At 62.9% G+C, this 93,159-nt stretch carries 90 protein-coding genes, 5 tRNA genes and 1 pseudogene; 81 read left to right on the forward strand and 15 right to left on the reverse strand.

All coding sequences use genetic code 11. The features are described 5' to 3' along the window. From DF200_RS10990 to DF200_RS03565, 3 genes are all read left to right on the forward strand, one after another. Positions 1-202, forward strand: a 202-nt coding sequence (locus DF200_RS10990) for a hypothetical protein (protein WP_206603410.1), incomplete at its 5' end; no start/stop codon positions are given. Between the two features lie 150 nt (positions 203-352). After that, the gene (locus DF200_RS03560; protein WP_109137004.1) at positions 353-1,828 is read left to right on the forward strand and encodes an MFS transporter; all 1,476 of its coding nucleotides are present in this window, start codon (positions 353-355) and stop codon (positions 1,826-1,828) included. 90 nt (positions 1,829-1,918) lie between these two features. Then, positions 1,919-2,353: a hypothetical protein gene (locus DF200_RS03565; RefSeq protein WP_109136930.1), complete on the forward strand. Its 435-nt coding sequence runs from the start codon at positions 1,919-1,921 to the stop codon at positions 2,351-2,353. A 391-nt stretch (positions 2,354-2,744) separates the two neighbouring features. Here the strand turns inward: DF200_RS03565 and DF200_RS03570 are convergent, their stop codons facing one another. Then, complete coding sequence (locus DF200_RS03570) at positions 2,745-3,785, reverse strand: LacI family DNA-binding transcriptional regulator (RefSeq protein WP_109136931.1); 1,041 nt, start codon at positions 3,783-3,785, stop codon at positions 2,745-2,747. Positions 3,786-4,234: 449 nt separating this feature from the next. Between DF200_RS03570 and DF200_RS03575 the strand changes: the two genes are divergently transcribed. Beyond that, positions 4,235-5,641, forward strand: coding sequence for an MATE family efflux transporter (locus DF200_RS03575; RefSeq protein ID WP_109136932.1), 1,407 nt, complete (start codon positions 4,235-4,237; stop codon positions 5,639-5,641). On the opposite strand, the gene yddG is transcribed toward DF200_RS03575, so the two are convergent. Continuing rightward, the gene (gene yddG, locus DF200_RS03580; protein WP_109136933.1) at positions 5,616-6,614 is read right to left on the reverse strand and encodes an aromatic amino acid DMT transporter YddG; all 999 of its coding nucleotides are present in this window, start codon (positions 6,612-6,614) and stop codon (positions 5,616-5,618) included. The genes DF200_RS03575 and yddG overlap by 26 nt on opposite strands. 398 nt (positions 6,615-7,012) lie before the next feature. Between yddG and rplJ the strand changes: the two genes are divergently transcribed. Beyond that, a complete protein-coding gene (rplJ, locus tag DF200_RS03585) occupies positions 7,013-7,534 on the forward strand; it encodes a 50S ribosomal protein L10 (protein ID WP_109136934.1) in 522 nt (173 codons plus the stop codon). Between the two features lie 114 nt (positions 7,535-7,648). Further along, positions 7,649-8,029, forward strand: a complete 381-nt coding sequence (rplL, locus tag DF200_RS03590; RefSeq protein ID WP_109136935.1) for a 50S ribosomal protein L7/L12 — start codon at positions 7,649-7,651, stop codon at positions 8,027-8,029. A 41-nt stretch (positions 8,030-8,070) separates the two neighbouring features. Here the strand turns inward: rplL and DF200_RS11095 are convergent, their stop codons facing one another. Further along, positions 8,071-8,259 carry a hypothetical protein gene (locus DF200_RS11095; RefSeq protein ID WP_241520112.1) on the reverse strand — a complete coding sequence of 63 codons (189 nt, stop codon included), beginning with the start codon at positions 8,257-8,259 and terminating at the stop codon, positions 8,071-8,073. Between DF200_RS11095 and DF200_RS03595 the strand changes: the two are divergent. From DF200_RS03595 to DF200_RS03610, 4 genes and pseudogenes are all read left to right on the forward strand, one after another. After that, positions 8,189-9,503 (forward strand): annotated as a pseudogene (locus DF200_RS03595) (MATE family efflux transporter). The gene DF200_RS11095 and the pseudogene DF200_RS03595 sit on opposite strands and share 71 nt — an antisense overlap. A 106-nt stretch (positions 9,504-9,609) precedes the next feature. Continuing rightward, positions 9,610-10,677 carry a variant leucine-rich repeat-containing protein gene (locus DF200_RS03600; protein ID WP_439098311.1) on the forward strand — a complete coding sequence of 356 codons (1,068 nt, stop codon included), beginning with the start codon at positions 9,610-9,612 and terminating at the stop codon, positions 10,675-10,677. Positions 10,678-10,682: 5 nt separating this feature from the next. Then, the gene (locus DF200_RS03605) at positions 10,683-14,318 is read left to right on the forward strand and encodes a PDDEXK-like endonuclease domain-containing protein (RefSeq protein WP_109136937.1); all 3,636 of its coding nucleotides are present in this window, start codon (positions 10,683-10,685) and stop codon (positions 14,316-14,318) included. A gap of 10 nt (positions 14,319-14,328) precedes the next feature. Then, positions 14,329-14,571: a hypothetical protein gene (locus DF200_RS03610; protein WP_109137005.1), complete on the forward strand. Its 243-nt coding sequence runs from the start codon at positions 14,329-14,331 to the stop codon at positions 14,569-14,571. A gap of 18 nt (positions 14,572-14,589) precedes the next feature. Here DF200_RS03610 and DF200_RS03615 read toward each other — a convergent pair whose 3' ends face one another. The 3 genes from DF200_RS03615 to DF200_RS03625 all read right to left on the reverse strand — a co-directional run bounded on the left by DF200_RS03615 (position 14,590) and on the right by DF200_RS03625 (position 16,532). Further along, the gene (locus DF200_RS03615) at positions 14,590-15,246 is read right to left on the reverse strand and encodes an SAF domain-containing protein (RefSeq protein ID WP_158275764.1); all 657 of its coding nucleotides are present in this window, start codon (positions 15,244-15,246) and stop codon (positions 14,590-14,592) included. Positions 15,247-15,451: 205 nt separating this feature from the next. Beyond that, positions 15,452-15,637, reverse strand: a complete 186-nt coding sequence (locus tag DF200_RS03620; RefSeq protein WP_109136939.1) for an FmdB family zinc ribbon protein — start codon at positions 15,635-15,637, stop codon at positions 15,452-15,454. Positions 15,638-15,854: 217 nt separating this feature from the next. Further along, a complete protein-coding gene (locus tag DF200_RS03625; protein ID WP_241520108.1) occupies positions 15,855-16,532 on the reverse strand; it encodes a 5-formyltetrahydrofolate cyclo-ligase in 678 nt (225 codons plus the stop codon). 109 nt (positions 16,533-16,641) lie between these two features. Between DF200_RS03625 and DF200_RS03630 the strand changes: the two genes are divergently transcribed. The 7 genes from DF200_RS03630 to DF200_RS03660 all read left to right on the forward strand — a co-directional run bounded on the left by DF200_RS03630 (position 16,642) and on the right by DF200_RS03660 (position 27,654). Further along, complete coding sequence (locus DF200_RS03630; RefSeq protein WP_109136940.1) at positions 16,642-17,310, forward strand: GNAT family N-acetyltransferase; 669 nt, start codon at positions 16,642-16,644, stop codon at positions 17,308-17,310. Positions 17,311-17,643: 333 nt separating this feature from the next. Then, positions 17,644-19,164, forward strand: a complete 1,521-nt coding sequence (locus tag DF200_RS03635) for a hypothetical protein (protein WP_146192003.1) — start codon at positions 17,644-17,646, stop codon at positions 19,162-19,164. A 185-nt stretch (positions 19,165-19,349) separates the two neighbouring features. Then, positions 19,350-19,643, forward strand: coding sequence for a co-chaperone GroES (groES, locus tag DF200_RS03640; protein WP_109136942.1), 294 nt, complete (start codon positions 19,350-19,352; stop codon positions 19,641-19,643). Between the two features lie 184 nt (positions 19,644-19,827). Continuing rightward, positions 19,828-20,814, forward strand: a complete 987-nt coding sequence (locus tag DF200_RS03645; protein WP_241520109.1) for an AAA family ATPase — start codon at positions 19,828-19,830, stop codon at positions 20,812-20,814. Next, the gene (locus tag DF200_RS03650; protein ID WP_109136943.1) at positions 20,807-24,967 is read left to right on the forward strand and encodes a transglutaminaseTgpA domain-containing protein; all 4,161 of its coding nucleotides are present in this window, start codon (positions 20,807-20,809) and stop codon (positions 24,965-24,967) included. The genes DF200_RS03645 and DF200_RS03650 overlap by 8 nt, the downstream gene beginning before the upstream one ends. A 46-nt stretch (positions 24,968-25,013) precedes the next feature. Further along, on the forward strand, positions 25,014-25,565 hold the full coding sequence (locus tag DF200_RS03655; protein WP_109136944.1) for a LemA family protein: 552 nt from the start codon (positions 25,014-25,016) through the stop codon (positions 25,563-25,565). 64 nt (positions 25,566-25,629) lie between these two features. Next, the gene (locus DF200_RS03660) at positions 25,630-27,654 is read left to right on the forward strand and encodes a DUF2207 domain-containing protein (RefSeq protein ID WP_109136945.1); all 2,025 of its coding nucleotides are present in this window, start codon (positions 25,630-25,632) and stop codon (positions 27,652-27,654) included. Here DF200_RS03660 and DF200_RS03665 read toward each other — a convergent pair whose 3' ends face one another. Continuing rightward, entirely contained in the window at positions 27,655-28,164 is a 510-nt protein-coding gene (locus DF200_RS03665; protein ID WP_109136946.1) for a hypothetical protein, read from the reverse strand. A 143-nt stretch (positions 28,165-28,307) separates the two neighbouring features. On the opposite strand from DF200_RS03665, the gene DF200_RS03670 reads away from it, so the two are divergent. The 13 genes from DF200_RS03670 to dapC all read left to right on the forward strand — a co-directional run bounded on the left by DF200_RS03670 (position 28,308) and on the right by dapC (position 39,855). Next, positions 28,308-29,528 carry a trans-sulfuration enzyme family protein gene (locus DF200_RS03670; protein ID WP_109136947.1) on the forward strand — a complete coding sequence of 407 codons (1,221 nt, stop codon included), beginning with the start codon at positions 28,308-28,310 and terminating at the stop codon, positions 29,526-29,528. Positions 29,529-29,886: 358 nt separating this feature from the next. Then, positions 29,887-30,375, forward strand: a complete 489-nt coding sequence (gene nrdI, locus DF200_RS03675; protein ID WP_241520111.1) for a class Ib ribonucleoside-diphosphate reductase assembly flavoprotein NrdI — start codon at positions 29,887-29,889, stop codon at positions 30,373-30,375. Between the two features lie 3 nt (positions 30,376-30,378). After that, on the forward strand, positions 30,379-32,589 hold the full coding sequence (gene nrdE / locus DF200_RS03680; RefSeq protein WP_109136949.1) for a class 1b ribonucleoside-diphosphate reductase subunit alpha: 2,211 nt from the start codon (positions 30,379-30,381) through the stop codon (positions 32,587-32,589). Positions 32,590-33,075: 486 nt separating this feature from the next. Further along, positions 33,076-34,068: a class 1b ribonucleoside-diphosphate reductase subunit beta gene (gene nrdF, locus DF200_RS03685; RefSeq protein ID WP_109136950.1), complete on the forward strand. Its 993-nt coding sequence runs from the start codon at positions 33,076-33,078 to the stop codon at positions 34,066-34,068. A 240-nt stretch (positions 34,069-34,308) separates the two neighbouring features. Next, positions 34,309-34,563 carry a hypothetical protein gene (locus DF200_RS03690; protein ID WP_109136951.1) on the forward strand — a complete coding sequence of 85 codons (255 nt, stop codon included), beginning with the start codon at positions 34,309-34,311 and terminating at the stop codon, positions 34,561-34,563. 60 nt (positions 34,564-34,623) lie between these two features. Then, positions 34,624-34,705: transfer RNA gene (locus DF200_RS03695), tRNA-Tyr, on the forward strand. A 1-nt stretch (position 34,706) separates the two neighbouring features. After that, positions 34,707-34,778, forward strand: a tRNA-Thr gene (locus DF200_RS03700). Positions 34,779-34,783: 5 nt separating this feature from the next. After that, positions 34,784-34,857: transfer RNA gene (locus DF200_RS03705), tRNA-Met, on the forward strand. Positions 34,858-34,912: 55 nt separating this feature from the next. After that, positions 34,913-35,080 (forward strand): 50S ribosomal protein L33, encoded by a 168-nt coding sequence (gene rpmG / locus DF200_RS03710; protein WP_007053013.1) that lies wholly within the window; start codon positions 34,913-34,915, stop codon positions 35,078-35,080. A 195-nt stretch (positions 35,081-35,275) separates the two neighbouring features. Further along, positions 35,276-36,484 carry a UDP-N-acetylmuramate dehydrogenase gene (locus DF200_RS03715; RefSeq protein ID WP_109136952.1) on the forward strand — a complete coding sequence of 403 codons (1,209 nt, stop codon included), beginning with the start codon at positions 35,276-35,278 and terminating at the stop codon, positions 36,482-36,484. Positions 36,485-36,701: 217 nt separating this feature from the next. Continuing rightward, positions 36,702-38,207, forward strand: a complete 1,506-nt coding sequence (locus DF200_RS03720) for an amino acid permease (protein WP_109136953.1) — start codon at positions 36,702-36,704, stop codon at positions 38,205-38,207. Positions 38,208-38,371: 164 nt separating this feature from the next. Next, a complete protein-coding gene (gene fdxA, locus DF200_RS03725; protein ID WP_109136954.1) occupies positions 38,372-38,695 on the forward strand; it encodes a ferredoxin in 324 nt (107 codons plus the stop codon). An 8-nt stretch (positions 38,696-38,703) separates the two neighbouring features. Beyond that, entirely contained in the window at positions 38,704-39,855 is a 1,152-nt protein-coding gene (gene dapC, locus DF200_RS03730) for a succinyldiaminopimelate transaminase (protein WP_109136955.1), read from the forward strand. Positions 39,856-40,034: 179 nt separating this feature from the next. On the opposite strand, the gene DF200_RS03735 is transcribed toward dapC, so the two are convergent. Then, positions 40,035-40,457 carry an HIT family protein gene (locus DF200_RS03735; RefSeq protein ID WP_109136956.1) on the reverse strand — a complete coding sequence of 141 codons (423 nt, stop codon included), beginning with the start codon at positions 40,455-40,457 and terminating at the stop codon, positions 40,035-40,037. Positions 40,458-40,743: 286 nt separating this feature from the next. On the opposite strand from DF200_RS03735, the gene uxaC reads away from it, so the two are divergent. Then, a complete protein-coding gene (gene uxaC, locus DF200_RS03740) occupies positions 40,744-42,150 on the forward strand; it encodes a glucuronate isomerase (protein ID WP_109136957.1) in 1,407 nt (468 codons plus the stop codon). Between the two features lie 153 nt (positions 42,151-42,303). Next, the gene (locus tag DF200_RS03745) at positions 42,304-43,731 is read left to right on the forward strand and encodes a glycoside-pentoside-hexuronide (GPH):cation symporter (protein ID WP_109136958.1); all 1,428 of its coding nucleotides are present in this window, start codon (positions 42,304-42,306) and stop codon (positions 43,729-43,731) included. A gap of 123 nt (positions 43,732-43,854) precedes the next feature. Here DF200_RS03745 and dinB read toward each other — a convergent pair whose 3' ends face one another. Then, the gene (gene dinB / locus DF200_RS03750) at positions 43,855-45,105 is read right to left on the reverse strand and encodes a DNA polymerase IV (RefSeq protein ID WP_109136959.1); all 1,251 of its coding nucleotides are present in this window, start codon (positions 45,103-45,105) and stop codon (positions 43,855-43,857) included. 116 nt (positions 45,106-45,221) lie between these two features. Between dinB and DF200_RS03755 the strand changes: the two genes are divergently transcribed. The 9 genes from DF200_RS03755 (at position 45,222) to rpsI (ending at position 53,620) form a co-directional block, all read left to right on the forward strand. Beyond that, positions 45,222-45,311: transfer RNA gene (locus tag DF200_RS03755), tRNA-Ser, on the forward strand. Positions 45,312-45,727: 416 nt separating this feature from the next. Beyond that, positions 45,728-47,065 carry a CapA family protein gene (locus DF200_RS03760; protein ID WP_109136960.1) on the forward strand — a complete coding sequence of 446 codons (1,338 nt, stop codon included), beginning with the start codon at positions 45,728-45,730 and terminating at the stop codon, positions 47,063-47,065. Between the two features lie 117 nt (positions 47,066-47,182). Beyond that, positions 47,183-48,190, forward strand: a complete 1,008-nt coding sequence (locus DF200_RS03765) for an NAD(P)-dependent oxidoreductase (RefSeq protein ID WP_109136961.1) — start codon at positions 47,183-47,185, stop codon at positions 48,188-48,190. 53 nt (positions 48,191-48,243) lie between these two features. Next, on the forward strand, positions 48,244-48,891 hold the full coding sequence (locus DF200_RS03770; protein ID WP_109136962.1) for an IMPACT family protein: 648 nt from the start codon (positions 48,244-48,246) through the stop codon (positions 48,889-48,891). Between the two features lie 10 nt (positions 48,892-48,901). Continuing rightward, entirely contained in the window at positions 48,902-49,546 is a 645-nt protein-coding gene (locus DF200_RS03775; RefSeq protein WP_109136963.1) for an AbrB family transcriptional regulator, read from the forward strand. A gap of 132 nt (positions 49,547-49,678) precedes the next feature. After that, positions 49,679-51,850 carry a 4-alpha-glucanotransferase gene (gene malQ / locus DF200_RS03780; RefSeq protein ID WP_109136964.1) on the forward strand — a complete coding sequence of 724 codons (2,172 nt, stop codon included), beginning with the start codon at positions 49,679-49,681 and terminating at the stop codon, positions 51,848-51,850. A 156-nt stretch (positions 51,851-52,006) separates the two neighbouring features. Next, positions 52,007-52,471: a very short patch repair endonuclease gene (locus DF200_RS03785; RefSeq protein ID WP_109136965.1), complete on the forward strand. Its 465-nt coding sequence runs from the start codon at positions 52,007-52,009 to the stop codon at positions 52,469-52,471. Positions 52,472-52,655: 184 nt separating this feature from the next. Then, positions 52,656-53,105: a 50S ribosomal protein L13 gene (gene rplM, locus DF200_RS03790; RefSeq protein ID WP_109136966.1), complete on the forward strand. Its 450-nt coding sequence runs from the start codon at positions 52,656-52,658 to the stop codon at positions 53,103-53,105. 26 nt (positions 53,106-53,131) lie between these two features. After that, positions 53,132-53,620 (forward strand): 30S ribosomal protein S9, encoded by a 489-nt coding sequence (gene rpsI, locus DF200_RS03795; RefSeq protein WP_109136967.1) that lies wholly within the window; start codon positions 53,132-53,134, stop codon positions 53,618-53,620. A 227-nt stretch (positions 53,621-53,847) separates the two neighbouring features. On the opposite strand, the gene glgX is transcribed toward rpsI, so the two are convergent. Continuing rightward, entirely contained in the window at positions 53,848-56,493 is a 2,646-nt protein-coding gene (glgX, locus tag DF200_RS03800; protein ID WP_109136968.1) for a glycogen debranching protein GlgX, read from the reverse strand. A 612-nt stretch (positions 56,494-57,105) separates the two neighbouring features. On the opposite strand from glgX, the gene adhE reads away from it, so the two are divergent. Next, complete coding sequence (gene adhE, locus DF200_RS03805; RefSeq protein WP_241520110.1) at positions 57,106-59,841, forward strand: bifunctional acetaldehyde-CoA/alcohol dehydrogenase; 2,736 nt, start codon at positions 57,106-57,108, stop codon at positions 59,839-59,841. 194 nt (positions 59,842-60,035) lie between these two features. Here adhE and budA read toward each other — a convergent pair whose 3' ends face one another. Then, a complete protein-coding gene (gene budA / locus DF200_RS03810; protein ID WP_109136970.1) occupies positions 60,036-60,785 on the reverse strand; it encodes an acetolactate decarboxylase in 750 nt (249 codons plus the stop codon). 336 nt (positions 60,786-61,121) lie between these two features. Here budA and DF200_RS03815 point away from each other — a divergent pair, with 336 nt between their 5' ends. The 39 genes from DF200_RS03815 (at position 61,122) to DF200_RS04005 (ending at position 86,358) form a co-directional block, all read left to right on the forward strand. After that, the gene (locus DF200_RS03815) at positions 61,122-62,078 is read left to right on the forward strand and encodes a hypothetical protein (protein ID WP_146192004.1); all 957 of its coding nucleotides are present in this window, start codon (positions 61,122-61,124) and stop codon (positions 62,076-62,078) included. Positions 62,079-62,466: 388 nt separating this feature from the next. Continuing rightward, on the forward strand, positions 62,467-62,775 hold the full coding sequence (gene rpsJ, locus DF200_RS03820; protein ID WP_006288664.1) for a 30S ribosomal protein S10: 309 nt from the start codon (positions 62,467-62,469) through the stop codon (positions 62,773-62,775). A gap of 17 nt (positions 62,776-62,792) precedes the next feature. After that, positions 62,793-63,440: a 50S ribosomal protein L3 gene (gene rplC, locus DF200_RS03825; RefSeq protein ID WP_109136972.1), complete on the forward strand. Its 648-nt coding sequence runs from the start codon at positions 62,793-62,795 to the stop codon at positions 63,438-63,440. Between the two features lie 5 nt (positions 63,441-63,445). Further along, a complete protein-coding gene (gene rplD / locus DF200_RS03830; protein WP_439098312.1) occupies positions 63,446-64,105 on the forward strand; it encodes a 50S ribosomal protein L4 in 660 nt (219 codons plus the stop codon). Positions 64,106-64,107: 2 nt separating this feature from the next. Then, entirely contained in the window at positions 64,108-64,404 is a 297-nt protein-coding gene (gene rplW, locus DF200_RS03835; RefSeq protein WP_109136974.1) for a 50S ribosomal protein L23, read from the forward strand. A gap of 30 nt (positions 64,405-64,434) precedes the next feature. After that, complete coding sequence (gene rplB, locus DF200_RS03840) at positions 64,435-65,265, forward strand: 50S ribosomal protein L2 (protein WP_109136975.1); 831 nt, start codon at positions 64,435-64,437, stop codon at positions 65,263-65,265. Positions 65,266-65,280: 15 nt separating this feature from the next. Next, a complete protein-coding gene (gene rpsS / locus DF200_RS03845) occupies positions 65,281-65,559 on the forward strand; it encodes a 30S ribosomal protein S19 (RefSeq protein WP_033490666.1) in 279 nt (92 codons plus the stop codon). 21 nt (positions 65,560-65,580) lie between these two features. Then, positions 65,581-65,940 (forward strand): 50S ribosomal protein L22, encoded by a 360-nt coding sequence (rplV, locus tag DF200_RS03850; protein ID WP_109136976.1) that lies wholly within the window; start codon positions 65,581-65,583, stop codon positions 65,938-65,940. A 3-nt stretch (positions 65,941-65,943) separates the two neighbouring features. After that, entirely contained in the window at positions 65,944-66,747 is an 804-nt protein-coding gene (gene rpsC / locus DF200_RS03855) for a 30S ribosomal protein S3 (protein ID WP_109136977.1), read from the forward strand. 5 nt (positions 66,748-66,752) lie between these two features. Further along, positions 66,753-67,172 carry a 50S ribosomal protein L16 gene (gene rplP / locus DF200_RS03860; protein WP_109136978.1) on the forward strand — a complete coding sequence of 140 codons (420 nt, stop codon included), beginning with the start codon at positions 66,753-66,755 and terminating at the stop codon, positions 67,170-67,172. Further along, positions 67,172-67,423, forward strand: coding sequence for a 50S ribosomal protein L29 (gene rpmC / locus DF200_RS03865; protein ID WP_109136979.1), 252 nt, complete (start codon positions 67,172-67,174; stop codon positions 67,421-67,423). Before rplP ends, rpmC begins: the two co-directional genes overlap by 1 nt. Before the next feature lie 2 nt (positions 67,424-67,425). After that, entirely contained in the window at positions 67,426-67,686 is a 261-nt protein-coding gene (gene rpsQ, locus DF200_RS03870) for a 30S ribosomal protein S17 (RefSeq protein WP_109136980.1), read from the forward strand. Positions 67,687-67,780: 94 nt separating this feature from the next. After that, entirely contained in the window at positions 67,781-68,149 is a 369-nt protein-coding gene (gene rplN, locus DF200_RS03875; RefSeq protein WP_093959612.1) for a 50S ribosomal protein L14, read from the forward strand. Continuing rightward, positions 68,150-68,485: a 50S ribosomal protein L24 gene (rplX, locus tag DF200_RS03880; protein ID WP_109136981.1), complete on the forward strand. Its 336-nt coding sequence runs from the start codon at positions 68,150-68,152 to the stop codon at positions 68,483-68,485. It abuts the gene before it with no gap. Beyond that, positions 68,482-69,054: a 50S ribosomal protein L5 gene (rplE, locus tag DF200_RS03885; protein WP_109136982.1), complete on the forward strand. Its 573-nt coding sequence runs from the start codon at positions 68,482-68,484 to the stop codon at positions 69,052-69,054. The genes rplX and rplE overlap by 4 nt, the downstream gene beginning before the upstream one ends. Position 69,055: 1 nt before the next feature. Continuing rightward, positions 69,056-69,241 (forward strand): type Z 30S ribosomal protein S14, encoded by a 186-nt coding sequence (locus tag DF200_RS03890; RefSeq protein WP_033493929.1) that lies wholly within the window; start codon positions 69,056-69,058, stop codon positions 69,239-69,241. Between the two features lie 86 nt (positions 69,242-69,327). Next, complete coding sequence (rpsH, locus tag DF200_RS03895; RefSeq protein ID WP_100510723.1) at positions 69,328-69,726, forward strand: 30S ribosomal protein S8; 399 nt, start codon at positions 69,328-69,330, stop codon at positions 69,724-69,726. Between the two features lie 20 nt (positions 69,727-69,746). Continuing rightward, positions 69,747-70,286 carry a 50S ribosomal protein L6 gene (gene rplF, locus DF200_RS03900; protein ID WP_109136983.1) on the forward strand — a complete coding sequence of 180 codons (540 nt, stop codon included), beginning with the start codon at positions 69,747-69,749 and terminating at the stop codon, positions 70,284-70,286. Position 70,287: 1 nt separating this feature from the next. Continuing rightward, positions 70,288-70,659 (forward strand): 50S ribosomal protein L18, encoded by a 372-nt coding sequence (gene rplR, locus DF200_RS03905; protein WP_109136984.1) that lies wholly within the window; start codon positions 70,288-70,290, stop codon positions 70,657-70,659. After that, complete coding sequence (gene rpsE / locus DF200_RS03910; protein WP_109136985.1) at positions 70,656-71,387, forward strand: 30S ribosomal protein S5; 732 nt, start codon at positions 70,656-70,658, stop codon at positions 71,385-71,387. Before rplR ends, rpsE begins: the two co-directional genes overlap by 4 nt. 2 nt (positions 71,388-71,389) lie before the next feature. Beyond that, positions 71,390-71,572 (forward strand): 50S ribosomal protein L30, encoded by a 183-nt coding sequence (gene rpmD / locus DF200_RS03915; RefSeq protein ID WP_109136986.1) that lies wholly within the window; start codon positions 71,390-71,392, stop codon positions 71,570-71,572. 2 nt (positions 71,573-71,574) lie between these two features. Then, complete coding sequence (gene rplO, locus DF200_RS03920; protein WP_109136987.1) at positions 71,575-72,039, forward strand: 50S ribosomal protein L15; 465 nt, start codon at positions 71,575-71,577, stop codon at positions 72,037-72,039. Positions 72,040-72,165: 126 nt separating this feature from the next. After that, the gene (gene secY, locus DF200_RS03925) at positions 72,166-73,497 is read left to right on the forward strand and encodes a preprotein translocase subunit SecY (protein WP_109136988.1); all 1,332 of its coding nucleotides are present in this window, start codon (positions 72,166-72,168) and stop codon (positions 73,495-73,497) included. 1 nt (position 73,498) lies between these two features. Continuing rightward, positions 73,499-74,065: an adenylate kinase gene (locus tag DF200_RS03930; RefSeq protein WP_109136989.1), complete on the forward strand. Its 567-nt coding sequence runs from the start codon at positions 73,499-73,501 to the stop codon at positions 74,063-74,065. 133 nt (positions 74,066-74,198) lie between these two features. Next, positions 74,199-74,417 carry a translation initiation factor IF-1 gene (gene infA / locus DF200_RS03935; protein ID WP_004268611.1) on the forward strand — a complete coding sequence of 73 codons (219 nt, stop codon included), beginning with the start codon at positions 74,199-74,201 and terminating at the stop codon, positions 74,415-74,417. Positions 74,418-74,427: 10 nt separating this feature from the next. Further along, entirely contained in the window at positions 74,428-74,541 is a 114-nt protein-coding gene (rpmJ, locus tag DF200_RS03940; protein WP_093959598.1) for a 50S ribosomal protein L36, read from the forward strand. Between the two features lie 145 nt (positions 74,542-74,686). Then, on the forward strand, positions 74,687-75,061 hold the full coding sequence (rpsM, locus tag DF200_RS03945; RefSeq protein ID WP_109136990.1) for a 30S ribosomal protein S13: 375 nt from the start codon (positions 74,687-74,689) through the stop codon (positions 75,059-75,061). A gap of 86 nt (positions 75,062-75,147) precedes the next feature. Beyond that, on the forward strand, positions 75,148-75,546 hold the full coding sequence (rpsK, locus tag DF200_RS03950) for a 30S ribosomal protein S11 (RefSeq protein WP_109136991.1): 399 nt from the start codon (positions 75,148-75,150) through the stop codon (positions 75,544-75,546). A gap of 82 nt (positions 75,547-75,628) precedes the next feature. After that, positions 75,629-76,627, forward strand: a complete 999-nt coding sequence (locus tag DF200_RS03955; protein WP_109136992.1) for a DNA-directed RNA polymerase subunit alpha — start codon at positions 75,629-75,631, stop codon at positions 76,625-76,627. A 116-nt stretch (positions 76,628-76,743) separates the two neighbouring features. After that, positions 76,744-77,268, forward strand: coding sequence for a 50S ribosomal protein L17 (rplQ, locus tag DF200_RS03960; RefSeq protein WP_109136993.1), 525 nt, complete (start codon positions 76,744-76,746; stop codon positions 77,266-77,268). Between the two features lie 181 nt (positions 77,269-77,449). Continuing rightward, a complete protein-coding gene (gene truA / locus DF200_RS03965; RefSeq protein ID WP_109136994.1) occupies positions 77,450-78,427 on the forward strand; it encodes a tRNA pseudouridine(38-40) synthase TruA in 978 nt (325 codons plus the stop codon). Between the two features lie 189 nt (positions 78,428-78,616). Then, positions 78,617-80,842 carry a circularly permuted type 2 ATP-grasp protein gene (locus DF200_RS03970; RefSeq protein ID WP_109136995.1) on the forward strand — a complete coding sequence of 742 codons (2,226 nt, stop codon included), beginning with the start codon at positions 78,617-78,619 and terminating at the stop codon, positions 80,840-80,842. Positions 80,843-80,878: 36 nt separating this feature from the next. Next, a complete protein-coding gene (locus tag DF200_RS03975; protein ID WP_109136996.1) occupies positions 80,879-81,688 on the forward strand; it encodes a transglutaminase family protein in 810 nt (269 codons plus the stop codon). 132 nt (positions 81,689-81,820) lie between these two features. Next, positions 81,821-81,906, forward strand: a tRNA-Ser gene (locus DF200_RS03980). Positions 81,907-82,118: 212 nt separating this feature from the next. Then, complete coding sequence (locus DF200_RS03985) at positions 82,119-83,552, forward strand: tyrosine-type recombinase/integrase (RefSeq protein WP_109136997.1); 1,434 nt, start codon at positions 82,119-82,121, stop codon at positions 83,550-83,552. A 7-nt stretch (positions 83,553-83,559) separates the two neighbouring features. Further along, positions 83,560-84,378, forward strand: a complete 819-nt coding sequence (locus DF200_RS03990) for a hypothetical protein (protein ID WP_109136998.1) — start codon at positions 83,560-83,562, stop codon at positions 84,376-84,378. Positions 84,379-84,689: 311 nt separating this feature from the next. Beyond that, positions 84,690-84,830 carry a helix-turn-helix domain-containing protein gene (locus DF200_RS11300; RefSeq protein ID WP_369126284.1) on the forward strand — a complete coding sequence of 47 codons (141 nt, stop codon included), beginning with the start codon at positions 84,690-84,692 and terminating at the stop codon, positions 84,828-84,830. Between the two features lie 28 nt (positions 84,831-84,858). Continuing rightward, positions 84,859-85,086, forward strand: coding sequence for a helix-turn-helix transcriptional regulator (locus tag DF200_RS04000; protein ID WP_109137000.1), 228 nt, complete (start codon positions 84,859-84,861; stop codon positions 85,084-85,086). 183 nt (positions 85,087-85,269) lie between these two features. Then, positions 85,270-86,358 carry an AAA family ATPase gene (locus tag DF200_RS04005; protein ID WP_158275765.1) on the forward strand — a complete coding sequence of 363 codons (1,089 nt, stop codon included), beginning with the start codon at positions 85,270-85,272 and terminating at the stop codon, positions 86,356-86,358. 63 nt (positions 86,359-86,421) lie between these two features. Here DF200_RS04005 and DF200_RS10775 read toward each other — a convergent pair whose 3' ends face one another. From DF200_RS10775 to DF200_RS10965, 4 genes are all read right to left on the reverse strand, one after another. Next, entirely contained in the window at positions 86,422-86,589 is a 168-nt protein-coding gene (locus DF200_RS10775) for a hypothetical protein (protein ID WP_158275766.1), read from the reverse strand. Between the two features lie 54 nt (positions 86,590-86,643). After that, positions 86,644-86,844 (reverse strand): hypothetical protein, encoded by a 201-nt coding sequence (locus DF200_RS10655; RefSeq protein ID WP_146192006.1) that lies wholly within the window; start codon positions 86,842-86,844, stop codon positions 86,644-86,646. 179 nt (positions 86,845-87,023) lie between these two features. Next, the gene (locus DF200_RS04010) at positions 87,024-87,959 is read right to left on the reverse strand and encodes a 3'-5' exonuclease (protein WP_109137002.1); all 936 of its coding nucleotides are present in this window, start codon (positions 87,957-87,959) and stop codon (positions 87,024-87,026) included. A 1-nt stretch (position 87,960) separates the two neighbouring features. Further along, positions 87,961-92,859 carry a type ISP restriction/modification enzyme gene (locus DF200_RS10965; protein WP_193903124.1) on the reverse strand — a complete coding sequence of 1,633 codons (4,899 nt, stop codon included), beginning with the start codon at positions 92,857-92,859 and terminating at the stop codon, positions 87,961-87,963. Between the last annotated feature and the right edge of the window lie 300 nt (positions 92,860-93,159).

Raw genomic sequence — 93,159 nt, forward strand, 5'->3', positions numbered from 1 at the left:
TTCCATACCCGCACACACAAAAGCCCCGGCCACGACGCCGAGGCTCAACACCCCACCACACAAACTGGCGAAGGCTCATAAATATGAACTTCTTTTGAAGTGTGATGTTTTTTCGATGACCGTCGGTGCACTGGCAGCGCGGGCGGTGCGGCGGAACGGCATCCCATCTGGCAGTGGGGTGTGGGCTTCGCCGATCGAATGATGGCGCGGGCTGTGTTGCCGCGCCACAGACTGGTACGGGCCATTGCCGGTCCGCATCAGGGAAGGAAAGGGAAAACAAATGGCCTCCAACCTCAACAAGTGGCCTTACAAGGCTCACGAAATCAATATTGGTCGTGGTATCCAGTACGGCATGCTCGACCTTATGGGTGGCGGCTGGAACAACATCGTTTCCGGCGTCATCTTCGCATACCTGACCCTGGCTCAGGGCTTCAATCCGGCAATCGCCGGTGGCATCGCCGCTGCCGGTCGTATCGTGGACTGCATCTGGAACCTGTTCCTCGGTCTGATTACCGATAACTTCTACCACACCAAGCTCGGACAGAAGTTCGGCCGCCGCCACTTCTTCATGCTGCTCGGTCTGGTGCTGTTCGCCTGCGTGTTCCCGCTGTTCTGGATCAACTCCACGTCCGCGGCCTACTACCTTGCGGTCTACATCGCCATGGAGATCATCATCGCCATGATGATCGTCCCGTGGGAATGCCTCCCCACCGAGATGACCCGTGACTACACGCTGCGTACCACGCTCTCCGGCTCCCGCATGGTGATCTCCGCCACCGGCACCGCCCTCGTGTTCCTCATCCTCGCCGCCCTGAAGCAGGCCAACAACCCGAACTCCTACCTGATCGCCGGCATCGCTTGGACCGTCCTGTTCGTGGTCGCCATCGCCATCTCCACCTTCGGCACCTGGGAGCGCCCGCTCACCGAGGAGTTCATCAAGGAGCTCGAATCCCGTCCGAAGCAGTCCGTCGGCGGCTTCCTCAAGGAGTCCATCAACGGCTACGTCGACACCTTCAAGAACCAGGCCTTCCGCACGCACCTCGCCGTCTACCTGCTGAGCTTCACCGGCAAGGACTTCTACTCCACGCTGCTGCCGACCTTCATCGTCTGCTGCATCTCCGGCGCCGGCGAATCCTGGCCGTGGACCTTCCAGGCCATGTCCATCCTCGGCATCCCGATGACCATCTGGTGCGCCAAGCTGATGATCTCCCACGGCCCGAAGTTCCTGTTCCGCCTGAGCTACGTCTCCATCCTCATCGCCATGGTCGCGTACGTCGGCGTGTGGGCCCTCAAGATCCACAACCCGTTCTGGATCTTCCTCATCGTCTCCATCCTCTACCAGTGCGGTCGTGCAACCCTTGAGTTCACCCCGTGGAACCTGTTCCCGTTCATGCCCGATGTGGACTACATCATGACCCGCGGCGACCGCGCCGGCCTCTACGCCTCCGTGATGACCTTCTTCCGTAAGTCCACCGGCGCCATCGCCACGTGGGTTGCCGGTATCCTGCTGGAGTTCACCGGCTACAAGGCCGACACCATGAAGAACTTCCAGACCACCCCGCACAACGTGCAGGTCGGCATCGTGCTGGTCTTCTTCCTCGGCACCTCCATCCTGATCGCCTGGGCCCTGTGGATGTCCCGCCGCATCTACCTCGACCGTGAGACCCACGGCATCCTGAAGGCCGAGATCGAGCGTCTTGAGGCCGGCGGCTCCAAGGCCGACGTCACTCCGGAAGCCCGCAAGATCGCCGAAGAGCTCACCGGACACCCGTACGAGAAGCTGTGGCCGGATCTCGACAAGAACGGCCTGCCGATCGAAAAGATCTGACGACAGTTCCCAGAGCCGCGTGAAGCGTCCGCCAATCGCGGCTCTTTCCATACCTCCATATCCTTATATATTCCAACGAAAGAAGCAGTCATGTCCCAGATCATCCTCTACAACGAGAAGAACGACAAGATGGTGTTCATCCAGGCCGAAATCGCCGATGGCAAGGTCTCCTTCACTGGCCTCGACCAGGCCGGCGAACTCGACTTCGTCACCCCCGCCGACCAGCTGGAGGCCGTGCTCGCCCCGCTGGCCGACGCCGACACCTTCACCCTCAACGAAAGCCTCGACGGCAAGTTCAAGTCCATGACCTACGGCGAATGGGAGGCCCTGCGCTGCGCCCAGGCATCCGACGGTATCAAGGCCAAGGTCGACGGCCTCGACGTCGCCGACGAGACCAAGGCCGAGATCAAGGGCTTCTTCGACTCGTTCACCAAGTCGATGACCGTCAAGTACATTCAGGGCAAGCGCTCCTGGGGCCAGATCTACGGCGAACTGTTCGACGACTTCTCCAAGCTCGCCAAGTAGCCTGTCCGTCCGTGTCCGGCGCCCTTCGCCGGAGATGCGGACGATCGCCAGGCCTGCGGTTCCCGGGGCCATTCGGGGATGTGTGGCTCCGCACGGATTGCAGGCCGACTAGTCTTCGCGGTTTTTATCGGTTTGCCGCGATGTGTTATGCCGCCCGCCCGTCGTTCTCCTCGATGGGCGGGTTTTTCCATGCCGTTTCCATGTCAGCGCTGGTTATAACGGATATGTGCGTAATACCCTACGCCGGCAACCACCCAGTGCTGGTTATAACGGATGAGTGCGTAAAAACCTCTGCGGAATATGCCCCGGCGTCGGGTTTGACTCACACTTGTGTAAGACCCTGTGCTGGGACCTGCTGTGCGCTGGTTATAACGGATGAGTGCGCAATACCCTACGTGAGGGGCGGCTTCGCCGGGCCCACGCTCTGCCTTCTGACGAACCTCGACCGCAGCACCACCGGCGCCATCGAATCGTCTCTGCTGTGCAGGACCTGCCCGACGACCCGGCGCGCCGCCTCGCACGCCAGCTCCCGACGCGGCACCGCGATGCTCGCCAGACGAGGGGAGCACACCTCGCACAACGGAATGTCATCGATGCCGATCACCGACACGTCGTCCGGAACGCCCACGCCATGCGAGACGAGGAACGTCATGAACGCATACGCCACCTCGTCGTTGTAGGCGACGACCGCCGACGTGGGGCGCCGCAAAAACGATTCGAACACCGGCGTCGACTCGGGTCCCAGCGGATACGTCCACGACGTGCGACGGAACCGCAGGCCGGTCTGAAGGCATGCCGCCTGCAACGCGTTCGCCCGCAACCCGTTCTGCCATGACCGCTGCGCGCTCGGCAGATACGTCAGCCCCCGATGGCCGAGCCCGCGCAACGTCTCCACCGCATCACGGATGGCAGGCCCGTCGTCGGCATACAACGACCGCACGCCGCCGACCGCCCGGTTCATCACCGCCAGCGGGCGCGCCTGCGCAAGCTTGCGGATCGCGGCGTCAGGCAGTCTCGGCGCGCACAGGATCATCCCGTCCACATGGGGGATGGCCCTTGTGACGATCGCCCGCTCGGAATCGGGGCTCTCCTCCGTCTCCGATACCATCAGGCCGAAGCTGCGCCGGCTGCATTCGCGTTGCACGGCCCGTGCGATCTGCGAATACACGGGATTGCCCAGATCGTTGACTGTCAGGGAGATCAGCCCGGCGAGCCCGTCCCTTTCCCGCGGCATGATGGCCTGTGCATGGTAGCCGAGACGGTCGGCCACCTCTCGTACGTGGTTCAGCGTCCGCACGTTCACGCGGTCGGGGTAGCGGAACGTCCTCGATACCGTGGCGATGGAGACTCCGGCCGCCTTGGCCACGTCGGTGATCGTCACCGTCGTCGTCCCGAGGCCGGCGTTGCCGTCATTGTCATGCACACTGCTCATGATCGCTCATCGTAGTCGTTCGGCAAGGCCGTTATCCATGTCGGACGATGTTCTGCAATCGTTACGGTTGTCGTATGTTCCCCGGGTTTTGGAAAACGATGGAAAAACCGCGATGGCGTTTCCGCGTCGTTTTTACGATAAGGGCGTCGATGCCTCGGCCATCGGCAGGCTCATGATTACGAATGAGTGTTTGCAGACGCGCTGCCAGATAAGCGTCCGCGAACATGCGCATGAGGTCGACCATCGGAGTCGACCGGGAGAGAGGCGGTTCCCGCGGGCACGGAGGCCACGTGAGAACCGTCGCCCGCCCTGTGCAAACCGGCCCGCCGCGTAGTCCACGCGACGTGCGCCCACCGCGTCGCTCCCCCTATCGTTCCCGCATCCGCCTTGTGCCCATATCCGCAATCATGCAACACCGTACGCGAAATCTCAGGAACGGAGGGAAGACCATGACGGCACGCACGACCACCACCGACCTCACCATCGGCAGCCCGCTGGCGCGCATCCTCGTATTCTCCGTACCGCTCGTTCTCGGCACCCTGTTCCAGCAGCTGTATAGCTTCGCGGATGCGGTCATCGTAGGCCGACTCATCGGCGACGCCGCGCTCGGTGCGGTCGGTGCCACGTATTCGCTGAACTTCCTCGTCATAGGATTCATCCAGGGCGCATGCATCGGCTTCTCCATCCCCGCGTCGCAAAGCTTCGGCGCGAAGGACGAACGCGACTTCCGACGTTTCATGTGGAACGGCGTGTGGCTCGGCGTCATCATGTCGGCGGCGTTCACCGCATCGATGACGCTGCTCGCCCGGCCCATGCTCGAACTGCTCGACACCCCGGCCGAACTCACCGACATGGCCACGCAGTACATCGTCGTCATCTTCCTCGGAATCCCCTCCGCCGTGCTCTACAACCATTCGGCGGCGTTGCTGCGCGCGGTCGGCGACTCGAAGCACCCGTTCTATTTCCTGATCGTCGCCTGCGCGGCCAACATCGTGCTGAACTACCTGTTCATCGGTGTCGTCGGCATGGGGATCATCGGTTCGGCGCTCGCCACCGTCATCGGGCAGACGATCTCCGCCGCGCTCAACTGCTGGTGGGCGTTCTCTCGCATCCCGACGTTCCGCGTGCGGCGCGACGAGATGCGCTGGTCGGGACGGCATGTCGTCAGACTGTGCCATGTGGGCCTGCCGATGGGATTCGAATACTCCGTCGCCGCCATCGGGGCGGTGGCTATGCAGATGGCCATCAACTCGCTCGGTGCCGCCATGGTCACCGCGCAGACCGCCGGCGAGCGCGTGCGGCAGCTGTTCACGCTGCCGATGGAAAGCGTCGGCATGGCGCTCGCCACATACACGGGCCAGAACTATGGCGCGCGTCAGGTGGGTCGGATCAAGGTCGGGTTGCGCGACGGCGTTGCCATCCAGGCCGTGTATTGCGCTGTCGCGTGGGTGGCGATACTGCTGTTCAAGGAGCCGATGTGCCGGTTCGTGCTCGGCGACGCCCATCCCGACATCATCGACGCGGCCGTGGAGTATCTGTTCGTCATGAGCTGCTTCTTCGTCGTCCACGGCGCGCTGATGGTGTTCCGCAACACGCTGCAGGGTATGGGATACAGCACGCAGGCCATTCTCTCCGGATTCTGCGAGCTGGTGGGCCGTTGCGTCGGCGGCTGGCTCACCGTCGCCGGCGGCGGCTATCTGCTGGTGTGCTTCTCCGGGCCGATGGCGTGGGGCATGGCGTTGGCGTACTGCATGGTGATGGTGGCGGTGGTGGTGCGTCGCGCCGAGGGGATGTTCTCGTCGGCCGATGATGGGCGTGGGCGCGAGACGGCTATCGTGCGCGGACGAACCAGTTGAGCAGGGAGCCGGCGGCTACCAGCAGTGCGCCGCACCAGAACGGCAGAGACAGGCTCAGGCCCAGCAGCACGGCGCTCGCCCCCACCGACAGTACCGGCGTGGCGTAGGAGGCCACGGCCATCTTCTCCATGCTGCCGTGCAGGATTCCGAATCCCCAGCAGGCGTATCCGCCGGCGATCACCGCGGCGGTGACCAGCACGGTAAGCCACGCGTGCAGTGGGGGAGCGGTGGCCGGCAGCCCTTCCCCGGAGGCGAAGTGCACGATCCACAGCGCCACGCACACGCAGGGGAAGAACACGCTGGTGCCGTCGTAGCCCTTCGACATCGACGGCGTGGCCACCGCATACACCGACCATGCCAGCGCGCCGAGGAACGACAGTATGAACGGCAGCGGGTTCTCGACGACGTGCCCCAGTGCCGCATGCCAGTCGAGCCCGCTGTTGCCGCCCACGGCGAGGAACACGCCCGCCGTGGCGACGAGTGCGCCGGGCAGCGCGAAACGGACGGCGTGGCGGCGACGCGATACGGCGGCGGCGAGCAGCACCATCATCGTCGGCCACAGATAGTTGATGAGGCTGATCTCCACTGACTGCGCGGCCGAGGAGGCCAGTCCGATGGACAGCGCGATCGACGATTCGTAGAACACGAACAGGCCGCCGCCGATGAGCAGATAACGGCGCGGCGCGGAGGACGGCGGTGCGGGCCTGCGGAACACCAGCAGTAGCACGGCCCCGCAGGTGTAGATCATCGCCGAGCCGAGCGTGACGCCGAACGCTTCGGAGACGATGCGTACCAGACCCATCATCATGCTCCACAGGGCGATGGCGGCGAACCCCACCAGTGTGGCGTGGGCTGTGGGGACGTTGTGTTTGTTGGTTGCGGTGCCGGCGGTGGCTGCGGTGCCGGTGTTGGTTGCGGTGCCGGTGGGGTCTTCGCCGCCGCTCGCGGAACTGTTCTTCGGCTTGCCTGTCATAGTCGTCCATGGTACCGGTACCATGTTATCGGCGGGGTTGCGGTCTGATTGCCTGATTTCATCGCGCAATTTGTTGATTCCACGGTGGAAAAACGATGAAATGGGCGAGTGAATCGTCGGTTTCGACGATTCGGCGAGCGAAATTCCTGGCGTGTCGCGGATTTGCCGTAATGGGAGTCCGGGTGTATATTATCTGTCTTGTAAACCACAGACCGTTGGTTAGGGGCGCAAGTCTCTCGAAGGTTGCCAACGCAGGTTGAGAAAACAGACTTTCCGGATTCGGAAGGCAAGCGGGTGTCATGCATGCCCGAGGATGATGTTTGCTCCGCCTGCGCGCGGGGCTTTTTTATTGCCCGCATGGCTTCCTCCAGTCAACGGCCGACTTAGGAAGGAACGCCATGTTAAGGCCCGAAAAGGCTGAGGTCATCGCACAGCTCACGGAGCAGTTCCGTGACGCCGATGCCGTGTACCTCACTGAGTACCGCGGGCTGAGCGTGCCGCAGATCACCGATCTGCGCGAAAAGCTGGGCCGCGATACTTCCTACACTGTGGCGAAGAACACGCTTGCACGTATTGCCGCGAAGGAAGCTGGCATCGAGGGTCTTGATGAGTACCTCAAGGGACCGTCCGCCATCACCTTCGTCAAGGGTGACTACGTCGAGGCCGCCAAGGTCCTGCGTGATTTCGCCAAGACCAACAAGCAGCTCATCGTCAAGGGCGGCTACGCTGACGACACCGTTTACGATGCCGAAGGCGTGAACAAGCTCGCCGACCTTGAGTCCCGCCCGGTCCTGCTGTCCAAGATCGCGTACTCCCTCAAGGCTGTACAGACCAAGACCGCTCAGCTCTTCGTCGCCCTGCCGACCAAGGCAGTCCGCACGGTGGACGCTCTGCGCGAGAAGCAGGAGAAGGCCGCCTGACTCCCGTCCGCAAGGACTGGCGTCTCGCCGCTTGAATAATCAATAAAAAATTTTCGGTGACCGGATTTCACCTTAACAAAACTCCCGGTCGCCATTGAATGAAAGGAAGCCATTATGGCTAAGCTCACCAACGAAGAGCTTCTTGATGCTTTCGGTGAAATGACCCTCGTCGAGCTCTCCGAGTTCGTCAAGGCCTTCGAGGACAAGTTCGACGTCGAGGCCGCCGCCCCGGCCGCCGTCGCCGTCGCCGCCCCGGGTGCCGCCGCTCCGGCCGAGGAAGAGAAGACCGAGTTCGACGTCATCCTCTCCGCCGTCGGCGACAAGAAGATCCAGGTCATCAAGGCCGTCCGCGCCATCACCTCCCTGGGTCTGGCCGACGCCAAGGCTCTCGTGGACGGCGCTCCGAAGCCGGTCCTCGAAGGTGCCAAGAAGGAAGACGCCGAGAAGGCCAAGTCCCAGCTGGAAGAGGCTGGCGCCACCGTCGAGCTCAAGTGATCATCGCGGCATGAGCCGCGCAGTAGTCACTGCTTGATTCGTCAGGCCCCGCGTTCGTGGATTCCACGGCGCGGGGTTTTCCGTTTTCGGCGTACACTATCGGTCGTGAACGAGGCACGGGGATTGCGCCGGGCGACGGCGGACGAGAAATATCGGCAGATGACCGGAAGACCGGTCAGACCGTTGGTCCTTCGGCTGGCGTTGCCGGCCATCGTCTCCAATCTGGTCACGATGATCTACAACCTCGCCGACACGTATTTCATCGGCCGGCTCGGCACCTCGCAGTCCGGTGCCATCGGCATCGCGTTCTCAGTCATGACCGTCATGCAGGCCATCGGGTTCTTCTTCGGCAACGGCGCCGGCAACTCCATGTCACGCGAGCTCGGCAAGCACAACGAGGCCCGGGCCGCGCGCCTCATGGCCATCGGCTTCTTCGGGTCGGTGGGCTTCGGCACCCTGCTCGCCGTCTGCGGCCTGCTGTTCGTGCACCCTCTTGTGTTCGCCCTCGGCTCCACCGTCACCATCGCCCCCCTATGCGGTGCAGTATCTCACGCCGCTGCTCGTCGCCGCGCCCATGGTGTGCGGATCGTTCACCATGAACGGGCTGCTCCGGTATCAGGGGCTTTCGGCATATGCCATGGTGGGTCTGGTCTTCGGCGCCGTGCTGAACATGGGGCTGGCCCCGGCGCTGATCTTCGGCGCCGGCCTCGGCATCCTCGGTGCGGGCGTCGCCACCGCGATATGCCAGACCATCAGTTTCGCGATTCTCGTCGTCATGTGCCGCAGGGTCGCCGTGCTCAAACTCACGCCACGGCAGCTCCGCCCGAACGTGCTGCTGGTGCGCGAGGTGATCGGCGGGGGACTGCCGTCCCTGCTGCGGCAGAGCGTCGGTTCGGTGGCCACCACCTGCGTGAACCTCGCCGCCAACCCGTTCGGCGACGCGGCTATCGCGGCCATGGCCATCATCATGCGGCTCATGCTGTTCACGAATTCGGTGATCATCGGCCTCGGTCAGGGGTTCCAGCCCGTGTGCGGCTACAACTACGGCGCCGGTCTGTTCGACCGGGTCAAACAGGGCTACTGGTTCTGCATCCGCGTGAGCACGATGATCCTCATCGGGTTCTCAATCGGGCTCTCGGCGTTCGCTCCGCAGCTCATCGAACTGTTCCGTTCCGATCCCGACGTGGTGCGCATCGGCACCGTGGCACTGTGGCTGCAATGCGCCAGTCTGCCCATCATGGGATGCAATATGATCTCGAACATGATGCAGCAGACGATGGGGCTGACCGGGGTGGCCTCGTTCCTGGGCGTGTGCCGGCAGGGCGTGTACCTGGTGCCGCTGATCGCCGTGCTGCCGCACGTGTTCGGCCTGTTCGGCGTGCAGGCGGCGCAGCCGGCGGCCGACATCCTGACGTTCCTGACGACGATTCCCCTGCAATACCGCGTGTTGAAACGCCTCAATGTGCAGATGTGAGACGAGTGTGCTGAGATAATGGGGAAAAGCCGACGTGCCGTGCCACAATTGACATAAGTGTGTCCGGCATCAAACGATGCCTATAACGGTAGAGGAGGGTCGTTCTGTGATTGACCAGCAGTGGCTCATCAAAGTCAACGGCGTTGACGAGATTCGTGTCGATGCGGGGCAGACCGTGGTCATCGGCCGCAAGCCCCTGCGTCCCGTCGCCGAGGAGGATGGCGTGCGCCGCCTTGACGTGGATGACACGACGAAATCCATGTCGAAGCGTCATGTTCGGTTCTCCGTGACGGATGCCGGCGTCGCCGGCATCGAGGATCTGTCGTCGACGAACGGCACCTACGTGGTGCGTGACGATGGCGAACTGATGCGCGTGCCGCCGAGCAAGGAGTTCCAGCTGCCGCGTTCGACCATGCGGTTCCAGCTTGGCGACGTGCCGGTCGATTTTCTCAGGGTTCCCGCCCTGCCGAAGGACGAAAGCGACAAGGTCTCCGACCTGTTCACGTATGCGGCTCCGGGAGGTGAGGCGCAGGAGGCGAATCCAGCCGACATGAGCGTGGACGACATCCTCGACCTGCGTGCGGGCGAGCCGACCGGGCTGCTCAGCACCGCCAAGGTGCGCAGCCGCATCGACGCATTGCATGACCGTGTGGTGGCCGAGACGCGCAGGCAGCAGGAGGAGGCCGGCAACGGCCCCGCTTCCGCTTCGTCGCGGAACGCCGTGACCGAGGTCATCGGCGGCTCCGAGACGCAGGGCGGTACGGGAGACGCCGTCGAGGCCGTCGCCACTGGGGCCGGGGCCGATGATGCGTCCCGGTTCCGGCCCGGTGCCGTCGAGGCCGCGCCGGTCGGAGGCGAGGCGCCGGCGACGGGGTTCACGCCGGTTTTTGAACCGGGATCCGTGTTCGAACGGCTATCCAAGGGCGAGCTGAACAAGCCTGAACCCGTGATCGAGGCCGGTGGCTTCACCTCGGAGGAGGCCAAGACCACCCGAGACTACGACATGCAGTTCGACATCGCCCGCCAGCGTGAACTGCTGCCGTTCCTCGCATTGAATCCCTCGTTGTATCCCGACCTCTATTCGTGGCTGGAGCTGCAGGGCAACGCCGACGTCGATCGGGCGTTGCAGGGCAATCAGGGGTATCAGGATTATCTGGCCGGCAAAGGGGAATAGAACGAATGAATAACGCTGCTGAAGCCTCGGTCTCCACCGAGGCCATCGACCGTGTGCAGTCCTGGTATGAGCAGTACCGCAACGACCATCATCCCTCCCCGGTGGAGGACCTGACCCAGCTGGAGGCCAGACTGGACCTCACCCATGCGCATCCCTCCGGGGTGGCGCAGCTGTTCGCCAGCGGCCATGTGCAGCTGAGCAGCCTGTTCCGTGACAGCGGCATGCTGCGCGCGGGCCAGCATCGGCTCGCCCGCGTGCTGGAGGACCAGGCCGCGGTGGAGAACCTCAGCGGCGACGCGCAGCTGTCGCTCGCCGTGGGCGTGGCCAGCTGGAAAGGTTCGACCATGCCGCTGCTGCTCTATCCCGTGCGCGTCGACCGTGGCGAGGGCGAGGAGTCGCTCTCCCATGCGCAGATCCGATTCACCGCCACGGCGTCCATCAACCCGGTGTTCGTCTCCGCCATGCGCGAGAACGGCGTCATGCTCGACGAGGAGAGCCTGCTCGACACCTCGCAGTATTCCGAAAGCTCTCCGGAGACGTCCGCGCTGTTCTCCCGCATCACGTCGCTGGTGGGGGACTCCGTGGAGGATTTCGTCGTGGAGCGCGAGATCATCCTCGGATGCTTCATCCACTCGTCCACGCTGTTCCTTGAGGAGGGCGAGGCGCTGCTGCGACGTATGCGCCGGGGCCTGACCGGTAACGACCTCATCGACACGCTCGCCGGCAACGACAAGGCGGCGGACTTCCTCGCCGACTACCCGGTTCCGGCTTACAGCCCCTACGACGGCGATCCCCACAACGAGCTGGAGATTGGCGACATCGACAACGCCACCCGCTATGCCGCGCAGATCGTCTCCTCCGGAGCCTCCGTGTTCGTGGACCTGCCCACCGGACGAAGCTCCGACATGATCTCCGCGGGCATCGCCAGCCGGGCCGTGATGAACGGCAAGACCGTGCTGTACGTGCCGTGCGTGCCCAGCCAGAAGCGTCGCTTCATGCGTCGCATCGCCCGCAACGAGATCGCCGGCCTGATGCTCGACATCGGCGACCACGCCTCCAATTCGACCATCGACCAGCAGCTCATCGCCGCCGTGGGCTACCAGCCCGGCACGGCCAGCTCGCATTTCGATCAGCTCGCCGACGAGCTCGTGGGCGTGCGCTCCCGCCTCACCCGCTATCTGGGCGACCTGCACGGCAAGAACAAGGAGTGGGGCGTTTCGGCCTACGAGACCATCCAGAACCTCGCACGCATCTCCGCGTTGCCCACACACCCGGCCACGCACGTGCGCCTGAGCGAGCACACGGCCCGCGAGCTGGGCAATGCCATGGACGAGTGGAGCGGGAAGCTTGCGCGTGCGGGCGAACTCGGCGAATTCCGCATCGGTCCCGAGGACACGTCGTGGTACCGCGCCTCCATCTACAGCGAGCAGGAGGCGGTCAACGCCTACCAGCGTGTGGTGCGCCTTCTGGAGACGCTGCTGCCCGCCGTGCGCGAGCAGATCCGCTCAGTGGTGGAGACCTGCGGGTTCCCCATTCCCAAGACCATGCAGGAGTGGAGCCGCCAGGTGGTGGTGCTGAAGAACCTGCGCCGCGTGCTCGACGTGTTCCAGCCCGCCATCTTCGAGCGGGACATCGCCGCGATGATCGAGGCCTCGACGCCCAAGGCCGAACGCAAGGCCTCCGGCTCCACCATGGGCTTCTGGGACCGGCGGCGCCACATCAAGGAGGCCAGGAGCCTGCTGCGCGTGGGCGCGCAGGTGGAGGATCTGCACGACGCGCTCGTGATCGTCTCCAAGCAGGCGGACCAGTGGCGGCTGTTCGTGCCCCGCGGCGGTTGGCCCGTATTGCCGCCGAAGCTCGACGACATCATCGAGACGCAGAACGACATCACCTCCGACCTGACCGCCCTGAACTCGGTGCTCGCCACCACGCCCGACGGCGCCGACCTCGAATCAGTGCCGTTCGCCGCGCTCGAAGCGCGTCTGCAGGGCCTGTTCGACGACCACCGTTCGTTGGACACCCTGCCCGAACGTGCCATGCTCGAACGTGACTTCCGCGACAACGGACTGGGTGAACTGGTCGACGACCTGCGCAACCGCCACGTGGACAAGGACGCCGCCGCGGGCGAGCTCCAGCTGGCCTGGTGGACCACGATCTTCGAGCTCATCGTGCGTTCCTCGCCCATCATCTCCAATCAGGACGGTTCCGTGCTGTCTGCCGCATCCGAACGGTTCAGCCAGGTGGATGCGGAACACGTGTCGTCCATCGGCGCCATGGTGAACCAGGAGATGACCAAGCGCCTGAGCGAACTGCTGTTCTCCCGGTCGCACGAGGCGAACCAGCTGCATACGCTGCTCGCCAGCCCGTCGCCGGTGCCGCTCGGGCGTCTGCGCCGCGACTACCCGAACATCCTCACCGCCACGAAGCCGATCCTCGTGGCCTCGCCCGCCACCCTTGTGGCGAACACGTCGCTGGAGCGGCTGGCGGACATCGCCATCATCGACGCGGCGTCCCACGTCAACCCGTTGGAGCTGATGTCCGTGCTCGCCCGCGTGGACCAGGTGGTCATCCTCGCCCACAAGGAGACCGTGTCCTCGCCGGCCGTCAAGACGCTCATCGGGCACCTCAAGCCGCTGCGGCTGCTCGAACGCCCGGACCGTCGCGACCTGCGCGTCGCCCAGTTCCTCGAATCCCACGGCTACGGCAAGGTGCCGATGGCGCTCGGCGTTCCGAACGCCAAGCTCGGCGTCAACTATACCAAGGTGGAGGCCAACGGCGTCCCCTCGGTGGTCAGCGGCATCGTGGAAAGCACGAAGACCGAGATCGACGCCGTCGTGGAGCTGGTGATCTCCCGCGCCGGGGGATTCACCATCGTGCCCTCGTCATACCTGCTCACCATCGTCACCATGTGCCCGGCGCACCGCCAGCGCATCGGCGCCGAGCTCAAGGCCCGCAGTTCCAAGGACGCGGGATTACGCAAGTTCCTGCGCCATGTGCGCATCATCGGCCTCAACGAGGTGTGCGGCATGGAGTCCACCGACGTCATCATCACCTTCGGTTTCGCCCGCACCACGCACGGCCGCATGCTCCAGCAGTTCGGCCCCGTGCTTGAATCCGCCGGCGGCGCCGACATGCTGCTCGACGCCCTGGCCCTCGCCCATGCACACGTGGACGTGGTCTCCGCATTCGGTTCGAAGGACCTTGAGGACGAACGCCTGCGCCAGCCCGGGCCCCAGCTGATGAAGAAGCTGCTCGTCTGGTGCGAGAACCTCACCCAGGTGACCGTGCCCCGGCCCCATGCCCTGCCGGTCAAGGCCAGCACGCTGCTGGAGGACTTGGCCGAACGCATCCGGGCACGTGGCCTCAACGTGGCCGTCAACTACGGTTTCGACGGCGGCATGTGCATCCCTCTCGCCATCGGCCTGCCGAACAAGCCGTTCTCGCTTGCCGTCATGACCGACGACCCGCAGTTCATGTCCATCCCGTCCACGCGTCAGCGCCACCGCTTCATGATGGAGGACCTCGAATCCCTCGGATGGTCGGTCATGGCCGTCTGGAGCGTGGCCGCGTTCGTCAACCCCGACAAGGAGGTCGACCGCGTGGTCAGCCGCCTTGCCAAGCTGTATGGCGACGAACGGTAAGGCGGCTGCCATGGTGAACGCATCCGATGATTCCCCCACGGAAGGCGCCCCGGCACCGCGCCGACGCCACAGGCGCGTGGTCTTCCGCGGGACCGAGCGATTCGACGCCGACGGGTTCCTCGACGCCGACGAATCGTCCACCGATCCGGAGGCCCGTCGCGAACGGCTCGACAAGGATTCCGACGACGACCGGCGCATCCTCAACGAACTGCCCCCGCATTGGGGGAAGTTCGACGCCGAAGGACGGCGCTAGCCCCGGCTCCATGCGGCGCTAGCGCCCCACCGCGAGGACGGGCGAGGCCTCCTGTGCGCCCAGGACGGCCAGCGCCTCGTCGGGCTTCAACGAGACCAGCACCGTCCGTCGACCGTCGGCCGCCTCGGCGGACAGCAGCCCCTCCCCCTCGTCATCGCCGTCGGGGGTCCTCATCACCAGCACGTCTTCGGCCAGCGTCCTGGCCTTCGTCGCATCACCTCCCGTCCCTTCATCCCCGGTCGTCACCAGCCGTATCGTGTCGCCGGGGGTCAGCGAATCCGGCGCACTCGACAACGCCACCTCCAACGTCGTCCGCCCATTGGAGGAGACCGGTTCCGCCGACGTCATACCGCGGATGACCGGTGCGCCGGCTTCGATGTCCACACGTGCGACGTCGCCGACCACCCGTCGCACATCGCCCATCGCATGACCCATCGCGTCGGAGTCCGGCACCAGCCGGGCCGCCACATCGCCGTCCGAGATCACGTCGCCCCGCGTGATGTCACGCACCGTCACAACGACGGTGCGCGTGGCCACCGTGGACATCACGCATTGCAGCGCGAACCAGACCGCGAACCCGCAGCACAGCGCAACCGCCAGACGTCGCATCGTCTCGGCTGCGCGCCGGCGAGACGATGATGCGCCGCCCCTTGGCTGGCTCCCCGCTGTGGTCATGAAAAAAGGCATATCCCCAGCATGAATGATGGGAATATGCCTTGTCCACTCGGTCAGACAATGTTGATGAACGTGGATTATCGTTGGAAAACCGCTATTGTTAACGGTTTCATGAAACGAATCCGCCGTCGTGGCCGACCGATTGTCGTCATAGATCGGTCATTCGATCAATCATTGTCGATCAATCATTGCCGACGTGGCGCAATCAGTGCTTGCCGGAATCGGTCCGGTAGAAGCCCGAACCCTTGAACTCGATGGACGGTGCGGCGAATACCTTGCGCACCTGCTCCTCGCCGCACTTCGGGCAGACGGTGACGGGGTCGTCGCTGAACGACTGCTGCTCGGTGAAATCGTAGTTGCAGTTCTTGCAACGGTAATGATACGTAGGCACGAGTTCCTCCAAAATCAAAAAAACACTACGTCGAAAGCCATGAAGCCTGTTCATATCCTAGCCGTGACTATGACAAACGGCCACCATGACAAACGGCCACCATGACAAACAGTCAGCATGATGACGGACTGCGATCATGTCGGACTGTAATCATGCCGGACGTCGACCGGCCGGCACCTTCGGCACCGCCCGTGCACGGACATATGGGCGTCGGCGGTCACACGGACTCCGTCGGCAGACCCATGCGTGCGCCGACTGCGAAATACCCGTTCGGCGTCAGCACCCCGTCGATGCGTTGGTCGTGTGGCTCGCAGGGCAGTCCGTCGTCGACAAGCTCCCACGGCCAGACCACGGCGACCACAGGCGTTCCGATGCGTCGACGGGCGAGCGCCCGGTCGTACCAACCGCCTCCACGGCCCAGACGCACCCCGGTGCGGTCCGCCAGCACCGCGGCCGTCACGACGAGATCGGCCCCGGCGATGGCGTCCGCGTCCAGTACGGCGCCGCCGGGCTCGTCGGGACGGCTCCCGCCCGCGTCGTGTAGCGCATCGACGTCGTCCATCACGCCCCATCCAAGATCGCGGCCGGAACCGAGCCTCGGCACCAGCACCCGTATCCCGTGTGCGAGCATCATGCGCAGCATCGGCGTAGTCGGCACCTCGGTGCCCATCGACACGTAGGCCGCCACCGTTCCCACGCCGTCGAGGATGCCCGACCGTTCGGCGGCGTCGGCGAGCCGTATTCCGGCCCGTTGACGTTCGGCGTCCCCGATGGCGCGCCTTTTACGGAATGCGTCATGGCGCAGCGCGGTCTTGCGCGCCGCGACGTCGTCGTTCCCCTCGTTTGCGTTGTCTTCGCCGTCTGTGGCCGGTGTTCGCATATGGTCCATGGTCATGGTTCTACCATCGTCGCGGTCCCGGACCGTTCGCCGTCTCGTTCCGGCGCGGCCGCACCGCGCGTCGGGCATGACACGCCCCGTACACCGTGGCGGGATAATGGGAGGCATGTTCCGTCTGTTCTCCAAACATGCCCCCGCAGAGACCGGCAATGCCGATTTCCGCATCCCCGGACGGCTGCGCGCGCCCGAAGGATTCGCCGCGCTGACGCTCAGGCCCATGACGTTGGACGATCTTGACGAGTGGAGCGAGGTGAGACGGTTCAACGACGACTGGCTGAAACCCTGGGATTCCGGCGACCCGATGAACGGGCCGACCATCACGTTCAACGAGTGGGTGAACCGGCAGCGGCGGGCCGAGCAGTCCGGTCGGGGCGCCGTCATGCTGATGATCGCGGACGGCCGCATCGTCGGCCAGATATCCCTGGGCGCCATCTGCTACGGAGCCATGCGCACCGGGACGATCGGCTACTGGGTCGACAGACGCTGCGTGGGGCACGGCTATGCGCCGATCGCGTTGGCGTTGCTCGCCGATTGGGCGCTGCTCGACGAGACCGGACCGATGCTGCACAGCATCGAGGTAGCGATCCTGCCCGAGAACGCGCGCTCCCGCCGTGTGGTGGAGAAGCTCGGTCTCGTCTACGAGGGCGTGCGACGTAGTTATATGTATGTGAACGGACAATGGCGCGACCACGACATCTATACGTTGGTGAGTTCCGACGTCCACGGCCGTGTCATCGACAGGCTGCGTGCCGGCGTGCCGACCCCGGCACCGTAAAGGGCCCGGAACGACGGCCGGGCGCGCGTGTCCGGCACGGCGATGTGCAAACTCTGTGTCGGTCTTCGACACGCGCGACATGAACGAAAGTGTTTTTCAGGGGCGTACCTTATCGTAGAGTGCATGGATTTGGATTCGCTCGCCAGTGTCGTACTGTGGGCGATCATCGCGATACTCGTGTTCGGGCTGCAGCCGTGGAAAACCACACGGAGCATGAAAAACGCGATGGAGCATCGTTCCGACCGATATTCCGCATCTTTGCATATCATCGATATGAACGATGGCATGCGATTCGGCGATAGACACGGGAACATCGTCGGGAAAGGGGCAGCAATGCAGTCTTCCGGGCAGGCCGCCAGACTTGACGACAAGAAGATAGCGCATGTTCGCGCGCTGCGTCGTGACGCCATACGCAGAAGGCGTATTCTGGTGCTTTCCCTCGCCGTCGTCGCCGTCGTGGTGCTGGTACTGGCGTTGGCCCTGCATTTCAGTCCGCTGTTCGCCCTGATTCCCGTGGCGCTGGACGCGGCCGTGCTGGCTCTGGGTGCCCGGGCGTCGAAGCAGGCCCGTGAATGGGAGCATATGGTGGCGAAGGCGAAGAAGGCCGCCCGCAACAGAAGCCGTCAGGAGGCCGCCTCCGTACAGCAGACCCCCGCCATGCGCGCCGCGCGACGTCTGCGGCATGTGGACGCGGATGAGGCCCGGGCGGATGATGCGCGGACGGGGGAGGATTCCGCCACGTACGCCATGTCAGAGCAGGAGATCCGCAGGACCATCGAACAGGCCAAGGCGGAGAAGCAGGCCGCGCTTGAGGCGCGCGAGGTGCAGCGCGCCGCGGTGGAGGCGGCCAACCGGAAGGCCCGCGAGGAGGTGGCCGCCCGCAAGCGTGCCGAGGCCGAGGAGCGACGTCGGCGTGAGGAGGCCGAGCGTCGTCGTGCCGAAGCCCGGGCCGCCGAGGCGAAGAAGGCCGAGCAGGAGCGTCGCGCACGGGCCGAGGCCCGAAGCCGTCAGGAGGGCGAATCGACGGCGGCGAAGACGACGGACGGGCGCCGACAGGCAACCCCGCGGCAGTCCGTGCAGGCCAATGTGCAGGCCACCGTGCAAGCCACTATGCAAGCCACTGTGCAGACGGTCTCCACCAAGACCCCGCAGCCCCGTCCCTCGGAAGCCAAGGCCCCGACCAAGCCGGTGCATGAGCCGAAGCCCGCGGAACCGGACGACTACACCGCCGAGCTGGCCAAGGTCTCGCCTTCGCACCCTCTGGACGCCTTCGAACTCGCCTCCAACCAGGACCTCATCTCCTTCTCTCTGGGCTCGCCGCGTCAGGGCAACGAGGTGGCGGCGTCCGAACCGCAGAGCCGCGAGATCAAGTCGACCAAACAGGTGGCGCACGCCGAACCGGTCAAGGCCGGGAACGGCTCCGCCGCCGAGAAGCCCATCGCGACGTCGGCGGGCAAAGCCGCTGACGGCAAGGCGTCCGACGCCAAGACCCCGGTCGAGAAGCCGTCGGTCGAAAAGCCGGCGAGGGCACGCCAGAAGGCCGCTTTCGCCAAGCCGGGGGACATATGGCAGTCGTCGCTGGCCCGCTCCGTCTCGCGTAGGAAGCCCCGTACGCAGCGCCAGGACCCTCGTGGCGATGCCGCCACTTCCGAAGAGACGGCACACACCACCACTGCCGCTTCCCGGGACAACGCCGTGGAGAAGCTCATTGACGCCAAGAGGGTCGAGCGTCATGCCGCCCAGCACAACGAGCGCCAGGCGGCGCGCAGCAAGGAGGAGGTCGCAGCCCCCAAGGCGAGCGGCGACTCCCTCGGCACCGACGTCGACGCCGTCCTCGCCCGTCGCCGCGGCTGAACGGCCCGCGCCGCCGTCTTCGCTATCGGCAAACCCGATTAGCACTCAAGTTGGCAGAGTGCTAATTTCGCGCTACCATAACGAATAGCGCAAAGGGACGTTCACCCGAGTGATCGTCAGCCTCTCGGCGGCGTTCTGGCGTGGGAATTGTACCGAATTTGCTCTTACGAAAGAGGAGGCCCACAGTGTCGATTGCAATCACACCGTTGGAAGACAAGATTGTCATCAAGCAGGCCGCTGCTGAAACCCAGACCGCTTCCGGTCTGTACATCCCGGACAACGCCAAGGAGAAGCCGCAGCAGGGCGAGGTCCTGGCCGTCGGCCCGGGCCGCCGCGACGACAAGGGCGAGCGCATCCCCGTCGACGTCAAGGTTGGCGACAAGGTCCTGTACTCCAAGTACGGCGGCACCGAGGTCAACTACGGCGGCGAGGACTACCTGATCGTCTCCGCCCGCGACGTTCTCGGCATCCTGAACTGATTGCCTCGAATCCTTATGCATGACTCCCGCCCGGTCGGCGGGAGTCTTTTTGTTTGCCGGTGTTCGTCGGCGTTCCCCGTGAAGCCGGAGGGACCCGTGCCCGTTGCCGTGTTCAACGGCGGTTTGCTAGGCTGGATGCAAATCCGACAGACGCAATGCCAGACACAATACCGATGATCGGAGAATGCCCATGGATGCATCGCAGACGACGGCATATCAGTCCAGCGAGACGCCGCGGGACATCATCGAAACACTGGACGCCGCGCTGTCATGCTCCCGCGAGGCGATCGAACTCACCGTCACCACGCTGTGCGCCGGAGGGAACCTGCTGTTGGAGGATGTTCCCGGCGTCGGCAAGACGACCCTCGCCCGCGCGCTCGGACGATGCGTGGACGGCGACGTGCGCCGAATCCAGTTCACGCCCGATATGATGCCGTCCGACCTGACCGGCGTCAGCATCTTCGACCAGCGCACTCAGCGGTTCGAATTCCACTCCGGGCCGCTGTTCGCCAACATCATCATCGCCGATGAGATCAACCGCGCCAATCCCAGGACTCAGTCGGCCATGCTGGAGGCCATGGCCGAGCATCAGGTCAGCGTGGACGGCGTCACCCATGCGCTGCCGGAACCGTATCTGGTGCTTGCCACTCAGAACCCCATCGAGCTGGAGGGCACATATCCGCTGCCCGAGGCGCAGCTGGACCGGTTCATGGCCTGTACTTCGCTCGGATATCCCTCACGTGAGGCCGAACGTTCCATGCTGCTCGCCGATCATGCGGGCGATCCGCTGTCCGACATCCGTCCGGTCTGCTCGCCCCGGGACGTCTCCGCCATGCGGGAACGGGCACGTGGCGTGTATGCGGGCGACGACGTGGCCGACTACATCGTGGCGATCGTCCGCGCCACGCGGGGGCATGAGCGCATACGCTTCGGCGCCTCGCCGAGGGCCGGCCTGAATCTTCTCGCCATGGCGCGGGCCCGCGCCCTCATCCGTCGCCGTGACTATGTGACCCCCGACGACGTCAAATCATTGGTCGCGCCCGTGCTGGCCCATCGTCTCGTCATGAAGTCGTCGTTCGGCGCCGGAACGTCGGTGGCGTCCACGGCGGCGCGTGAGACCCTCGACGCCATCGTGGACCGGATTCCGGCGCCGCGTGCCGACCATGCGTAGCCGGCGCCGTCTCCACGGCCGGGGACTGCTCCGGCCGACGTTCCGCGCCCTCGTCGTGGTCCTGGTCGTCGCCGCGGCCACGATTCTGGGGTTGGCGTTGGACGCCGCCTCGCTGATGGCGATGGCCATCGCCGGTGCGGCTACGCTGATGGTCTCCCTGCCGTTGGCCGTCATCCAACGACGTCTGGTACGGAACGTGGCCACGGGCATGGGTGTCGACGGCATGCTCCGTGAATATCGTCGCCGACGCCGTAACAGTCGGATGGCCCTGCTGATGCCTTGCGACGTCGATGTCGTCGGACAATGGACGCAACTCGACCAGTACGAGCATACGGTGCGCCGATTCGCGGGGGAGCGGCCGTGCGAACGAGGACTGTACCGTCTGGACTCCGTGGCCGCACGGTGGGTCGATGTGTTCGGATTATGGGCGAACCGTACCGTGACGCCCAACGGCGCGGAGGTCCGAAACCTTGCAGACCCCGATCTGGCGGACGACGCCGTTGCGGCCACATCCGCGGTAATGGGCCGTCTTGCGCATGCGGACGTGGCCGGCGTACGCGAATACGAGTCCGGCGATCCCTGGCGCATGATCGCATGGCGGCAGACCGCGCACCGCGGCGAACTTATGACACGCGACGGCGGCCGTGACCGGGCGGCCGACGCGCTCATCATCATCGATACGTGGGATGTTGATACATCGGACGTCTCCCACAGTGCCGGCGACGCCGACGTCATGTTCGACGCGTGTCTCGCCACGGCCATGAAGCAGTGCGACGCCATATGGGCCTCCGGGGGCCGTGTTACGGTGACGGACGGCGTCCACCACCATGCCGACACCGATTCCATAGCGCGGTTCCTTGCCGCGGCGCGGCCGGAAACGCACACGGACGGCGGACGGGACGGCGTTGGGGACCCCACCGGCCCGGCTGGCCGGGCGGAGGCGGTCTCCCGGCGGCTGGCGTCGCTCGGACCTCACACCGTGGCGATGCTGGTCACCGCCGCAGCGTCGTCCACACCGATTGTGGACGACGGGGAAAAATCTGGGGATATCCCATCGTCCGCATCATTCAAAACGGCGTTGCGAGGCACGCTGCCGCAGAACCGGCTCGTCGTCATACGGCCGGACGCCGATGGGGCGGCGACAACGAAACGACAGGCAACGGCGGAACACCGGACGGAGGGGGAATCCGAGAAACCCGACGCCGCAGTGTCGATTCCAGCTGTGTCGATTCCAGCCATGTCGATTCCTGCCGTGCTGATTCGCGCCCTGACGGTTCCGGCCGCACTCGCCATCGCCATATGGCAGGCCACGGCCCTGTTCTCCATCGGCTGGTGGACGTGGTTCGCCCTCGCGTCGTTCGTCGCCATCGGCGTGGAATCATCGATCCCAGGCAGGAGGCCCGGAACCCGCGCCCTGCGGTGCGCCGTCGTCAGCGCGATGCTGACGGTCGCGGCCGTGGTGACGGTCATGGCGCGTGTACGGCGCATGATGGGCGAGACGTCCCCGGGCGCCGGCACCGGCGATGCCGCATGGCTCGGCTCCGTGCGGTCGGCCATCGTCGACGGTGCCACGGAGATTTACGAACAGTATGTGCCGGTCACGGTCAGCGGCAACGCCGACGTGCTCCTGCTGGTCGTCGTCGCCATCGTCGCGGTGGTGCTGCGTTGCCTGCTTGCCATACGGTCGTTCCGTCCGGTGTGCGCGCTGCTGCCGATGATTCTCATGGCCGTAGACTATGCGTGGCTCGGCCAGGAGACGCCCCTGCCGTGGATCGTGGCCTGCGCCGGCCTCGTCGTCATCCTGCTCTGGGCCGGGCATGACCGGCGCTTCGCGGCGCCGGTGCCGATCATCGCATCCGTCGTCGTCATGGCGCTCACCGCGGCCCTCACCCCGCCCGCCGTCATCGCCGCGCAGCGCGTCGACATCCCGCTCGGGGAATCCGGCGGCCTGTTCTCCAACAGCACCATCAACCCGATGGTAGACCTCAAAAGGGGCGTCAACCGGGTCGGCGGCGTCACCGCATTCACCTATACGGGCGGGCGTCGGCTCTACTTCCGCCTCGCCACGCTCGACGACTTCAACGGCGACACCTGGTCGTTCTCCCGCAGGCTCAGCGACGGCGGCGATTTCTACGGCGGCGCCTCGGGCGCTGATTCCGACGGGCGGCGGCAGGGCGAGATACAACTGGGATACTCCACGTTCTTCAACAACCGCACGCCCATCGACCGCTATCTCGACATCCTCGGCACGGACGCCGATGCCGACATCCCCGTCAGGGACGTGAACACCACCGTGACCATCAACGATTTGCGCTCGCGCTTCCTGCCCGTCCCCGCAGGCACCGTCACCGCATCCGGCATGGGAGGCGGATGGCGTCAGGGCGGCGACACCGCCATCTACTCCACATCTTCCAGTACGGATACGGGCATGGGGTATACGGTCGAAGGCCGGTATCTCGCGCCCATCGCATCCGTCGGGGATTTTCGCCGCATCACCGCGCTGACCGATCTGGAGCGCAAGGCCGTCGAGGCCCGGCAACGCCAGCTGATCCATATCGGCATCGTCGGAGGCGAAACCGTGACGGATGGGGACGGCGACGTCGTCGGACAGGTCACCCAGGCCGGGATACGGCTGTCCGACGCGTTCATCCGTGCTCATGACCTCGATGCGCGAACATCCCGCGTGCTTGTTGCGACGCCGCTGTCCGACGATTCGTCGTCGAACGGTCCGGCATCCGACGACGCGATGAATGGCGGCACGGGGCCGTCCGTTCAGCGGTATGTCATCGACAAGAACCCGCCGTCGTGGATGATGCGGCAGGCGCGCGCCTATGGCACCGGCGAATATGCGAACTCGCTGCCGGACGACGAATTCGTGATGATAACCCTGTCGGGCTACTCCGGCGGCGCATCATACGAGGACCCCTACGATTGGGGTGTAAAGGCTCCGCGGGGCTATGACGAGCTGCCGTCCCATCTGCCCGACCAAATCAAGGCCGTCGTCGGCAACGCCGCCAGGCAGGGCATCTCCACGCGCGGCCGCAGCGCCGACGAGCAGATCGCCGCCATGCGCTATCTGGTGGACTATTTCACCACCAGCGGATTCTCATACTCCCTCGACGCCCCGGACGGCTCCGGACGCAACAACCTGGGCGTCATCGGCGACTTCCTCGACCGCAGGACCGGCTACTGCGCGCATTACGCGTCGGCGTTGGCCGTGCTCGGTCGCGCCATGGGCGTCAAGACCCGCATGGTGCTCGGCTACGCGCCCGGCTCCGGCGACGTCTCCGGAGGGGCGATCGGCGTCTCCAGCAGCCAGCTGCACAGTTGGGTCGAAGCCTACATCGACGGCATCGGATGGGTTCCGTTCGACGTGACGCCCGCCGCCGACGAATCCCCGTCGTCCGATACGACCCCGTCCGCCGCCACGTCGGCCACGTCGCCGTCCGAATCATCCTCCACCGACGCGTCGTCGTCCGGTTCGTCGTCCATGGATGACAAGGACACGGATGCCAAGGACACGGGCTCTGGGGGCGAGGCGTCCGCGTCGCCGTCCGCATCCGATGGGGCTGCCGGCAACGCCACGGACGATGTCGTCGACGCCGCGGCATCGCAGGACACCAAGGGAAGTCCGGTCACATCATATGGCCTACGGGTGCTGGCGTTGCTGGCATGGTCATCGGCGGTGTACGCCGTTGGCTCCGCCGGCATGTGGACGAGACGGATCCGCCGTCGGCGGCGCTATGCGCGTATCCGCGCCGGCGCCGGCGATGCACCCCGTCTGGCTTGGCGCGAACTGACCGATTCCGCCTGGGATCACGGCATCCGGTGGACGCGGGGCGCCACCGACCACGAGATGGCGGATGCGATCGTCGCCGCCCTCGGCGACCATGCCGACGCCGACATGAGACGCATCATCACGGACCATGCCGACGCCGCCGTGCAATCGGCGTTCGCACGACCGGGAACACGCGGCGCGACGACCGGCGAGCGCTTCCGGACCGACGGAACGGAGGCGTCCATCGCCGGCCTCGAACACGTCCGACAAGCGTTGCACGACATGTGCCGCGCCCGGCATGGGGGAGTGGGAGGCATGGCCCGTCGCATCGCATCGGCTTTGATTCCCCCCTCCCTTCTGAGGCATGGGGCATAATGGTCGTAGGCAATAACGGCCGAAGCGCCGATTCGAAGGAGAAACCATGGTCATCGGCATCGTCATCGCAGTAATCGTCGTCGGGGTGGCCGTCTGGGCCGTCACGGCATACAACGGTCTGGTCGCATTGCGCAACAGGGTGGACAACGGCTGGGCGCAGATCGATGTGCAGCTCAAGCAGCGCGCCGACCTCATTCCCAACATCGTGGAGACGGTCAAGGGCTATGCGTCCCACGAGTCACGGACGCTGCAGGCCGTCACCGATGCGCGCGCCCGCGCCGCAGCGGCCTCCACCACCGCCGAGCGCGCGGCCGCCGAAACCCAGGTGGGACAGGCCCTCATGAACCTTCTGGCCACCGCCGAGGCATACCCGCAGCTGCAGGCCAACCAGAACTTCCTCGACCTCCAATCGCAGCTCAAGGCCCTGGAGGACAAGATCGCCTACGCCCGGCAGTTCTACAACGATGTCGTGCTCAAATACAACACGAAGATCCAGACGGTGCCAAGCAACATCATCGCCGGCATGTTCCACTTCACCGAACGCGGGTTCTTCAAGGTCGAGGAGCCAGACAGGGCCGTGCCGCAGGTCCGGTTCTGACCGCATACGCCGGACATGAGGCGGCACGGGATCGCGGATCGCAGACAAGAGGAAAGAGGACGTGATGAACGATCGGATACGTTCCATGAAGGGGATATGCGCCGGCCACGTCATACGCGCCGCCGTCGCCGTACTGCTGGCCGTGGCGGGGTTGCTGACGTTCGCCGGCTGCGGCGTGCGCGGCTCCGACGAGCCGATGACGCTGGACGCGCTCAACTATGACGTGAAGGTCCAGTCCAACGGTGATCTGCGCATCAGCGAAACATGGGACGTGAACCTCGAATCCCGTGAAAACGACGACGGCAGCGCGCGGCCGTGGCATCAGCTGTACCGCACGTTCCAATCCAAGCCGAAGGCGTACGACGGCATCAGGGACGTCACGGTGACCGACCTCGATTCCGGCCAGAAGTTCCGTCGGATCGATCTGCCCGACCCGCAGGGTGTGGACGACACCCAGTACGCCGCACTCGCAGGCAGCTGGTATCTCACCGATACGGGGGAGGGGCGGGAACTCGGATGGAACATCGCCCCCGTCGAGAGCGGCACGGCCAGGTTCCGCATCTCCTACACCGCGGTCAACGCGGTCACCCGGCTTGCGGACGCCGCCGAATTCAACTGGCAGTTCCTCGACCGGTCCAACGGCGTGTACGCGAAGAAGGTGACCGGCACGATCTCATGGCCCGACTCCGCATCCCGATCCACGGTGAGGGCCTGGCTGCACTACGAGGGCGCCACGTCGAACCTCGCCATCGCCGACACCGGCGCGGCGACCTTCACGATAGACGAACTGCCGTCACAGACGCCGGTGGAGGTGCACGCCCTCTTCCCGAAGGCGCTGGCGGCCCAGGCCAAACGGCAGGCCGACCGCACGTCGGACGACGTGAAGGCGAGCGAGCGGCGGATGGCCGAGGAATGGCAGGCGAAGCAGGAGGCCCGCCACCGCAGGACGATCATGCTGTGCGTGGCGAGCGCGGTGCTGCTCGTCGTCATGCTGGTCTGGAACATCTGGTCGATCCGCCATTCGCGCCGGCTCAACCGTCCGCACGACGACATGCCGTATTGGCGGGACGATCCCGGTGTGTCCCCGGCCGTGGCGGCGAAGATCGACGAGCTTGCCGGCTCCGGACGGCGGGTGCATCGCAACGGGCTTTCGGCCACCATGCTGTCGCTGGCCCACAAGCGCCGAATCGATCTGAGCGTGCAGCCGGTGTCGCGAAAGGGAAAGCCGGACGTGCAGGTGACCGTTCGCGACGATGCCGCCGCGGCCTCGGGACGACAGCCCCTGGCCCCGACGGAGGAGGCTCTGCTCGACATACTGCGGCGGGCCGGCACGGAGCTTGGCGGTTCCTTCACGATGACGGAACTGCGCGGTATGGTCAAGCGGGACGCCGACGAGTTCGACCGGCTGTTCCGGAACTACGACAATCAGCTCGCCATGGAATTCGGCGGAACGCTCACCTACACCACCCACCGGTATTCGACGGTGCCGATGCTGGTGAATGTCATCGTCGGCATACTGTCCATGCTCGGATTCGTCATGCTCGACTGGCCATGGCTCGGCGTTCCGGTGACGGTGGCCTCCGCCATCCTCGCCGCCATCACCCCGATGATGGCGGAATCGGAGCTGCTCACCCCGGAGGGCCTTGCAGTGGCCGAACGCGTGGAGGGGCTGAAACGCTACATGCTCGACTTCTCGGACTTCTCCAAACGAGGGGTGCCCGATCTGTCGATGTGGGACTTCTACATGGTGTATGCGACGGCGTTCGGCATCAGCGAGACGGTGTGCAAACAGCTGCGCGACCTCTACCCGCAGCTGGCCGACGGCACGTACATGCAGGACACCTGGGATTCCAGTCCGGTCATGTACGCGGTGTTCTACGGGTCCATGGCCGGTGGTTCGGCCGATTCGTCATACCCGGCGACTGATTCGATGGATCTGGGAACGATGCTCTCCGACAATCTCGCCGACGTGCACAGTGCGCTGGCATCGGCGATGAGCGACTCGTCCGACTCCGGATCGGGGTTCGGCGGAGGCGGCTTCGGAGGATCCTCCGACGGAGGCGGCGGCGGAGGCATGGGCGGCCGGTGACTACCTCCCGCGCCGGTTGCGCTTCCTGATCTCGCGACGGGCGACGCGTTCGCGGGCCGCCTGCTGCACCTCGCGCTGCATGGTGAGCTTCTTTTCGAGCTTCGCCTCCGCCCGCTCCTCAGCGGCCTGTTGCGCGGCCGCCACGTTCTGCGGGTTCACCAGCTGCGATTCCACCGCAACGATCACCAGCGTCACGATCCAGCCGATGCGGAACACCCACATCACCGGCGCGCCCGCCACCAGCAGATACAGCATCACGGCGACCACGGCCGTGACCACCAGCATGCCGACCAGCGTGATGATGATCACCTTGCCCACGGTCAGACGGATCTCCTCGTCCGCGCCGATGACGAACAGCATCACCACCACGCCGACCAGCCACGGCAGAACATACGCATACATCGACACCACCGGGTCGGTAGCCAGCGCCGCAGTCACGCGGCCGGCCACCACCGCCACGGCGAACATCGCCGTCATGGTCCACAGGGTCTTCTTATAGGCGGGAAGCATGGAATATCCTCCTTGATACGGTCTCCGACAAAACAAAACTATTGAAGATTCTATCTATGACAGGTTGGAACGGCGCGGAATTCCAGCGTTTGCCCCATTTTGCAACGGATGCGGCGGCGCGCCGATTATGGCACGCTTGACCCATGACATCAGAACTCACGCATCAGGGAATCTCCTTCGACGACCAGCCGCTCGGATTCAACACGCTCTCCATCCACCTCGGCAACGGCGTCGACGCCGAAACCGGCGCCATCCGCCGGCCCATCACGCTCGCCAACGCCTACGCCCTGCCCTACGACCCCTCCGACATCAACTGGTCCAGCTCCGACGTGAACCTCTACACACGCAACGGGCATCCGAACCAGCGGTATCTCGAAGCCAAGCTCGCCAAACTCGAAGACACAGAGGACGCCGTCGTGCTCGCATCCGGCGTCGCCGCCCTCTCCGCCACCTTCACCACCGTGCTGAACCGCGGCGACCACGCCGTATTCTCCGACACCACCTATATCGCCGCATACCGTCTGCTCAACCAGATCCTGCCCGAGAAGTACGGCATCGAGACGTCGATCGTCGACACCTCCGACCCGGACAACATCGCCGCCGCCATCCGGCCGAACACCAGGCTCGTGCACATCGAGACGCCGGCCAATCCCACCCTCAAGGTCACCGACATCGAGGCCGCCGCACGCATCGCCCACGACGCCGGCGCGCTGCTGTCCGTAGACAACACCTTCAACTCGCCGTTCAATGTGCGTCCCGCCGACCTCGGCGCCGACATCGTCATCGAAAGCCTGACGAAATACATCAACGGCCACGGCGACGCGCTCGGCGGCGCCATCGCCACACGCAAGGAGATCACCGACCAGATCCGGTTCACCTACCAGGTCAACTACGGCGGCATCATCTCCCCGTTCAACGCATGGCTCATCAACCGCGGCTCCGTCACCCTGCCGTTGCGCATGAGGCAGCACAACGCCTCCGCGCTCGCCATCGCCGAACATCTCGAAACACTGCCGCAGGTGCGGTTCGTGGCGTATCCGGGGCTGGAATCGCATCCGCACCACGACGTGGCCGTCCGCCAGCTCGCCCGCCCCGACGCCGGATTCGGCGGCGTGCTTGCCTTCGGCCTCGACACCGACCACGACGGACACAACCGGTTCGTCAGCAAACTCAACGTCATCACATCGGCCGTCTCGCTCGGCCACGACGAAAGCCTCATCGTGTTCCTCGGCGAGGACGATGAACGCCAATACCTCTACCCGGAGGAATTCCACCGTGGATTCTTCCGACTCGCCGTCGGCCTCGAAGACGTCGACGACCTCATCCGCGACATCGACCACGCGCTCGCGGAGGCGGGGATCTGACGACACGCCGTATGTTCACGCGGAATTCCATGCGCAGGCCACGGTCCCTGGGGCCGTGGCCTGCGTCGTAGTCATTCGGTCGATTGTGATATATCCCACGAAAAACACTACATCTAGTATTTGATTGCCATTGTCGTGCCATATATAGTGATGTCTCGGAAATTTTACCAGCAACGTGATTGACGGAACCATCGGCACGGAGGGGACAATGGCAATACGGCACGATGCGGATGCATCCCGGGAGCACAGTGCGGAGGCATCCCGGGAGCACAGTGCGGATACATCCCGGGGACGCAGTGCGGATGCATCCCGATATCACTGCGCGGATGCATCCCGGCCCGACCCGGCACGCGGCGTCATCGGCTCGCTCGTCTACTTCTCCTCCGTCTCCGAAAACACAGCCAGATTCGTCGACTCCTGCAATCTGGACGAACTCGGCATCACGGTCCATCGGATTCCTCTGAGACCCACGGACCCGCCGCTCGACGTCCGTGAGCCATACGTGCTCATGACACCCACCTACGGCGGCGGCAGCATCGCCAAAGCCGTGCCCATACAGGTCAAACGGTTCCTCAACGACCCGGCCAACCGCGCATTCATCCGAGGCGTCATCGCCTCCGGCAACACCAACTTCGGTGAGGCATACGGCGTCGCCGGAGACGTGATCGCCGCAAAATGCCACGTGCCGTTCCTCTACCGATACGAACTCATGGGCACCCCGGAAGACCGCGAACGCGTACGCGACGGCCTCGTCGCGTTCTTCACCCGGACCGGCGACCCGACGAGACACCAAACAACAGCATCCACAACAACGACATCCACAACTCCCACCACGGAAAGCGAGTGAAGCATGACAGACCTCACCTCAACCGCCCTGCGACTGGACAACACCTCCACCACCCTGCTGTCATACGATCCGGCGCACGACTGGCACGCACTCAACGCCATGCTCAACCTCCCCGACGCCGACGGGCGCATCCGATTCGACAAAGACCACGACGCCGTACGCGAATACCTCGAACGCCACGTCAAACCCAACACCATGACCTTCGACACCACCGCCGAGCGGCTCCGCTACCTCATCGACCACCAGTACTACAACGGCGACGTCTTCGCGCAATACGCCCCCGAATTCCTCGACCGCATCTACGCCCACGCCGCCGCCAGCGGATTCGAATTCAACACCTTCCTCGGCGCATTCAAATTCGCCTCATCATACGCGCTCAAAACCTTCGACGGCAAACAATACCTCGAAGACTTCCCCCAGCGCGCCGTCGCCGTCGCCCTCGAACTCGCCGACGGCGACGAGGAACGCGCCCTCGAATACGCCGACGCCATCATCTCCGGACGATTCCAGCCCGCCACCCCCACCTTCCTCAACCTCGGCAAGGCGCAGCGCGGCGAAGCCGTCAGCTGCTTCCTGCTGCGCGTCGAAGACAACATGGAATCCATCTCCCGCGCCATCAACGCCGCCCTCCAACTCTCCAAACGAGGCGGCGGCGTCGCACTGAACCTCACCAACCTGCGCGAACTCGGCGCCCCCATCAAACACATCGAAAACCAGTCATCCGGCGTCGTCCCCGTCATGAAACTGCTCGAAGACAGCTTCTCCTACGCCAACCAGCTCGGCGCCCGCCAAGGCGCCGGCGCCGTCTACCTCTCCGCCCACCACCCCGACATCATGCGGTTCCTCGACACCAAACGCGAAAACGCCGACGAAAAAATCCGCATCAAATCACTCTCCCTCGGCGTCGTCGTGCCCGACATCACCTTCCAGCTCGCCAAAGCCAAACAACCCATGGCCCTGTTCAGCCCCTACGACGTCGAACGCGTCTACGGCAAACCCTTCGCCGACATCTCCATCACCAAGCACTACCACGAGATGGTCTCCGACGACCGCATCCGCAAAACCACCATCGACGCGCGCGAATTCTTCAAAACCATCGCCGAAATCCAATTCGAATCCGGCTACCCCTACCTCATGTTCGAAGACACCGTAAACCGCGCCAACCCCATCGACGGACGCATCTCCATGAGCAACCTCTGCTCCGAAATCCTCCAGGTCCAGGAGCCCAGCACCTACAACGAAGACCTCACCTACCGTCACATCGGCCGCGACGTCTCCTGCAACCTCGGCTCCCTCAACATCGCCAAAGCCATGGACGGCGCCGACGGCACCGGCCTCGCCCAAACCGTCGAAACCGCCATCCGCGCACTCACCGCCGTCGCCGACCACACCACCATCGACTCCGTCCCCTCCATCCGCCGCGCCAACAACGAAGGCCACGCCATCGGACTCGGCCAAATGAACCTCCACGGCTTCCTCGCCCGCGAACACATCCACTACGGCTCCGACGAAGCCCTCGACTTCACCGACATCTACTTCATGACCGTCGCCTACCACGCCTACCGGGCCTCCCACGCCCTCGCCGTCGAACGCGCCCGCGCCTTCACCGGCTTCGACCGATCCTCCTACGCCAAACCCCTCGGCGCCGGCAACCACTTCGACCAATACACCGACGGCAGCCGGTCCCTCCAGCCCCGCACCGCCCGCGTACGCGAACTCTTCGCCACCCGCGGCATCCCCATCCCCACCCGCGCCGACTGGACCGAACTCGCCCAGGCCATCCTCCGCGACGGCCTCTACAACCAGAACCTCCAAGCCGTCCCTCCCACCGGCTCCATCTCCTACATCAACAACTCCACCTCATCCATCCACCCCATCGCCTCCCGCATCGAAATCCGCAAAGAAGGCAAAACCGGCCGCGTCTACTACCCCGCCGCCTACATGACCAACGAAAACCGCGAATACTACCGCGACGCCTACGAAATCGGCTGGAAAGCCATCATCGACACCTACGCCGCCGCCACCCCCCACATCGACCAAGGACTCTCCCTCACCCTCTTCTTCCCCGACACCGCCACCACCCGCGACATCAACAAAGCCCAGATCTACGCATGGAGCAAAGGCATCAAAACCCTCTACTACATCCGCATCCGCCAGCAGGCACTTGAAGGGACTGAGGTTGATGGGGCCTGCACCTACGCCTGCGTGGTGTGAACGCCGAATGATGGAGCGTCGTCGGCGTTGCGGAAGACTCGACGTACTGTTGAACGCCTTCGTCTTCCGCGCCTTGACGACGCACGCATCATTCGGCGTTCACTCGGCGGGTGGTGTGTTGCGCACGGCCGGGGATTCGACGTACCTTTGTACGCCTTCATCCCCTGCCGCACACATGCCGCACGCATCATTCGGCGTTCACTCGGCGGAGGCTTGTCTCCAATTGGCTCCCCCTTCCGGGGGGAGCTGTCCGCCAACGGCGGACTGAGGGGGCAAACCGGCGAACACCCACAATTCACCTCCCTTACCTCCAAAACCCCGCGATTCGGCGCCGAGAACGCGAGTCGCGAGGCCACCGTACGCAAACACGAAAAACACCAACCCCAAAGGAGCACTCGATGTCACGATTCGTATACCGCATGATCCTGCGTCTCACGGCGCCGGAGGAATTCTCCGCGTCCGCCACCACCGAAGAGGAGGCCTGACATGGCGCCGATCTCCATCCCCCGCAAGCCGCTCAAGCTCATCGACCGCGTCAGCGCCATCAACTGGAACCGTCTCGAAGACGACAAGGACCTTGAGGTATGGAACCGCCTCACCGGCAACTTCTGGCTGCCCGAACGCATCCCCGTATCCAACGACATCCCCGTCTGGCAATCCATGAGCGAGGAGGAGCACACGCTCACTATGCGCGTGTTCACCGGTCTCACCCTCCTCGACACCATCCAGGGCACCGTGGGCGCCGTCTCCCTCATCCCCGACTCGCTCACCCCGCACGAGGAGGCCGTGTACACCAACATCGCGTTCATGGAATCCGTGCACGCCAAAAGCTATTCGAGCATCTTCTCCACCCTGTGCTCCACCAAGGAGATCGACGCCGCATTCGCCTGGAGCGAGGAGAACGAGTTCCTCCAGAAAAAGGCCGAAATCGTCCTCGACTACTATGAAGGCGACAATCCGCTCAAACGCAAGGTCGCCTCCACGCTGCTCGAATCCTTCCTCTTCTACTCCGGCTTCTACCTGCCCATGTACTTCTCCGCCCACGCCAAGCTCACCAACACCGCCGACGTCATCCGGCTCATCATCCGCGACGAGGCCGTGCATGGCTACTACATCGGCTACAAGTACCAGAAGGGGCTCGCCGCCGTGTCGCAGGAGGAGCGCGAGCACATGCGCCACTACACGCACACCCTGCTTGAGGAGCTGTACGAGAACGAGGCCGCCTACACCGACAGTCTCTACTCCGGCGTCGGGCTCGCCGACGATGTGCGCCGGTTCCTCAAATACAACGCCAACAAGGCGCTGATGAACCTCGGATACCCGGCCATGTTCCCCGCCGACCAGGTGAACGTGAACCCGGCCATCCTCGCGGCGCTCTCGCCCAACGCCGACGAGAACCACGACTTCTTCTCCGGCTCCGGTTCGTCGTACGTGATGGGCAAGGCCGAGGAGACCGACGACGACGACTGGGACTTCTAGAAGTCCGATGGACTTCGCCCGTGCGCCGGGGTATCAGGACGTTGGGGCGTCGGGGATCAGGACGTTGGGGCGTCGAGGGCGCCGGATGCGTCGTACCCTGTCGTGCCCGGCGCGCCGGTGTGCCATCCTCGGCCGCGGTCGCAGAGGGGGGGCGGCTCCCCGCACTACCGTCGTAATGGGGAACAGGCTACCGTTGGTTACGCAGGGTCGTATGCATGGTCGTCTAGGAAGGGGAACGACATGACCGATTTCGATGCCGAGTCCAGGCGTCTGCTTGAGTCGCTCGACGCCGTCGACTACATCGACGAGCGCGGGCACATCCATTACACGACCGCGTTCGCGCAGCACGCCGTGGATGAGTATTACCGTGGCAAAGGTCCCAAACGCATATTCGTCGAGGCCGGTTTTCCCGTGGAAATCATAGGGTACAAGCGGATCGAACGGGCCTTGCAGCGCTGGCGGAGACTTCGCGACACGCCGAGTTGCGCGGACTGAAATTCTATGGTTATATAGCCGAGTTGCCGATTTCGGAAGGGTTCTTCCGGGAATGGTAATGGCGGGTTTCCCAAGTGGTCAAAGGGAGCTGACTGTAAATCAGCCGCTTCGTGCTTCATAGGTTCGAATCCTATACCCGCCACGCCTCGATAGCTCAGTGGTAGAGCACTTCCTTGGTAAGGAAGAGGTCGCGAGTCCGATTCTCGCTCGAGGCTCTCATGGCGGGGTAGCTCAGCTGGTTAGAGCGTACGACTCATAATCGTAAGGTCAAGAGTTCGAGTCTCTTCCTCGCTACAAAAGCATCGGAGAAAGTAGCTTCCGATGATGGAAACCAATACAGAGGTGAATAATGGCAAAAAGCGCCGATATCCGTCCAGGCATCACGCTGGCCTGCACCGAGTGCAAGGAGCGTAACTACATCACGACGAAGAACCGTCGTAACACTCCTGACCGTCTTGAGCTGAAGAAGTTCTGCCCGCGCTGCGGCAAGCAGACCGTCCACCGCGAGACCCGCTGAGACGTTTACAGACTTTCGAACCCGACCGATGAGGTCGGGTTTTTTGTTTTCCCGGGTCCCACACCCCCACGAACCCGATAACTTGGTCATTCCGTTCATAAGGCTCCGGTTTCTAGGGTCCTTATGACAGGTTCGGCCAAGTTTCGTTTTTCCGGGACCGTTCGTCTGCCGACTGCTGTTGGTATGGTGGGCGCTATGACTACTAGCCCGACATTTGCGGACCTGACCACCATCGGAGTGGGAGGTCCCATAGCCCGTTTCTTCGAACCCGATTCCCGCGTGGGCGTCATCGAGGCCGTGGAGGAGGCCGACGAACGCGGCATCCCGTTGTGTGTGATCGGCGGCGGCTCCAACATGCTGGTCTCCGACGACCCGTTCCCCGGATACGTGGTGCGTGACGCACGCCGTTCGATCAGCGTGCCTGACGAGGTGGCGCCCGTGGAGAACGGCGAACGGATCGTGCACATCCATGCCGAGGCCGGCACGAACTGGGACGATCTGGTCGAGTACTGCGTGCGTATGGGGCTCGAAGGCATCGAAGGGCTGTCCGGCATCCCCGGCACGGTCGGCGCGTCCGTCGTGCAGAACATCGGCGCATACGGTCAGGAGGTCGGGACGGTCGTAGAATCCGTGGAGGTCTGGGACCGCAGGACCAAGAAGACGATGGACCTGACGCCGTCGGACCTGCGGTTCGGCTACCGCACCTCCGCACTGAAGGCCAGCATGTATGCGGCGCCGGCCACCCCAGCCGCCGACTTCTTCCCCACGCCGCGCTATGTGGTGCTGTCGGTCACGTTCGCACTGCGTCACAGCGCCACCGGCGTGGTCGGCTTCGGACAGCTGGCGAAGGCGCTGGGCGTCGAGGTGGGCGAGCGCATGGAGACCGCCGCCATCCGTGACGCCGTGCTCGCCGTGCGCGCCGGCAAGGGCATGCTGGAGGATCCGAACCGGTATTACGGCCCGTGGATGGGCGGCACGAAGCGCGACGACTCCGTCGAGGCGGCCATGAAGGGTCTGTGGGACGTCCAGGGGTCGCTCGACGCCGATTATGATCGTCACAGCTGCGGCAGCTTCTTCATGAACCCGGTGCTTCCCCCGCAGGCCGCCGAAGGGCTTCCGGCCGACGCCCCGCGCTTCGATGCGTTGCTGCCCGACGGCACGCCCGGCGTGAAGACCTCGGCCGCATGGCTTATCGACCATGCCGGATTCCACAAGGGGTTCAAGGTCTCCGAGGACGCCGCAGCCTCGCTGTCCACGTTGCACACGTTGGCGTTGACGAACCGGGGGAGTGCTTCCGCGGCCGACGTGGCCGCCCTGGCGAAGGCCGTGCAGGATGGTGTGGAGTCCGCGTACGGCATCCGTCTGGTGCCCGAGCCCGTCGCCATCGGCATCGACCTGCGATAGCCGAAGCCGAAGCCGGAGCCGGAGTCTGTGCTGGCGGACGGGCGGCATCCGATGCGCCACCAAGGCCCTCTGGGCGGAACGCGTCCCACCATGCGGACGGATTCGTGGCGAAGCGGGGAAAACCCCGGTTGTTTCTTGGTGAATTCATAATTCCCGTCTAATCTCTTCAAGGAACATTTTCGGCAGGCCCACGCGGCCTACTCCGAGAGAAGGATCAATGAACCTTTTACGCACCAAGACGGTCGAGCAGACCATCGCCGAAACCGATGAGGCCGACCGCAAGCTCAAGCGCAACCTCAAATGGTGGGATCTCGCCATCATGGGCGTGGCGGTCGCCGTGGGCGCCGGCATCTTCTCCGTGGGCGCACAGGCCGCGGCGTACCATGCCGGCCCGGCCGTGATTCTCAGCTTCATCATCGCCGGCATCGTCTGCGGCGCCGCCGTGATGTGCTACGCGGAATTCGCCTCGATGATTCCGGTGGCCGGCTCCGCCTACACGTTCACCTACACCACGGTCGGCGAGATCGTGGCGTGGATCATCGGATGGGACCTCATCCTTGAGATGCTCATGGCCGGTTCGGTGATCTCCAAATACTGGGGCGTGTATCTCAACGACTTCTTCCGCCTTATGGGGTGGAACCTCAATACGAACATCCAGATCGGATCGTTCGCCCTCGACGTGGCGCCGATCATCATCGTCGCGTTCTTCACCACGCTGCTGGTGTTCGGCACCAGGCTCGGCGCCCGCGTGGACGGCGCGATGACCGTGCTGAAGATCGCCATCGTGTTCTTCGTCGTCATCGTCGGCTTCTTCTACGTCAAGGCCTCGAACTTCACACCGTTCATCCCGCCGAGCCAGCCGGCCGACACCGTGCAGACCGCCTCGTCCGAGGTCACGGGCATCTGGGCGCAGCCGCTGTGGCAGTGGGCCACCGGCATGACGCCGTCCATCTACGGCGTCCCCGGCATCCTTTCCGGTGCCGCCCTCGTGTTCTTCGCGTTCATCGGCTTCGACGTGGTGGCCACCGCCGCCGAGGAGACCGACAACCCGAAGAGGTCCGTGCCGCTGGGCATCGGCATCGGCATGCTGCTCATCATCATCATGTACGTCGCCGTCGCCGTCGTCACCACAGGCATGGTCTCCTACCGGGATCTCGCCAAGGCCGACAGTCCGTCTCTCGCCACCGCGTTCGAGCTCGTCGGCGCGAACTGGGCCGCGAAGATCATCAGCTTCGGCATCGTGCTGGGCCTTGCCACCGTCGTCATGGTGCTGTTGCTAGGCCTCACCCGTATCGTGTTCGCCATGAGCCGCGATGGCCTGCTGCCGCGCGGATTGTCGAAGACCGGCGTCCACGGCACCCCGGCCATGCTCCAGATCGTCTGCGGCGTCGTCGTCGCCCTCGTCGCCGCGTTCTTCGACATCGGCGTGCTGTCCGACATGGTGAACATCGGCACGTTGTCGGCGTTCACTCTGGTGGCGATCTCCATCCCGATCATGCGCCGCAAGCGCCCCGACCTCAACCGCTCCTTCACCATGCCGGGCAATCCGTGGGTGCCGATCCTCATCGGTCTGGCGAACCTGTGGCTCATGCTCAACCTCACCGTGCTCACCTGGGCGCGTTTCGTCGTGTGGCTGGTCGTCGGTTTCATCATCTACTTCGTATACGGATACCGTCATTCCCGTCTGGGCCTGAACCAGCTCAAGGGCGACATCGCGCAGTGACGTCCGACTGACGCGCCGCTGGCCATCAAGCCGGGTATACCGAAGGCCTCCCGTCGATTCGACGCGGAGGCCTTCGCTGTTGTGGGGACGGCGTAGACTTGGCAATCAGTGTGTCAAGACGCCGCGGGGACGAGCGGCCGGATATGTGATAGGAGGAATGGAACATGCCATACGTTGTTGCCCAGCCTTGCGTGGATGTTAAGGACAAGGCCTGCGTGGACGAGTGCCCGGTGGATTGCATCTACGAGGGCCCCCGTACGCTGTACATCAACCCCAACGAGTGCGTCGACTGCGGCGCCTGCGAGCCCGTGTGCCCCACCGAGGCCATCTTCTACGAGGACGACCTGCCGGACGAGTGGGCCTGGTACAAGGACGCCGCCGTCCGTTTCTTCGCCGAGGTCGGCGACCAGGGCGGTGCCTCCGGATTCGGTGCGGTCGACCATGACGAGGCCCAGGTGGCGGCCCTGCCCCCGCAGAACCAGGACTGACGCGGGCCGTGGGATTCTCTCCTTTCAGCACCCCGTACGACTGGTCGAGGCTGGCGGCGGCCAAGAAGGCGGCGGCCTCCCATCCGGACGGCATGATCGACCTGTCCATCGGCTCCCCGGTCGATTCCGTCCCGTCGTCCGTCGTCGCGGCGCTCACTGAAGCCGCGAACGCGTCGAACGCGTATGGGTATCCGGTCACGCGCGGCACCAACGCGCTGCGTGAGTCGATCGTCCGCTGGTTCCATGACCTGCGTGGTGTGGATCTCGACGCCATCGGCGCGGACATCTGCCCGACCGTCGGTTCCAAGGAGGGCGTCTCGCTGATGGCCTCCCTGCTTGGCGTGGGCGCGGGCGACGTCGTCGTCCAGCCGCGGATCTCCTACCCGACGTATGAGATCGGCACCCAGCTCGCCGGGGCCGAGACGCTGAAGACCGACGTCGCCGACGTCGATTCGTGGGTGCACGTGCCCGGAGTGAAGATGGTGTGGGTGAATTCGCCGTCGAATCCGACGGGAGAGGTGCTGTCGGGCCCGCGTCTGCGCCGCATCGTCGAAGCGGCGCGTTCGATTGGCGCCGTGATCGTGTCCGACGAATGCTATGCGTTGATGGACTGGTCGTCGGATCCGCGGTCGATGAGCGCCACGGCCTGCGTTCTCGACGCCGACGTCTGCGGCGGCGACGCGAAGGATGTGCTGTGCCTGTATTCGCTGAGCAAGCAGTCGAACATGGCGGGGTATCGTACGGCGCTGGTCGCCGGCGACAAACGCATCGTCACGCCCATGATCGAGACGCGCAAACAGATCGGCCAGATCATCCCCGGACCCAGCCAGGCGGCCATGAAGGCAGGTCTTGACGACGTCGGTGCGGTGCTTGAGCAGCGAGAACGATATCGCGGCCGACTCAAGGTGCTGGTCGAGGGACTGCGTGCGGCCGGATACGCCGCGCACATGCCCCAGGGCGGCCTGTATGTGTGGGTGCGCGCATTAAGTGGCGATTGCTGGACTGACATCGACCGTCTTGCCCGGCTTGGCATCGTCGTCAGTCCCGGCGAATTCTATGGCGACAGGATGTGTCTCCGGGTGTCGTCGACGGCCCCCGGCGCCGCCGTCAACGCCGCCGCCGAACGTCTCGCCCACATCGCCCGGCCTGCATCGGCCTGAGCGAGGGGATTCACGTGGAATTAATCAACTCGGTTCCCCTCCCTGAGGGGAGCCGGCCGTTGGAGGCGGACTGAGGGGAGAGACACCCCGAACTTCCCAACCCAAAATCAAGAAGCGGACACGCATCAGGAAGGGCCAGGATGCGTGTCCGCGAGAATTGCTCGTAAGGCAAGTATCAATCAGAGGTTGGCGATGATGGCCTTGGCCATCTCGTCGTATTCGGCGTCGGTCAGATGGACGCGGTCGGGGTTCATGGCGAAGGTGCCGCCCCACTCGAACTCGTCGTCACGGTATTTCGGCACGAGGTGGAAATGCAGATGATGGCCGGTGTCGCCGTAGGCGCCGTAATTCACCTTGTCGGGGTGGAATGTGGCGTGCACGGCTTTGGCCACGCGGTCCACGTCGTCGAAGAACGCGTCGCGGTCCTCCTTGCTCAGTTCCACGATTTCGGAGACATGGTGCTTCGAGGCCACGATCACGCGGCCTTTGTGGCTCTGCTCCTTGAACAGGACGACCTTGCTCGCCGGGAGTTCATAGATCTTGATGCCGAAGGCGTCGAGCGCGGCACCTTCGTCGCAGTATGCACAAGCTTCGTTGCTCATCAGGGATTCCTTTCGATAGAGGCGTCTCCACGATAGGTATCCGCGGGACCGTCGCGGATAAATGTTGCCAATGGTTGCCAATCTCTGTGAGCGTTCAGCGTGTCCGTGCAAACTCTGGCAACAAAAAAACGTGATTCAGTTCACGTTTCATACAGTCAAGGTATCGAACGGTTGCATGGACGCAGCCGGAGAAGAAACACGGATCGTGAAATCGAGAACATGAAGCGTCCTGGCGCAAGCCATGTCTTCATGCGTCCCGACGGGCGTTCCGAGGAAGGAAACGACCATGGCATTCATGGATGACGACTACCTGCTGACGACGGATCTGGCCAAGGAGCTGTTCCACAACTACGCGGAGGGCATGCCGATCGTCGACTACCACTGCCACCTGCATCCCGAGGAGATCTACAAGGACCCGAACTTCAAGGACATCGTCGAGGCGTGGCTCACCGACGGCAACAACTACGGCGACCACTACAAGTGGCGTCTCGAACGCGCCAACGGCGTGCCGGAGGAGCTCATCACCGGCAAGGGCGACCCGTGGGACAAGTTCTACGCCTACGCACAGACCATGGAGAAGGCCATCGGCTCCCCTGTCTACATGTGGACGCACCAGGAGCTGCGCCGCTACTTCGGCATCACCGACGAGCTGAACACCAAGACCGCCAAGGACATCTACGAGAAGACCAACGAGATGCTGGCCACGCCGGAGTTCTCCCGCCGCTCCCTGCTGCGCCGCATGAACCTCGACACCATCTGCACCACCGACGATCCGGTCGACTCCCTCGAATACCACATCGCCTTCGAGAAGGAGGGCGGCGACACCTTCAAGATGATCCCCGCCATGCGCCCCGACAAGGCCCTGAACCCCGACAAGGCCGGCTTCGGCGAATGGGTCGACCAGCTTGAGCAGGTCACCGGCGACAAGATCGCCTCCTTCGACGACATGATGGCCGCCATCAACAAGCGCGTCGACTTCTTCCACGAGCACGGCTCCCGCCTGTCCGACCACGCCGCCGACCTCATGGTGTACGCCACGTCCACCGCCGCCGAACGCGACGCGATCCTCGCCAAGGCCCGCGCCGGCGAGCCGCTGACCTTCGAAGAGGTCACCAAGTACCGCACGCAGCTGTTCCTCGACCTCATGAAGATCTACCACGCCCACGGCTGGACCATGCAGCTGCACATCCACGCCATGCGCAACATCAACGAGCACGAGTTCGCCATCCACGGCGCCGACACCGGCTACGACGCCCTCAACGACCGTGCCATCGCCGAGCCGCTGGCCGCCCTGCTCAACGAGGCCGCCAAGACCGACTCCGTGCCGAAGATGCTCATCTACTCGCTCAACCCGAACGACTACATGCCGATCATCACCGTGCTCGGATGCTTCCAGGGCGGCATGAAGCAGCGTCTGGCCCTCGGCAACGCATGGTGGTTCAACGACACCCGCGAAGGCATCCGCCGCCAGATCCAGACCATGGCCGAAGGCTCCCTGCTGGGCAACTTCGTCGGCATGACCACCGACTCCCGTTCGTTCCTGAGCTTCCCGCGCCACGAGTTCTTCCGCCGCATCCTGTGCGAGCAGCTGGGCGAGTGGGCCGCACGCGGCGAGATCTCCGGCAGCGTCGACACCCTGGCGCCGCTGGTGCAGGACGTCTCCTACAACAACGCCAAGGAACTGTTCGCGTAACTGCCAGTACGGGAACAGGCCGCCGGGGATGGCAGCCCGGCGGCGTTGCGATCCATAACCGAACATCGACCATAACTGAATATCGAAAAGGAAGGGTCGTATGGCATCGACATCGTGGCCGATGCCATACGTAACACTGAAAAGGTAGTAATCATGACAAGTGCAGTGGAAGAAAAGGCGGCCGTCGTCAACGGCCAGACGAAGCTGAGCTGGCGCGAGAAGATCGGCTACGGCTTCGGCGATCTCGGCAACGGCTTCATGTTCGACCTGGGCCAGGCGTACCTGACCAAGTTCTACACCGACGTCGCGCTCATCAACCCCGGCATGGTGGCCACGATCATGGCCGTCACCAAGATCTACGACGCGTTCATGGACCCGATCGCCGGCGCGTTCGTCGACAGCCGCAAGGTCGGCAAGCACGGCAAGTTCCGTCCGGTGATGATGGTCGGCGCGATCGTGCTGTCCGTCCTCACCATCATCACGTTCACCATGCCCGACTTCCCGATGTGGGGCCGCATCGTCTACGCGTTCGTGACCTACATGGCGTGGGGCACCTGCTATTCGTTCACCAACCTGCCGTACGTGGGCCTCGCCAACGTCATGACGCGAGACGTCGATGAACGCGCCCAGCTGGCCACCACCCGCCAGGCCGGCTCCCTCGGCGCCCAGTGGATCACCGGTGTGGCGTTCATCCCGATCATCCTGCTGTTCTCCGACTCCAACGGCAAGGTCACCACGTTCCACGGCTACGCCGTGGCCGCCACAATCATGGCCCTGCTCGGCGTGATCTGCTTCGCCGTCACGTTCTTCAACTGCAAGGAGCACATCAAGATCAACCGCGAGAAGACCGGCGACAAGTCCAAGGAGGGCGTCGGCGCCTACATCAAGGTGGTCTTCACCAACAAGCCGCTGCTGGCCATCATCCTCATGACGCTGTTCACCATCTCCGCGATGAACACCAACAACGCCATGATGCTGTACTTCGCCGAATACAACCTCGGCTCCATGGGCCTGCAGCCGGTGATCAACGCCATCCAGATGGGCTGCTCCATCGTGGCCATCCTCTCCATCCCGTTCCTGGTCAAGAAGTTCGGCAAGAAGCAGGTCGCCGTGGTCTGCTTCGTGGTGGGCGCGGTCGCCAACCTCATCAACTTCTTCCTGCCGACCAACCTCGTCACCTTCATCGTGTTCGTGACCATCGGCTATGTGTGCCTCGCCATTCCGAACGGCATCACCTGGGCCTTCGTCAACGACGTGATCGATTACGGCGAGTGGCACACCGGCATCCGCAAGGAAGGCATCACCGTGGCCGCGTTCAACTTCTCCCGTAAGCTCGCGCAGTCGCTGGCCGCCGTGATCACCGCCGGCATCCTGGGTGTTACCGGTTACGTCGCCAACCAGGCGCAGTCGCAGGCCACCCTGAACGGCATCAAGGGCGCCATGACCCTGTATCCGGCCGTGGCCCTGTTCGCCGCCATGCTGATCATCTTCTTCCTCTACGGTCTGACGGACGACAAGTACCGCAAGATCGCCGATGACCTGAACAACGGCAAGTGGGAGAAGGGTGAACTCACCCACTGATGACGAATAATTAATGGATAATCCCCGATTGCGTGAGGCGATCGGGGATTATTTCGTTGCGGCCTGTTCACGAATCGCGAGATACCGGCTGAAAACCGGCGTTTCGGAGGGGTATCTCGCGATTCATGAACTACGCAGCCCCAATTGCACGGCCCCATTCCCAAATTTTTCGCGGATCGAATCCAACGCCTGCTCCGCGCGGCCCCTATCTTTCCCCAGCAGATCGTCGAAGCTGGCCTGCACCGGCGTCGTGGCCGCGTTCACCAGTCCCGAAGCGCTGACGCCGGCCAGTCGGATGTCGGCCGGCAGCCGGGCATCCCGGTCGAGCGCATGGTCCGGCATCCCCAGCATCCGTTCCAGAAGCCTCAGCGTCCGCGGGTATATCGCGCCCGCGGTATTCACCGGGCGGCCGAGTGTCAGCGATTTCGTGGCATATCGCAGGTCCGCGTACCGCAGCTTCACGGTGATAGTGCGAGCCAGCAGCCCGCGTCTTCGCAGCGTGGATGCCACCACGTCGCTGCATCGCAGCAGCATCTGCGCCACCGTGCGTGCATCACGCGTATCCTCGGCGAACGTGCGTTCCGACCCTATGGACTTCTCCGGCGTGACCGGCGTCACCCTGCGCTCGTCCAGCCCCCGCGCCGCCAGATACAGCGTATGCGCGTGCGCGGCCGATCCCGTCACCTGTGCGAGCCGGCGCTCATCGACCTGGGCGAGCTGCTCCACGGTCGTCACCCCCCACTGTGCGAGCCTGCGCGCCGATGCCGGGCCGATGCCGGGGATCGACCGCACCGGCAGCAGCCGCACGAATTCCGCCTGACGGGCCTCCGGCACGAGCAGCATGCCGTCCGGCTTGGCGTTCGTCGAGGCGAGTTTGGCGATGAGCTTGTTCGACGCCACCCCGACCGAGCAGGTCAGGCCGAACCTCCGTTCCACCTCGGCCCGGATCCATGCGCCGATCGCGGTGGGGGAGTCCCATTGCCGCAACGCCGCGGAGACGTCCATGTATCCTTCGTCCACGGATACGCGTTCGATGCGGTCGGTCACCTGTTCGAACACGCCGAACACCTGCCTGGAGATGCTCCGGTAGTAGGCCATGTCCACGGGCAGGAACACGCCGTTAGGGCAGAGTCTGCGCGCCGTGGCCACCGGCATGGCCGAGTTCACGCCGAACGGTCGCGCCTCATAGCTGGCTGCCGACACCACCGACCGCGTGCCTGTGCCGATGATGACCGGCCGTCCGCGCAGCTCCGGGTGTCTGGCGATCTCGCAGGAGGCGAAGAACGCATCCATGTCGATGTGCAGTATGGTGCAGCCGGTCTCGTCATGCCCCCAGTCACGCCGTACGGCGGCAAGACGTGGCGAAGTACTCATGTCTCCCATGGTACCCACGATGTCGCAACATGCCGTCGGTTCGCGTTAATCGACGGATGATGGTACAGTATTTCCCTGTTGCGCGCATGCCATGTGAATATGGCGTCGTACGACACGGAGTGATGCCTGAGTGGCCGAAAGGGGCACCCTGCTAAGGTGTTAACTGCGCAAGCGGTTCGGGGGTTCGAATCCCCCTCACTCCGCCAGTGACTCCCGCACCATGGTTTTTACCTTGGTGTGGGAGTTTTTCCGTTTTTTGCGAACTGTACGGTTGATGCTCCCATGCGAGGCGGGACGGGTGAAGCGGGGACGGAGGTACGCCGTTGTCCGCCCGTCTCCATCATCCACGATAGTCCGTCATCCATGACAATGCTCGTGAATTGGCATGTCGGCATGCTGTCTGGCGACGATGTCGTCGTTGTTTGATGACGATTGCCCGCGATGCCGCGGGTTCGGATTCGTGGCGGTATATAGGATGGGGGCGTCGTCCCGGCTGGATTGCACCGGCTGGATTTCATTCCGTGACGGGTTCCGTTCCCGTAGGACGGGTGCATTCGCGTCGTCGCGCGCTCCGTTAGACTTGGTATGAGTACCTGTAGTAAGAGAGAATCGTGGGAATGCCATGCAGCATGTCGAAAATTCCGGCCGCCATGCCGGCGGCGGCGCGTCATCGAGGAAGCCGCTTGCCGCGCTCCTGATCTGTCTGGCCGTCATCCTGATCGCGGCCGGCGCGATCTGGGCCATGCATATGCGTGCCGAGGCCTCGCGCGACGTCGGACCGCATCCTATCGCCGCCGACATCGACCGTACCGCCGCCATACCGAAGCCGGTCGTTGAGCATCACGGCAATTCGCCGGACTGCCCGGACACCGACTGCATCTCCCTCATGGTCAACGGCGACCTGCTGTTCCACCCCCATCTGTGGGAGCATTTCCAGGGGGCGAACACCGCCGCCAAAGACGGATCCGCATTCAACTTCGTGCCCCTGCTGCAGCCGATGCAGCGATACATGAAGGCCTCCGACATCTCCGTATGCGAGTTCGAGACCCCGATCGCCCCGCGCGGCGGCCCCTATACGGGCTACCCCGTCTTCGCGATTCCTCCCGAAGTGGCGGACGCGGCCGCCAAGGTGGGGTTCCAGGCATGCACCCACGCCACCAACCATTCATGGGACCAAGGCGCGGAAGGCGTCAACCGTCTGTGGGACACGCTCGCCGGGCTCGGCGTGCAGCAGACCGGCTCCTATAAGACCGAAGCCGATTCGAAGAAGCCGCTTGTCATCGAATCGCCCACCGGCGGCGGCAAGCTCGGTCTGGTCACGGGAACCGTTTCGCTCAACGGCTTCGAAGCCGACACCGAATGGCGGGTGGACAGGCTTCGCGAGGCCAGCGACCCGCATCACCGGTCCGACATCGACAAGGCCGTCGCCAAGGCCAAGGCCGCACGGCAGGAAGGCGCCGACGTCGTGGCCATCGCCATGCATTCCGTCCAGGAATACATCGACGACGCCGACGACTGGCAGGTGAGCGAAGCCCATGAACTCGCCGACACCGGCGCGTTCGACGTGATCTACGGCGCAGGATGCCATTGCGTCCAACCCATCGAGAAATACAAGAACACGTGGATCATCTACGGCACCGGCAACGCCGTCACCACGGACGCCCCGGCCGAACGCATCGTCAACAACCAGGGCATGACGGCCCGCATCCAGTTCGCCGGCCGAAAAGGCGAAGCGGGCTCATGGCGGGTCAGCCGCATCGACTGGCTGCCCACAGCCAACCGCCGCGGCGCCGACTACCGATGGTGCCCGATATCGGCCGACCATCCGGACGGCACCTGCTGGTCCACCGAACAGGACGCCCAGGTGAGGCAACGCATCCACGACGTGATATACAAACGCGGCGCCGATCCCCACGTCGTGCGCGAATGGCTCATCACCAAGGAGGCCTCCGCCGAATAACCCCACGGACAACTGTGCGTCATGAGCGGAAGTAGACTGGCGGGTGACAATCGTCGTCGGGCATCCGCATCGTCGGATATGTCGTCGCCGGACGTCCGACCAAGCAAGGAGCAATCGATGGCCATCGAAATCGACATGGAACGCACCGACCTGCCGCTGGTGGTGATTCCCAGCTGCTTCCCCTCCATGGTCGAGCCGTTCCGACGACGCCTCGACGCCTTCTCCGGACTCGCCCGCATACGCATGTACACCGACATGCCTACCGGCGTCGACGGCAAGGCCGACGACGACGAACTCGTACGGCGCATGGCCCCCGCCACCGTTGCCCTGACCACGGGCGTCCGCTTCTCCGATGCCATGCTCGCCCGTCTTGCGCCCACCGTCCGGTGCATCACCTTCGGCGGCACCGGCGTCGCCAACTACGTCGACGTCGATGAGGCGCGACGTCTCGGCATCCGCATCTGCAACGCCGTGCACTACGGCGACAACGCCGTGGCCGAGCACGCCATCGCCCTGCTGTTCGAAATCACCCACCGCGCCGGCACGCTCAACGCCCGCATGCACGAGGAGCCCTGGCCGGGGGAGGACATCACCGAAATCGGCGGCATGACCATGGGGCTCATCGGGTTCGGCGGCATCGGCCACCGAGTGGCCGAACTCGCCCCCGGACTGGGGCTGAACCTGCTCGTCTGGGCGCGGCACCCCGATCGCGACGCCTACGAACGACTCGGCATCCAGGCCGCCGACGGCATCGACGACGTATTCGCCGGCGCCGACGTCGTCAGCCTCCACCTCGCCCTCAACGACGCCACGCAAGGCATCATCGGCCCCGAACAGCTCGACCTGCTCAAACCGGGTGCCATCGTCATCAACACCGCCCGAGCCGAACTCATCAGGCCCGGCACCCTGGAGCAACGGCTCCGTCGCGGCGACATCCGCGCCGGACTCGACGTCTTCTCGCCCGAACCCCTGCCCGCCGACGACCCGTTGCGCGGACTCGACAACGTTGTCCTCACGCCCCACGTCGCATGGCGCTCCGACCGGGCGCTCGCCGGCATAGTCGACCAATGCGTCCGGGCCGCCACGGCATATCTGACCGGCGGGGAATACAACGTCGTCGCCTGACTCGCCACCGGCCTCCATCCATTCGTATCCGCCCGCATTCCACGAAAGACATCATGCGCACCATTCTGAACACGCCGGACGAGCCGGCCCACGACAGCCTCGTCGAGAAAAAATCCGAATTCATCGGCGACGCCTGCCACATCGACTCGCAGGACGACGCCATGGCGTTCGTGGAACTCATCCGAGAGCAACATCCCAAGGCCCGCCACGTGGCCTTCGCCGCCGTGTGGGGAGGTTCCGACGGCCAGCTCGGCGAACGTATGAGCGACGACGGCGAGCCGTCCGGCACCGCCGGCAAACCCATCCTCGACGTATTGCGCCAATCCGGCCTCACCGACTGCGTGGTCTGCGTCACCCGCTATTTCGGCGGCATCCTACTGGGGTCCGGAGGTCTGATCCGCGCCTACTCCTCGGCCGCATCCCTCGCAGTAAAGGCGGCCGACGGCGCCAACATCGTGCCATGCCGGCGCTATGCCACGACCATCGGCTACCCCCAGCTGACCATGATGCGGCAGCTGACATCCCTCGCCGACGGCACCGTGGAACACGAGGAGTTCACCGACCGCATCGCCATGACCATCGTCATCCCCGACGGGAACGCCCCGGCCTTCGAGGCGCGCGTGCGCGAGACCTTCAACGCGGCGGTCCCACTGGAGCCACGCGGCACGCTGAACTCACCCGTCGCCGACCAGGCCGGTTAAGCTGGGCCGTATGACCGAACACGACGAACAGCCTGGCGAACAGGCCGGCGAACAGGCCGAGCACGAACCCCTGACCGTGACCTACGAGCGCCTGCGACACTCCGAAAGCCCGGAGGAACTGGGGGAGTTCGCCCGCCGTCCCCTGCCTGACCGCAACGACGCCGCCGCATTCTCCCGCGCCACCGCACTGTTGGAGGCCGTGGCCGGCAACCACCATACCGCCCTCGACGACCGCGTCTATCTTGCACGGACCATGCCGTTCCCGAACGTGCTCGTCAAACTCAGCGAAGACCCCGATTCCGCGGTACGCAAGGCCGTGGCCGAAAACACCAACGACAAGAACTGGCTCGTAGGCCGTCTCACCAAGGATGACGACGATGATGTCCGTGCCGCCGCGCTCGCCAATCCGAGGACGTCGTGGAAGATGCGCATGGAGGGGGCCGAGGACGAGCGCAACGGCGCCGAGGTGCTTGAACGGCTGTCCCGCTTCGGCGTCGACGACGATAAGACCGGCCCCGAGGTGCTGACCGCGATGATACGCCGGGCCGTGGCGTTGAATCCGAACACCGACGAGGAGACCCTCGACCGTCTGGCCGACGATCCGGACATCCAGGTGCGGCACGCAGTGGAACGGCGGCGCGGATCCGGCCGATAGGCGTCCGCGCGGGGAGGGAGGCCACGTTGGCCACGTCTCCAAAGGCCGTTCGGCGCGACTTTTTCGTATCCGTCAGGTTAACTTGGGTATGTCAGGCGTTGCGGGCACCGGTTTCGGGGTTAAGCTGGACGTATGGAAGAACAGCGAGAAGAATCTGCCGAACGACTCTCCCGGCCGTTGATTCGCTTGGCGAAGGCGAAGGGTGTCGCCACGTATTACGTGGGACAGCAGGATGAATACGTTGAGATCGACGATGACGTTCTTGTCAATGTGTTGCACAGTCTTGGCGTCGATGCGTCGAACGACGAGGCCATCGCCGAGTCGTTGGCGCAGAACGAACGCGACCAGTACAGCCGTCTGGTCCAGCCGACCATCCTGCACATCGCCGGGCAGGAGAGCCGTGTACGCGTCAACCATGGCGTCACCGATATCCCGTCGGCGCGCCTGATGCTGGAGAGCGGCATCGAATACGGCACACTGGAGAGCGGCGCCGGCGACGGTGCGATGGCGAAGTCCGTGGACGGCAGATTCGTCGTCAACTCGTCCATCGTGATTCCCGCCGATGTGCCGCTCGGCTATCATACGTTGACCGTGACCGTGGGTACGCACAGCGATTCCGCCACGTTGATCTGCGCGCCCGACAGGATCGAGCTGCTCGATCCGATGAAGGACGGCCACCTGTGGGGCTGGATGGCGCAGTTCTACTCCATCCGCTCATCGCAATCATGGGGCGTCGGCGACTTCAACGACCTGAAGAACATGCTGCGCGACGCCAAGCAGAAGACCGACGCGGACTTCATCCTCGTCAATCCCGTGCACGCCGGCGAGCCGTGCACGCCGCTGACGCCGTCGCCCTATCTGCCCATCTCGCGCCGGTTCGTCAACTTCACGTACATCAACCCGGAGATCATTCCCGAGTTCTCGGAGCTTTCCGAGGAGGCGCAGGCGAACATCCGGCAGTTGCACGCCGCGGTGGAGGAGCTGAACGCCGATCCCGACAAGATCGACCGCGACGCCATGTGGGCCGCCAAGATGCCCGCCCTGTGGACGATCTTCAAGGCGCCGCGCCCGGCCGGCCGCCAGAAGGAGTTCGAGGTCTTCAAGTCCGGTGCCGGCGACGATCTCGAAGGCTACGCCACCTGGTGCCTCGCCTACGACAAGTGGGGCGCGCCCACCGACGCCCCCGACTCCTGGGTGAAGACCACCACGCGGGACTCCTCCGAGATCGCCCGTCTGCGCGGCCAGTATCCCGACACGCTGGAGTTCTACCGTTGGCTTGAATGGATCGCCGACGAACAGCTGGCCGACGCCCAGCAGACCGCCTACGATGCGGGCATGCGCATCGGCATCATGGCCGACATGGCCGTGGGTGTGCACCCGTACGGCTCCGACGTGTGGTGGAATCCCGAACGGTTCGCCTACGGCGCCACCGTCGGCGCGCCGCCGGACTTCTACAACCAGCAGGGGCAGAACTGGAGCCAGCCGCCTCTGAACCCCGAATACCTCGCCAAGACCGGGTACAAGGCGTACCGCGATATCGTGTCCGGCATGTTCTCCCATGCGGGTGCCGTGCGCATCGACCATGCGATCGGCCTGTTCCGCCTGTGGTGGATTCCCGAAGGGCGCAGCGCCAAGGAAGGCGCCTACGTGTATTACGATTCCGCGGTGATGCTCGGCATCCTGGCCCTTGAGGCCACGCGGGCCCATGGCGTGGTCGTGGGCGAGGACCTCGGCGTCGTGCCGGACTACATGGCCAAGTCTCTGGCCGCGCACGGGCTGCTCGGCTGCGCCATCGAATGGTTCGAGCAGCGCGACGGCAAGTTCCGCAGGCCGCAGGACTGGCGTCCGCTCACCCTCGCCTCCGTGACCACGCACGACATTCCGCCCACCGCCGGATACCTGCGCTACGAACATGTGAAGCTGCGCAGCAAGCTGCATCTGCTCACCGGCAGTGAAGAGGAGTTCATGACCGACGCCAGGCGCGAGCACAACGCGTTGCTTTCCATGCTGGCCGACGGCGGATGGATTCGCCGCGAATGGCTTGACGACGAGGACGCCCACGAGCAGGACCTCATCGAGGGTATGCACCGTGCGTTGTGCGCGTCGCCGTCGAAGCTGCTGTGCGCCACCATCACCGACGGCGTGGGCGAACGCCGTACGCAGAACCAGCCCGGTACGAACAACGAATACCCGAACTGGCGTATCCCGCTGGCCGACGGCGACGGCAACGCCGTCTCGCTCGACGGCCTTTTCGACAACCCCCGGGTGCAGTCCCTCGCCGCCGTCATGCGCGGCGAAAAGTAACGCATCATCCCGATCGGCCTGGTATGGCGGCCCCTTCCCTCGGTGGGGCCGCCATATGCATACCCGTGCCGGGGATTCCGCAGTGGCAGTTTTGCAGTGGTATTCCAAGAAACGATTCCGCGGCAAGATCGCCCTCCGCCACTATCATCGACGGCGATGACAGTCAGGAAACCAGGGCGGGGGAGTCGGTCGAAACGGCCGGAGAAATACGAACGAGGCACACGCAGCTATACGATGTCGCACATCCGTGGCAAGGACACCTCCATCGAGGTGCTCACCCGCAGCTACCTGTTCCGGCGTGGACTGCGGTTCCGCAAGAACGACAGGCGATATCCCGGCCATCCCGACGTCGTCCTGCCGAAATGGCATGTCGTCGTGTTCGTCAACGGATGCTTCTGGCATATGCACGAAGGATGCTCCAAACATTCGATGCCGAAATCGAACGTGGATTTCTGGACGGCGAAACTCACGCGCAACCGTGACCGTGACCGTCGCCAACGGGCCGAACTGGAGGCGATGGGTTGGCGCGTGATCACCGTATGGGAGTGCGAACTCGACAAGGCGCACCGCGATGAACGTCTCGCCCGTCTTTACGACGAAATCACCGGCGTGTCGCATTGACCTCGGCGTTTTGACGAACACGCAAAAAGCGGTACACTAGTGGATTGTTGTGTTTCCCAGGGGTCCTTCAAAGCGCTGTCCCACTCGCCAATAGGACTTTCAGGGAGCCCACGGATAATGCGGCAAAAGGGGATCTGACCAATCCACGATTGCCCGGAACACAATAGTAAAGAAAAGGTATATCGTGAAAACTTTCACACCGAAGCCTAACGATCTGACCCACGAGTGGTACGTCATCGACGCCACCGACGTGGTTCTCGGCCGTCTTGCAACCACCGCCGCCAACCTGCTGCGCGGCAAGAACAAGCCGACGTTCGCTCCTCACGCCGATGGTGGCAACCATGTCATCATCATCAACGCTGAGAAGATCGCCCTGTCCGGCAACAAGCTGGGCAAGAACCTGTACATGCACTCCGGCTTCCCGGGTGGTCTGCGCGCCGACAGCTACGGCGAGCTGCTTGAGAAGAACCCCGAGCGCATCATCAAGGCCGCCGTCAAGGGCATGCTGCCGAAGAACCGTCTGGCGAAGGTCCAGCTGGGCCGTCTGCGCATCTTCAAGGGTGCCGAGCACCCGCACACCCCTCAGAAGCCCGTTGAGTACGAGATCAAGCAGATCTCCCAGCAGGCTAAGTGATCTAGGACCGAAAGGAGACACCGATTATGGCTGAAAACACTAACTCCGCGGTCCAGGAGACCGAAGAGGAGCTCACGCAGTACACTTCCGAGACCAACGCCGGTGCCGGCACCGGCACTTCCGCGATCGCCCCGGGCTACGGCACCGGCCGTCGCAAGGAGGCCGTCGCCCGCGTCCGCCTGATTCCGGGCACCGGTAAGTGGACCATCAACGGCCGCACCCTGGAGGAGTTCTTCCCGGGCAAGATTCAGCAGCGTGAGGTCAACTCCCCGATCGTCCTGCTGAAGCTCGAAGGCAAGTTCGACGTCGTCGTGCTCGTCAACGGCGGTGGCACCACCGGCCAGGCCGGCGCCATCCGTCTTGGCGTCGCCCGCGCCCTGAACGCCATCGACCGCGACTCCAACCGCGCCGCCCTGAAGAAGGCCGGCATGCTGACTCGTGACGCCCGTGCGGTGGAACGCAAGAAGGCCGGTCTGCACAAGGCACGTCGCGCCCCGCAGTACTCGAAGCGTTAAGTTTCGCCTGCTGCAACGGCAATACGATTGTCGTCTGGCATACGGAAGATCCCCTCGTTCATTGGTTCGTCCAATGGGCGAGGGGATCTTTTCATGTCGGGGATCTTTTCATGCCGCCGTGTGCCCTATGCCGTCACAACGGTCAACGAATCGTTCTGATGTGACGACTTGATGATGACGACTTGATGATGCCGGCCGGTCGACCCGGCCGGCATCGACGACGGTTGTCAGCGAATCTGGCGGAAAAGACTGATGGACAATCCGTCGATGCGCCAAGGGTCGACGTTCCTTCCTTCGGTGTCGCTCTTCCCCTCGGCGTCGGCCGCCCCCTCGGAGCTGGCGTTCATCGTGGCCGCCTGGATATGGCGTGACGCATCGGCCTGCTGCGCCTCGCCCTGATGCGAGCCGTCGTCGCGGGACGTCTCATTGGTACTGATGTTCTCGATACGCACGTCGTCCCCGCCCCTCTGTTCGTGCAATGTCTCCGTCAGCCGATGCTCGCGCGCCGCCCGCAACGCCTGATGGATGGGCGTATCCCCATCGGGTATGGTGAGCGTCCAGACCGAATCCTTGGGCTTGCCGGGGTAGAGCATGGTGCCGTCGTCCGGCGGCAGCACCTCGTTGCCCGAGCCGTCCATGATTTCGGAGACCCTGCGCGGCTGTCGTCCGTTGGTCTCCGCCGAACTCCACATCATGCGCCACTCGCAGTCGTCGGGCATCCGGAAGTCCACCGACTTGTCAAGGCCGTTGATCACGATCGCCACGTCGAATTCGTTGTTCGCCAGCAGTCGCATGGCGAAGCATCTCACGCTGGTGTCGAACCAGTCGCGTTCCATGGGGGTCGTGCCGTTGGGCAGCAGCCATTGCACGCGGCTTGATGGCTTGAGCAGGCCGAGCATGGACAGCACGGTGAAGAAGTCCTCATGATGGTAGAGGTCCAGCGACTTGCGCAGGGCGATGAGTTTGGTCGTATGTTCAAGGCGACGCATCTCGGGGGTCTTCTCAGGGGAGAACAGCCATTCCCAATGCAGCCAGTTGATGTCGTTGTCCTGGCAGTAGGCGTTGTTGTTGCCGTCCTGCGTGTTGCGGAACTCGTCGCCCGCAAGCAGCATGGGCGTGCCGAGGCTCATGAGCAGTGTGCCGGTCATGTTCATGGCGGCGCGTTCGCGTTTCGCCTCGATGGCGGGGTCGTCGCTGGGTCCTTCGACACCGAAGTTGAACGAATGGTTGACGTTGCTGCCGTCCTGGTTGTTCTCTCCGTTCGCCTCGTTGTGCTTGTGCGCGTAGCGGGTCAGGTCGGTGAGCGTGAAGCCGTCGTGGCAGGAGACGAAGTTGATGGACGCGACGGCGCCGCGGCCGGGATCGGTGGCGAACAGGTCGGCCGAGCCGCATAGGCGAGTGGCCATCTCCTGCATGCCGATCTCGTTGTTGAATCCGCGATGCTGGCTGTCGACGTCGGTGAGCCAGAACCTCCGTGTGGAATCGCGGAAATGGTCGTTCCATTCGGCGAACGGCACGCCGAACTGTCCGGTGCGCCAACCTCCTTCGCCGAGGTCCCACGGCTCCATGATCATCTTGAGATTGCCGAGCATGAGGTCGGATCGCAGGGCGTACAGGAACGGGTGATGCTTGCTGAACGTGCCTTCGAGGCGTGCGAGCGAGGCGGCAAGGTCGAACCGGAATCCGTCGACGCCGATGCGTTTGGACCAGTAGCGCAACGAATCCACGGCGTAATTGATGACGCGGGTGTTGGTGAAGTCGAAGGTGTTTCCGCATCCGGTGGTGTCGATGAGCATGCCCGGGTTGTCGGTGCGGCGCCGATAGTAGCTCACGGCGTCGAGTCCGCGCCAGCAGACGGTCGGCCCGTCGATGGCGCCCTCGCATGTGTGGTTGAACACGACGTCGAGCAGCACCTCGATGCCGCCCGCATGCAGGGCGCGCACCATGTCGATGACCTCCTTGCGCACGGCGGCGGGGCCTTGGCGTCGCGCCTCCTCGGTGGCGTAGTCGGGGTTGGGTGCGAAATAGCCGAGCGTGGAGTATCCCCAGTAGTTGGGCAGTCCCCGTTCGGCCACGCCCACTTCGGTCTGGCTGGCGAAGATGGGCAGCAGCTCCACCGACGTGATGCCGAGGTTCTGCAGGTATGCGATGGTGGTCGGATGGGCCAGTCCGGCATAGGTGCCACGCAGCGACTCCTCCATCCACGGCGCGTTTTTGGTGAAGCCCTTCACGTGCAGCTCGTAGATGACGGTCTTGCTCCAGGGGATGTGGGGATGTTCCGGGTCGCCTTCGTGCTTGTGGATGTCACGGTCGTCGATGACGACGGAGAGCGGCGTGTGTCCGAGGTTGTCGAGCATGCTCATCTGCCCGTATGCGGATCCGTGCACGCGTCCGTTCTCCACGGTGCATTGGTAGGAGAACGCTTCGGGTGCGATCTCCATCTCGCCGTCGATGCCTTTGGCGTACGGGTCGAGCAGCACCTTGTAGGGGTTGAACTGCACGCCGCGGCGCGGGTCCCATTTGCCGGCGGCACGGTAGCCGTAACGCATGCCTTCCCATGCGTGGGGGATGTGCACGAACCACATGCCATAGTTCGGCCCCTCCATCTTGAACAGGGTCTCCCGGCAGTATCGTCCCTCCACGATGCGCGAGCAGACGGGATACATGGCGATCTGTTCGTGGAAGGGCACGCAGGAGTCGTTGGGAAGCTGGGTGGCGACGGTGTAGAAGGCGCTGGGGCTGTCGAGGGGTTCGATGATGGTCAGCCAGATCTGGTCCGCCGTCTCGGACCATACGACGGCATCGGCGCCGCCGTCTTCGGTGAGGAAGAAGCCAGGGCGGGTGGCATAACGGTGTAATGACGTTCGTTCCATACATCCACACTACCCCGTGCGTCAGAACGTCCGGTTCTTCGAGGTTCCCCAGGTTCTCAACGGAGGCGCACGCCTGTCTTTGGCTGGGCGTGTTTGCGGGTCGTTCGGCATCTGAGGCGATGATTGCGCGGCGCCTGTACATGGCCGGACGTGTCCGGTGTCTGACCGGAGAAAGGTGCAAGGTGTTTTCGTGGCCATGTCCCATCCCGTCTGGTCGTCCATAGGGCTGGGGGATCGGGTGTGTGGCCTGTGTGGTCCGCCGAGGATCGGCCACGGAGCCGATCGCGGTGAGGCCTTACGAGGAATCGACCGTCCATATACGTGAAAACCTACGAAAATACATACTTTCTTAACCTCAAATCTCACTTATAAAAAATACTTTTGCAAAAGTTTGCGTGTCGGTTTTGCGTTCCGATTCTTTGGTGTTATTGTGACTTGTGTCACAGCCTCAGGGTGTGATGCAGCCCATGCCGCAGCCAACGGCAGGGCGAAGAAGGCATAACACGTCGCCGCTTTCCGGCCGGATTCATAACCGATTGATTTTTCCTCGGATGCGGGCGGAAGCGTCATATGTCAACAAACCATACTTGGCTACACGATCGAGGAGGACACGTGGTCGCAGCTAAGAAGAAGACGGAAGAAACCGCCGTCAAGCCCCAGGAGAACGCAGCCGTTTCCGCCGAGCAGGAGGTCGACGCCCTCGTCAGGAAGGCGCAGGTCGCCCTCAGGAAGTTCGAGGCGCTCGATCAGAAGCAGGTCGACCACATCGTCGCCAAGGCTTCCGTCGCCGCGCTGAACAAGCACCTCGTGCTCGCCAAGCTCGCCGTCGAGGAGACCAAGCGTGGTCTGGTGGAGGACAAGGCCACCAAGAACATCTTCGCGTGTGAGCACATCACCAACTACCTGGCCGGTCAGAAGACCGTCGGCATCATCCGTGAGGACGACGTCGAAGGCATCACCGAGATCGCCGAGCCCGTCGGCGTCGTCGCCGGCGTGACCCCGGTCACCAACCCGACCTCCACCGCCATCTTCAAGTCGCTCATCGCCCTGAAGACCCGCTGCCCGATCGTCTTCGGCTTCCACCCGGGCGCCCAGAAGTGCTCCGTCGAGGCCGCGCGCATCGTGCGCGACGCCGCCATCAAGGCAGGCGCCCCCGAGGACTGCATCCAGTGGATCGAGCACCCGTCCATCGAGGCCACCGGCGCCCTGATGAAGCACCCGGGCGTCGCCACCATCCTCGCCACCGGCGGCCCCGGCATGGTCAAGGCCGCGTACACCTCCGGCAAGCCCGCCCTCGGCGTGGGCGCCGGCAACGCCCCGGCCTACGTGGCCCCGGACGCCGACATCGTGCGCACCGCCAACGACCTCATCCTCTCCAAGCACTTCGACTACGGCATGATCTGCGCCACCGAGCAGGCCGTCATCGCCGACAAGTCCGTGTACGAGCCGCTGCTGGCCGAACTCAAGAAGCGCAAGGCCTACTTCGTCAACGCCGAGGAAAAGGCCAAGCTCGAGAAGTTCGTGTTCGGCGTCACCGCCTACGAGAGCCCGGACCAGAAGACCAAGCTCAACGCCTGGGTGCCCGGCAAGTCCCCGCAGGCCATCGCCCACGCCGCCGGCTTCGAGATCCCGTCCGACGCCACCATCCTCGCCGCCGAATGCAAGGAGGTCGGCGAGATGGAGCCGCTCACCATGGAGAAGCTCTCCCCGATCCAGGCCTTCCTGAAGTCCGACAACAAGGAGCAGGCCTTCGAGATGTGCGAGAAGATGCTCGTGCACGGCGCCGGCCACACCGCCGCCATCCACACGAACGACCAGGCCCTGGTCGACGAGTACGGCAACCGCATGCACGCCTGCCGCATCATCTGGAACCAGCCCTCCTCCCTCGGCGGCATCGGCGACATCTACAACGCCATCGCCCCGTCGCTGACCCTCGGCTGCGGTTCCTACGGCGGCAACTCGGTCTCCGGCAACGTCCAGGCGGTCAACCTCATCAACATCAAGCGCGTCGCTCGGAGGAACAACAACATGCAGTGGTTCAAGATCCCGGCCAAGACCTACTTCGAGCCGAATGCCATCAAGTACCTGCGCGACATGGCCGACGTCAACCGCGTCGTCATCGTCTGTGACAAGGTCATGCTCGATCTTGGCGTCGTGGAGAAGGCCATCCACCAGCTGCGCCTGCGTCCGAACAACGTGCAGTACCGCATCATCGACTACGTCGAGCCCGAGCCCTCGGTCGAGACCGTCGAACGCGGCGCCGCCATGATGCGCGACGAGTTCCAGCCCGACACCATCATCGCCATCGGCGGCGGCTCCCCGATGGACGCCTCCAAGATCATGTGGCTGCTCTACGAGCACCCGGAAATCGAATTCGCAGACATCCGCGAGAAGTTCTTCGATATCCGCAAGCGCGCGTTCAAGCTGCCAGCCCTCGGCAAGAAGGCCCGCCTGGTCTGCATCCCGACCTCGTCCGGCACCGGCTCCGAAGTCACGCCGTTCGCCGTGATCACCGACCACAAGACCGGCTACAAGTACCCGGTCACCGACTACGCGCTGACCCCGTCCGTCGCCATCGTGGACCCGGTGCTGGCCCGCACCCAGCCGCGCAAGCTGGCCTGCGACTCCGGCTTCGACGCCCTGACCCACTCCTTCGAGGCCTACGTCTCCGTCTACGCCAACGACTTCACCGACGGCATGGCGCTGCACGCCGCCAAGCTGGTGTGGGAGAACCTTGAGACCTCCGTGAGGGAAGGCGCCGCCAACCCGATGGCCCAGGAGAAGATGCACAACGCCGCCACCATGGCCGGCATGGCCTTCGGCTCCGCGTTCCTCGGCATGTGCCACGGCATGGCCCACACCATCGGCGCACTGTGCCACGTCGCCCACGGCCGCACCAACTCCATCCTGCTGCCGTACGTGATCCGCTACAACGGCCAGATCCCCGACGAGCCGACCAGCTGGCCGAAGTACAACAAGTACGTCGCCCCGCAGCGCTATCAGGAGATCGCCAAGAACCTCGGCATCGACCCCGGCAACACCGTCGAGGAAGGCGTCGAGAACCTGGCCCGCGCCGTCGAGGACTACCGCGACAACAAGCTCGGCATGGACCGTTCCTTCCAGGCCGCCGGCGTGGACGAGGACTACTTCTGGAGCGTGCTTGAGCAGATCGGCATGCGCGCCTACGAGGACCAGTGCACCCCGGCCAACCCGCGCATCCCGATGATCGAGGACATGAAGGACATCGCCATCGCCGCCTACTACGGCGTGCCGCAGGCCGAAGGCCACCGCATCCGCGTCGAGCGCGAAGGCACCGCCTCCGTCGAGGAAGCCTCCCAGCGCGACTGACGTCCTCCCCGAACCCGTGGCCGGAACCGGTGGTTTGTCGGACTCCGGCCACGGCCCCCTCTATCGATGAAGTCCCCCGTCGTCATCCCCGGACGACGGGGGACTTCGTTTTCAATCAATACCCGGAATTTGGTAATTTCGGTCATGAAGAACCGGTTTTGATGGTCTTTATGAACGATTCGACCAATTACGGCCTACTCCGCCTTGGCGATGGCCTCGGCGATCGGGTCGTGGGTGAAGTCGTGGCTGCGGTATTCGGGATTGTCCACGGGAAGATGCTGCACCAGCGTATCGAACACCTGACTCAATATGTCGCCGCGCTCCAGCACCGCGTCGAGCACATGACCGCCGATCGAATGGTCGTCGGAAAGAAAATGCTCGTGGAAACCGGCCACGGCCGCACCGTTGAACATCACCGGCGAGAAATAGCCGAGCATCGTTCCCCTCACGTCATGGCCGAGGAACATGGCCTGCCGGTCGGCCACCTCCTCCAACGTCGGGTACGGGGCCTGCTGTTTGATTACCGCGCGGGTTTTGATGAAACTGAACGTGCCGCGGACGATGACCGCGAAGAACGTGTTCGCCCGCCCGTTGGCCGCCACGATCTTCTTGTTGAGGTCCTCCAGTCCGATGTCGCTGCGTTCGCACTGGTATTGGAAGGCCGCGTGATGCACGCTGGCGAACGGTACGGTGAAGTCGTCGGGCAGGACCTCGGCCACGCCGGACTGGCCGATCTTATAGGCGATGCCGTCGAGGATGATGAGCTCGCCGTCGAGCCCCTCGCCGGTGCCGATGCCCGTGTCGCCATGCGTCAGCAGGTTCCCGATGGTGGTGGTGCCCTCCAACAAACCCGGCACAAGCTGGGCGAGTGTGCCATGCTGATAGAGCACGTTCGCGCCGTGCTCATGGATCGGTCCGATGTTCGCAGCCAGGGATTTCGTCATATTCCCCACGATAATTCGAGGACCGAACGGTTTTCAACCAACCATGCACGGATGGACACATGATCACGGGACTGACCGTCATCACGATATCCTCGTTCGGATGCATCGGCTATGCGGCGACCATCCAAGTGTTCTCCATCAGTTCGTTTATCAATCGATAATTTGGCAGAACCGTTCATGAAGCCCGTGAAAATAGGTCCTTCATGACCGGAATTACCAAATTCGGGATTGTTGAGACCTGTTTGACCAAGGTACGGGATTGTGGATGGAGGCCACGTTCGTCCACATTGTCCGGAGAACCGGATTTTCGCCGTCGCGGCCCCGTACCGTCGAATCATGAGAACGAATACAAGACTCAACACGATGCTGGACCAGACCGAGTCGAAACGGCTGTGCGTATGGGGCCGCAACGATGCCGAACGCCAGATGATACGGCGGCGGCAGGCCGCAGGGGAACTGCTTCACGTGGGGAACCGATGCTATGCGAGGCCGTCATATTGGCAGGGACTGACCGAATTCGAGCGGTTCCGCCATCTGGTGCGTTCCCTGTCGAGGAAACATCCGCACTGGGTGTTCGGCGGACCGACCGCCGCACTGATGCATGGCGTATGCGATTCTCATCGGCAGATGAGAACGATTCATCGCGTGATCGAGGGAAACGCCATGGTTCGTGGCACCGATATCGTGACCAGCCATTACGTGACGGACGCGTCGCACGTCGTCGTCGACGGGGTGAAGGTCACCCCGTTGCCCAGAACGGTGTTCGACTGCGCAAGATGGATGGAGTTCCCCGATGCGCTCGCGGTGGCCGATTCCCTGTTGCGTCAGGGGCGTATGACCCGTGAGGGGCTTCGGGATTCGTTCCTCCGGGAGCGGGGGCGTCATGCGGACCGTGCCTTCAGGGTGGCCGACAACGCGACCGGCAGGACCGACAACGGCGGCGAATCCTATGCCTACGGCGTGATCCTTGAGGAGGGGTTCGCGAAACCGATGGTTCAGGCCGCGATGCCGTGCCTCAACGAGAACGGCAATCCCGACCGGGTCGACTTTCTGTGGACGACCGGGGATGGACGTCGTATCGTGGCGGAACTTGATGGGCGAATCAAATACCGTGACGAATCCATGTACCGCAACGGCAGTCTGCCCGACACCGTAATCGCGGAGAAGGAGCGCGAGGAGCGGGTGAGGATGGTCGTGGACGGATTCGTGAGGTTCTCGTTCGGGGAGGCGTATCGTAGGGTTCCGCTGATACGTAAATTGGAATGGGCCGGGGTCCCGAGGCTGACCGGATGATTGTACGGTTGGGAACTGTCCGGAGGACTGGTAGTTTGGTCAAACCGTTCATGAATCGGTAACTTGGCAGAACCGTTTATAAGGACCCCGAAAACGGGTCCTTCATGACCGGAATTACCAAGTTCGGAGGGACGGACGAACCGCGACACGCCCGAATTCTGCTAGGGGCATGGGTTGTGGTTTAATAATCAAGTTGCCTGTTTTGGGCTCGCAAAATTGTCTATTCAAAAGCGAGCGTGGCACAAGGATTTTCCACATCCTTGCATGGTCACGCACTGATACGGTTCGGCCGCCACGGGGAGGGATCCCGAAGTCGGCCACGCCTTGACGTGCCCTAGAGAAACAGGCTGGTAAACAGTAATTCATTCGCAAGAAAGGGCGGACGGCAATGGCGGGACAGAAAATCCGCATCAGGCTTAAGTCCTATGACCACGAGGTCATTGACCAGTCGGCGAAGAAAATCGTCGAGACGGTCACGAACGCGGGCGCAACCGTAGTTGGCCCGGTTCCTCTGCCGACCGAGAAGAACGTGTTTGTTGTTATCCGTTCTCCTCACAAGTACAAGGATTCCCGCGAGCATTTCGAGATGCGCACCCACAAGCGCCTCATTGACATCGTTGACCCGACGCCTAAGGCTGTCGATTCTCTGATGCGTCTCGACCTGCCGGCGGACGTGAACATCGAGATCAAGCTGTAAGGAAGGGGGGAACCGTTATGAGCAACAACATCAAGAATGCACTGCTGGGCAAGAAGCTCGGCATGTCCCAGGTGTGGGACGAGAACGGCTTCTTCGTTCCCGTCACGCTGGTCGACGTTTCCACCAACGTGGTGACCGCCGTCAAGACGGAGGAGACCGACGGCTACAAGGCCGTCCAGATCGGCTACGGCCAGATCGATCCGACCAAGGTGACCAAGCCGCTCGCCGGCCACTTCGCCAAGGCCGGTGTGACCCCGCGTCGCCACCTCGTCGAGTTCCGCACCGACGAAGCCGAGAGCTACGAGCCGGGTCAGGAACTGAGCGCCGAGGTCTTCGCCGAGGGTTCCAAGGTCGACGTCACCGGCACCACCAAGGGCAAGGGCTTCGCCGGCACCATCAAGCGTTGGGGCTTCAAGTCCTACCGCCGTACCCACGGCTCCCACAAGAACGAGCGTCGCCCCGGTTCCGTCGGTGCATGCGCCACTCCGGGCCGTATTCTCAAGGGCAAGCGCATGGCCGGTCGCATGGGCCATGTCACCAACACCACGCTGAACCTGACCGTCGTCTCCAACGATGTTGAAAACGGCGTCATCGCCATCAAGGGTGCCATCCCGGGCCCGAAGGGCGCCATCGTCGTGGTTCGTACCGCTGTGAAGGGAGCCTGATAATCATGGCTATTTCTCTGAACATCACGAGCGCCGAAGGCCAGACCGGCACCGTCGAGGCCCCTGAGGAACTGTTCGGCATCTCCGCCGAGGAAGTGCAGAACCACGTTCCGCTGGTGCACCAGGTCGTCATCGCGCAGCTGGCTGCCGCCCGTCGTGGCACCCACGCCGTGAAGAACCGCGCCCGCATCTCCGGCGGCGGCAAGAAGCCGTGGAAGCAGAAGGGCACCGGCCGTGCCCGTCAGGGCTCCATCCGCGCCCCGCAGTGGGCAGGTGGCGCCGTCGTCCACGGACCGGTTCCGCGCGACTACTCCCAGCGCACCCCCAAGAAGATGAAGGCCGCAGCCCTGCGCTACATGCTGTCCGATCGCGCCAACGCCGGTCGCGTGCACGTGGTTGACTTCGGCATCGCCGAGACCCCGTCCACCAAGACCGCCAAGGCCGTTCTGCAGTCCGTGGCCGCCGAGCGCTTCGTCACCGTCGTGTTCTCCCGCGAGAACATCAACGAGTGGCTGTCGGTCCGCAACCTGCGCACCGTGCACCCGATCTTCGCCGACCAGCTCAACACCTACGATGTGGTGACCGCCGAGGACATCGTCTTCACCAAGGAAGGCTTCGACGCCTTCATCGCGGCGAAGACCGCCCCGGCCGCTAAGGAGGACTAATCATGGTCGCAATCCACAAGCCCGCACACGACATCATCATCAAGCCTGTCGTTTCCGAGAAGAGCTACGCCAACTCCGACCTGGGCCAGTACACCTTCGTGGTGAACCCCAAGGCGAACAAGGTGCAGATCAAGCAGGCTATCGAGCAGATCTTCAATGTCAAGGTGACGAACGTCAACACCCTCAACCGCGCCGGCAAGCGCACCCGCACCCGCATCGGCTACGGCCAGCGTGTGAACGAGAAGCGCGCCATCGTGACGGTGGCCGAGGGCCAGACCATCGACATCTTCGGTAACTGAAGGCTAGCCGAGAAAGTTAGGAACTAAATTATGGCTATCCGTACATACAAGCCGACGTCTGCCGGTCGTCGTAACGCCTCGGTCTCGGACTTCTCCGAGATCACGCGTTCCACGCCTGAGAAGTCGTTGGTCCGTAAGCTCAGCAAGACTGGCGGCCGTAACTCCTACGGTCGTATCACGAGCCGTCACCGCGGTGGTGGCCACAAGCGCCAGTACCGTCTCATCGACTTCAAGCGTTGGGACAAGGACGGCGTGCCGGCCAAGGTCGCTCACATCGAGTACGACCCGAACCGTTCCGCCCGCATCGCCCTCCTGCACTACGCCGATGGCGAGAAGCGCTACATCATCGCCCCCGAGGGCGTGAAGCAGGGCGACGTCATCGAGACCGGTGCCCAGGCCGACATCAAGCCCGGCAACAACCTGCCTCTGCGCAACATCCCGACCGGTACGGTGGTTCACGCCATCGAGCTGCGTCCGCTGGGTGGCGCGAAGATCGCCCGTTCCGCCGGTGCTGCCGTTCAGCTCGTCGCCAAGGATGGCGCCTACGCCCAGCTGCGTATGCCGTCCGGCGAAATCCGCAACGTGGACGCCCGCTGCCGCGCCACCGTTGGTGAGGTCGGCAACTCCGAGCACGCCAACATCCAGCTCGGCAAGGCCGGTCGCGCCCGTTGGATCGGCCGTCGTCCGTGGACTCGCGGTGAGTCCATGAACCCGGTGGATCACCCGCATGGTGGTCGTACCCGCGGTGGTAAGCCGCCGGTGTCGCCGTGGGGCAAGGGCGAAGTCCGTACCCGTCGTCCGAAGAAGGCTTCGAACAAGATGATCGTTCGTCGTCGTCCGGCCGGCAAGAACCGCAAGTAAGGAAGTGTCTGACAGATGACTCGTAGCATCAAGAAGGGCCCATTCGTCGACGCCCACTTGCAGAAGAAGGTCGACGAGCAGAACGAGAAGGGCACGAAGAACGTCATCAAGACGTGGTCGCGCCGTTCGATGATCACCCCCGATTTCATCGGACACACGTTCGCAGTTCACGATGGTCGTAAGCATGTCCCGGTGTTCGTCACCGAGGCCATGGTTGGCCACAAGCTCGGTGAGTTCGCCCCGACGCGTACCTTCAAGGGTCACGTCAAGGACGACAAGAAGGCACGCCGCTAAAGGCGAGGAGAGTAAAGACACATGGAAGCTAAAGCAATCGCCCGTCACGTCCGCGTGACGCCGCGCAAGGCTCGCCGCGTCGTCGACCTCATCCGAGGCAAGCAGGCGACCGAAGCGGTGACCATTCTGAAGTTCGCTCCGCAGGATGCGGCCGTTCCGGTCCGCAAGGTCCTGGAGAGCGCCATCGCCAACGCTCGCGTCAAGGCCGATCGCGCCAACGAGCCGTTCCGCGAGAACGAACTGGTGGTCAAGGAGACGTACGTCGATGAGGGCGTCACGTTGAAGCGTTTCCGCGCACGCGCCCAGGGCCGTGCCGCTCGCATCAACAAGCGCACCAGCCACATCACGGTTATCGTCGCCAACAAGGAAGGAGCCCGATAAAAAATGGGTCAGAAGATCAACCCGTTTGGGTACCGTCTTGGCGTAACCGAATCCCACCGCAGCCGTTGGTTCTCCGATTCCAACAAGGCCGGCGAGCGTTACAGCGACTTCATCCTTGAGGACGACAAGATCCGCAAGGTGCTGAACGCCGACCTCGAACGTGCGGGCGTCTCCCGCATCGTCATCGAGCGTACCCGCGACCGTGTGCGTGTGGACATCCACACCGCTCGTCCGGGCATCGTCATCGGCCGCCGCGGCGCCGAGGCCGACAAGGTCCGCGCCAAGCTCGAAAAGCTGACTGGCAAGCAGGTCCAGCTCAACATCTTCGAGGTCAAGAACGCCGCCATCGACGCCCAGCTCGTCGCTCAGGGCATCGCCGAGCAGCTCACCAACCGCGTCACCTTCCGTCGCGCCATGCGCAAGGCCCAGCAGGACGCCATGCGCGCCGGTGCCAAGGGCATCCGAATCAAGCTCTCCGGCCGCCTCGGCGGTGCCGAAATGAGCCGTTCGGAGTTCTACCGCGAAGGCCGTGTGCCGCTGCAGACGCTGCGCGCCCTCATCGACTACGGCTTCTTCGAAGCCCGTACCACCTACGGCCGCATCGGCGTGAAGGTGTGGATCTACAAGGGCGACATGACCGAGCGTGAGTTCGAGGAGCAGCAGGCCCAGCAGAACAACGGCCGTGGCCGTCGTGGCGACCGCCGCCCGCGTCGTGGCGCCCGCCGTGACGCCCAGAAGGCCGCTCCCGCTCAGGCTGAGGCGAAGCAGGAAGCCGCTGCTCCTGCCGCCAAGGAAGCAAAGGAGTAAACCAGATGCTTATTCCGAAGAGGACTAAATATCGCAAGCAGCATCGTCCTACCCGTAAGGGCATGTCCAAGGGCGGCAACGAGATCGCCTTCGGCGATTTCGGCATCCAGGCACTGGCTCCGGCTTACGTGACCAACCGCCAGATCGAGGCCGCTCGTATCGCCATGACCCGCTACATCAAGCGTGGTGGCCGCGTGTGGATTACGATCTTCCCTGACCGTCCGCTCACCAAGCACGCTCTCGGTGCCCGAATGGGTTCCGGTAAGGGTGCCCCTGAGTTCTGGATCGCCAACGTGCGTCCCGGCCGTGTGATGTTCGAAATCGGCGGTGTCTCGGAGGAAGTCGGTCGTGAGGCCCTGCGCCGCGCCATCGACAAGCTCCCCATGAAGTGCAGGATCATTGCTCGTGAAGGCGGTGACAACTGATGTCAGTCGGTACAGCTGATTACACCATCAAGAACCTCAACGAAAAGACCAATGCCGAGATCGAGGCTGCTCTCAAGCAGTCCAAGGAAGAGCTGTTCAACCTCCGCTTCCAGGCTGCCACCGGTCAGCTCGAAAACACCTCTCGTCTGAAGGCCGTCAAGCGCGACATCGCTCGCATGTACACGGTTCTTCGCGAGCGTGAGCTTGGCATCAGCGAGGCTCCCGCAGAAGATAAGACCGAGGAGAAGTAAGCATGGCTGAAGAGCGTAACTTCCGCAAGGTCCGCCGTGGCTACGTCGTGTCCGACAAGATGGACAAGACCATCACGGTGGAGATCGAGCACCGTTCGACCCACCCGCTGTACGGCAAGGTCGTTCGCACCACCAGCAAGGTCAAGGCCCATGATGAACACAACGAGGCGCACATTGGCGACCTCGTGAGTATTATGGAAACTCGACCCCTGAGCAAGACGAAGCGTTGGCGTCTCGACGCCATCGTGGAGCGCGCTAAGTAATACAAGTTCGGCAAGGCTCGCCATTCACCCGGCGGCCGGGTTCGTCTCGGCCGCCGAGTGAATGGGGAGGACCAGCTCGGCTTAAGGAGAATCAATGATTCAGCAGGAATCGCGACTTCGTGTCGCCGACAACACGGGTGCCAAGGAACTCTTGACCATCCGCGTGCTCGGTGGTTCGAAGCGCCGTTATGCAGGCATTGGCGACGTCATCGTCGCCACTGTCAAGGACGCCATTCCCGGCGGATCGGTCAAGAAGAGCGACGTTGTCAAGGCAGTGGTCGTTCGCACCGTGAAGGAAACCCGCCGCGCCGATGGCTCCTACATCAAGTTCGACGAGAACGCCGCCGTCATTCTCGGCTCCGGCCGTGAACCCAAGGGCACTCGTATTTTCGGACCGGTCGGTCGTGAACTGCGCGACAAGCGCTTCATGAAGATCGTGTCCCTCGCCCCGGAGGTGATCTGAGTGGTAGCCAAGATCAAGACCGGTGATGAGGTCAAGGTCATCCGCGGCAAGGACCGCGGCAAGGAAGGCAAGGTCGTCAAGATCCTGCCGAACGACCGCCTGATCGTCGAAGGCGTTCAGCTCGTCAAGAAGCACGTCCGCGCCACCCAGCAGGGCCAGCAGGCCGGCATCGTGTCCGTGGAGGCCCCGATCCATCGCTCCAACGTGATGGTCATCGACCCCGAGACGAAGCAGCCGACCCGCGTCGGCGTCATCGTCAAGGAAGAGGCCCGTGACGGCAAGGTCAAGAAGGTGCGCGTCCGCGTTGCCAAGAAGTCCGGAAAGGAGCTGGCATGACCGATACCACTATCGAAGCGCCGGCAACCCCGCGCTTGAAGCAGCAGTACAACGAGGTCATCGTTCCTGAGCTGGAGAAGGAGTTCAAGTACTCCAACCCCATGCAGGTCGCTCGTGTCGAAAAGGTCGTCGTCTCCATGGGCGTCGGTGCCGCTGCCCGCGACTCCAAGCTCATCGAAGGCGCTGTCTCCGACCTGACCAAGATTACCGGCCAGAAGCCGAAGATCACCAAGGCCAAGAAGTCCGTCGCCCAGTTCCACCTGCGCGAAGGCCAGGCCATCGGTGCGTACGTCACCCTCCGTGGCGAGCGCATGTGGGAGTTCCTCGATCGCCTTCTGACCCTGGCTCTGCCTCGTATTCGTGATTTCCGCGGCATCAACGGCAATCAGTTCGATGGCAATGGCAACTACAACTTTGGTCTGACGGAACAGACGATGTTCATCGAAATCGACCCCGATGAGGTCGACCACCAGCGTGGTATGGACATCACAGTCGTCACCTCGACCAAGAACGACCAGGAGGCCAAGGTTCTGCTCAAGCACCTCGGTTTCCCGTTCAAGGAGAACTGATATGGCAAAAACCGCTCTGAAGAACAAGGCGGCCGGCAAGCCTAAGTTCAAGGTTCGCGCTTACACGCGCTGCCAGGTCTGCGGTCGTCCCCATTCCGTGTACCGCAAGTTCGGTCTCTGCCGCGTCTGCCTTCGCGAGAAGGCCCACCGCGGAGAGCTTCCCGGCGTCACGAAGTCCAGTTGGTAAATATCGACGCTGAAGGTCCACTGCTTCACGGCTGTACAAAGGCCGTGAAGCGGCGGAAACCACGGCGAGGAAGGGCATAAGCCCACATGACAATGACAGATCCGATCGCAGACATGCTTACGCGTCTGCGTAACGCGAGCACGGCTAAGCACGAGACCGTCGACATGCCGTACTCCAAGTTCAAGGCGGCCATCGCCGCCATCCTGAAGCGTGAAGGCTACATCAAGGACTTCACCGCCAAGGAAGCCAAGGTCGGCCAGACCCTTGAGGTCACCCTCAAGTACGGCCCGAACGGCGAGCGTTCCATCGAAGGCATCAAGCGCGTTTCCAAGCCGGGCCTTCGTCGTTACGCCAAGTCCGACTCCCTGCCCATGCCGCTGGGTGGTCTTGGCATCGCCATCATCTCGACCAGCTCGGGACTGATGACCCAGAAGGAATGCCTCAAGGAAGGCATCGGCGGCGAGATCGTCGCCTACGTGTGGTGAGAAAGGAGAGCTGATAACTTATGGCATCGCATATCGGTAAGCTCCCCGTCGCCATTCCGGCTGGGGTTGAGGTCAAGCTCGACGGACAGGTGTTCAGCGCCAAGGGTCCCAAGGGTTCCGACTCCTACACTATCCCCGAAGGCATCACCGCCACCGTGGAGAACAACGAGATTGTTCTCACCACGGCCGATGATCTTCGTCCCACCCGCGCCAAGCATGGCCTGAGCCGCTCCATCATCGCTTCGATGGTCAAGGGCGTGCACGAGGGCTACGCCAAGCGCCTGCTCATCGTCGGCACCGGTTACCGTGTGGTCGCCAAGGGCAAGGGCCTTGAGTTCTTCCTGGGCTACTCCCACACCATCACCGTGAACCCGCCGGAAGGCATCGAGTTCGAGATCGTCAACCCGAACGAGCTCGTTGTCAAGGGTTACGACAAGCAGGTCGTCGGCCAGGTCGCAGCTAACATCCGCAAGCTCCGCGCTCCGGAACCCTACAAGGGCAAGGGCGTCAAGTACGCGGACGAGCGTATCCTGCGCAAGGCTGGAAAGGCTGGTAAGTAATATGACCGTCAAGATTTTCGGTAAGGGCAAGAAGGTTGCCCGCCTGCGCCGTCACGCTCGTCTCCGCAAGAGGATCATCGGCACTCCCGAGCGTCCGCGTCTGGTCGTTACCCGCACCAACCGCAACATGTTCGCTCAGGTCGTGGATGACACCAAGGGCATCACCCTGGTCAACGCCTCCACGATGAACGAGGAGTTCTCCGGCTTCGAAGGCACCAAGACCGACGCCGCCAAGAAGGTCGGCGAGCTTGTCGCCGAACGTGCCAAGGCCGCAGGCATCACCGCCGTCGTCTTCGACCGCGGTGGCAACAAGTACCATGGTCGCGTTGCAGCTGTTGCTGAGGGCGCCCGCGAGGGAGGTCTGGCACTGTGAGCGACAACGAAGTGAAGGAAACCCAAGTGGCTGAAGATTCGCAGAAGAACGAAACCGAAGCCGGCGCCAAGAACGAGGAGCGCAAGGGCCGTCGCGGTGGTCGCGGCGAAGGTCGTCGAGGCGACCGTCGCAACCGTCGCGAGGAGAACCGCGGCGACGAGCTGCTGGACCGCGTGGTCACCATCAACCGTGTGGCCAAGACCCACAAGGGCGGTCGTACGTTCAGCTTCGCCGCTCTCGTGGTCGTCGGTGACGGCAACGGCACCGTGGGCGTTGGCTACGGCAAGTCCCGTGAGGTCCCTGCCGCCATCGCCAAGGGCCAGCTCGACGCCAAGAAGCACATGTTCACCATTCCGCGCGTCCGCGGCACCATCACCCACCCGGTGCAGGGCCACGACGCCGCCGGCACCGTGCTGCTTCGTCCGGCCGCCCCGGGAACCGGCGTTATCGCCGGCGGTCCGGTCCGCGCCGTGCTTGAGTGCGCCGGTGTGACCGACATCCTGTCCAAGTCCATGGGTTCGGCCAACTCCATCAACGTGGTGAACGCCACCGTCGCCGCCCTCAAGCAGCTTGAGGAGCCGGAGGAGGTCGCCGCCCGTCGTGGTCTGAGCCTTGAGGAGGTCGCCCCCGAAGCCCTGCTTCGTGAGCGTGCCGCCGGCATCGCCGAAGCCCGCAAGGCTCGCGAGGAAGCCGCCGCCAAGGCCGCTGAAGAGAAGGACGGTGAGTGAGCATGGCAAACATCAAGATCACTCTGAACCGCGGTTTCGTCGGCAAGACCGAAGCGCAGAAGGCCACCGCCAAGTCGCTGGGCCTGCACAAGATCGGTCAGTCCGTCGTCCGTGAGGACAACCCTGTCTACCGTGGCATGGTCGCCAAGATCCGCCACATGGTCACCGTTGAGGAGGCAGACTGATTATGACTGAGAACAACGAGGAAGTCACGATCATCCGCATGCATGACCTGCGTCCTGCCCCCGGCGCCAACAAGGACCGCATCCGTGTCGGTCGAGGCGAAGGCTCCAAGGGTAAGACCTCCGGTCGTGGCACCAAGGGCACGAAGGCCCGCTACCAGGTTCGTCCTGGCTTCGAAGGCGGTCAGCTCCCGCTGTACATGCGCCTTCCGAAGCTGCGTGGCTTCAAGAGCCCGTTCAAGAAGGTGTATCAGGTCGTCAACGTCTCCACGCTCGTCGAGCTCTTCCCCGAGGGCGGCGAAGTGACCGTTGAGGCTCTGGTCGCCAAGGGCGCCGTTCGCGGCGGCCAGCCGGTGAAGATTCTCGGCGACGGCGAGACCACGGTCGCCTTCACGCTCAAGGGCGTCAAGGCCTCCGCTTCCGCCAAGGCCAAGATCGAAGCCGCAGGAGGCTCCATCTCCGAAGAGTAATCTCTCGGGAGAAGCGCCTTCATAGGCAGTATGACCCTCCCCAAGGATTTGGGGAGGGTCATTGCATATGAGTACACTGTTTGCCTGTGCGCCTTCACTACGCGGGGCGTACTAAGGGAGGAACACGTGAGAACGCTAATACAAGCTCTCCGTACCAAGGAGTTGAGGAACAAGATCCTCTTCGTCTTCGGTATCATCATCATCTACCGCATCGGTTCATTCATTCCGACGCCGGGCGTCGACTACCGTGCGGTGCAGGACTGCGTGGCCAGCTCCAGCAACGAGGACTTCATCGGTCTGGTCAACCTCTTCTCCGGTGGCGCCCTGCTGCAGCTGTCGATCTTCGCGTTGGGCATCATGCCGTACATCACGGCGTCCATCGTGGTGCAGCTGCTGCGAGTGGTGATCCCCCGCTTCGAGGCGTTGCACAAGGAGGGGCAGTCCGGCGAGGCCAAGCTGACGCAGTACACGCGTTACATGACCATCGGTCTGGCGGTGCTGCAGTCCACCACGATTCTCGTCACGGCGCGCACGGGCGCGCTGTTCAACGGCCTGTGCACCAAGCCGGTCATCCCCGACGGGTCGGTGTGGAACCTCATCGTCATGATCCTGATCATGACGGGCGGCACGGGCCTGATCATGTGGATGGCCGAGCTCGTCACGGACAAGGGCATCGGCAACGGCATGAGCGTGCTGATCTTCATGTCGATCTGCTCGGGCTTCCTGCCCAAGCTGTGGGACATCGGCTGGGGCACGAACGGCTCCAACGGCGACTGGACGAAGTTCGGCATCGTCGTGGGCGTGCTGGTCGTCATCCTCGTGTTCGTCGACTTCGTGGAGCTGTGCCAGAGGCGCATCCCGGTGCAGTACACGCGCCGCATGATCGGCCGCAAGATGTACGGCGGCACGAGCACCTACCTGCCGCTGAAGATCAACATGAGCGGCGTGATCCCGCCGATCTTCGCGTCGTCGATCCTCGCGGTGCCGACCCTGATCGCCCAGTTCGGCAAGAGCGACCAGAAATGGGTGCAGTGGATCAACACGAACCTGGCCGACACGACGACCGTGTGGTACATCGGCCTGTACGCGCTGATGATCGTGTTCTTCTGCTTCTTCTACACGTCGATCACGTTCAACACGGACGAGACGGCCGACAACATGAAGCAGTACGGCGGCTTCATCCCCGGCATCCGTGCCGGCCGCGCCACCAGCGCATACCTTACGTACGTGATGAACCGCCTCAACACCGTGGGCGCCGTCTACCTGCTGTTCGTGGCCCTCATCCCGACCGTGCTCATCATGGCGCTGAACCTCGGCCAGCAGCTGCCCTTCGGCGGCACGACCATCCTGATCATCGCCGGCGTCGGCCTCGACACCCTGCGTCAGGCCCGCGCACGCACCGAGCAGTTCCAGTACGAGGGCTTCCTGCTCGAAGACGAAACCACCACCAAGGAGTGATATGCGACTGTTAATCATGGGACCCCAGGGCGTCGGCAAAGGCACGCAGGCCGCCCTGCTCGCCAAGCACTACGGCATCCCGACCATCTCCACCGGAGACATCTTCCGTTTCAACATCAAGAACAAGACGGAACTCGGCGTCGAGGCACTCAAGTACATCGACAAGGGCGAACTCGTCCCCGACGAACTGACCAACCGCATCGTCGAGGACCGTCTCGGCCAGGACGATGTGAAGAACGGCTGGATCCTCGACGGATACCCGCGCAACGCCTCCCAGGTGGAAGCGCTCGACGGCATCACCGCCAAGCTGGGCACCCCGCTCGACGCCGTCGTCGCGCTTGACGCCGATCACGACGTGCTCATGGCCCGCATGAAGAAGCGTGCCGAGATCGAGGGCCGTTCCGACGACACCCCCGAGGCCATCGCCAAGCGTCTCGACGTGTACGCCAAGGAGACCGCACCGCTGCTCGACACCTACGAACAACGTGGACTGCTCGTCAAGATCGACGGCACCGGCGATATCGACGACATTCAGGCCGGCATCGTCAACGCGCTTGACGCCCGCTGACGATCGCACATCATCGTGACGACACGGCGTTCCCGTGATTTGCGGGAACGCCGTGTTTCTGTTATTCTAAATATTTGGTGTGTCTTCGGGCATATCTTTAAGTAATCGTAGCCAAGGACGGGATCGAGAGCTCATGGCAAAAGACGGTGTGATTGAGGTAGAAGGTCGTGTTGTCGAAGCATTGCCGAACGCGATGTTTCGAGTCGAACTGGAAAACAAGCACATCGTTCTGGCGACCATCTCCGGAAAGATGCGTAAGAACTACATCCGCATTCTCCCGCAGGATCGCGTTGTGCTCGAAATGAGCCCGTACGATCTCAACCGAGGCCGCATTACGTACCGTTACAAGTAAAAGGAAAACCATGAAGGTCAGCCCCAGTGTGAAGAAGATCTGCGACAAGTGCCGCGTGATCCGTCGTCACGGCCGCGTCATGGTGATCTGCGAGAACCCGCGCCACAAGCAGCGTCAGGGCTGAAAGCAGACCCCAGCGGCAATTATCATCAGACGCTGAATCACAGTGTTCGCATCACCACGTGCGGCATTGAACCCCAGGTGCGGAGGCCTGGGCCGTGAATTCGGACGATTTGGCGTAAGACCTCCGATGAACAGAAGGAATCGCAATGGCACGTCTTGCCGGAGTCGACATCCCCAATGAGAAGCGCATCGAGATCGCCCTCACCTACATCTTCGGTGTTGGTCGTACTCGTGCCAAGGAAACGCTCGCAGCGACCGGAATCAATCCGGACACCCGCGTCAAGGATCTCTCCGATGAGCAGCTGATCACGCTGCGTGATTACCTCGAAGGTAACTACAAGATCGAGGGTGATCTCCGCCGTGAGGTGGATGCGGATATCCGCCGTAAGATCCAGATCAACTGCTACCAGGGTATGCGTCATCGCAGGCACCTGCCTGTCCGTGGCCAGCGTACCAAGACCAATGCCCGCACCCGCAAGGGTCCGAAGCGCACGGTCGCCGGTAAGAAGAAGGCCGCCTGATATCCAGGCGCCGAATCAGGCCACGAGGCGTTCGTCCTCATCGCCTGACATAGCAATACATTCGTACAACTAGGAAACGAGGATCCATGGCAGCTGCGAAGCAGGCCACGCGTAAGCCCCGTCGCAGGGACCGTAAGTCGGTTCCCGTCGGGCAGGCGCACATCAAGTCCACATTCAACAACACGATCATCTCGATCACCGATCCGTCCGGAGCCGTCGTCTCCTGGGCCTCCGGTGGCGATGTCGGCTTCAAGGGCTCCCGCAAGTCCACGCCGTACGCCGCTGGCATGGCCGCCGATGCCGCCGCTCGTAAGGCTATGGAACACGGCGTCAAGAAGGTCGACGTGTTCGTCAAGGGCCCGGGTTCCGGTCGTGAAACCGCCATCCGCTCCCTGCAGTCCGCAGGCCTTGAGGTCGGCTCCATCTCCGACGTCACCCCGCAGGCTCATAACGGCGTTCGTCCTCCGAAGCGCCGTCGCGTCTGAAGCACTGACCTACAGAATTTCATAATCCAACCCGCGAAAACCGACGAGTGCACGGTCGGTTTGAGCTGAAAGGATAGTACAAGTGCTTATTGCACAGCGTCCGACCCTGACTGAGGAAGTCCTCAATCCCCAGCGTTCCCGCTTTACCATTGAGCCGTTGGAGCCTGGTTTTGGCTACACGCTCGGTAATTCGCTGCGCCGCACGCTGCTGAGCTCCATCCCCGGGGCTGCAGTGACTTCGGTCCGTATCTCCGGTGCCCTGCATGAGTTCACCACCCTGCCGGGCGTCAAGGAGGATGTGACCGAGATTCTTCTGAACATCAAGGGCATCGTTCTCACCAGCGAATATGACGAGCCTGTCGTCATGTACCTGCGTAAGAGCGGCGAAGGCGAGGCCACCGCCGGAGACATCACTCCGCCGGCCGGCGTCGTCATCTCCAACCCGGATCTTCACATCGCCACCCTCGCCGAGGACGGCGAGCTGGAGATCGAGTTCACCGTCGAGCGTGGCCGCGGTTACGTTCCTGCACAGATGAACAAGCAGGATACGGGCGAGATCGGTCGCATTCCGGTGGATTCCATCTACTCTCCGGTGCTCAAGGTGAGCTACAAGGTCGAGGCTACTCGTGTCGAGCAGCGCACCGACTTCGACAAGCTCATCCTCGACGTGGAGACCAATCCGGCCATTTCCCCGCGTGACGCCGTGGCGTCCGCCGGCTCCACCCTTGTCGAGCTGTTCGGCCTGTGCCGCGAGCTCAACAACCAGGCGGAGGGAATCGAGGTCGGCCCGGTTCCGGTAGTGGAGGAAACCAACCCCGAGATGGCGGTCCCGATCGAGGACCTCAACCTGACGCAGCGTTCGTACAACTGCCTCAAGCGTGAGGGCATCCACACGATTGGCGAGCTGGTCTCCCACACGGAGCAGGACCTGCTCGACATCCGCAATTTCGGTATGAAGTCCATCGACGAGGTCAAGGAGAAGCTGCAGGCCCTCGGTCTGTCGCTCAAGGCCTCCCCGCTGGGCCTCGACAACATCAATCTCGAAGGAGGCACGTTCTTCTCTCCCGAAGACGAGGCCTGACGGCCGACCGTCTTTCGGAGGGGAAGATCGTCTTCCTCGAACAAACGCCGTTCCGTGCCGCACAGACGTTTGGGCATATGCCCTCCTGGCGGCATGGAACATAAGGAGTAACTACAATGCCTACACCCAAGAAGGGCCCGCGTCTGGCTTCCAGCCCCGCTCACGAGCGTCTGATGCTCGCCAACATGGCGACCAGCCTCTTCCAGCACGGCCGCATCACCACCACGCTGCCGAAGGCCAAGCGTCTGCGTCCGCTCGCCGAGCGTCTCATCACGTTCGCCAAGCGTGGCGACCTGCACTCCCGCCGTCGTGTCATGCGCGTCATCCGCAACAAGAGCGTCGTGCACGCCCTGTTCACCGACATCGCTGAAATGATGGAGCAGCGTGAAGGCGGCTACACCCGCATCGTCAAGATCGGCGCCCGTCGTGGCGACAACACGCCGCAGGCCGTCATTGAGCTCGTCACCGAGCCGCTGAGCGCCAAGAAGGCCACCGTCGCCGAGGCCGAGGCAGCCACCAAGGTCGCCGCCGACAAGGAGGCCGAAGAGGCTCCGAAGACCGAGGCCACCGAGGCCGAGGCTCCGGCCGCTGAAGCCACCGAGGCTCCGGCTGAGGCTCCCGCCGAGGAGAAGGCCGAGTGAATCGTTAGTCCACTTCGGTGAACGACGTTTCATATCGTTGTTGCACAAGGGTCCGAGAACCGTATGGTTCCCGGACCCTTGTTCGTTATATTCGGCGGGGAAGGGCGCAGACCAAGGGAGTCGTCGTTAGGAGCAGTCGTCGATTCCTCCGATAATCAGGGCATATGGCAAAGTGGAACGTATGCGTTTGAGAATCGATTTGGGATATGACGGCGGTGCGTTCTACGGATGGGCGCGCCAGCCGCGGTTACGCACGGTGCAGGGGGAGATCGAACGTGCCATACGGACCGTTCTGCATCTCAACCGGGGGAGTGGAGGGACCCTGGCCGGCCCCGACATTCCGGAATCGGCCGATACCGATGGAACGGCCGACGACATCCGTCTCGACGACATCCGTCTCGATGACATCCATCTCGTCGTGGCAGGACGCACCGACACCGGCGTTCATGCGTTGCACCAGGTATGCCATCTCGACGTCGACGAACGATTGCTGGCGCGATGCGTCGGCCACATGCAGGTGACTCCGGTCGAGGCGTTGGAACGGCGTCTTCAGCGGGTGCTGCCCGACGACATCGCCATCCATCGCATCTCTGCGGCGCCCGACGGGTTCGACGCGCGGTTCTCCGCCCTCGAACGCACCTATGTGTACCGCGTATGCGACGACGGACGATTCGTGGACCCCCGCACCCGGGGATTCGTCGTCGCCATCGACGGACGGCTCGACGTCGACGCCATGAACGAGGCCGCGGCATCGACGATCGGTCTGCATGATTTCGGATCGTTCGCCACGCCGAATCCGGGAGGCACCACCATCCGTGAGGTCAAATACGCGCGATGGGAACGTGTGGACCCTCATGCACCGTTGCACGGTGCCTACGGGGAGCCGGTGCCATACGCCGAATCCGGCCTGCTGTGCTTCACCATCGTGGCCGACGCCTTCGCCCGCAACATGGTCCGCTCCCTCGTCAACGGGTGCCTCCAGGTCGGACGTGGCCGCAAAAGCGTCGAATGGTTCGTCGGAAAGATGGCCGAGCCGAAACGAGAGGGATCCACCGGTCCGGCCGCCGCCAAGGGGCTCACCCTCGAATACGTGGCCTATCCTCCGGACGACCAGCTCGCCTCCCGGGCGCAGGCCATACGCGCGGTGCGCACGCTGTGACGGCAAACCGACGAACGCTGTGCCGAAGGGCGGTACGCCGACGGCCGGCCATGCAGAGGTCTGGTCGCATGGTCCACGAAGCATTCCCGAAACATTGCGGTGGGGGTTTCGTTAACGACCGGCGTCTACGGTGATGAGCAAGTGCGTGGACCGTCGTGTCCGCGGGATACGTGGGAAAAGGAGTGAACCGTGATTCAGTCGTTGGCACAGAAAGTGGCCGCGGAACTCGTCGGCCGTCGGGACGCCATCAACCGTGAACTCAGCCGGAACGGAGTGCGATTCGGCATCTACAAGAACGGCCGATACCATGACCAGCTGTTCCCCTACGATCCGATTCCCCGCGTCATCGAATCCGCTGATTTCGACATGCTCGAACTCGGCCTCAAACAGCGCGTCGATGCGTTGAACGCCTATCTGCGCGACATCTACTCCGACAAGCGCATCATCCAGGACGGCGTCATCCCCGAGGAATACGTATACACGTCGTCCGGATACTTCCCGCAGGTCAACGGCGTGACGCCACCCGGCGGCGTGTTCGCCCACATCGCCGGCGAGGACCTCGTCCAGGGCGAGGACGGCCGCTGGTGGGTGCTCGAAGACAACCTTCGCATCCCCTCCGGCGCCAGCTACCCGCTGTTCGTGCGTGACATCGAACGGCGCATCTCCCCACGACTGTTCCGCGACGTGCGCGTGCGAGACAACCGCGCCTATCCGATGCTGCTGCGCCGGTCCATGGACTTCGTCTCCACCGAAGGCATCGCCGTGGTGCTCACCCCGGGACGATACAATTCCGCGTTCTTCGAACACGCGTATCTGGCGGAGAAGACCGGTGCCATCCTCGCGTTCCCCGAGGATCTGGAAGTCGAGCACGACCAGCTGTACTTCATTGACTACTCCGGCAGCAAGCATCGCGTCGGCGTCGTCTACCGTCGTCTTTCCGACGAATACCTCGACCCCTTCGCCTTCAACGCCGACTCCGTGATCGGCGTGCCAGGCCTGCTCGGCGCCTATCGCGCCGGAAACGTGGCCATCATGAACGCGCCCGGCAACGGCGCGGCCGACGACAAGGCCATCTATTATTTCGTTCCGGCCATGATCCAGTACTATCTGCACGAGGACCCGATTCTGCACAACGCACCCACCTATATGCCGATGTTCGCGCAGGACCGCAAGACCGTGCTCGACCGCATGGGCGAGCTCGTCATCAAGGACGTCGCCGAGGCCGGTGGCTACGGCGTCGTCTTCGGTTCGTCGCTCGACGCACGGCAGCGTGAGGAACTCGCCGACAGAATCAAGGCCGAGCCGCGACGGTTCATCGCCCAGGAGGTCATCCAGTTCCGCGACATCGACGTGGTCGATCCCAAGACCGGCGCGCGCGAGCCCCGCAAGGCCGACCTGCGCGCGTTCGTCGTCACCGGTTCCGACACCCGCGTCTGGTATTCCGGCTTGACCCGCTACTCGTCCGTGCCCGGACAGATGATCGTCAACTCGTCGCAGGGCGGCGGGTTCAAGGACACCTGGGTGCTGGCCGACGAAGACACCACGCTCAAGGACATGTACGACGAATTCAAGAACGAGAAGATCTCCATCGCCACGCAGACGCAGCGGCACTCCCTTTCGCTGCTCACCGCCACCAAGGCCGAGGACCTCTACTGGCTTGGACGCTACACCGAACGCGTGTTCACCACGCTGACGAAATTCTTCCCGTTCTACGACCACGTGATGGACACCGACGTCGACGCCTTCCGGCCGTTCGCCCGTGCGCTCGACCTGCCCGAGGACTTCGAGGACTTCGACACGTTCATCCACAGCTTCCTCTACGATGCCGGCAACCCGAACTCCGTGCGTTCCGCCATGGACTGCGCGTTCAACAACGCGGTCGTGCTCCGTCCGGAACTCAGCTCCCGCGTGCTGCAGTACGTCGAGCTGGCACTGAGCAGCATAGCCGACGGCTCCGAACGCTCGTCCGCCGCCGAGGACATCTACGACCAACGAGACGTCACCGACCACATGCTGGCGTTCTGGGGCGCCGTGGAGAACTCGGTCGTAGACCAGACGCTCAAATCGTTCCTGTTCGTGGGCAAATACCTCGAACGCCTCGACCTCTACACACGTCTGCACGCCGACGCCGCCGACCTCAAGCCCGCATTGCGCAAGCTCGTCGACTATGCCGTCACCCTGGACGGCCTGCCCGTGCCGCAGTGCTTCGTCTCCGGCATCCGCTGGCTCATCGGGCAGCTGCCCAGCCGCGGCTACGACGACCTCGCCGCCACGCTCAGAGAGTTCCAGAAGGGGTTCTCCGACCACGTCATCGCGGAGACGCTGAAGCCGCTCGCCTCGATCAGCACGATGAACCTCACGCGCCATACGGACATGCTGGCGAATCGTTCCCCGCAGACGACTACAGTAGAATGACGGGAACCGATATATGCCGAAAAGGAGCTGGATTCGTTGAAGAAACTGTATTTTGATTACGAGATGCGGCTGGACTTCAGCTCGCCCGTAACCGATCACCGTTTCCAGCTCCGATGCATACCCGCCACGGGGCCACGGCAGCAGGTCATCGACACCAAGGTCGTCATCGACCCGTCCGTCGAGGCCAGCCAGTCCATCGACTCGTTCGACTCCGTCGTCATGACCGGATATCTTCCCGAACCACATACGCATTTCGGATACAAGGTGACCGGCATCGCGTTCGTAGACAACGCCAACATCAAATCCGAGATCTACAAGCCGCTGTATCGTTTCGATTCCGCGCTCACCATCCCAGGCCCGACCGTCAAGTCGCTGACCGAACGCTGCGCCGAACGCCTGCGTCATGAGAGAAACAGCGGTTCGCCGGTCGCCGTCGCCACGGTCATCATGGACGAGGTCTTCAAGTCGTTCGTCTACACGCCCAAATCCACCACCATCTACACCACAGCCGAGGAGGCGCTCGCCCAAGGCAAGGGCGTGTGCCAGGACTACGCGCATGTGATGCTGTCCGTGTGCCGCCATTTGGGCCTGACCGCGCGGTATATCGCCGGACTGCTGGGAGGCGAGGGCGCCACGCACGCATGGGTCGAGGTGTATCACAAGGACCGGTGGATCGGACTCGATCCGACGCACAACCGTCTCGTCGACGACAACTACATCACCATCGCCCACGGACGTGACTACCGCGACTGCATGCTCGACATCGGCGTGTTCTCCGGCAACGACGTGAAGCAGAGCCAGTGGGTCAACGCATCCGTGCACGAAGTCTCACACGTCGGACTGTAAGACGGGAAACAGGCCCATGCCACCTCGAAATCACGAGTTGTGAGGCAGGATGCGCGACACGGCGACGACGGGATTTGCCTCGGTCTCGGGGTTGTGGCATACTATACAAGTTGCCTGATTGGGGCAGCACATGGATAAGTGTCCGAGTGGTCTAAGGAGCACGCCTCGAAAGCGTGTGAGGGCAACCCCCTCCGCGAGTTCGAATCTCGCCTTATCCGCCCTTGGGGATTTCGGCTAACCGCCGGAATCCCCTTTTTCGTGCCGAAACCGTTGGAATCGCAACGTTCTCGGCATGGAGAGCGAGAACCTTCGGAAATGCGTGGGGAAGCGAAAAGAAGAGGAAAAACCGGTATGATGAGGGGTAAATAAAGAGGCAAGAAAACACGGGGAAAAGCTTGCCCCTTTAGGATGCGAAAGGATCGGTGACGATATGGTCGGAGCGAGGAAACGGCAAAGACGCCGTTTCGGCAAGATTCGTCGAATCAGCAGGGGAGGACGGGAATACATCGAGGCATCGTATCCCACTCCGCCCGAAGCGTTCGCCAAATGGCCGGGTCTGCCCCAGCGCCAATACAAGACTGTTCCTCCCGAGTACGAGACCGAAGCGGAGTCATGGCTCATTGCAGCCGAACGGGACATCAAGCTCGGCATATGGACCCCACCCCAGACCGAGCGCGCGAAAAGGAAACGGGATTCCGTCACGTTCCGCGACTATGCCCAGACATGGCTGAAGAATAGACATAAGTCCACAGGCGAGCCGATTCGTGAAACCACCAAGCAGAAGTATCGTGAGGCGCTGCGTCTGTATCTTTATCCGTATTTCGGCGACAGGAGCATGCGTTCCATTTCCGCCAGCGACGTACAGGCCTGGTGGGACGGATTCACGCCGGTAAGGGCCAATGAGGGAGTCAGCTTGGAGGCACGACGAGTCAATGTGTACTCGACGCTGCGCGCCATCATGCGCAGTGCGGCCTCAGAGCCGATCGACGATGAGGGGAACACCCTTATCGATGTAAACCCATGCAAAATCAAAGCGGTCAGAGTCCCCGCCAAACACAAGATCGTCATAGCCGAGTTGGACCAGATCAAGGCCCTTTGCGAGGCGCTTCCGGATTGGATGCGACTCGCCGTGTACATCAGCGGATATACCGGCCTGAGGGAAGGGGAATGCCTGGGATTGCAACGTCGCGACATCGATTTGAAAGCCAGGGTGATACACGTACGCCGTGCGGCCAAGACCGAAAACTACGAGGACGGAAGCAGAAAGAACGTCCTCGGCGAGCTCAAGACCCGCAGCAGTTATCGCGACGCCAAATTCCCGGAAAACCTCGTGCCGCTTATTGAAGACCATTTGCGGCGATATGTGGGAAAAGAGCCTGAGGCGCTGCTGTTTCCTGCACAGAGGGCAGGCGGCATCTGCTCTGGACAGACCTTCCGCAACGCCTTCGGTCGGGCCAAGACCAAGGTTCCGGGCCTTGCCTCCATGCGACCACACGACCTTCGGGATACCGCGCTGACGATGCTTCATGCCGAAGGCGCGACGACCGGTGAACTCATGCGTCAGGCCGGGCACAACACCCTGGCGGTTGCGAGCAAGTACCAGCATCGAGTCGAAAGCCACTTCGATCAGGTCCTGCGAAATTTTGACGCCGACATAATCGGCGTCAAGGGCGATAAGGCCGTTTCGAAGGAAAACAAAGCGACCCAGTCCAGCGATCTCTCCACGATACTTGCCGAGATGGCTTTGCCCGACAGAGTACGGATACTCAAAGGTCTTGATCCGGAGAAAAGGCTCGCCATGATGAGGTCCTTCGACGAGAAAACCCGGATAGAGACCATGGAACAGCTACTGAAGGAGATGTGAACGGGCAATGCCGAAATTGGAGAACAAGATACGAGGCGCATTCAGACGGTTTATCAGTAATACCTACAGAACCGGCGTGATCGATGGCATGCGAATAGTGGGCGTTCAGGTTCGACTTGGGGAATTCGTCGGCAAGGACGCGAACCGCGGGCGATACTGGGGGAATCCAGCCGATGGTCTTGCAGATCGAATCAACAGGTACCGGGCATGGGCCGACGGGGCTTCTGACATGGTGCTGGAGACGGTCGCCGTCATGGCCGAATGCCGACTGGATGATTCCGCTTCCTATCCATGGGGGAAAATCCAGACGTTCATCGAGAACGCGTTGAGCCGTTTCGAACAAAACTCCCTAAGAGAACGCGAGTCTCTGGGACTGGGACAGTTGCTCATTGACGATTCCGATTACCTATCGTCGGTTATGAAGCCGTGGGCCATTTTCAGCGACGGCGAGGAGAGCGATCAACGCATCGCGCGATTCATTGACGACACCGTGAATGATTGGCGGGAGAACTATACTCGCGACAGCGGCCTTCGTCTACTGAAACTGATTAAAGAGCTGGAAGATGATGATGAGGAGGCCGCAATGGCCATCGTTTCGTTATCGATAGAGGCCTGCGCCTTCTGGCATATGCAGAAGTGGAGGTACAGGAGAGGAGAACAGGGGGAACGTCCCAGCGAAGAAGCCTGGGATATCTATGCGCTGAAATACAACGAGGAATACGATAGGGCACGAGACAATGGGTATGCTCCCACCACCGTGACAGACGCCATGAAAACGCTGATTGACGCGTATGGGCATGGGAAAAGCGCATTCGACGCAGAATGACTCCCAAAAACGTGCTTGAACGCCGAGATGCGTTATACTGATTCTCGCCGCGAGTAATAGTTCGCCCGCACCATCGGTTTACGGTGCGGGCGCGGTCTGAACCGTTGCCGCATCCTGACACGGGAAAACACGAGCGGTACCGCCACCACCAAGGTCAGCGGCTCCTTACCGGAGAAAAAGACCCAGGAAGATCAAAACACCGTTGCGAGGTGAGCATTCGCATATCCATATTTTGCGAATACTTGCAGAAAGAAAATGACATCATGACCGTGACAATCGATGGGCCTCTACTGGTGAGCCGAGAAAAGGCTATGGAGCTGCTGGACGTCAAGGACCCGAGAATCATCACCCGGCTCATACAGAGCGGACAGATCAAAGCCCTTAAAGTCGGGGGACGATACAAGATCAATCTTCAAAGTCTTGTCCGATTCGCGAACTGCGAAGGCAGATAACCGACGAAATCGGAAAGGAGACCTTCTGATGGAGGGAAAAGACATGACATGCGGCGGGCGTTCGAACGGCATACTCGACATCGACGGATTCATCGCATACGTGCCCGGAATGACCAAGCAGCTAGCCGCACGACTCCGACACGATGGAACCGGCCCCGTCTACATCAAGGTGGGTCGCCGCATCCTGTATCGGAAAACCGCGATTGAAGCATGGCTTCGCGAAAACGAGCGGGTAATCGCCTCCGACGGACGATGAAAAAATGCCGCTGTGCTAGCAGCGGCATTCCAAAAAATCAGTTATTAAAACCAACCAAACTCAGTATACATGTCAGTCGTGACATGCTCAAAACCACTTAGGACATTTACTTAGGACATTTTTGAGCGTTGGAAACATTGACTTATGTCACATATGTCACTTAGGACATGCAATAGAGGAAACATGCATAACCTCAACTTCAGAATAGCCAACCAAATCGAAGATGATGACGCAACTGAATGGCTGACCCCGTTCATACCCCTTGCCGGCGCGACATTCGCCTATGGGGAAGGAGGCGTCGGCAAGACGTCCTTCTTCAACCTGGTGGCCGCGCAAGTCACCGCAGGCAAGGCCGGAGGCGTATACGACGGCCAAGGCAAGGGCGTCCTGATCCTGAATAAGGAGACCCGCATGGGGACTATGCGGGCAAAGCTCGAAGCCAGCGGGGCCGACACCCGCAGAGTGACCCTGCTGGGGCCGGAGGAGGAGGTGAACGTCTGCAGAGGACTGGAGTCTCAACTCGGCCGATACGTCGACGAACATGACATCAGCCTCGTGATATTCGACCCCATCACCGCATACATCGGAAATGCGAGCAACAACAAGCACGAGGATATCAAGAACGCCGTAATCAAACTCAACCTCTTCGCGATGAAGCATAACGCGGCCGTGGTGATGATCAGCCATTTCAATCGGAGCCAGCATTCCATCGCGGACGCCTACATCGGATCGGTGGCATGGGTGAACCAGTCACGGCAGGCAATCGGCTTCGTACGGGACAAGGAGCGCGATCTTCACCTGATACAGGTGACAAAATCGAACGAAGGGGAAACCGGCGGCGTCTATGCCTACGACATGCAAGTGGCTGAAAACACCGTACCAGGACAACAGGCCATTGCCATTGCAGGGAATCTGCGGGCCGCTCCGGAGGAGAACCCGGACGACGTCCTCGCCCGGCAGTACTCCCTGAACAAAGCCATGGATCCGGAGACACTGGGCGATAACGCGCATGAGGTCTACTCCGCACTCATCGAAGAGAACGGAATCGCGCTGAGAAGCAGGATAATCGACAAACTGGGCGGCGGCAACAGTCCCGCGAACGTGAGGCGCCTGACCCGCGCCCGGCAGCAGCTCGAAAAACTGGGGCTAGCGAGATCGGCTCGTCTCAAGGAGCCCGCCGCACGGACCATATGGTATCTGGCCGAACGGTACCATTCGGCCGACGAGGCGAGAGAGGCCATCCAAAAGACGCTGACGGCCAATAACGGCTAAGGAAGAAGGAAGGCGGCCCACAGCCTACGAGCTGCGGGCCGCCGACAGGGGCCTTATGACGGCCTACCTGCGTTCACGCCAATCGGCCACAGCCGCATACGCGAGAACCGCCATATAGGCGACCCAAGCGAACGTAGACGACATTTGACCGGCCAAGACGACGGCTGATGCCGTCGCGATGATGGTGAACCGTGACGAGCCGCCCTGCGGCCCCTGCGGATTGGTCTTCATGAGACTTCTCCTTCCTTTTTGTTTCTGGATGTTGGCGAATCACTTCGCCGCCCGTCATCCGAGTTCCACGTCGGAATCCGAGCCGAGCTCCACTTTAGCCGGTGAGGGCAGAGACCCCATGCAAATCCCCTTGTTTATATGCCCAAGAACGATCAGACGCAGACGGACCATGTCCGGTTTTTCACGAATCCCGGAGCATTCGGCCTGATGATCTACGAGAAATTCCCCGAACGGGATGCCGTCGTGTCCCATCATGGTGGATAATGGAAGTGGTGGTAAAGGCAGTTCCACCCATCCGGCATTTTTGAGGGCCTGCACCTAAGACTTTGGTCGGATGGAGCCCAAGCCGCCGGGCCTACCAGCCCGTTTCTGGATGTTAGGGACGAAAGAGTTCTCTCTTCCGTCCCTTTCTCATCAGGAGACTCATCAGAAGATTATTCCCACGTGGGGTCGGGAAGCTCCAATCGCAGTTGGGTTCTACCATTTTTCTTGTTGCATTTGGTATGCGCCCGGCACACGGCGTGCTCGGGAAGACGGCCGATGTACTTCGCCATGGTTTTGCTGGTGAGGTATCCAATATGACGACCGTCCAGTCTGACGTGATATGTGGGCTCTCCCGCATGCACGCCGCTAGGGAAGGTGCCCAGATCGATCTCCACCCAGAGATACGTGAACGCTCCGTAGGAGGATAGGAATTCGGAATTGCCCTGCGCCCCGGAAACCGTGACGCTAGCCCCCGGAGGGAGCGTCTCCCCGTTCGGTTTCGGATTCTTCGTCTCAGTGTCCTTGTCTTCAAGGAAACGACTCTTCATAAAGGCACCGCTCTTTGCCGCGCGGGTACGTCGGGACCGTTCCGCCAGGGAATCCGTCCATTCCAGCGGCTCATCGCTGCTTTCCAGACGTTTGTAGCATTGCCATGTCTGGATTGCATCGGACAGCGCGCGATGCTCCTCACGGTCAGCCAGATTCAGCACACGCAGCAAGTCCAGCAGAGAATGGGATCTATGATCCGAGAAACGATACCGGCTCATTTCCATGGTGTCTATGCGATCATTGAACAACGGCAGCAATCCCATACGCATCGCCGCATCATTCAGGCATCGCAGATCATAGTCGATGTTGTGTCCCAGAATGGTCCAGTTCCGCAACCGGTCCAATACCGCGGGCAATACCTTGTCGATGGTCGGTTGCCCCTTCAGCATGTCGTCGGTGATGCCGCTGATGTGGTTGTTGAAGTACGACAACGGAATTCCGGGGTCGATAAGCGACTCGAACCGATCAACCTCCACATCGCCGTCCATGAACAGGATGCCGATTTCGATGATGTCGTTATCGCCCGTGGTCTCGATATCCAGTGATGCGATACGCATGCTACTCCTTCTTCCAGGCGGCGGGCCAGTTGGCGGGCTGGGGCAGTTCCTCCAGCGCGGGCAGAGCGTCTACGATGTCGAGGGTTTCCATGCTCACGCGGATGACCTTTTCCACGAGATCCACGATGTAACGCGGGTCATCGCTGTAGTCGTTCGGGTCGTTGGTGATGCCGCTCTTCTTGTCGGTGGTGACCTTATACCTGTCGATGAGCCAGCCGATCGCGCTCTTGCCGTTGACCACGTACTCGTAGGCGCGCAGCGGGATGCCCTCGATGGTCAGGTTCTCCGCCACCTTGAGGATGCTGCGGTCAGGCACCTTCCTGCCGGTATCCGGATCCTTGACCTTCTTCGGGTACACCATCTTCTCGGTGCGGCCCGGATTCGTCTTGTCGCCGACCTCCATGACCGGCCACGGGTCCAGCGACTCGTAGTCGAGATGCAGGTGCGCGAGGGCGCGGCCGGCCTTCATGAACGCCTTGAAGTCCCTGGCCAGCGGGATGCGCGGCAGCTCCTTCTTCAGGTTGTTTGCGAAGCGTTTGCGGTATTCGGGGCTGTGCAGCACGCCGTACACGTAGTAGAAGATGTCCTCCTTGGTGATCTTGAGGTTCGGATACGCCTCGCGGAACACTTTCAGGCCGGTGTCAGTGATTGCGTCATGGCGGATGTAACCGTGGCTGTCCACCTCATCCAACGTGAGCGCGCCGGTGTTGTCGGCCTTCTCGTACCAGTAGAGGGGGAAGCACTGACCGTGATGGTTCAGTTCAAGGTCGGGCACGCAATCGCTGATGAACGGCCCCCGCTCGCCCATGATGATTTCCAGATTCGATGCATCCGGATACGGGAACAACTTAAGTTGCTGGAATACACGTTGGTTCAAAAGTTTGTCGAAATATACATTTTGCTTGCAGAACGGTCTGTATTGCGCCACTCGTAGACATGGTTCGTTGAAACTTGCCAAGACACCTCTGGCACAGCTGGACTCCAATGAAGATGACCACTTGATAGCCTGATTGGAATAGTCAGGTTGATACTCTTTCCAACCACCGGCATGAGCACAATCATGGACAGCCTGATTATATGTGTCAATCAAACGATTAACACATACTGAGAGGCTGCTTCTACTGAAGTTGTATACCCAAGCATCACGATTGGTATTCAGACCAAGCGAGTACGTACAGAACATTCCTTCAGGTTGCTTATATTTTTCAATGGCCACTGGTATGAAGGTAGTGTAGCTGTCGTCGCGTTGGTCAAGCCAGTCGCCATGCTTGTCCGGGGTGAGTTCGACCCAATCAGGATCGGTTTCCACCGTGTCCTTGAGGATGTCGAGTTTCTGCTGGCGGTTCAGGTAGTCGCCGATGTCCCGGTAGTGGATGGCGCCGTGTTCGTTGGATGCGGGGTTCTTGACGAGCATGGTGATGGCGATGGTCGCACGGGAGCCGGAATCGAAGATCTTGCCTCCCTCACGACGTGACTCCTCGCCTTGCGTACGCTGGTTGCCACGCAGGTTGTATACATAGATGCTGTTGAACTCCCTGGCAAAACAGCGTCGTACACCAGCACCGGAAGCGCTAGTAATCCATCCTCCATTGGAGACGAAGCAGACGATGCCGGAGTCGCCGATGCGGTCGGACGCCCAGCGAAACGCGCGGATGTAGTGATCGTAGAGGGTGCGGATGCTTGTGGCAGTCGTTCCGACGGTGTACGTTTCTTCGATTCGACTGTCCAGAGTTCGATAAGACGTGTTCTGGTTGCCCGATCCCTCGCTGTCGCCGGCACGATACGGCGGGTTGCCGACGATGACCTTGATCGGCAGCGCCTTCTGCTCGCGCACGCGTGCGGTGTTCTCGGTGAACACGCTGTCGTCCATCGTGTCACCGTCCTCGTGCATCTGGAATGTGTCGGTCAACAACGCGCCGGGGAATGGCTGGTAGTCGCCCCCGATGCGCTTGTGGTACGACTGTTCGATGTTGATGTCCATGATCGTCGCGGCCAGCGGGACGATCTCATTGGAATGCAGGTCGTGCGCGTACTTGTACGGCAGATCCGACGCATCAATCAGCGTCTCGTCCTCGATGAGACGGCAGATGTACGTGCCGGTGCCGGCGAACCCGTCCAGCACATGCACGCCGCGCGAACCCAATGACTGGCCGAACTCGCGTTCGAGCGCACGCTGGACCATGTGCAATTGCGCGTCGACGACCTCGACGGGCGTGTAGACGATGCCGAGGCTGTCGGCGGTGTCTTTGAACGCCTTGGTGAAGAACTCGTTGTAGATCTCCTTGATGAGGTTCTGCTTGGCGACGTCCGTCTCCAACTGGCTCGCGGACAGGCGCACCGACCCGTACAGGTCACGCAGGGTCGGGTTGTCGCCCAGACTGGGCAGACCAGCCTCGTACAGCGCAGCCATGGTGCGGTCAAGGCCCTGGACGATGGGGTTGTGGTCAATGACCTCCTTGTTGGTGAACAGGGTCTGGAAGATCGGCTTGGTGACCTCATGCTGCGCGAGCACGGCGATCGCGTCGGTCTCCGAATAGCCGGGGTTGAGACTGTCCTTCAGACCATCCACGAACCCGAGGAACGCTTCACGCGCGGGACCGGGCTGGTCAACGAGCTGGTAGATGGCTTCGGCACGTTTGCTGGTGATGGCGGCGATGTCATCGGTCCATTCGCCCCAGTAGATCTTCGTGCCGCATTTGCGCACGATCTGCGCGTTGATGGCCTTCGCCATCTCGCCCAGCTCGAAATCCAGCTCCGGCTGGAAGTTCTCGCCGCTGTTCGGATCGTCGCCTTCGTCAGGTTCTCCGTTGCCGTTGTTCTCCGGCGGATTATCCCCGCCGCCCACAGTACCGGGTTTTCTGGTGGATCGCCTGCGTTTGCGTAGTTTGGACTCGTCCAACACCTCGACCTCGATGATGCGCTTCAACGAATCCTCGTCGCCCAATGCGGCGGCGTTGATGATCGCGTCCAACCGTTCGTCGTGGCTCCTGAGGGCGCGCACGACCTGCCAGACGACCTCGTAGACTCCCGAAGAGAGAATCGTGTCCGGGTCCGCGCCCATCGGGATGACGACCGGGATGATGATGTACCCGTATTCCTTGCCGGGCGCTTTGCGCATGACGCGGCCCACCGATTGGATGATGTCCACTCGGCTGCGGCGCGCGTTCAGGTAGATCACCGCGTCCAGGTCGGGCACGTCGATGCCCTCGGCGAGACAACGCGCGTTCGAGAGGATATGGCACTCGTTGTCCGCGGTGTCGGCGGCCAGCCAGTCGAGCTTGCCGCGGCGGGTGGCGGCATCCATGCCGCCGTCCACATGGTCGATCTCCACCTGCACCTCACGGCCGGCGGCGATCATCCGACGGTTCGCGTCCGTGTCCTCAAGATTGCGCGTGTAGTCGTCGATGACCGTACGGAACCGCGAGGTCAACGCCTTGGAATCCTTGATGGACGCGGCGAACGCGATCGCATGATGCAATACGCGTTTGGCGTCGTCCGGCCCGGTCTCGGCGGCATGCCGGCCACGGTTGACCAGTTCGGCCATGCTTTTCGCATGACGGCGGTCGAACAGGGCCTTCCAGCAGCCCACGAACTTGGCCGCGTCGTCCAGCGGGATCGCGGAGTCCTTCGCGCCATACTGTTTCTGCATGGCCGAGCCCATCATGTCCTCGGCGACCTGCATGACCACGATCTTGTAGTCCGTGAGCAGTCCCAACGCGACGGCCCTGCCGAAACTCAATCGGTACGCGATGCGGCCGTACACCTTCTCGTCGTCCATGCTGGCGATCTCGATCGCACCCTCTTTGGCCTTGTTCTTCGCGCCCTCGCCGTAGATGCGGGGCGTGGCAGTCATGTACAGGCGCTTGTCGCTGTGGATGAAGTCCGCGTCGTGGATCTTCTGGAACGCGGCCTCCCCGTCCATCACGCCGGTAGTTCGGTGCGCCTCGTCGCAGATGGTCAGGTCGAACGCGGGCAGGCCCAATTGTTGGGCGTCGTGGATGACCTGGATCGACTGGTACGTGGAGAACACCACGTTCAACGCGTCCCCACGCGGGCGGAACCGGTTGGCGACCGTCTCCGGGTTCGTGGTCGCGGGGAACGGGATGTCCGTCAGCTGGCCGTAGGACTCCCGGTCGGCCTTGCCCAGCTTGCTGGCCTTGCCGTCCGAACACACCACATACACGTTGATGCGGCAGCGCGTCTGGTTCACCCAATCACGCATCGACTGCGACACCAACGAAATCGACGGGGCCAAAAACAGCACCGTGCCGCCCGCCCCCACCTGCTCCTCCACGAGACGCAGCGAGGTCAGCGTCTTGCCGGTGCCGCACGCCATCACCAGCGAACAGCGGTCATGGTCGGCCAATTCCGTCTTCACCGCGTCGATCGCCTCGCGCTGGTGCGGTCGGGGATCATAGGTCACACGATCCCCGGACTCCGATCCGTCGATGAACGCGCCCCAGTCGAGGTTCGATTCACGCATTGTGTCCAGGTCAAGCCTCACCAGATCCATGTCGGGGTGCGAGAGCATGAACCGTTCCAGATTCGACGAATACCCGCGCACCGTGTCCGCGATCATGAAATGCCCATACCGATGATCGGCCTGCGCGGTCATGAAGAACGTGGCCACGTCCGCGTCCGTCAGCTTCGGCTTCGAATAGCATTTCGCCTGGATCGCCCAATACGAGCCGTCCACGTCCTCGGCCACCAGATCGATGCCCGTGTCCATATGGCCGTCGTTCGTGGGAGCGTCCTCCCACAGCCACACCCGCGTGACACGCTCCACCCACGAGGGATCGTGTTCGAGGAAGAACTCCACCGCACGCTCGAACCGCGTGCCCTGCTCACGCCTGTCCACCGACTCGGCGACGATGCGCGCGAAAATCTCGTCAATGCCCATGGGCCCTCCTCATGCAACCTCCGATATTTGCAAGAATACAGCCGGAGAACGGCAATATGGATATGGACGAACCATGTCGCGAAGGACGGAGAATCGACGGATGGATATGATGCGACATGCAGCCGATGCCATCCAACGGCAACCAAAGGATATCCACGGAATCCAACCATGGCGCAGTCCCACAGAAACCGGCATGAACCCCTACGATTCAATGCATACAGGGAATGTGCTCTGCCTACCGGTGGTAGGTGGGTGGTGTCGTGGCTGGTTTCGGTCGGGTGGTGGTGTGTCGTGGCGTAT

The sequence above is a fragment of the Bifidobacterium catulorum genome (assembly GCF_003129925.1).
GTDB lineage: Bacteria > Actinomycetota > Actinomycetes > Actinomycetales > Bifidobacteriaceae > Galliscardovia > Galliscardovia catulorum.

Excerpts from the sequence above, each read along its gene's own strand:
- DF200_RS03560 (WP_109137004.1), top strand. The coding sequence starts at position 353 with ATGCTCGACCTTATGGGTGGCGGCTGGAACAACATCGTTTCCGGCGTC.
- DF200_RS03565 (WP_109136930.1), top strand. The coding sequence starts at position 1,919 with ATGTCCCAGATCATCCTCTACAACGAGAAGAACGACAAGATGGTGTTC.
- DF200_RS03570 (WP_109136931.1), bottom strand. The coding sequence starts at position 3,785 with ATGAGCAGTGTGCATGACAATGACGGCAACGCCGGCCTCGGGACGACG.
- DF200_RS03575 (WP_109136932.1), top strand. The coding sequence starts at position 4,235 with ATGACGGCACGCACGACCACCACCGACCTCACCATCGGCAGCCCGCTG.
- yddG (WP_109136933.1), bottom strand. The coding sequence starts at position 6,614 with ATGACAGGCAAGCCGAAGAACAGTTCCGCGAGCGGCGGCGAAGACCCC.
- rplJ (WP_109136934.1), top strand. The coding sequence starts at position 7,013 with ATGTTAAGGCCCGAAAAGGCTGAGGTCATCGCACAGCTCACGGAGCAG.
- rplL (WP_109136935.1), top strand. The coding sequence starts at position 7,649 with ATGGCTAAGCTCACCAACGAAGAGCTTCTTGATGCTTTCGGTGAAATG.
- DF200_RS03605 (WP_109136937.1), top strand. The coding sequence starts at position 10,683 with ATGAATAACGCTGCTGAAGCCTCGGTCTCCACCGAGGCCATCGACCGT.
- DF200_RS03610 (WP_109137005.1), top strand. The coding sequence starts at position 14,329 with ATGGTGAACGCATCCGATGATTCCCCCACGGAAGGCGCCCCGGCACCG.
- DF200_RS03615 (WP_158275764.1), bottom strand. The coding sequence starts at position 15,246 with ATGACCACAGCGGGGAGCCAGCCAAGGGGCGGCGCATCATCGTCTCGC.
- DF200_RS03625 (WP_241520108.1), bottom strand. The coding sequence starts at position 16,532 with ATGACCATGGACCATATGCGAACACCGGCCACAGACGGCGAAGACAAC.
- DF200_RS03630 (WP_109136940.1), top strand. The coding sequence starts at position 16,642 with ATGTTCCGTCTGTTCTCCAAACATGCCCCCGCAGAGACCGGCAATGCC.
- DF200_RS03635 (WP_146192003.1), top strand. The coding sequence starts at position 17,644 with ATGCAGTCTTCCGGGCAGGCCGCCAGACTTGACGACAAGAAGATAGCG.
- DF200_RS03645 (WP_241520109.1), top strand. The coding sequence starts at position 19,828 with ATGCCCATGGATGCATCGCAGACGACGGCATATCAGTCCAGCGAGACG.
- DF200_RS03650 (WP_109136943.1), top strand. The coding sequence starts at position 20,807 with ATGCGTAGCCGGCGCCGTCTCCACGGCCGGGGACTGCTCCGGCCGACG.
- DF200_RS03655 (WP_109136944.1), top strand. The coding sequence starts at position 25,014 with ATGGTCATCGGCATCGTCATCGCAGTAATCGTCGTCGGGGTGGCCGTC.
- DF200_RS03660 (WP_109136945.1), top strand. The coding sequence starts at position 25,630 with ATGAACGATCGGATACGTTCCATGAAGGGGATATGCGCCGGCCACGTC.
- DF200_RS03665 (WP_109136946.1), bottom strand. The coding sequence starts at position 28,164 with ATGCTTCCCGCCTATAAGAAGACCCTGTGGACCATGACGGCGATGTTC.
- DF200_RS03670 (WP_109136947.1), top strand. The coding sequence starts at position 28,308 with ATGACATCAGAACTCACGCATCAGGGAATCTCCTTCGACGACCAGCCG.
- nrdE (WP_109136949.1), top strand. The coding sequence starts at position 30,379 with ATGACAGACCTCACCTCAACCGCCCTGCGACTGGACAACACCTCCACC.
- nrdF (WP_109136950.1), top strand. The coding sequence starts at position 33,076 with ATGGCGCCGATCTCCATCCCCCGCAAGCCGCTCAAGCTCATCGACCGC.
- DF200_RS03690 (WP_109136951.1), top strand. The coding sequence starts at position 34,309 with ATGACCGATTTCGATGCCGAGTCCAGGCGTCTGCTTGAGTCGCTCGAC.
- rpmG (WP_007053013.1), top strand. The coding sequence starts at position 34,913 with ATGGCAAAAAGCGCCGATATCCGTCCAGGCATCACGCTGGCCTGCACC.
- DF200_RS03715 (WP_109136952.1), top strand. The coding sequence starts at position 35,276 with ATGACTACTAGCCCGACATTTGCGGACCTGACCACCATCGGAGTGGGA.
- DF200_RS03720 (WP_109136953.1), top strand. The coding sequence starts at position 36,702 with ATGAACCTTTTACGCACCAAGACGGTCGAGCAGACCATCGCCGAAACC.
- fdxA (WP_109136954.1), top strand. The coding sequence starts at position 38,372 with ATGCCATACGTTGTTGCCCAGCCTTGCGTGGATGTTAAGGACAAGGCC.
- DF200_RS03735 (WP_109136956.1), bottom strand. The coding sequence starts at position 40,457 with ATGAGCAACGAAGCTTGTGCATACTGCGACGAAGGTGCCGCGCTCGAC.
- uxaC (WP_109136957.1), top strand. The coding sequence starts at position 40,744 with ATGGCATTCATGGATGACGACTACCTGCTGACGACGGATCTGGCCAAG.
- DF200_RS03745 (WP_109136958.1), top strand. The coding sequence starts at position 42,304 with ATGACAAGTGCAGTGGAAGAAAAGGCGGCCGTCGTCAACGGCCAGACG.
- dinB (WP_109136959.1), bottom strand. The coding sequence starts at position 45,105 with ATGAGTACTTCGCCACGTCTTGCCGCCGTACGGCGTGACTGGGGGCAT.
- DF200_RS03760 (WP_109136960.1), top strand. The coding sequence starts at position 45,728 with ATGCAGCATGTCGAAAATTCCGGCCGCCATGCCGGCGGCGGCGCGTCA.
- DF200_RS03765 (WP_109136961.1), top strand. The coding sequence starts at position 47,183 with ATGGCCATCGAAATCGACATGGAACGCACCGACCTGCCGCTGGTGGTG.
- DF200_RS03770 (WP_109136962.1), top strand. The coding sequence starts at position 48,244 with ATGCGCACCATTCTGAACACGCCGGACGAGCCGGCCCACGACAGCCTC.
- DF200_RS03775 (WP_109136963.1), top strand. The coding sequence starts at position 48,902 with ATGACCGAACACGACGAACAGCCTGGCGAACAGGCCGGCGAACAGGCC.
- malQ (WP_109136964.1), top strand. The coding sequence starts at position 49,679 with ATGGAAGAACAGCGAGAAGAATCTGCCGAACGACTCTCCCGGCCGTTG.
- DF200_RS03785 (WP_109136965.1), top strand. The coding sequence starts at position 52,007 with ATGACAGTCAGGAAACCAGGGCGGGGGAGTCGGTCGAAACGGCCGGAG.
- rpsI (WP_109136967.1), top strand. The coding sequence starts at position 53,132 with ATGGCTGAAAACACTAACTCCGCGGTCCAGGAGACCGAAGAGGAGCTC.
- glgX (WP_109136968.1), bottom strand. The coding sequence starts at position 56,493 with ATGGAACGAACGTCATTACACCGTTATGCCACCCGCCCTGGCTTCTTC.
- budA (WP_109136970.1), bottom strand. The coding sequence starts at position 60,785 with ATGACGAAATCCCTGGCTGCGAACATCGGACCGATCCATGAGCACGGC.
- DF200_RS03815 (WP_146192004.1), top strand. The coding sequence starts at position 61,122 with ATGAGAACGAATACAAGACTCAACACGATGCTGGACCAGACCGAGTCG.
- rpsJ (WP_006288664.1), top strand. The coding sequence starts at position 62,467 with ATGGCGGGACAGAAAATCCGCATCAGGCTTAAGTCCTATGACCACGAG.
- rplC (WP_109136972.1), top strand. The coding sequence starts at position 62,793 with ATGAGCAACAACATCAAGAATGCACTGCTGGGCAAGAAGCTCGGCATG.
- rplD (WP_439098312.1), top strand. The coding sequence starts at position 63,446 with ATGGCTATTTCTCTGAACATCACGAGCGCCGAAGGCCAGACCGGCACC.
- rplW (WP_109136974.1), top strand. The coding sequence starts at position 64,108 with ATGGTCGCAATCCACAAGCCCGCACACGACATCATCATCAAGCCTGTC.
- rplB (WP_109136975.1), top strand. The coding sequence starts at position 64,435 with ATGGCTATCCGTACATACAAGCCGACGTCTGCCGGTCGTCGTAACGCC.
- rpsS (WP_033490666.1), top strand. The coding sequence starts at position 65,281 with ATGACTCGTAGCATCAAGAAGGGCCCATTCGTCGACGCCCACTTGCAG.
- rplV (WP_109136976.1), top strand. The coding sequence starts at position 65,581 with ATGGAAGCTAAAGCAATCGCCCGTCACGTCCGCGTGACGCCGCGCAAG.
- rpsC (WP_109136977.1), top strand. The coding sequence starts at position 65,944 with ATGGGTCAGAAGATCAACCCGTTTGGGTACCGTCTTGGCGTAACCGAA.
- rplP (WP_109136978.1), top strand. The coding sequence starts at position 66,753 with ATGCTTATTCCGAAGAGGACTAAATATCGCAAGCAGCATCGTCCTACC.
- rpmC (WP_109136979.1), top strand. The coding sequence starts at position 67,172 with ATGTCAGTCGGTACAGCTGATTACACCATCAAGAACCTCAACGAAAAG.
- rpsQ (WP_109136980.1), top strand. The coding sequence starts at position 67,426 with ATGGCTGAAGAGCGTAACTTCCGCAAGGTCCGCCGTGGCTACGTCGTG.
- rplN (WP_093959612.1), top strand. The coding sequence starts at position 67,781 with ATGATTCAGCAGGAATCGCGACTTCGTGTCGCCGACAACACGGGTGCC.
- rplE (WP_109136982.1), top strand. The coding sequence starts at position 68,482 with ATGACCGATACCACTATCGAAGCGCCGGCAACCCCGCGCTTGAAGCAG.
- DF200_RS03890 (WP_033493929.1), top strand. The coding sequence starts at position 69,056 with ATGGCAAAAACCGCTCTGAAGAACAAGGCGGCCGGCAAGCCTAAGTTC.
- rpsH (WP_100510723.1), top strand. The coding sequence starts at position 69,328 with ATGACAATGACAGATCCGATCGCAGACATGCTTACGCGTCTGCGTAAC.
- rplF (WP_109136983.1), top strand. The coding sequence starts at position 69,747 with ATGGCATCGCATATCGGTAAGCTCCCCGTCGCCATTCCGGCTGGGGTT.
- rplR (WP_109136984.1), top strand. The coding sequence starts at position 70,288 with ATGACCGTCAAGATTTTCGGTAAGGGCAAGAAGGTTGCCCGCCTGCGC.
- rpmD (WP_109136986.1), top strand. The coding sequence starts at position 71,390 with ATGGCAAACATCAAGATCACTCTGAACCGCGGTTTCGTCGGCAAGACC.
- rplO (WP_109136987.1), top strand. The coding sequence starts at position 71,575 with ATGACTGAGAACAACGAGGAAGTCACGATCATCCGCATGCATGACCTG.
- DF200_RS03930 (WP_109136989.1), top strand. The coding sequence starts at position 73,499 with ATGCGACTGTTAATCATGGGACCCCAGGGCGTCGGCAAAGGCACGCAG.
- infA (WP_004268611.1), top strand. The coding sequence starts at position 74,199 with ATGGCAAAAGACGGTGTGATTGAGGTAGAAGGTCGTGTTGTCGAAGCA.
- rpmJ (WP_093959598.1), top strand. The coding sequence starts at position 74,428 with ATGAAGGTCAGCCCCAGTGTGAAGAAGATCTGCGACAAGTGCCGCGTG.
- rpsM (WP_109136990.1), top strand. The coding sequence starts at position 74,687 with ATGGCACGTCTTGCCGGAGTCGACATCCCCAATGAGAAGCGCATCGAG.
- rpsK (WP_109136991.1), top strand. The coding sequence starts at position 75,148 with ATGGCAGCTGCGAAGCAGGCCACGCGTAAGCCCCGTCGCAGGGACCGT.
- rplQ (WP_109136993.1), top strand. The coding sequence starts at position 76,744 with ATGCCTACACCCAAGAAGGGCCCGCGTCTGGCTTCCAGCCCCGCTCAC.
- truA (WP_109136994.1), top strand. The coding sequence starts at position 77,450 with ATGCGTTTGAGAATCGATTTGGGATATGACGGCGGTGCGTTCTACGGA.
- DF200_RS03985 (WP_109136997.1), top strand. The coding sequence starts at position 82,119 with ATGGTCGGAGCGAGGAAACGGCAAAGACGCCGTTTCGGCAAGATTCGT.
- DF200_RS03990 (WP_109136998.1), top strand. The coding sequence starts at position 83,560 with ATGCCGAAATTGGAGAACAAGATACGAGGCGCATTCAGACGGTTTATC.
- DF200_RS11300 (WP_369126284.1), top strand. The coding sequence starts at position 84,690 with ATGGAGCTGCTGGACGTCAAGGACCCGAGAATCATCACCCGGCTCATA.
- DF200_RS04000 (WP_109137000.1), top strand. The coding sequence starts at position 84,859 with ATGGAGGGAAAAGACATGACATGCGGCGGGCGTTCGAACGGCATACTC.
- DF200_RS04005 (WP_158275765.1), top strand. The coding sequence starts at position 85,270 with ATGCATAACCTCAACTTCAGAATAGCCAACCAAATCGAAGATGATGAC.
- DF200_RS10775 (WP_158275766.1), bottom strand. The coding sequence starts at position 86,589 with ATGAAGACCAATCCGCAGGGGCCGCAGGGCGGCTCGTCACGGTTCACC.
- DF200_RS10655 (WP_146192006.1), bottom strand. The coding sequence starts at position 86,844 with ATGATGGGACACGACGGCATCCCGTTCGGGGAATTTCTCGTAGATCAT.
- DF200_RS04010 (WP_109137002.1), bottom strand. The coding sequence starts at position 87,959 with ATGCGTATCGCATCACTGGATATCGAGACCACGGGCGATAACGACATC.
- DF200_RS10965 (WP_193903124.1), bottom strand. The coding sequence starts at position 92,859 with ATGGGCATTGACGAGATTTTCGCGCGCATCGTCGCCGAGTCGGTGGAC.